At 60.2% G+C, this 114946-nt stretch carries 98 protein-coding genes and 1 pseudogene (2 of these 99 cut by a window edge); 39 read left to right on the top strand and 60 right to left on the bottom strand.

Going from position 1 to position 114946, the window contains the following annotated elements; genetic code table 11:
* The 3 genes from CRN80_RS25165 to CRN80_RS25155 form a co-directional block, all read right to left on the bottom strand.
* Positions 1–429 carry the 5' portion of an AAA family ATPase gene (locus CRN80_RS25165; protein WP_003190840.1) on the bottom strand. The gene continues 90 nt to the left of window position 1, outside the view, so the window shows 429 of its 519 coding nt (coding positions 1–429); it begins with the start codon at positions 427–429; the stop codon falls past the left edge of the window.
* Complete coding sequence (pnuC, locus tag CRN80_RS25160; RefSeq protein ID WP_032892112.1) at positions 426–989, bottom strand: nicotinamide riboside transporter PnuC; 564 nt, start codon at positions 987–989, stop codon at positions 426–428. Before pnuC ends, CRN80_RS25165 begins: the two co-directional genes overlap by 4 nt.
* Before the next feature lie 139 nt (positions 990–1128).
* Positions 1129–1998, bottom strand: a complete 870-nt coding sequence (locus CRN80_RS25155) for a hypothetical protein (RefSeq protein ID WP_222933217.1) — start codon at positions 1996–1998, stop codon at positions 1129–1131.
* A 489-nt stretch (positions 1999–2487) separates the two neighbouring features.
* Between CRN80_RS25155 and CRN80_RS25150 the strand changes: the two genes are divergently transcribed.
* Positions 2488–3435: a polyprenyl synthetase family protein gene (locus CRN80_RS25150; RefSeq protein ID WP_098951728.1), complete on the top strand. Its 948-nt coding sequence runs from the start codon at positions 2488–2490 to the stop codon at positions 3433–3435.
* Positions 3436–3512: 77 nt separating this feature from the next.
* Here the strand turns inward: CRN80_RS25150 and ampC are convergent, their stop codons facing one another.
* The gene (gene ampC, locus CRN80_RS25145) at positions 3513–4655 is read right to left on the bottom strand and encodes a class C beta-lactamase (protein WP_098951726.1); all 1143 of its coding nucleotides are present in this window, start codon (positions 4653–4655) and stop codon (positions 3513–3515) included.
* 130 nt (positions 4656–4785) lie between these two features.
* On the opposite strand from ampC, the gene CRN80_RS25140 reads away from it, so the two are divergent.
* Complete coding sequence (locus CRN80_RS25140) at positions 4786–5661, top strand: LysR family transcriptional regulator (protein WP_032897463.1); 876 nt, start codon at positions 4786–4788, stop codon at positions 5659–5661.
* Here the strand turns inward: CRN80_RS25140 and CRN80_RS25135 are convergent.
* The 3 genes from CRN80_RS25135 to CRN80_RS25125 are packed head-to-tail and all read right to left on the bottom strand — an operon-like array spanning position 5627 to position 7446.
* Positions 5627–5953, bottom strand: a complete 327-nt coding sequence (locus CRN80_RS25135; protein WP_078467504.1) for a hypothetical protein — start codon at positions 5951–5953, stop codon at positions 5627–5629. The two genes, CRN80_RS25140 and CRN80_RS25135, sit on opposite strands and share 35 nt — an antisense overlap.
* Positions 5954–6008: 55 nt before the next feature.
* Positions 6009–6503 carry a PaaI family thioesterase gene (locus CRN80_RS25130; protein ID WP_032892109.1) on the bottom strand — a complete coding sequence of 165 codons (495 nt, stop codon included), beginning with the start codon at positions 6501–6503 and terminating at the stop codon, positions 6009–6011.
* A 52-nt stretch (positions 6504–6555) separates the two neighbouring features.
* Complete coding sequence (locus CRN80_RS25125) at positions 6556–7446, bottom strand: DMT family transporter (RefSeq protein ID WP_098951725.1); 891 nt, start codon at positions 7444–7446, stop codon at positions 6556–6558.
* Between the two features lie 86 nt (positions 7447–7532).
* Between CRN80_RS25125 and CRN80_RS25120 the strand changes: the two genes are divergently transcribed.
* Positions 7533–8858 carry a PLP-dependent aminotransferase family protein gene (locus CRN80_RS25120; protein WP_098951723.1) on the top strand — a complete coding sequence of 442 codons (1326 nt, stop codon included), beginning with the start codon at positions 7533–7535 and terminating at the stop codon, positions 8856–8858.
* A 662-nt stretch (positions 8859–9520) separates the two neighbouring features.
* Here the strand turns inward: CRN80_RS25120 and CRN80_RS25110 are convergent.
* Entirely contained in the window at positions 9521–11230 is a 1710-nt protein-coding gene (locus tag CRN80_RS25110) for an amidase (RefSeq protein WP_098951721.1), read from the bottom strand.
* A 190-nt stretch (positions 11231–11420) separates the two neighbouring features.
* Here CRN80_RS25110 and CRN80_RS25105 point away from each other — a divergent pair, with 190 nt between their 5' ends.
* Positions 11421–11735, top strand: coding sequence for a DUF2834 domain-containing protein (locus CRN80_RS25105; protein ID WP_003190855.1), 315 nt, complete (start codon positions 11421–11423; stop codon positions 11733–11735).
* A gap of 50 nt (positions 11736–11785) precedes the next feature.
* On the opposite strand, the gene CRN80_RS25100 is transcribed toward CRN80_RS25105, so the two are convergent.
* Genes CRN80_RS25100 through CRN80_RS25090 form a run of 3 tightly spaced genes read right to left on the bottom strand, consistent with a single transcriptional unit; the run spans position 11786 to position 14721 of the window.
* Entirely contained in the window at positions 11786–12709 is a 924-nt protein-coding gene (locus CRN80_RS25100; RefSeq protein ID WP_003190856.1) for a sugar ABC transporter substrate-binding protein, read from the bottom strand.
* A gap of 42 nt (positions 12710–12751) precedes the next feature.
* The gene (locus CRN80_RS25095) at positions 12752–13876 is read right to left on the bottom strand and encodes a phytanoyl-CoA dioxygenase family protein (RefSeq protein WP_098951720.1); all 1125 of its coding nucleotides are present in this window, start codon (positions 13874–13876) and stop codon (positions 12752–12754) included.
* A complete protein-coding gene (locus tag CRN80_RS25090; RefSeq protein WP_003190858.1) occupies positions 13876–14721 on the bottom strand; it encodes an SDR family oxidoreductase in 846 nt (281 codons plus the stop codon). Before CRN80_RS25090 ends, CRN80_RS25095 begins: the two co-directional genes overlap by 1 nt.
* Before the next feature lie 123 nt (positions 14722–14844).
* Here CRN80_RS25090 and CRN80_RS25085 point away from each other — a divergent pair, with 123 nt between their 5' ends.
* Positions 14845–15870, top strand: a complete 1026-nt coding sequence (locus tag CRN80_RS25085; protein WP_073522264.1) for a LacI family DNA-binding transcriptional regulator — start codon at positions 14845–14847, stop codon at positions 15868–15870.
* Positions 15871–15913: 43 nt separating this feature from the next.
* Positions 15914–16918 (top strand): inositol 2-dehydrogenase, encoded by a 1005-nt coding sequence (iolG, locus tag CRN80_RS25080; protein WP_098951718.1) that lies wholly within the window; start codon positions 15914–15916, stop codon positions 16916–16918.
* Positions 16919–17040: 122 nt separating this feature from the next.
* On the opposite strand, the gene CRN80_RS25075 is transcribed toward iolG, so the two are convergent.
* Positions 17041–18252 (bottom strand): MFS transporter, encoded by a 1212-nt coding sequence (locus CRN80_RS25075; protein WP_003190861.1) that lies wholly within the window; start codon positions 18250–18252, stop codon positions 17041–17043.
* A gap of 102 nt (positions 18253–18354) precedes the next feature.
* Here CRN80_RS25075 and CRN80_RS25070 point away from each other — a divergent pair, with 102 nt between their 5' ends.
* Complete coding sequence (locus CRN80_RS25070; RefSeq protein WP_098951716.1) at positions 18355–19176, top strand: helix-turn-helix domain-containing protein; 822 nt, start codon at positions 18355–18357, stop codon at positions 19174–19176.
* On the opposite strand, the gene CRN80_RS25065 is transcribed toward CRN80_RS25070, so the two are convergent.
* Positions 19169–20359 carry an MFS transporter gene (locus CRN80_RS25065; protein ID WP_098951714.1) on the bottom strand — a complete coding sequence of 397 codons (1191 nt, stop codon included), beginning with the start codon at positions 20357–20359 and terminating at the stop codon, positions 19169–19171. The genes CRN80_RS25070 and CRN80_RS25065 overlap by 8 nt on opposite strands.
* On the bottom strand, positions 20356–21378 hold the full coding sequence (locus tag CRN80_RS25060; RefSeq protein ID WP_098951712.1) for an alpha/beta hydrolase: 1023 nt from the start codon (positions 21376–21378) through the stop codon (positions 20356–20358). The genes CRN80_RS25065 and CRN80_RS25060 overlap by 4 nt, the downstream gene beginning before the upstream one ends.
* 163 nt (positions 21379–21541) lie before the next feature.
* Between CRN80_RS25060 and CRN80_RS25055 the strand changes: the two genes are divergently transcribed.
* Positions 21542–22465, top strand: coding sequence for an AraC family transcriptional regulator (locus CRN80_RS25055; protein ID WP_032892102.1), 924 nt, complete (start codon positions 21542–21544; stop codon positions 22463–22465).
* On the opposite strand, the gene CRN80_RS25050 is transcribed toward CRN80_RS25055, so the two are convergent.
* Both CRN80_RS25050 and proP read right to left on the bottom strand, forming a co-directional pair.
* Complete coding sequence (locus tag CRN80_RS25050; RefSeq protein WP_032892101.1) at positions 22440–22946, bottom strand: GAF domain-containing protein; 507 nt, start codon at positions 22944–22946, stop codon at positions 22440–22442. The two genes, CRN80_RS25055 and CRN80_RS25050, sit on opposite strands and share 26 nt — an antisense overlap.
* A gap of 53 nt (positions 22947–22999) precedes the next feature.
* Entirely contained in the window at positions 23000–24502 is a 1503-nt protein-coding gene (gene proP, locus CRN80_RS25045; RefSeq protein WP_032892100.1) for a glycine betaine/L-proline transporter ProP, read from the bottom strand.
* A 324-nt stretch (positions 24503–24826) separates the two neighbouring features.
* On the opposite strand from proP, the gene CRN80_RS25040 reads away from it, so the two are divergent.
* From CRN80_RS25040 to CRN80_RS25025, 4 genes are all read left to right on the top strand, one after another.
* Positions 24827–25357 (top strand): GNAT family N-acetyltransferase, encoded by a 531-nt coding sequence (locus CRN80_RS25040; protein WP_098951711.1) that lies wholly within the window; start codon positions 24827–24829, stop codon positions 25355–25357.
* Between the two features lie 143 nt (positions 25358–25500).
* Positions 25501–26904 (top strand): MFS transporter, encoded by a 1404-nt coding sequence (locus CRN80_RS25035; RefSeq protein WP_098951709.1) that lies wholly within the window; start codon positions 25501–25503, stop codon positions 26902–26904.
* Between the two features lie 664 nt (positions 26905–27568).
* On the top strand, positions 27569–28675 hold the full coding sequence (gene zapE, locus CRN80_RS25030) for a cell division protein ZapE (RefSeq protein WP_032892097.1): 1107 nt from the start codon (positions 27569–27571) through the stop codon (positions 28673–28675).
* Between the two features lie 165 nt (positions 28676–28840).
* Positions 28841–29332: a GNAT family N-acetyltransferase gene (locus CRN80_RS25025; RefSeq protein ID WP_032892096.1), complete on the top strand. Its 492-nt coding sequence runs from the start codon at positions 28841–28843 to the stop codon at positions 29330–29332.
* A gap of 101 nt (positions 29333–29433) precedes the next feature.
* Here the strand turns inward: CRN80_RS25025 and CRN80_RS25020 are convergent, their stop codons facing one another.
* From CRN80_RS25020 to CRN80_RS31305, 4 genes and pseudogenes are all read right to left on the bottom strand, one after another.
* The gene (locus CRN80_RS25020; RefSeq protein WP_003190877.1) at positions 29434–29646 is read right to left on the bottom strand and encodes a hypothetical protein; all 213 of its coding nucleotides are present in this window, start codon (positions 29644–29646) and stop codon (positions 29434–29436) included.
* A 128-nt stretch (positions 29647–29774) separates the two neighbouring features.
* Positions 29775–29945 (bottom strand): annotated as a pseudogene (locus CRN80_RS25015) (hypothetical protein); the annotation flags it as partial.
* A gap of 129 nt (positions 29946–30074) precedes the next feature.
* Positions 30075–31817: a phosphoethanolamine transferase CptA gene (locus CRN80_RS25010; RefSeq protein ID WP_098951707.1), complete on the bottom strand. Its 1743-nt coding sequence runs from the start codon at positions 31815–31817 to the stop codon at positions 30075–30077.
* Positions 31818–31974: 157 nt separating this feature from the next.
* Positions 31975–32136, bottom strand: coding sequence for a DUF6026 family protein (locus CRN80_RS31305; RefSeq protein ID WP_003190881.1), 162 nt, complete (start codon positions 32134–32136; stop codon positions 31975–31977).
* A 274-nt stretch (positions 32137–32410) separates the two neighbouring features.
* Here CRN80_RS31305 and gnd point away from each other — a divergent pair, with 274 nt between their 5' ends.
* Genes gnd through CRN80_RS24995 form a run of 3 tightly spaced genes read left to right on the top strand, consistent with a single transcriptional unit; the run spans position 32411 to position 35735 of the window.
* Positions 32411–33394: a phosphogluconate dehydrogenase (NAD(+)-dependent, decarboxylating) gene (gnd, locus tag CRN80_RS25005; protein WP_032892094.1), complete on the top strand. Its 984-nt coding sequence runs from the start codon at positions 32411–32413 to the stop codon at positions 33392–33394.
* Positions 33391–34914, top strand: coding sequence for a glucose-6-phosphate dehydrogenase (zwf, locus tag CRN80_RS25000; RefSeq protein WP_098951705.1), 1524 nt, complete (start codon positions 33391–33393; stop codon positions 34912–34914). The genes gnd and zwf overlap by 4 nt, the downstream gene beginning before the upstream one ends.
* Positions 34911–35735, top strand: coding sequence for a Cof-type HAD-IIB family hydrolase (locus CRN80_RS24995; RefSeq protein WP_032892092.1), 825 nt, complete (start codon positions 34911–34913; stop codon positions 35733–35735). The genes zwf and CRN80_RS24995 overlap by 4 nt, the downstream gene beginning before the upstream one ends.
* A 66-nt stretch (positions 35736–35801) precedes the next feature.
* Here CRN80_RS24995 and CRN80_RS24990 read toward each other — a convergent pair whose 3' ends face one another.
* Complete coding sequence (locus tag CRN80_RS24990) at positions 35802–36062, bottom strand: hypothetical protein (RefSeq protein ID WP_032892091.1); 261 nt, start codon at positions 36060–36062, stop codon at positions 35802–35804.
* Positions 36063–36406: 344 nt separating this feature from the next.
* Here CRN80_RS24990 and CRN80_RS24985 point away from each other — a divergent pair, with 344 nt between their 5' ends.
* A complete protein-coding gene (locus CRN80_RS24985; protein WP_003190886.1) occupies positions 36407–37729 on the top strand; it encodes a sigma-54 dependent transcriptional regulator in 1323 nt (440 codons plus the stop codon).
* Positions 37730–38761: 1032 nt separating this feature from the next.
* On the opposite strand, the gene CRN80_RS24980 is transcribed toward CRN80_RS24985, so the two are convergent.
* The 7 genes from CRN80_RS24980 to CRN80_RS24950 all read right to left on the bottom strand — a co-directional run bounded on the left by CRN80_RS24980 (position 38762) and on the right by CRN80_RS24950 (position 44767).
* The gene (locus CRN80_RS24980; protein ID WP_098951703.1) at positions 38762–40069 is read right to left on the bottom strand and encodes a hypothetical protein; all 1308 of its coding nucleotides are present in this window, start codon (positions 40067–40069) and stop codon (positions 38762–38764) included.
* A 49-nt stretch (positions 40070–40118) separates the two neighbouring features.
* On the bottom strand, positions 40119–40862 hold the full coding sequence (locus CRN80_RS24975) for a hypothetical protein (protein ID WP_098951701.1): 744 nt from the start codon (positions 40860–40862) through the stop codon (positions 40119–40121).
* A 37-nt stretch (positions 40863–40899) separates the two neighbouring features.
* Positions 40900–41580 carry a C39 family peptidase gene (locus tag CRN80_RS24970; RefSeq protein WP_032892087.1) on the bottom strand — a complete coding sequence of 227 codons (681 nt, stop codon included), beginning with the start codon at positions 41578–41580 and terminating at the stop codon, positions 40900–40902.
* 61 nt (positions 41581–41641) lie between these two features.
* Positions 41642–42376: a hypothetical protein gene (locus tag CRN80_RS24965; RefSeq protein WP_032892086.1), complete on the bottom strand. Its 735-nt coding sequence runs from the start codon at positions 42374–42376 to the stop codon at positions 41642–41644.
* Positions 42377–42444: 68 nt separating this feature from the next.
* Positions 42445–42996, bottom strand: coding sequence for an adhesin (locus CRN80_RS24960; RefSeq protein ID WP_098951700.1), 552 nt, complete (start codon positions 42994–42996; stop codon positions 42445–42447).
* Complete coding sequence (locus CRN80_RS24955) at positions 42996–43454, bottom strand: hypothetical protein (protein ID WP_032892084.1); 459 nt, start codon at positions 43452–43454, stop codon at positions 42996–42998. The genes CRN80_RS24960 and CRN80_RS24955 overlap by 1 nt, the downstream gene beginning before the upstream one ends.
* Positions 43455–43768: 314 nt before the next feature.
* Positions 43769–44767: a FecR family protein gene (locus tag CRN80_RS24950; RefSeq protein ID WP_032892083.1), complete on the bottom strand. Its 999-nt coding sequence runs from the start codon at positions 44765–44767 to the stop codon at positions 43769–43771.
* Positions 44768–44915: 148 nt separating this feature from the next.
* Here CRN80_RS24950 and CRN80_RS24945 point away from each other — a divergent pair, with 148 nt between their 5' ends.
* Positions 44916–45185, top strand: a complete 270-nt coding sequence (locus CRN80_RS24945) for a PepSY domain-containing protein (RefSeq protein WP_032892082.1) — start codon at positions 44916–44918, stop codon at positions 45183–45185.
* Positions 45186–45204: 19 nt separating this feature from the next.
* On the opposite strand, the gene CRN80_RS31300 is transcribed toward CRN80_RS24945, so the two are convergent.
* Positions 45205–50346 carry a dermonecrotic toxin domain-containing protein gene (locus CRN80_RS31300; RefSeq protein WP_169918599.1) on the bottom strand — a complete coding sequence of 1714 codons (5142 nt, stop codon included), beginning with the start codon at positions 50344–50346 and terminating at the stop codon, positions 45205–45207.
* Between the two features lie 171 nt (positions 50347–50517).
* Here CRN80_RS31300 and CRN80_RS24935 point away from each other — a divergent pair, with 171 nt between their 5' ends.
* On the top strand, positions 50518–51555 hold the full coding sequence (locus CRN80_RS24935) for an Ldh family oxidoreductase (RefSeq protein WP_032892080.1): 1038 nt from the start codon (positions 50518–50520) through the stop codon (positions 51553–51555).
* A gap of 32 nt (positions 51556–51587) precedes the next feature.
* Here CRN80_RS24935 and CRN80_RS24930 read toward each other — a convergent pair whose 3' ends face one another.
* Positions 51588–51908 (bottom strand): YqjD family protein, encoded by a 321-nt coding sequence (locus CRN80_RS24930; RefSeq protein WP_019817806.1) that lies wholly within the window; start codon positions 51906–51908, stop codon positions 51588–51590.
* Between the two features lie 165 nt (positions 51909–52073).
* On the opposite strand from CRN80_RS24930, the gene CRN80_RS24925 reads away from it, so the two are divergent.
* Positions 52074–52328 (top strand): hypothetical protein, encoded by a 255-nt coding sequence (locus CRN80_RS24925; protein WP_032892079.1) that lies wholly within the window; start codon positions 52074–52076, stop codon positions 52326–52328.
* On the opposite strand, the gene CRN80_RS24920 is transcribed toward CRN80_RS24925, so the two are convergent.
* Positions 52300–53220 carry a LysR family transcriptional regulator gene (locus CRN80_RS24920; RefSeq protein WP_098951698.1) on the bottom strand — a complete coding sequence of 307 codons (921 nt, stop codon included), beginning with the start codon at positions 53218–53220 and terminating at the stop codon, positions 52300–52302. The two genes, CRN80_RS24925 and CRN80_RS24920, sit on opposite strands and share 29 nt — an antisense overlap.
* A gap of 91 nt (positions 53221–53311) precedes the next feature.
* On the opposite strand from CRN80_RS24920, the gene CRN80_RS24915 reads away from it, so the two are divergent.
* A complete protein-coding gene (locus CRN80_RS24915; RefSeq protein WP_098951697.1) occupies positions 53312–54238 on the top strand; it encodes a carbon-nitrogen hydrolase family protein in 927 nt (308 codons plus the stop codon).
* A gap of 420 nt (positions 54239–54658) precedes the next feature.
* Here CRN80_RS24915 and CRN80_RS24905 read toward each other — a convergent pair.
* The 3 genes from CRN80_RS24905 to CRN80_RS24895 form a co-directional block, all read right to left on the bottom strand.
* Positions 54659–56211 (bottom strand): IS3 family transposase gene (locus CRN80_RS24905; protein ID WP_186350714.1). Its coding sequence is split into 2 segments (ribosomal slippage): positions 54659–55749 and positions 55749–56211, totalling 1554 coding nucleotides; the frame shifts between segments, so codons are not numbered across the junction.
* Between the two features lie 233 nt (positions 56212–56444).
* A complete protein-coding gene (locus CRN80_RS24900; RefSeq protein WP_003190908.1) occupies positions 56445–56906 on the bottom strand; it encodes an LEA type 2 family protein in 462 nt (153 codons plus the stop codon).
* 12 nt (positions 56907–56918) lie between these two features.
* Positions 56919–58349, bottom strand: coding sequence for a nucleobase:cation symporter-2 family protein (locus CRN80_RS24895; protein ID WP_003190912.1), 1431 nt, complete (start codon positions 58347–58349; stop codon positions 56919–56921).
* Positions 58350–58549: 200 nt separating this feature from the next.
* Between CRN80_RS24895 and CRN80_RS24890 the strand changes: the two genes are divergently transcribed.
* Positions 58550–60208 (top strand): methyl-accepting chemotaxis protein, encoded by a 1659-nt coding sequence (locus CRN80_RS24890; RefSeq protein WP_371861782.1) that lies wholly within the window; start codon positions 58550–58552, stop codon positions 60206–60208.
* Between the two features lie 562 nt (positions 60209–60770).
* Here the strand turns inward: CRN80_RS24890 and CRN80_RS24885 are convergent.
* The 5 genes from CRN80_RS24885 to CRN80_RS24865 all read right to left on the bottom strand — a co-directional run bounded on the left by CRN80_RS24885 (position 60771) and on the right by CRN80_RS24865 (position 65969).
* Positions 60771–61748 (bottom strand): NAD(P)-dependent oxidoreductase, encoded by a 978-nt coding sequence (locus CRN80_RS24885; protein WP_098951689.1) that lies wholly within the window; start codon positions 61746–61748, stop codon positions 60771–60773.
* On the bottom strand, positions 61745–63037 hold the full coding sequence (locus CRN80_RS24880) for an MFS transporter (RefSeq protein WP_032892074.1): 1293 nt from the start codon (positions 63035–63037) through the stop codon (positions 61745–61747). Before CRN80_RS24880 ends, CRN80_RS24885 begins: the two co-directional genes overlap by 4 nt.
* A 45-nt stretch (positions 63038–63082) precedes the next feature.
* Positions 63083–64024: a sugar kinase gene (locus tag CRN80_RS24875; RefSeq protein ID WP_056784742.1), complete on the bottom strand. Its 942-nt coding sequence runs from the start codon at positions 64022–64024 to the stop codon at positions 63083–63085.
* Positions 64017–64799 carry a sugar phosphate isomerase/epimerase gene (locus tag CRN80_RS24870; RefSeq protein ID WP_098951687.1) on the bottom strand — a complete coding sequence of 261 codons (783 nt, stop codon included), beginning with the start codon at positions 64797–64799 and terminating at the stop codon, positions 64017–64019. Before CRN80_RS24870 ends, CRN80_RS24875 begins: the two co-directional genes overlap by 8 nt.
* Positions 64800–64922: 123 nt before the next feature.
* Positions 64923–65969, bottom strand: coding sequence for a LacI family DNA-binding transcriptional regulator (locus tag CRN80_RS24865; protein WP_098951686.1), 1047 nt, complete (start codon positions 65967–65969; stop codon positions 64923–64925).
* A gap of 246 nt (positions 65970–66215) precedes the next feature.
* On the opposite strand from CRN80_RS24865, the gene CRN80_RS24860 reads away from it, so the two are divergent.
* The 3 genes from CRN80_RS24860 to CRN80_RS24850 all read left to right on the top strand — a co-directional run bounded on the left by CRN80_RS24860 (position 66216) and on the right by CRN80_RS24850 (position 72194).
* Positions 66216–67499 carry a hypothetical protein gene (locus tag CRN80_RS24860; RefSeq protein WP_098951684.1) on the top strand — a complete coding sequence of 428 codons (1284 nt, stop codon included), beginning with the start codon at positions 66216–66218 and terminating at the stop codon, positions 67497–67499.
* 228 nt (positions 67500–67727) lie between these two features.
* Complete coding sequence (locus CRN80_RS24855; RefSeq protein WP_098951682.1) at positions 67728–69713, top strand: hypothetical protein; 1986 nt, start codon at positions 67728–67730, stop codon at positions 69711–69713.
* A gap of 219 nt (positions 69714–69932) precedes the next feature.
* Positions 69933–72194: an autotransporter outer membrane beta-barrel domain-containing protein gene (locus tag CRN80_RS24850; protein WP_098951680.1), complete on the top strand. Its 2262-nt coding sequence runs from the start codon at positions 69933–69935 to the stop codon at positions 72192–72194.
* Between the two features lie 56 nt (positions 72195–72250).
* On the opposite strand, the gene CRN80_RS24845 is transcribed toward CRN80_RS24850, so the two are convergent.
* From CRN80_RS24845 to CRN80_RS24825, 4 genes are all read right to left on the bottom strand, one after another.
* Positions 72251–72712 carry a hypothetical protein gene (locus CRN80_RS24845; RefSeq protein ID WP_138183575.1) on the bottom strand — a complete coding sequence of 154 codons (462 nt, stop codon included), beginning with the start codon at positions 72710–72712 and terminating at the stop codon, positions 72251–72253.
* Positions 72713–72917: 205 nt separating this feature from the next.
* Entirely contained in the window at positions 72918–73559 is a 642-nt protein-coding gene (locus tag CRN80_RS24840; protein ID WP_032892067.1) for a DUF1345 domain-containing protein, read from the bottom strand.
* A gap of 575 nt (positions 73560–74134) precedes the next feature.
* Positions 74135–77233, bottom strand: coding sequence for an efflux RND transporter permease subunit (locus tag CRN80_RS24830; protein WP_098951678.1), 3099 nt, complete (start codon positions 77231–77233; stop codon positions 74135–74137).
* Positions 77234–77239: 6 nt separating this feature from the next.
* Positions 77240–78382 carry an efflux RND transporter periplasmic adaptor subunit gene (locus tag CRN80_RS24825; RefSeq protein WP_032892065.1) on the bottom strand — a complete coding sequence of 381 codons (1143 nt, stop codon included), beginning with the start codon at positions 78380–78382 and terminating at the stop codon, positions 77240–77242.
* A 171-nt stretch (positions 78383–78553) separates the two neighbouring features.
* Between CRN80_RS24825 and CRN80_RS24820 the strand changes: the two genes are divergently transcribed.
* Together CRN80_RS24820 and CRN80_RS24815 are read left to right on the top strand one after the other, a co-directional pair.
* Entirely contained in the window at positions 78554–79255 is a 702-nt protein-coding gene (locus tag CRN80_RS24820) for a response regulator transcription factor (RefSeq protein WP_003190934.1), read from the top strand.
* Positions 79256–79258: 3 nt separating this feature from the next.
* The gene (locus CRN80_RS24815; protein WP_047710734.1) at positions 79259–80560 is read left to right on the top strand and encodes an ATP-binding protein; all 1302 of its coding nucleotides are present in this window, start codon (positions 79259–79261) and stop codon (positions 80558–80560) included.
* Here the strand turns inward: CRN80_RS24815 and CRN80_RS24810 are convergent, their stop codons facing one another.
* The 3 genes from CRN80_RS24810 to CRN80_RS24800 all read right to left on the bottom strand — a co-directional run bounded on the left by CRN80_RS24810 (position 80561) and on the right by CRN80_RS24800 (position 82370).
* Positions 80561–81235, bottom strand: coding sequence for an anti-sigma factor domain-containing protein (locus CRN80_RS24810; RefSeq protein WP_098951676.1), 675 nt, complete (start codon positions 81233–81235; stop codon positions 80561–80563).
* Positions 81232–81762: a sigma-70 family RNA polymerase sigma factor gene (locus CRN80_RS24805; RefSeq protein WP_003190939.1), complete on the bottom strand. Its 531-nt coding sequence runs from the start codon at positions 81760–81762 to the stop codon at positions 81232–81234. Before CRN80_RS24805 ends, CRN80_RS24810 begins: the two co-directional genes overlap by 4 nt.
* An 86-nt stretch (positions 81763–81848) precedes the next feature.
* A complete protein-coding gene (locus tag CRN80_RS24800; RefSeq protein ID WP_003190941.1) occupies positions 81849–82370 on the bottom strand; it encodes a DUF3455 domain-containing protein in 522 nt (173 codons plus the stop codon).
* Between the two features lie 193 nt (positions 82371–82563).
* Between CRN80_RS24800 and CRN80_RS24795 the strand changes: the two genes are divergently transcribed.
* Positions 82564–83349: a sulfite exporter TauE/SafE family protein gene (locus tag CRN80_RS24795; RefSeq protein WP_003190943.1), complete on the top strand. Its 786-nt coding sequence runs from the start codon at positions 82564–82566 to the stop codon at positions 83347–83349.
* 659 nt (positions 83350–84008) lie between these two features.
* Positions 84009–85133, top strand: a complete 1125-nt coding sequence (gene sfnG / locus CRN80_RS24785; RefSeq protein WP_098951673.1) for a dimethylsulfone monooxygenase SfnG — start codon at positions 84009–84011, stop codon at positions 85131–85133.
* A gap of 37 nt (positions 85134–85170) precedes the next feature.
* Here the strand turns inward: sfnG and map are convergent, their stop codons facing one another.
* Entirely contained in the window at positions 85171–85950 is a 780-nt protein-coding gene (gene map, locus CRN80_RS24780) for a type I methionyl aminopeptidase (RefSeq protein WP_098951671.1), read from the bottom strand.
* On the bottom strand, positions 85950–86150 hold the full coding sequence (locus CRN80_RS24775; protein WP_043051061.1) for a ParD-like family protein: 201 nt from the start codon (positions 86148–86150) through the stop codon (positions 85950–85952). The genes map and CRN80_RS24775 overlap by 1 nt, the downstream gene beginning before the upstream one ends.
* Positions 86151–86520: 370 nt before the next feature.
* Between CRN80_RS24775 and CRN80_RS24770 the strand changes: the two genes are divergently transcribed.
* Positions 86521–86790, top strand: coding sequence for a DUF1652 domain-containing protein (locus CRN80_RS24770; protein WP_098951669.1), 270 nt, complete (start codon positions 86521–86523; stop codon positions 86788–86790).
* A 72-nt stretch (positions 86791–86862) separates the two neighbouring features.
* On the opposite strand, the gene CRN80_RS24765 is transcribed toward CRN80_RS24770, so the two are convergent.
* The 9 genes from CRN80_RS24765 to CRN80_RS24725 form a co-directional block, all read right to left on the bottom strand.
* The gene (locus CRN80_RS24765) at positions 86863–89457 is read right to left on the bottom strand and encodes an autotransporter outer membrane beta-barrel domain-containing protein (RefSeq protein ID WP_098951667.1); all 2595 of its coding nucleotides are present in this window, start codon (positions 89455–89457) and stop codon (positions 86863–86865) included.
* 145 nt (positions 89458–89602) lie between these two features.
* Positions 89603–90541, bottom strand: a complete 939-nt coding sequence (locus tag CRN80_RS24760) for a carbohydrate kinase (RefSeq protein ID WP_098951666.1) — start codon at positions 90539–90541, stop codon at positions 89603–89605.
* A gap of 12 nt (positions 90542–90553) precedes the next feature.
* Positions 90554–92035 carry a xylulokinase gene (gene xylB, locus CRN80_RS24755; protein ID WP_098951664.1) on the bottom strand — a complete coding sequence of 494 codons (1482 nt, stop codon included), beginning with the start codon at positions 92033–92035 and terminating at the stop codon, positions 90554–90556.
* A 136-nt stretch (positions 92036–92171) separates the two neighbouring features.
* Positions 92172–93653, bottom strand: a complete 1482-nt coding sequence (locus CRN80_RS24750) for a mannitol dehydrogenase family protein (RefSeq protein WP_098951662.1) — start codon at positions 93651–93653, stop codon at positions 92172–92174.
* Between the two features lie 18 nt (positions 93654–93671).
* Entirely contained in the window at positions 93672–94775 is a 1104-nt protein-coding gene (locus tag CRN80_RS24745) for an ABC transporter ATP-binding protein (RefSeq protein WP_098951660.1), read from the bottom strand.
* A 22-nt stretch (positions 94776–94797) separates the two neighbouring features.
* Positions 94798–95628, bottom strand: a complete 831-nt coding sequence (locus tag CRN80_RS24740; protein WP_098951659.1) for a carbohydrate ABC transporter permease — start codon at positions 95626–95628, stop codon at positions 94798–94800.
* A 10-nt stretch (positions 95629–95638) separates the two neighbouring features.
* Positions 95639–96529 carry a carbohydrate ABC transporter permease gene (locus CRN80_RS24735; RefSeq protein ID WP_014718700.1) on the bottom strand — a complete coding sequence of 297 codons (891 nt, stop codon included), beginning with the start codon at positions 96527–96529 and terminating at the stop codon, positions 95639–95641.
* 134 nt (positions 96530–96663) lie between these two features.
* On the bottom strand, positions 96664–97974 hold the full coding sequence (locus tag CRN80_RS24730; protein ID WP_032892053.1) for a sugar ABC transporter substrate-binding protein: 1311 nt from the start codon (positions 97972–97974) through the stop codon (positions 96664–96666).
* A 283-nt stretch (positions 97975–98257) separates the two neighbouring features.
* Entirely contained in the window at positions 98258–98506 is a 249-nt protein-coding gene (locus CRN80_RS24725) for a DUF6124 family protein (RefSeq protein ID WP_098951657.1), read from the bottom strand.
* Positions 98507–98795: 289 nt separating this feature from the next.
* On the opposite strand from CRN80_RS24725, the gene CRN80_RS24720 reads away from it, so the two are divergent.
* The 5 genes from CRN80_RS24720 (at position 98796) to CRN80_RS24705 (ending at position 102453) form a co-directional block, all read left to right on the top strand.
* The gene (locus tag CRN80_RS24720; RefSeq protein WP_169918601.1) at positions 98796–99176 is read left to right on the top strand and encodes a PAAR domain-containing protein; all 381 of its coding nucleotides are present in this window, start codon (positions 98796–98798) and stop codon (positions 99174–99176) included.
* On the top strand, positions 99173–100636 hold the full coding sequence (locus CRN80_RS24715; protein WP_098951655.1) for an S-type pyocin domain-containing protein: 1464 nt from the start codon (positions 99173–99175) through the stop codon (positions 100634–100636). The genes CRN80_RS24720 and CRN80_RS24715 overlap by 4 nt, the downstream gene beginning before the upstream one ends.
* A complete protein-coding gene (locus CRN80_RS30995) occupies positions 100636–101115 on the top strand; it encodes a DUF6392 family protein (protein ID WP_138183574.1) in 480 nt (159 codons plus the stop codon). The genes CRN80_RS24715 and CRN80_RS30995 overlap by 1 nt, the downstream gene beginning before the upstream one ends.
* A gap of 237 nt (positions 101116–101352) precedes the next feature.
* Positions 101353–101814: a DUF6392 family protein gene (locus CRN80_RS24710; RefSeq protein ID WP_256588553.1), complete on the top strand. Its 462-nt coding sequence runs from the start codon at positions 101353–101355 to the stop codon at positions 101812–101814.
* A gap of 162 nt (positions 101815–101976) precedes the next feature.
* Positions 101977–102453 (top strand): DUF6392 family protein, encoded by a 477-nt coding sequence (locus CRN80_RS24705; protein WP_256588552.1) that lies wholly within the window; start codon positions 101977–101979, stop codon positions 102451–102453.
* Positions 102454–102543: 90 nt separating this feature from the next.
* On the opposite strand, the gene CRN80_RS24700 is transcribed toward CRN80_RS24705, so the two are convergent.
* The 3 genes from CRN80_RS24700 to CRN80_RS24690 form a co-directional block, all read right to left on the bottom strand.
* A complete protein-coding gene (locus tag CRN80_RS24700) occupies positions 102544–103002 on the bottom strand; it encodes a hypothetical protein (protein WP_032900598.1) in 459 nt (152 codons plus the stop codon).
* A 96-nt stretch (positions 103003–103098) separates the two neighbouring features.
* The gene (locus CRN80_RS24695) at positions 103099–104004 is read right to left on the bottom strand and encodes an AraC family transcriptional regulator (protein ID WP_032892048.1); all 906 of its coding nucleotides are present in this window, start codon (positions 104002–104004) and stop codon (positions 103099–103101) included.
* Between the two features lie 72 nt (positions 104005–104076).
* Entirely contained in the window at positions 104077–105366 is a 1290-nt protein-coding gene (locus CRN80_RS24690; protein ID WP_098951650.1) for a glycosyltransferase, read from the bottom strand.
* Positions 105367–105524: 158 nt separating this feature from the next.
* Between CRN80_RS24690 and tpx the strand changes: the two genes are divergently transcribed.
* The 5 genes from tpx to CRN80_RS24665 form a co-directional block, all read left to right on the top strand.
* Complete coding sequence (gene tpx / locus CRN80_RS24685; RefSeq protein WP_032892046.1) at positions 105525–106025, top strand: thiol peroxidase; 501 nt, start codon at positions 105525–105527, stop codon at positions 106023–106025.
* 231 nt (positions 106026–106256) lie between these two features.
* A complete protein-coding gene (locus CRN80_RS24680) occupies positions 106257–107555 on the top strand; it encodes an MdtA/MuxA family multidrug efflux RND transporter periplasmic adaptor subunit (protein WP_098951648.1) in 1299 nt (432 codons plus the stop codon).
* A complete protein-coding gene (locus tag CRN80_RS24675) occupies positions 107552–110653 on the top strand; it encodes an MdtB/MuxB family multidrug efflux RND transporter permease subunit (RefSeq protein WP_047710745.1) in 3102 nt (1033 codons plus the stop codon). Before CRN80_RS24680 ends, CRN80_RS24675 begins: the two co-directional genes overlap by 4 nt.
* On the top strand, positions 110650–113757 hold the full coding sequence (locus tag CRN80_RS24670; protein ID WP_098951647.1) for an efflux RND transporter permease subunit: 3108 nt from the start codon (positions 110650–110652) through the stop codon (positions 113755–113757). The genes CRN80_RS24675 and CRN80_RS24670 overlap by 4 nt, the downstream gene beginning before the upstream one ends.
* Positions 113754–114946 carry the 5' portion of an efflux transporter outer membrane subunit gene (locus CRN80_RS24665; protein ID WP_081089377.1) on the top strand. 349 nt of this gene lie beyond the right edge of the window, so the window shows 1193 of its 1542 coding nt (coding positions 1–1193); it begins with the start codon at positions 113754–113756; the stop codon falls past the right edge of the window. The genes CRN80_RS24670 and CRN80_RS24665 overlap by 4 nt, the downstream gene beginning before the upstream one ends.

Genomic DNA, 114946 nt, shown 5'->3' with positions numbered 1-114946 from the left:
CATCCATTCCAGACTGGCCTGGAAAAACGCCTGCCTATCCGCCAGTTCCGGCTGGCAGCGCTGGCCGTCGGCACTCCATTCCACGTCTTCGGGGGAGAGCAGCAGGTGCAGGTCGTAATGCCGCGCCAGGAGTTCGTCATCCAGCCAGCCGGGGTAGTCGCCGAACAGGGTCTGGCTCCAGAGCCTGTTGGTGAGCAGGTGGGTGTCGAGGATCAGCAACGCGGGGCGTTTGGCGCGGGCGGCGTCCTCCCAGGCCAACTGGCCTTGGGCAATGGCCGGGATATCCGCCAGGGTGGTGTCGCGCTGATGCTGATCGATGAAGTAGCGCACATATTCCCCTACCATCAACCCGCCGAAGTGCGCGTGCAACTGCGCCGCCAGCCAGCTCTTGCCGCTGGATTCGGGGCCTGCCAATACCACCACCTTCATGCGCGCAACGCCGGGTCGGCGCGCCACTCGCGCCAGCCTTGCACGGCAATCACGGTAAACAGTGCGTAGAGCGCGGCGGTGAGGTAGAGGCCTTTGTAAAGGAACAGGCCGACGAAGATCACGTCCACCACGATCCACAAGGCCCAGCACTGCACACGTTTTTGCGCCATCCACATTTGCGCCACCAGGCTGAAACCGGTGAGCGCGGCGTCGAGCCAAGGCTGGGCGGCGTCGGTCCAGTGGGCCATGGCGGCGCCCAGCAGCAGACTGCCGACGGCACCCACAGCCAGGCTGGCCATGATTGCCGGTGCTTTCAGGCTGGTGACCTGGCGGCCTTGCTTGACCTCGCCAGCGCGGGTCCACTGCCACCAGCCATACACCTGCAAGGCCGCATAGACCACTTGCAGGAGCATGTCGGAGTAGAGCTTGACCTCAAAGAACACCCAAGTGTAGAGCAGCACCATCACCAAGCCGATGGGCCAGCACCAGGGGTTTTGTTTGACCGTCAGCCAAACGGCGATCACCCCCAGGGCGGCGGCAAACAGTTCAAGCCCGGACATGGCGGATCCTTGGAGGAGTGGGAGAGGGCGGTGATTGTACCTAGAGGCCACCGAACCTCAAACACCGCAGGACAAACGCGCACGTGGGCTTGCTCCATGCGCGCGGCGATGCTGTGGCTGGGGATGTAAGCGCAGCCGGTTATTGACCCTTGAAGCGCAGTTCCCGATACCGCGGTACGGCCAGATGCCAGGCAATGTTGCCGCGCCATTGGTTATGCAGGGCTTGAGCACAGGTCATTGCCTGTTCTTGAGCTCGCGTGTCGTAGCCCAGCGCATCCAGGCGTTTGGGCAACTCGGCTTGCGCCATTGCGAAGCTTTTCGCCCATTGTTCAATCCGCTGTGACACCTCGGCTGCGGCCTGCAGCGCCGATTGGCCCTGGGTGTGCCTGAGGTGAGTCAGTAGGTTGTAGATGTCTTCATCAGGGTTTTCCATGATCTGAAAAGACAACAAATCGTTAACTGCCTTGAAGAGTTTCAAAGCCAGGTTTCGCAGGTCTTGCCAGGGGTGGCTGTAGTAAAGCGAGGACGATAATTGAATGTTCTGCACCAGGTAGGTGAACTCCAGACAGACTTGAAAACCGCCGGCGTTTTGCCACAGAGCCTCATAACCTTTTACCCCCGGCTGCGTGTTATGAAGGCGATGCATCAGCGCGGTGGTGCAAGGAACCAGGTAGGTCAAGTATTGCTCGGCCACTCGCTGCTGCCAGAGCGAGGGCATCAAGCGTGACGCGCGTCGCATGATGTCTGTGAGTGCATTGGCCAACGGTTCTCGGGGTGTGCTCGCGCGCGTGAACGCTCTTGCGTAGACACCTCGAATCTGGCGTTCGAGAGCTTCGGGGTCATTGCAGTCTTCGTCGGCGAGATCGTCCTGGCAACTGAACCACCCCACCAGATCAGACAGAATGAGTAATAACTCAAGTGGCGCGTCACTCCACATATAACCGGCATACAGACCGGGAATGTAGATGTCCAATTGATGGGCTGCGCGGGATGTTTGTTCCAGCCCCATATTCTTGAGCCATTGGCGTGTGTGCTGCTGAGCCTCTTGCGCAAAGGGGCTCAAAGGATAAGTCGCCGTCTCAAGCCATCGGGGTAAATGAAAGGGGCCGATGGGCTGTTGGACATCAAGGCGTGGTGAAGAGGGCGAGGTTTTTTCCCGCGAGCCTGATCGCGCTGACATACGATGTAACCTGTAACGTTAGAGTGCGTCGATAAGTAGCAAGACAAGTTATAGCACTCAGTGTTGTAGCGTCTGGTGCGCTTTCAATAGGGATTTGGAATCGATGCGCTGAACCTTATGAATAAATAAACTGTGTTTTTGCGCGCCGTGGAATGTTGTGTCCTTGTGCCTCTTAAAAAAATGGCTAACCTTCTCAGAAGGTTAATGATGATCACGTAAAGCGGTGGCCTGCGCAGGGTTGAAGGTCTTTTACACGTGAAGAACGTAGAAGACAGTGAGTGTTGAGGCGCTCACGCGGTCAACAACGAGGCCTATGAGATGAACCCTTTCTGCTCGTCATTCGATGACACTTGGTACTTAAACGCCAGGGCCCAGTGGTCTGAGCCTTTTGCTTATCAAGAGCGTTTCCCCGGTAAAGCCGTAAGAACAGAACTCATGTGGGCACTCTCGGTGTTGTACGGCTTGCCTTCTGTCCAGACTCACACCCTCTGCGCGGCCATCGAAAAGATGAATCTTTCCTCATTGATTCATGACGATTTACTGGATGGTGATACGGTGCGCCGTGGTGTTCCAACGGTATGGAAGCAATACGGTGCAGAGGTTGCTCTGGTGTCGGGGATGTATGGGTACCTGGAAGGTCTTCAACTCCTGACTAAGCTCAATGACTTGAATGTTGTGCGGGCGGGTATAGAAAGCCTTGAACGTCTGCATGTTGGGCAATACCTCGACGCCAAAGCAAGTGCAGGTGACACATTGCCCACCTTGGAAGACTATGGCTGTATTGCACAGGCTAATACCGGCTGTTTTTTTGTGTTTCTGTTAAAGGCTTGCCAATGTCTGAAACCGTTGGAAGCGCAGACCTATGTTCTGCTTGAACGGATGCTGCTGTTGATGGGCATCTATTATCGTTACGTCAACGACTATTGCGATATCAATCATATTCCGCACTTTGAAAAAAAAGGATTCGCCATGGATTTGGAAGGTGGGCCAAAGTCGTTCCTGATGATCTTGGCAGGCAAGGCACTGGTCAAGGGCGCGCTCACTTCAGATCAAAAAAAACAGATTATTCGAGAATATGGAGACGCAGGCGTATTTGACGCTGCCCTGGCGTTGATGGAAGAAACCTATGGGCAGCTATTGCGCTTTGCAGACGCTATAAAGCGGCGAAACCGCACTGTCAGCATTCACGCATTAAAGGGGTTTTTACGCAGCATTCATTTCCAACCTGAGCCCGTTGACAATTATTACGCAACGCTACTCAGGTAACGCCCTCCGGTGTGTCGCACCAGTCACTGAAGGTCGCGGTCAGAGGTGGCCGCGACAGTCGGAGACCCTGTCGTGGTTTATTGATCCATCGTGCTCAAAATTTCATAAGCCAACTTTACCCGCTCGGCATTCGGGTAGTTCTTGTTCGCCAGGATCACCACACCCATGTCCTTGCTTGGCACAAACGCCACATAGGCGCCAAAACCGCCGGTGGAGCCGGTTTTGTTGTAGAGCACGTTGGCAGGCTGCGCCTGGGCGGGTTTGAGCCAGTTAACCTTGTGCGGCTCCATCGCCATCGGTGTGGAGTTGCCCTCAAGCAACGCTGGCAGCGCGATGGGGTAGGGGTAGCGTTCCCAGCCCAGGCCCTGGGTCATGCCGTTGACGGTGTAGTAGCCGGCGTGAGTGGTGGCAATGGCCTGCTGCACTGGTTGCTCCAGGGTTTGCGGGTGCATGTTCGCGATCACGTAGCGGGCCAGGTCCTGGCTGCTGCTTTTGAGGCCGTAGGCTTCGAAGTCCAAGGCGCCGGGGTTGACGCGAACCGGTTTCTGCTGGCTGTCATAGCCCTGGGCGTATTGGCCGGCCTTGTCGGCAGGCACGCGGGTATAGGTGTTGGTCAAGCCCAGCTTGGGCAGCAGGGTTTTTTCCATGGCGACGGTGAACGGCAGGCCCAGGCTTTTTGCGGTCACGTAACCGAACAGGCCAATGCTGGGGTTGGAATACAGGCGTTGTTCCCCCGGCGCATAGGTGGGTTTCCAATGCTGGAAATAATCCATCATGGTGGTTGCACTGTCGGCGGCATCCGGAAACTGCAGCGTCAGGCCGCCGGGGGTATAGGTCGCCAGTTGCAGCAGGCTGATGCGATCGAACGCGCTGCCAGCCAGCACCGGCAGGTGTTGGCTGGTCATGTCCGACAGCTTGAGCTTGCCGATAGCCTGGGCATACCCGCCGAGGGTGGCGTTGAAGGTTTTGCTCACTGAGCCGATTTCGAACAGGGTGTTTTCGGTGACGGGTGCCTGAGTGTCCTTGGCAGCGACGCCGTAATTAAAGTATTGCACCTTGCCGTGTTGGACGACCGCGACCGTCAGGCCGGCGATGCCTTGCTGTTTCATCAGAGGGGTGACGTGGCTGTCCACGACCTGGCGCATATCGGTGGCGGCCATGCAGCTGCCGGCCCCAAGCAATAAGGCTGAGATCGCATATTTTTTTAGGGTGTGTTTCATGCTTCGCTTCCATGTAAGTAAAGGCAATGACGATCGGAGCCTGCGCAGGCGTGGCAAATGTAGGTGGATTTCCCAGAGCGGGCAAACGATGATATCTCGCACCAGCCATTAGAAAAATTTGGGCCAAGCCATGTTGCGTTCCCACCTGCCGCTCAATGCCTTGCGCGCCTTCGAAGCGTCGGCGCGTCATTTGAGCTTTACCCGTGCGGCCATCGAGTTATGCGTGACCCAAGCGGCGGTCAGTCATCAGGTCAAAAGCCTCGAAGCGCAACTCAACGTCACGCTGTTCAAGCGCCTGCCACGGGGCTTGATGCTCACCAGCGAAGGCGAATCCCTGCTGCCCGTGCTGCGTGACGCCTTCGACCGTATTGCCCTGACCTTGGATCAGTTTGAAGGCGGGCATTACCGTGAAGTATTGACCGTGGGGGCGGTCGGTACCTTTGCGGTGGGCTGGTTGTTGCCGCGCCTGGCGGATTTTCATAGCCGCTACCCGTTGATCGACTTGCGCTTGTCCACCCACAACAACCGCGTGGATGTCGCCGCCGAGGGCCTGGATTATGCCATCCGCTTTGGCGCTGGCGCCTGGCACGGTACTGATGCCTGCCCTTTGCTTGAGGCGCCGTTGACGGTGTTGTGCGTGCCGCAGATTGCCGAGCAATTGCGCAGCCCGGCTGACGTGTTGAAGCACACCTTGCTGCGTTCCTACCGTGCCGATGAGTGGAACCTGTGGTTCCAGGCCGCCGGTTTGCCCAGCGATACCCGGGTGCCGCGCAGCGTGGTGTTCGACTCCTCGCTGGCGATGATGGAGGCCGCGCTGCAAGGGGCTGGCGTAGCACTGGCGCCAGCCTTGATGTTCTCGCGGCAATTGGAGAGCGATGTGATCCGCCAGCCGTTCGAGGTGGGGATCACGACGGGCAGCTATTGGCTGACGCGCTTGCAGTCGCGGGCTGAGACGTCAGCGATGGTGGCGTTCAAGGGGTGGTTGCGCGAACGGGTGGGTGTGTAGCCACTGGATAGGGTGGGTCACAGGGGACTTTTGTGAAACTGCCCGCAACGGGTGCAAGCGTTTCATAACTGTGTTCGCCATGTTGCACGCACAGCCAGTAATCGCCATAAGCATCCACGTGGTCGACTTTCCATACCAGGCCGCTTTCGAAAAAGAACCGATAGAGACCCTGTTCCTGCGGGCTGATTTCTGCGTTAGGCACGCAGGTGATCTGCAGGCCGAAGTCCAGCCAGGTCAGCTTATAGCTCTCGGTAAATTGCTCGCTCAGCCCCAGACAAATCTCACAGGCCATCTTCAAGTGTTCCTTATGCAGGGTGTCTGATCACGGTTGTCACTACGGCGCCGGATCAAACCTCGCGACCATGGGCGGCGGCAGCCAGTTGCCCGGTATCAACGCGCACGAACACCGAGTCGCCGACGGCGGTGAGCACGCTGCCTGCATACACTTCGCAGACCACACGGCTTTTGCGCCCGACTTCGCCTTCGACCCGAGCGCGCAGGACCAGGGGCACACCCATGGGCGTGGGCTTGATGAATTTGATCCCCAGGTTGCCGGTGACGCAATCGATGCGCGGCAGGCTGCCGGGTTCACGCTGTTCGGCGCGGTAGTGGTAGGCCATGGCGGTCCAGTTGGAATGGCAGTCCACCAGCATGGCGATCAGGCCACCGTAGACCAGGTCTGGCCAGCCGCTGTATTTGGCCTCGGGTTGGTGCTCGGCAATGACGTGCACGCCGTCATCATCCCAGCGGCTTTTGATGTGCAGGCCATGGGGGTTGCTGCTGCCGCAGCCGTAGCAGATGCCTTCCGGCGCCGTGGTGTCCTGGAGAGAAGCGCTGTGCATGCAGAGTCCTTATTGTTTTTTGGGGCGACGCTTCTATTTAGCAGGCCAGGGGTTAGCGAGCAAACTTCTTCGCCCCGGCCACGCAACCGATCACCGCCACCGTCACCAGCACCATGCCCAGGCTGACCTGTTCATGCAGCAAGCCCGCCGCCAGCGCCAGGCCGAAGAACGGTTGCAGCAACTGCAACTGGCCGACCGCGGCAATCCCGCCCTGGGCCAGGCCGCGGTACCAGAACACAAAACCGATCAACATGCTGAACAACGCCACGTAGCCCAGGCTCAGCCACGCCGGCAGGCTGATTCCGCTGAGGGTGGCAGGTGCCAGCAACAGGCTCAACGGCGCCACCACTGGCAGCGACACCACCAACGCCCAGCAGATCACCTGCCAGCCGCCCAGGCTGCGCGACAGCTTGGCGCCTTCGGCATACCCCAGGCCGCATACCAGCACCGCCAACAGCATCAGCACATCGCCCGCGGGTGCGGCGCTCAAGCCTTGGGCAACGGCGTAACCCATCACCAACAGGCTGCCCAGAATCGAAAACAACCAGAACACCGGCCGCGGCCGCTCACCGCCGCGCAGCACGCCGAACACCGCCGTGGCCAGCGGCAGCAGGCCAATAAAAACGATGGAGTGGGCCGAGGTCACGTACTGCAAGGCCAGGGCCGTCAGCAGTGGAAAGCCGATCACCACGCCAAGCGCAACGATGACCAGCGGTGCCCATTGCTGGCACGTGGGGCGTTTTTCCTTGAATAGCCACAGCAGGCACAACCCCAGTAGGGCTGCGAGGGTGGCGCGGATCATGGTCAGGAACACCGGGTCGAACTCCATCACCGCCACGCGTGTGGCCGGCAGCGAGCCGCTGAAAATCACCACGCCGATAAAGCCGTTGATCCAACCCTGGGTGCTGTTGTCCAGAGTGCGTAGGCGAGAAGTGCGTTCCATGGGGGCGTCCTGAAAAGGCAGTTGCGTGCTGGGCATCCTAGGATTGAAGATTAAGACAATCAAAAAATTGTCATGGATACATCCTTATGCCCCGTGCTCGCTACAAGTCGCTAGTCGATACCTTCGCCGAGGCCATCCGCAGCGGCCAATTGCTGCCCGGCACACGGCTGCCCACCCATCGGCAATTGGCCGCCGAGCATGGCCTGGCGCTGGTCACCGCCAGCCGGGTGTACAGCGAGCTGGAAGCCATGGGCCTGGTCAGTGGCGAGACCGGGCGCGGCACCTTCGTGCGTGAGATTGCCTTACCGCCGGGGCAGGGCAGTGGGCAGATGACGGTTGCGGCGGGGTTGCTTGACCTGAATTTCAACTACCCGTCTTTGCCGGGCCAGGCCGAGCTGTTGCGCACGGCGTTGCGCCAACTTGCCCTGTCTGGCGATCTGGAGGCGTTGCTGCGTTACCAGCCCCATGCCGGTCGCGTGCACGAGCGCGCCGCCGTGGCCCGGCACTTGTTGAACCGAGGGCTGACGGTGCAAGCCGAGCAGGTGCTGGTGGTCAGCGGCGCCCAGCATGGCCTGGCGGTGAGCATGATGACCTTGCTCAAGCCTGGGGATGTGGTGGCGGTGGATGCGCTGACCTATTCGGGTTTCAAGGTGCTGGCCGAAACCCTGCACCTGGAGCTCGTCGCCATCCCGGTCACTGCCAGCGGCCCGGACCTGGAACATCTGCACAGCCTGTGTCGCCAGCGCCCGGTGCGAGCGGTGTACAGCATGCCGACCCTGCACAACCCGCTGGGCTGGGTGATGAGCCTGGCGCAGCGCGAGCGCTTGGTGGCGCTCGCCCGGCAGCACAACGTGATGATTATCGAGGATGGCGCCTATGCGTTTCTCGCCGAAGAAGCACCGCCACCCTTGGCGACCCTCGCACCGGAGCGCACGGTGTACATCGGCGGGCTGTCCAAGAGTGTTGCCACCGGGTTGCGCGTGGGCTTTATCGCGGCGCCTGTGGCTTGGGTAAGCGGCTTGGAACGCACGATCATGGCCACTACGTGGAACGTGCCGGGGGTGATGAGTGCGATTGCGGTGGGCTGGCTCGAAGACGGTACGGTGGCGCAACTGGAGGCGCAAAAGCGCGCCGATGCCCAGGCCCGACAGGCATTGGCGGCGCAGGTGCTGAGAGGGGTGAAGACCATCAGCCATCCGTCATCCTACTTTCTGTGGCTGCCGTTGGCGGAAGATGCCCGCGCCGATCAGGTCGCCATGACTTTGCAGCGTGCAGGCATCTCGGTGTCCACCGCCGAGCCGTTTGCGGTTTCGGCCCAGGTGCCCCACGCGCTGCGCCTGGCTTTGGGTTCGGTGCCGATGGCGGCGTTGTGGGAGGCGCTGGTGAAGGTGCGCAAGGTGGTGGTGTGGTGAATCAAGGCCCAGCGACAGGGCTTGATTTGAAATACGGCAAAAATGTGGGAGCTGGCTTGCCTGCGATGGCGGCCTTACAGTCGACACCGTAATACCGAGTACATATCCATTCCTGCGGTAACGGCCACCTAGGGTTCCGCTCTGACAGCGGGTCACTTTTGGAAGGACCCAAAAGTAACCAAAAGGTCCTCGCCCCACCACTCGGCACCTCGCTTGGGCTCGGTGTGCCCGTAATCCGCCAGTGATTTGGGGGGCCGCCGCCACGCGCCATCCATGGCGCGGGGCGGCTAAACCGGCATCCCTGCCGGTTTACCCCCCAAATCCCTGTCGAATTCCGGCCAGCGTGGTTTAACGGGGCGCCTGAGATCAAAAGCAGATCAAGATCAAGAGCGGCTCGTTTCGCATCGTGGTTACCTGTGGGGGGGCAGGTTCGACGTCGCTGTCGATTGAACGGCTGCCATCGCAGGCAAGATGAGCTCCCACATGGAGTCGGCGCCGCGGCCAATCCTGTAGGAGCGAGCTTGCTCGCGAAAAACGTCAACGATAACCCGTGTTTGCTGAATGAACGCGGCGCCAGTGAGTTCTTCGCGAGCAAGCTCGCTCCTACAAAAGCCTTGACTGACTGGCATTAAGGCAAGTCAGCTCCCACAGGTTGACCGCGTTTAGCGGGCTGCCAACGGTGGCGTACGCGGCGGGATCATGCGTTTGCTGCCGGTAGCTTCGAACGCCGAGGCTAAGCGCAACAGCGCCGAATCGTCATAGGCGCGCCCGGCGAAGGTGAGCCCCACTGGCATGCCGATGTCTGCCATCACGCCCATTGGCACGGTGACGGTGGGCACGCCCAGGTGGCGGATGGCGAGGTTGCCGTTGGCGACCCATACGCCGTTGCTCCAGGCGATATTGGCAGACGCTTCGTTCACATCGGCATCCGCCGGGCCTACATCGGCCACGGTGGGGAACAACACGGCGTCGAGCCCAAGGGAGTCCATCCAGTCTTCCAGGTCCAGGCGCCGGGTTTGTTCCAGGCCGCGCAGGCCATCGGGTACGGTGCTGATCTGGTCCCATGGGGTGATGCCGCGTTGGGCCATGCGCACGTATTCGTCCATGCCGGCGGCCAGGTCGTCTTCACGGTTGGGAAGGGTGCCGGGGTCGTGAGGGAATATCTTCGGCCCGTCTACATCGGCCAGGCGGTTCAGGTGCGGGTCGCCGTTGGCGCGCAGGAAGTCATCGAAGGCCCAGGCCGACAATTCCCACAACTCGTCGTGGAGAAATTCCTTGGAAACCAGGCCACGGGTAAACACCGTCGGTGCACCAGGGCGGTCGCCTTCGCAGTTGGACACCAGCGGGAAATCCACTTCGATCACTTCGGCACCGGCGGCTTCCAGTGCTTGACGTGCGGCTTGCCACAGTTCGATCACCGTGGCACGGGTGTGGATCTTTTGCCCGGTCGGGCCGCCGATACCGGGTTTTTCGCTGGTGCCAGCCTCCGGGTCGGCGTTGATGTACATGCGCGGCACGCCAAAACGCTTGCCGGCCAGGCTTTCGCTGCTGACGGCGAGGGCCGCGTAGGACGCTGGGCGCACCGAGGTGACGCTGGGGATCGGCACCCAGGGTTGCAGGCGCCACAGGTCGCCACGGGTGTCCGGGTCTTCGGCCACCACGACGTCGAGCACTTCCAGCAGGTCGGCCATGGTGCGAGCGTAGGGCACCACCACGTCCATGGTCGGGGTCAGCGGCCAGTTGCCGCGCACCGAAATCACCCCGCGTGAAGGCGTGTAGGCACACAGGCCATTGTTGGAGGCCGGGCCGCGACCGCTGGACCAGGTTTCTTCGGCCAGCCCGAACGCGGCAAAGCTGGCGGCGGTGGCGGTGCCCGCACCGTTGGAGGAGCCCGACGCAAACGGCGCGGTGAGGTAGTCGGCGTTGTAGGGGCTTTCGGCGCGGCCATACACGCCACGCTGCATGCCGCCATTGGCCATCGGCGGCATGTTGGTCTTGCCCAGGCAGATGGCGCCTCCGGCCCGCAGGCGCTCAATGGTGAAGGCATCGCGCTGGGCCACCAGCTTGGCAAACGCCGGGCTGCCGGATGCAGCCGTCAGCCCCTTGACCAGGTAACTGTCCTTGGCGGTGTAGGGAATGCCATCCAGCGGCCCCAGGGTTTGCCCCTTGGCGCGGCGCGCATCGGAGGCCTGGGCTTCTTTCAGCGCCTCGGGATTGCGTACCACCACGGCGTTCAGCGCAGTGGCCGTTTGCGGGCCATCGTAGGCGTCGATTCGCGCCAGGTACGCCTGGACCAGTTCAACCGCCGTGGTCTGGCCGGCTTCAAGCGCAGCGCGCAATTGGGCAATGGAGACTTCAGTAACTTGCATCACGTTTTTTTCGCCGCCTTCAAGTGGGGGTATGGCGGCAGTCTACGTACAGATATTTCACAAAACCAGCGCGGCATACTCGTGTAGGCGGCGCGCAGGACATCTCGAGAAAGACGTCAGCAGGATTGCCAGCGGCAGCCTCTTATCGCTAAGGTGGCCGCGCTGATTAACGTTGCGCTTCAAGGAAGAGACCATGCAAAAACCTTATATCGCCCTGGCGGCCTTGCTGGGATTTACCGTCTATACCGTGGCGACCATGCTCACGGCTGAGCAATCACTGCTGGCGTTTGGATGGGAACTGATGTCCAGGCCGGATACGGCCCAGGTGGTGATTGACCTGTATCTGATGGCGGTGCTGGCGTGTGTGTGGATGTACCGGGATGCGCGTGGGCGAGGGCGGTCGATAGGCTCGGTGTTGCCGTATTTTGTGCTGACGGCGGTGTTTGTGTCGGTGGGGCCGTTGCTCTATATCGTGGTTAATGGGTTTTCTCGGCGAACGCTCAACTAAGCCTGTATGGCAAGGGCGCAAGCTCCCTTGCCATGAGTAGTGCGCGGTCTTCAGGGATTAAGGAACGCTTGGTAGTTGTCCTTGGTGATCTGCTGATAAGGAATCGTCAGTTCCGCCGTGTACGGCTGCTGCTTGACCATCTTCACTGCCAGGTCGATGGAACCCACTGCCTGGCCCTTGTTGTCTTGGTACACCGTGACCAACAGCTGGCCTTTTTTCACCGCGTCCAATCCAGCTGCGCCGCCGTCGCTGCCGGCCACCAGGATGTCCTTGCCTGGCTGCATGCCTGCCTGGCTGATAGCCATGGCCGCGCCAATCGCCATTTCATCGGCATTCGCGGCCACGGCATCGATTTTGCGCCCGGATACGATCCAGTTGTTCATCAGGTCAATCGCCTTGCCGCGCTGCCATTCGGCGCTTTGTTCTTCGACGATTTTGATGTCTGGGTAGTCCTTTAGCACGGTCTTCACCCCCAGCGTGCGGTTATGGGTGGCGTTGTTGGACAGCAGCCCGAGCATGATCGCCAGGTTGCCCTTGCCGCCCATTTTCTCGGCCAGGTAGCGCATCTGGATTTCGCCGGCCTTGATCTCGTCCGAACCGACATAGCCCACGCCCGCTGGCACCTCCTTGAACTCCGGACGGCGGTTGACGTACACCAGCGGGATCTTGGCCTGCTGGGCATTGAGCGTCATCTTCTGGGTGGCCGCTGTGTCCACCGCGTTGACGATAATCGCGTCCATGCCTTGGGCGGTGAAGTTTTGCACCTGGTTGAGTTGACGCACCACGTCGCCCTGGGCGTCTTCGAATTGCAGGGTGACATCGGGCAGTTCCCTGGCGTGGGCGGCCATGTAGTCGCGCATTTGTGCGAGGAATACGTCGTCTACCTGGGCGATGCTCACGCCGATGCGAATGTCCGCCAGCGCCCAAGGGCTGAACGCAAGGACTAACAGTGCCGCAAGGAGTTGCTTCTTCATGGTTGTGCTCCGTTGTTTTTGTTGTTGTCAAAGCAGGGCGGTTCACGCTTGGCGTTTGGCCCGCAGCTGCGCCACGGCGGCGGCGAAGTCCGAGCACGGCCAGCGTTCGTCGAGGGCTTTCAGCATCAGTTGTTGCCCGGTTTGCGGGGCCAGGCCACTCAAGGGTGGGTCGGTGTCGAGGTTAGTGGGGAAGGAGTACCCGTCTGCGGTACAGGCGACCACGGCGCGGGAATCCAGGTTGGGGTTGGCGAGCAGCACCGGATACACCGCCAGCATCATGCGGTCGCGGTCGATGGCTTCCATCGGCTTGCCGAATGCCGAGGAGATTTGCAGCAGGTTGGCCATGCGCTGGCGATCGGCCGTGCGGTTGGTGCCGGCGGCATGGAACAGTGCCGGGTTGAAGAACAGCAAGTCGCCCTTGTTCAGCGGCAATTGCACCGCGTGGTGCTGGAAGTAGTCGATAAACTCCGTGCGACGCCACGCCAGGTACCCCAAGGCATACTGCTGGGAAAAGGGCAGCAGCTGGGTGGGGCCGGTTTCCAGCGGCATATCCGAATGTGCGATAGCACCTTGCAACGTGAGATGTTGGGACAGCGCATGCAGCGGCAGCGGAAAACGTTCGACCACATCGTTGGTCTGGAAACCCAGGTGATAGTCTCGGTGCGGCTGCTGCGCCTGGCCACCTGGATGCACCACGTTGACTTGCGCCGTGACTTGAAAGCCCGGCCCCAACCAGGCTTCGGCAATTAACCCCAGCAGAGGGTTGGCGTAGTACTCGGCAAAGGATTCGGGGGACTGTAAGGCCGCCTTCTGTAGCGCGTTCCAGATCCTGCCATTGCTGCCGGCCTTGGCAAAGTGATCGGCGGCCACGCCCTGGGCGGCTTCATGGGCAAAGATCGCGTCGAAGACCTGGCTGTGGCGGTCCACCACTTCCAGGTCTTCATAGGCTTGGCGCACCACCATTACGCCGGGCCCGTCACGGAACAGGTGATGCAGTTCGTTCATGACGACCAGGCGGTCGCTGTTGCGCAAGGTGTGGGCCTGATAGATCGGCACATTGCCTTGTACCTCAAGGCACAGCGGGTAGTCGCTGGCGTTGGTGCGCTGCGCACAGATCCGGCTGAAGTCGGCCAGGCGCACCGCGTCGCCGGTTACGAAAGCCGACATCACATACCTCCTGGAAGGCTCAGGGCCTGGTGAGGTTGTGGGGTGCTGCTGTCGGTGCAGCCGACCACACCTTGTTCAAGGTCGATCACTGCGCCAGTCATCATTCCCGACTCAGTGGACAGCAGAAATGCCACGCTGCGCGCTACCTCTTCGGGCTTGAGCAGGCGCCCAAACGGTTGGGTGCGTTCGGCATCGGCCAGCCAGCCGTCCTGGGCGCCGTGGTACTGGCGCTGGATCTGATCCTCGTGGGGCGTGTCCATCCAGCCGATGTTCAGGCCATTCACGCGGATGCGGTTGCGCAAGGCACTGAATGCGACGTTCTTGGTCAGGATCGCCAGCGCGCCCTTGGACGCCGCATAAGCACTCAAGAACGACTGCCCACCATGGCCGGTAACGCTCTGGATATTGACCACCGCGCCCTCAACACCGCTGCTGATCATCAGCTTCAGCGCTTCTTGCATTAAGAAAAACGGCGCCCGCACATTCACCGCAAACAAGCGCTCGAACAGTTCCGGCGAGGTGTCGAGAATGGTGCCACGGTCAGACATGCCGGCGCAGTTCACCAAGCCGTGCAAAGTGCCGAAATGGACGCGCGCCGCTTCGATGATTGCGCGGCAGTCCTCGACCTTTTCCAGGTCGGCCTCGACAAAAAATGCCTGGCAATCCAGCTGTGCCAGTTGGCGCACCTGCTCTTCGCCCTCGGTACGGCGACGTCCGCAAATAATCAATCCGGCCGCACCACGGCGAGCCAGGGTATGGGCCACCGCCGCGCCGAGGCCCTGGGTGCTGCCGGTTACGACAAAGTATTGGCCGCTGAACGAGGTCGCAAGATCGGAGTGGGGCATGAGGGTTCTCCTGGATTTTTATTGTTTTGCTGACCTGGCTCGACGCCAGGCAAAACTGAGATTAGCATTGCGAAACCTCAGTAACGCCCAAAAAAGACCTCAAAAACACCTCAGGCTAAATCCATGCTCGAACGCGCAAAACATTTTTCCATCAAGCAACTCGCCACTCAGGCTGGCGTCAGCAAGGCCACGGTGGACCGCGTGCTGCACCAGCGCGGCAGCGTGCATGCCCAGACCCGGCGGCGGATTGAGCAGGCATTGGAGGAGTTGGAATCCCAGGAAAAAAATGGCTTGGCCGTGGGGCGCACCTTCCATGTGGACGTAATCATGCACACGCCCCAGCGTTTCAGCGCCGCGGTGCAGGCGGCGATCGTTGGCCAATTGGCCAGCCTGGCACCGTTTCGCATCGCGCCACGTTTTCACCTGTTCGAGGAGATCGAGCCCCAGGCCATGCACGACCAACTGCTGCGCTGCCTCGACACGGGCAGCCAGGGTGTGGTGCTCAAGGCTGCGGATGAACCGGCGGTGAACCTGGCCGTCAAGCAGCTGATTGCGGCCGGCATTCCGGTGGTGACCTTGGTCACCGACCTGCCCCAAAGCGAGCGCATCGGCTATGTGGGCATGGACAATCGCACGGCTGGCCAGACCGCTGCCTACCTGATGTCGCGCTGGCTGCCGACCGATCCTCAGGACGTGGCGGTGGTGATCGGCAGCGAGTTGTTCCGCGGCGAAGAAGAGCGCGAGATGGGTTTTCGTGCCTGGCTGCGTGGCCGCGCCGAGCACCTGCGGGTACTGGATATCAGCGGCGGCTACGGCGTGTATGAGCGCACCTTTGAACGAGTGACCCAAGCCTTGCACCAGCACCCCGGGCTGAAGGCGGTGTACAGCGTCGGCGGTGGCAACCGCGCAATTGTCGACGCGTTTGCCGCGCAGGACCGTTCATTGGAGGTATTCATCGGCCACGACCTTGACGAAGAAAACCGCCAACTGCTGCGCGAAGAAAAAGTCGCGGCGATCATTGATCACAACCTGCAGATCGATGCCCGCCACGTATTCCTGCACATCCTGCAATACCACCGGCTATGGAAGGCCGGGCCGATTGCGCCGTCACAGGTGCAGATCGTCACGCCGTTCAACCTGCCGGACTGAAGCGCTGAAACACCCTATCCAATAATAATCCAGGAGTTCGACCATGCTACGTATCGCCGTTCTAGGTGCCGGGCGCATCGCCAAGATCCACGCCGCCAACGTTGCCGCCCATCCCAATGCCACGCTGGTGTTGGTGGCCGATCCCTGGCGCGCAGGTGTCGATGCCTTGAGCACCCAGTTGGGCTGCGAGGCCGCGTATGACTGCGCCACCGTGCTGAGCCGCGAGGACATCGATGCGGTGGTGATCGGCACGCCCACCGACACCCACATCGACCTGTTACTGGCTGCGGTGGCCCAGGGCAAGGCGGTGCTCTGCGAAAAACCCATCGACCTGGACATCGCCAAGGCGCGCAGCGCTGCGCAAACCGTAGAGCGCCAGGGCGGCAAGGTAATGCTTGGCTTTAACCGGCGCTTCGACCCCGACATGCTGCGCCTGCGCCAGGCGCTGGACGCCGGCCAGATCGGCGCCGTGCGCCAGGTGATCATCACCAGTCGCGACCCTGGCCTGGCACCGCGTGACTACCTGGAACACTCCGGGGGGATCCTGCGCGACATGACCATCCATGACTTTGACACTGCTCGCCACTTGCTCGGCGAGGAACCCGTGGAAGTCAGCGCCTTCGCCAGCCGCCTGGTGGACCCGACCCTGGAGCAGATCGACGACTACGACAGCGTCATGGTCTTGCTACGCACCGCTTCGGGCAAACAATGCCATATCAACTGCTGCCGCCAGGCGGTGTATGGCTACGACCAGCGCGTAGAAGTTTCCGGCGCCAGCGGCGTGCTGCTGACCGACAATCACCGGCCCAGCACCGTGCGCCATTGGAGCGCTGAGCACACCGAAGCGTTGGAACCGTTGCAGAATTTTTTCCTTGAGCGTTACGCGGATGCGTATCGCAATGAGCTGACGCAGTTCATCGATGCGCTGAATGAGGGGCGCGAGTTGCCCACCAGTATGCGTGATGGTTTGTATGCGTTGCATCTGGCTGATTGTGCGCTGGAGTCGGTGAAGACCGGGCGCAGTGTGAGGGTCAGTCATAACCTGTAGGAGCGAGGGGGACGCCTAGTTCTTGTTCTTGCGCGCGAAAAACGTCAACGATAACGCGTGTGTCCTGATATACGCGGCGTCTGTCAGTTTTTCGCGAGCAAGCTCGCTCCTACAGCAACCGATCAAACGCCTTTGGTCGACGGCAACAGTACCGTGAGGATACCCACCAACGGCAGGAATGAGCACAACTTGTACACGTACTCGATGCCGTGATGATCAGCGAGCATCCCGAGCAGCGCCGCGCCGATCCCACTGAAGCCGAACATCAGGCCGAAGAATATCCCGGCGATCATGCCCACATTGCCCGGCACCAGTTCCTGGGCAAACACCACGATGGCCGAGAACGCCGAGGCGATGATAAAGCCAATGACCACGCTGAGTACGGCGGTCCAGAACAGGTCGACGTAGGGCAGGGCCAGGGTGAACGGTGCGGCGCCGAGGATGGAGAACCAGATAACCTTTTTGCGGCCGATCTTGTCGCCGATCGGGCCACCGGCAAAGGTGCCCACGGCCACTGCGCCGAGGAACAGGAACAGGTACATCTGGGAGCTTGCCACCGACAGCTGGAATTTCTCGATCAGGTAGAACGTGAAGTAGCTGGTCAGGCTGGTCATGTACCAGTATTTGGAGAACACCAGCACGGCCAATACCACCAGGGCGAAGGTCACGCGGCCTTTGGACAAGCCGTGGGTCGCCTGGCTGCCTTGCTTGAGCTTGAACAGGTTGAGGTGGTGGCGGTACCAGCGGCTCAAACCGTACAGCACCAGGATGGCGAACACCGCAAACAGGCCGAACCAGGCAATGTGGCTTTGGCCGTAGGGAATGATGATCGCCGCCGCCAGCAACGGGCCGAAGGCGCTGCCGGTGTTGCCGCCAACCTGGAAAGTCGATTGCGCCAGGCCGTAGCGTCCACCGGAGGCCAGGCGTGCAACGCGGGAGGTTTCCGGGTGGAAGGTCGACGAGCCCACACCCACCAGCGCTGCCGCGAGCAATATCGCCGGGAAGTTGCCGACAAAGGCCAGCATCAAGATGCCGATCAAGGTGCACACCATGCCCGCCGGCAATAGCCAGGGTTTGGGGTGGCGGTCGGTGTGGTAGCCGATCCACGGTTGCAGCAGCGAGGCGGTCAACTGGAAGGTCAGGGTGATCAGGCCGACCTGGGTGAAGCTCAGGCCGTAGTTGGCCTTGAGCATCGGGTAGATCGACGGCAGCACCGCCTGGATCAAGTCATTGATCAGGTGCGCCAGGGCGCAGGCGCCCAGGACGCGCATGACTAAGGGGCTTACTTGCGGGCTGGTCGAAGGTGCGGCGGGTGACGCTGTGACTGTGGACATGCGGGCATTCCGTACAAGGCAGCTAACAGGCGTGGAGGCGGGCGGCGGTGATGTGAACCGCCACTCCATCTGGACTCGGCGTTTATGCTAGATTCGGCGCCAATGCCTGTCTCGCGCAATTCGGGCAGAAACCATCGCAAAAAGGGCGAAATGATCAAATCACTGGATAAATTTCTGCGAGAAATCGATGAGGGCGACTGGGCCGTCATCAGCTCGGCCACCGATTACCCCGAAGACTGGGTGATCCCCGAACACAGCCACAACAAGCACCAACTGCTGTACGCCATTGGCGGTGTGATGGTGGTGTACTCGGCCCTGAGGCAATGGACGGTGCCGCCCAATCGTGGCTTTTGGATGCCTTGCGGTCAAGTTCACTCGCTGCGCTGCGTGGGTACGCTGCAGATGCGCAGCGTGTTCGTGCGCCCGGACAGCTTCCCCAACCTGCCGGCCGAGCCCAAGACGGTGACAGTCTCGCCGCTGCTGAGCGAACTGATCAAGGCCTCGGTCAGTTTGAAACCGCCATATGCCGAGGATTCACGCGACGCGCGGATCATGCACCTGATTCTTGATGAGCTGGCCATCTTGCCGGCCTTGCCGCTGTCTTTGCCGCAGCCTGCCGACCCACGCCTGAGCCCGATCTGCCTGGCGTTGCAGGACGAGCCGAGTGATGCCTCCACCGTCGCCGACTGGAGTGCGCGGTTGGGATTGGACCAGACCACCATCCAGCGCCTGTTCCGCAAGGAAACCGGCATGACCTTCGGCCAGTGGCGCCAGCAAGCGCGGCTATTGCTGGCGCTGGAGCGCATTGCGGTGGGGCAGAAGATCATCGATGTGGCGTTTGAGTTGGGCTATGAAAGCCCCAGCGCTTTTACCAGCATGTTCAAGAAACAGTTTGGCAAAACGCCGAGTCATTTTTTCAAGTAGTGCTGCTCGCCATGCGCGCATGAGCCGTGCGGCGCGATGCCAGGTAAGCGAGCAGCGTGGCGATCACCAGCAAGGCGGCGCTCAGCTCGAAGGTGGCCTGATAGCCGCTTAAGTCGAATGCCACGCCACCGACGGTAGCACCGGCGGCAATCGCCAGTTGGATGATGGCGACCATCAATCCCCCGCCGGCCTCGGCGTCGTCGGGCAAGGCGCGCGCCAGCCATGTCCACCAGCCCACAGGCGCAGCAGTGGCCACCAGGCCCCAGCAGCCCAGCAGCACAGTGGTGGCAATCGCTGAACCGCCGAACGCCACCAGCGCAAGGGCGATGCCGGCCATGATCAACGGGATGGCAATCAGCGTCGGGTAGAGGTGGCGCTTGAGCAAGTGCTCAATCAACACCGTACCCGCCAGACCGGCCAGGCCGAGCACCAGCAGCATCAACGACAGTGTGGTCACCTCGACCCGGGTCACGCCCTCCAGGAACGGCCGCAGGTAAGTGAACAGCATGAACTGGCCCATGAAGAACAGGCTGACAGCGCACATGCCCAAGGCCACCTTGGGGCTTTTCAGCAGGCGCAGTGCATTGCCGGTGTTCGCTGCGCCGCTGTGCTTGAGCGCAGGCAAGCTCAGCCACAGCCAGGCCAGCGCAATCACGGCCACCGGCACCACGCAAAAGAATGCGCCGCGCCAGCCAATCAGGCCGCCGAGAAAGCTGCCCAGCGGCGCCGCGATCACCGTCGCCAGGGCGTTGCCACCGTTGACGATGGCCAAGGCCCGTGGCACTTGGGCGGGCTCGACCAGGCGCATTGCCGTGGCCGCCGACAGCGACCAGAAGCCGCCAATCGCTACGCCAATCAATGCGCGCCCGAGCATGAACACCGCATAATTCGGTGCGAACGCCACCACGCTGCCAGAGACGATCATCAGTAGGGTCAAGGCCATCAGCAGGCGCTTGCGATCCATCCGCGCGGCAACCGCCGCGATCACCAGGCTGGTGAGCAGGGCAAACACACCGGATACGGAAATGCCCTGGCCGGCCTGGCCTTCAGTGATCTGCAAGTCAGCCGCCAGCGGTGTCAGCAGGCTGACCGGCATGAACTCGGAGGCGACCAAGGCAAACGCCGCCAGCGACATCGCCAGCACCGCGCCCCAGCGTTGCGGTTGAGGGGTCACGGAACTCACTGCAAGTGGCTCTGGAAGAAGGTGGTGAGCGTGTCAAATGGGATCAGTTCGACGCGGTCGTAAAGGTCTACATGGCCGGCGTTGGGGATGATCAGCAATTGCTTGGGCTCGGCGGCGCGTTGATAGGCGTCTTCACTGAATTCACGGGAATGCGCGTCGGCCCCGGTAATCAGCAGCAGCGGGCGTGGCGAGATCGTCTCGATATCGTTGAAGGGGTAGAAGTTCATGAACTTGACGTTGCTGGTCAGCGTCGGCCGGGTGGTGGTTTGCGATGAGGCGCCTGCCGGGGTGACTTCGCCGCGCGGGGTGCGGTAGAAGTCGTAGAACTCGTCGCCGATCGGATCGCCCGTGAGGCTGTGCGGCGTGCCACCGGTGTAGAGGGTCTCGCCGCCCTGGAATTCTACATAGCGCTGGTTGGCGGCCTGGCGCAGGATCTGCTGGCGCTGTTGCAAGGTCATGCCGTGCTTGAGGCCATTACGGTTGGCCGCGCCCATGTCGTACATGCTGACGGTGGCGATTGCCTTGAGACGCGGATCGATCTTCGCCGCACTGATCACGAAACTGCCGCTGCCACAAATGCCGATGGCGCCGATGCGTTCCCGGTCGACCTGTGGGCGAGTGCCGAGAAAGTCCACGGCGGCGCTGAAGTCTTCCACGTAGAGGTCGGGCAACACCGCGTTGCGCGGCGTACCGGCGCTTTGGCCCCAGAACGACAGGTCCAGGGACAGGGTCACGAAACCCTGTTCAGCCATTTTGGTGGCGTAGAGGTTAGCGCTTTGCTCTTTGACGGCGCCCATCGGGTGGCCGACGACAAGGGCTGCGTGCTTTGAGCCCGGGGCCAGGTGCTTGGGCACGAACAGCGTGCCTGCGACCTGCATGCCGTATTGATTGTTGAAGGTGACAGGTTCGGCCGTCACTGTGTTGCTGCTGTAGAAGTTATCCGCACCGTTGGACATATCGGCTCCAAATGAAGAAAGAGAAGTCACCAGCAAACCCAAGGCGAGCAAGAGGCGTTTCATAGGGATGTTCCTTGTGAAGTGTCCGCACATTTTCCGGGTGACGGCAGGGCTTCTGTAGTGCATTTGAGTGGATTACTTGCCTGATCCTCTGAGTTTCAGCGCCAGGTGACGACGCCCGTGGCTTGCGCGGGTAAAGTGCAATGAAGCATTGAAAGGGTCTGCCATGACGTCCACTCCCACCCCCCTGAACGCGCTGATCCAGTCGATTGGTTCGCGCACGCCGTCGCCCGGCGACTACGCCATGCCGATCCCCGGCCTGGGCTTTTATCGGCGTGAGCAACCCGCTGCGCCGGTGGTGTGCATGGTTGAGCCGTGCATCGTGCTGGTGGCCCAGGGCGAGAAGCAGTTGTGGGTGGGCGGCGAGGGCTACCCCTACGACACGTCCCGGTTCCTGGTGACATCGCTGGACATCCCCGCCAATTCCGAGGTGCTGGCGGCCAGCCCCGAGCAGCCGTGCCTGGGGCTGACGTTCAAGCTGGACCTGCGCATGCTCACCGAGCTGATCGCCCAGGGTGGCCTGCCGCCGGTGCGTGAGCGTGCGGTCATGAAGGGCGTGGGGATCGGCACGGTCACCGACGGCATGCTGGCCGCATTCGCGCGCCTGGTGGCGTTGCTGGATGAACCCGAAGCCATCCCGGTACTCGCGCCCTTGATCCAGCGCGAGATTCATTACCGGCTACTGAAAAGCGACCAGGCCGGGCGATTGCGCCAGATCTGCTCGGTGGACGGGCAGGGCTATCGGATTGCCAAGGCCATCGACTGGCTGAAGTTGAATTTCGACGCCGCTCTGCGGGTGGAAGAGCTGGCAGCGCGGGTGCAAATGAGCGCGGCGACCTTTCACCATCACTTCCGGCAACTGACCGCGATGAGCCCGCTGCAATACCAGAAATGGCTGCGTTTGAATGAAGCGCGTCGGTTGATGTTGAACGAGCACCAGGATGTGTCCAGTGCCGCGTTCAAAGTCGGGTATGAGAGCCCGTCGCAATTCAGCCGTGAGTACAGCCGGCTGTTTGGGGTGCCGCCCAAGCGCGACATGGCGACCCTGCGGGGCAGGGCGGGTGTCAGTGATCTGCCGGGGTCAAATTAGCGTAGAAAATGCAGCCAATCAGCCGTGCGAACAGGCTCAGGGTTTCCGGCAGGTTCGGGTCGTCGAACAACATGGCCCGTGAGTCCAGCGCACACAGCGCGCCGAACAGGCGGCCATCGGGCAGGAAGATCGGCGCGCCGGCGTAGCTTTCGATGGCGTATTGCTTGACCACCGGGCGCGCCGCGAAACGGCCGTTCTGGCTGATCTGAGGAATGAACAGGGTGTGTGGGTTGATGCAGAACTCACTGCACAGGGTGGTTTCAAGGTCGAGTACGTCGTCGACGTTGATGCCCATTTGCAGCGGGTCGTAGGCCGAACACACCACCCATTCCTGGTCAGTGAACTTGGCGATGCCGGCGAATCTCATCCCGGTCAGGCGGGTGACCAGCTTGAGGATGTTGGTGGTTGCTTCTATTTCGGCAATGGCGGCGCGCTCGTCTGCGCTGAGTAACCTGTGTGCGGCGGTGACGCTTGAAACCATGCTTTACGCTCCAATGGCGTGGTCGCAGGCGGCGACCACGCACAGTCAGGTTGTTAATTGATGCGCGGGTGTTGCTGTACCAGGTTTTCCCGCTTGGTTTGCAACGCGGCAATCTCGGCGTCGATGTCTTCGATTTTCTGCTCGATATTGTCGTGATGCTCTTGCAGCAGTTCCTTGGCTTCTTCCATGTCGGAAGCTGCCGGGGCCGCGCCACGCAGGGGTTTGTTGGCAGTTTCCTTCATGGTCAGGCCCGTGATCAGGCCAACCACTGCGAACACCATCAGGTAATAGGCGGGCATGTACAGGTTGTTGGTGCTCTCCACCAGCCAGGCCACGGCGGTCGGCGTAACACCGGCGATCAGTACCGAGACGTTGAAGGCACTGGCCAGGGCGCTGTAGCGCAGGTGGGTGGGGAACATGGCTGGCAAGGTCGACGCCATCACACCGATAAAGAAGTTCAGCACTACCGCCAGAATCAGCAGGCCGCCGAAGATCAGGCCGGTCTTGCCGCTGGTGATCAGCATGAAGGCCGGGATCGACAGGAACAGCAGGCCAATGCTGCCGGCGATGATGAACGGCTTGCGGCCGATCTTGTCGCTGACAAAGCCAATGAACGGCTGCACGAACAGCATGCCGACCATGATTGCGATGATGATCAGCACGCCGCTGTTTTCGGCATAGTGCAGGTTGTGGGACAGGTAGCTCGGCATGTAGGTGAGCAGCATGTAGTAGGTCACGTTGGTGGCCGCGACGATACCGATGCAGGTCAGCAGGCTACGCCAGTGCTTGGTGGCGATTTCCTTGAATGAGACTTTCGGGCCGTGGCTCAGGCCTTCGCGGTCACCCTGTTCGAGTTTGTCGACATGCTGTTGAAACGCCGGTGTCTCTTCCAGCGCATGGCGCAGGTACAGGCCGATGATGCCCAGGGGCAGGGCGAGGAAGAACGGCAGGCGCCAGCCCCAGGCCTCGAACTCAGCCTCACCGAGCACGGTGGAGATCAACACCACCACACCCGCACCGAGGACGAAACCGGCGATAGAGCCGAAGTCCAGCCAACTGCCAAGGAAGCCGCGCTTGCGGTCCGGGGCGTATTCAGCCACGAAAATCGACGCGCCGGTGTACTCACCGCCCACCGAGAAACCCTGGGCCATTTTGCACAGCAGCAACAGGATCGGCGCCCAGATGCCAATGGAGGCATAGCCGGGGATCAGGCCGATGGCAAAGGTGCTCAAGGACATGATCACGATGGTGGCGGCGAGGACTTTTTGCCGCCCGTACTTATCGCCCAGTGCACCAAAGAACAGGCCGCCCAGCGGGCGAATCAGGAAGGGAACGGAGAAGGTGGCCAGTGCTGCGATCATCTGCACGCTTGGGGAGGCGTCGGGGAAGAACACCTTGCCCAGCACGTAGGCGACAAAGCCATAGACGCCAAAGTCGAACCATTCCATGGCATTGCCAAGTGCGGCAGCGGTGATCGCCTTGCGCATCTTGTTGTCGTCGACAATGGTGATGTCTTTCAATCCGATGGGTTTGACGCGTTTTTTACGTAGTTTCATGCGGGCCACTCAAAAGCTGAACAGGGGAGGTGCCATCGCTACGATGGCACCGCTCTGTCAGTTCAGATACAAGTGGACACGAAATAATTCACCGCTTTGTGTATTTTTTCTCCCGGGGGTGAAAATGCCTGGTTCAGGAGGCCGATGCATGGCTACCGGAAAAACAGATCAAATGTGGGAGTTGTCGAGCCCCGGCGAGGCTACGAAGGCGGCACTGTTGGCATTTGTGTTGCCTGAACTATCGCCATCGCGGCCTCGCTAAAGCTCGAACGCTCCCACAGGGGGTTGTCATTGTCAGTCAGGCAAAACAGGGAAGTCATTCATATGCCAAGCAGCCATTCACGCCTTACCTACCGCCAACCACAGGCCGCAGACCTTCAGCGATTGTTCGCGATCTTCGGTGATCCACAGACCCACTTGTTCAATCCTGCTGGCCCGCTCCCCAACCTGGCTGCGGCGCAACGGCTATTGGATCACTGGCTGGAGCAATGGGCATCCCAGGGTTACGGCTGGTGGGCGATTGCCCGCAAAGAGAGCCCCGAACACATCATCGGATTTGGCGGCATTGCGCCACTTAACTACCTGACGCAGCGGCGCATCAACCTTGGCTATCGCCTGGCCGTCGAGGCCTGGGGGCAGGGGTATGCCACTGAACTGGGGCGGGATGCCCTGGCCCTGGCCTTCGACACCCTGTCTTTACCGGAAGTGTTCGGTTTGGTGCGGCCCGATCATGCTGCGTCGATCCGCGTATTGGAGAAGCTCGGCATGCAACGCTTTGGCCTGCTGGATGATGTCCCCGGTCAAGCCCCCAGCCTGGTACTCAGGGTTTGTCATCCTACAACTGCACAAGCCTGAAATTTTCCTATTCCACGTAAATCCTCGATAAGCGGCAATCTTTACGATTGACACTGCGTGGGTGTCTCGCTATAAAACTCGCAGTTGTACGACGACATATGACGTTACATATGTCCTACCTAACAAAAATAAAAAGTGATGCCATGAATCTGAACGAGCCCATCAGTGCCCTTCGTGTCGGCCAGGCGGTCGGCAGCTATCGCTGGACGATCTGCGCGATGTTGTTTTTCGCCACCACGGTCAATTACCTCGACCGCCAGGTGCTCAGCCTGTTGGCACCGCAACTCTCGACGCAGTTTGGCTGGAGCAACACCGATTACGCCAACATCGCGGCGGTGTTCCAGTTTGTCTACGCCATTTCCATGCTGTTTGCCGGGCGCTTCGTCGACAAGATCGGCACCAAGGCCGCTTATGTAGTAGCGATTGGTATCTGGTCCACCGGCGCGATCATGCATGCGTTTGCGGTACCGATGGGCGAGGGTATCGCAGCCGTCAACGGTGCCATTGGCCTGGCGGTGATCCCGGTGTCCATTGCCGGCTTCATGCTCTCGCGGGCGGTGTTGGCGATTGGCGAAGCGGGTAACTTCCCGATCGCCATCAAGGCCACTGCCGAATATTTCCCCAAGAAAGAACGCTCCCTGGCCACCGGCATCTTCAACTCTGGCGCCAACGTCGGCGCGATCCTGGCGCCCATCTGTGTGCCCTTGATTGCTGGCATGTGGGGTTGGGAGGCGGCGTTTATGGTCATCGGCATGCTCGGTTTTGTGTGGGTAGCCGTGTGGGCCGCCGTGTATCAAAAACCGGAACAGCAAAAACGCCTGTCGCCTGAAGAGCTGGCCTACATCCGCAGCGACCAGACCGTACAGCCGTTCACCCCGGCGCCGACGGGCACCGCTGTGAAGAAAGTCTCCTGGTTCAAACTGTTGACCTACCGCCAGACCTGGGCGTTTGCCTTTGGCAAGTTCATGACTGACGGCGTGTGGTGGTTTTTCCTGTTCTGGCTGCCCACCTACCTGTCTGCCCAATACGGCATGAAAGGTGCCGATATCGTGATGCCGCTGGCGGTGCTGTACAGCATGACCATGGTCGGCAGTATTGGCGGCGGCTGGTTCCCCAGCTACTTCATGGCACGCGGCGATGCCCCCTATGACGGGCGCATGAAAGCCATGCTGGTGATCGCGCTGTTCCCGCTGGTGGTGTTGCTGGCGCAGCCGCTGGGTTACCTCAGCTTCTGGGTGCCGGTGCTGCTGATCGGCGTGGGCGCCTCGGCACACCAGGCGTGGTCATGCAACATTTTCACCACCGTGTCCGACATGTTCCCGCAGAAAACCGTGGCCTCGGTGGTCGGCATTGGCGGCATGGCCGGTGGCTTGGGCGGCGTGCTCATGACCAAGGTCGGTGGCTGGGTGTTCGACTATTACAAGTCCATCAACGACATCCATACCGGCTACATGATCATGTTCGCCATCTGCGCCCTGGCTTACCTGGTGGCCTGGAGCGTGATGAAGACACTGGTGCCGCGCCACAAGGAAATCACTGACCTGTAGCTTTAATGCAACGCCGCTTGCTCCCGATACAACTGTTTGGGCTGTAGCAGCAAACGCTAACCACGATGCGAAGCGAGCCGCTCTTGATCTGCTCTTGATTTTGATCTCAGGCGCCCCGTCAAACCACGCTGGCCGGAATTCGACAGGGATTTGGGGGGTAAACCGGCAGGGATGCCGGTTTAGCCGCCCCGCGCCATGGATGGCGCGTGGCGGCGGCCCCCCAAATCACTGGCGGATTACGGGCACACCGAGCCTAAGCGAGGTGCCGAGTGGTGGGGCAAGAGCCCTTTGGTTACTTTGGGGCTTTTCCAAAGTGACCCGCCGTCAGGGCGGAACCCCAAGTAGCCGTTACCGCAGCAATGGATATGTACACAATCCAACTGTGTCGCCTGCCAGGCCGCCTTCGCGAGCAAGCCCGCTCCCACAGTTGGATCGTGGGGGTGTCAGGTAGATATGGGGCGGCTATCAGGCCGTCATCGCAGGCAAGCCAGCTCCCACAGTTGGATCGTGGGGTGCCAGGTAGATAGACGTCGGTTGGCAGGCCGTCACGGGAGCAAGCTCCCTCGCCACAGGCCCTGCGTCGCACCAACGTTGCGTCGATATCTATACCGGGATGTGAGATCAAGCAGAGTACATATACGGTCTATCAGTCATACTGGCCAACATGACTTTCGACTCGCCTCTCGCCGCTTATCAACATGCCATCACCCAGCCGGGTTTCGTCGCCGACGACGCCCAGCGCCGGGCGGTCCAAGCCCTGCAAGCCTGTCACGAGGCCTTGCACCAAGGGCGTTCACCGATTGCTGGCGTGTACCTGTGGGGGCCGGTGGGGCGCGGCAAGACCTGGCTGATGGACCAGTTCTACCAAAGCCTGCGCGTGCCTGCGCGGCGCCAGCATTTTCACCACTTCATGGCGTGGGTGCACCAGCGCTTATTCCAGCTCACGGGCACCCAGGACCCCTTGCAGGCGTTGGCCCGGGAGCTGAGCCAGGCCGTGCGCGTACTGTGCTTCGACGAGCTGTTTGTGAACGATATCGGGGACGCGATCATTCTCGGCCGCCTGTTCCAGGTGATGTTCGAGGAAGGCGTGGTGATGGTGTGCACGTCCAACCAGCCGCCCGACCAGTTGTATGCCGATGGCTTCAACCGTGAGCGTTTCCTGCCGGGCATCGATGCGCTCAAGCAGCATATGCAGGTGGTGGCCGTGGACGGTGGCGAGGATCATCGTTTGCATCCCGGCGTGGGCATGCAGCGCTATTGGGTGAATCAACCCGAGGCACTGGCGGCGGTGTTCCAGCAATTGAGCCAAGGCCAAACCGTGACCAGCGGGGCGGTAAACGTAGGGCACCGCACCATCATGACGGTACAGGCCAGTGACACCGTGCTTTGGTGTCGCTATGCGGACCTGTGCGAGCAGCCCCTGGCCGCCATGGATTTCATGCTGTTGTGTGATCGCTTCCGCGCCATCCTGCTGGGAGACGTCCCCAACCTTAGTGCACAGAAACGCCCGGGCCGAATTGCCCGTGGCACTGAAGACGGCGCCGAGCGCGTGGTGGCGGGGGATCGAGAGTTGCCGCAGTTGTCGGTGCACGATGACAGCGTACGTCGCTTTATCGCCTTGGTAGACGAGTGCTACGACCGCAAGGTGCCGCTCTTTATCGAAGCCCGTGTGCCGTTGCAGCACCTGTACACCGATGGTTACCTGGAATTTCCTTTCCGACGCACCCTGAGCCGGCTGCAGGAGATGCAACTGCAACGCTTCGCCACCTAGGAAAAATCGCCGCTTGCGGGCTCATTGCGCGCTTTGATGCGCGTAACCTTCGCACTTTCTGTCAGCTATTTGTCGCTTATCTCCTTCATCTACTGCCGACTCCACGCTTACAATCGCCCCTCTCAAAGGGAAACGATTCCCTGGTTGTCGCTATCGAGGAAGGACATGGACACCCCAGACATCCTGGTGCTGCAAGCCAGCTATACCAACGCCGTGCACGCCGACGCCATTGGCCTGCTGCTCAACCATTACGCTGAAGATCCGATGGGCGGCGGCCACAGCCTGCCCGCCGATCTCTTGCAGCAACTGCCCGCCGAACTGGCCAAGCGCCCCCACGCGTTCAGCGTGCTGGCGTTTGTCGGGGGTGAGCCAGCGGGGTTGGTCAATTGCTTTGAAGGCTTCTCGACCTTCGCCTGCCGGCCCTTGGTCAACGTCCACGATGTGGTGGTGAAGGAGCAATTTCGCGGCTTGGGCTTGAGTCAGAAGATGCTGCAAAAGGTCGAGGAAATCGCCCGGCAGCGTGGTTGCTGCAAGATCACCCTCGAAGTGCTGGAAGGCAATGAATTGGCGCAGTCGGCATACCGCAAGTTCGGGTTTGACGACTCAGTGTTTGATCCCGCCCATGGGCGAATGCTGTTCTGGCATAAACCGTTGTAATAAATAACCGGCAAAAAAAGGGCGCCATTCAATGGCGCCCAATAAACCTTCGCCAACGGAGCAGAATGGCGCAGGGTGCTACGGATTAAGTAAGTATTAATTCAGCTGTTCGGTTGCGTCTGATCAACCGTCTCAGACTTAACCGATTTGCCATCGGCACTGGCAACTTGTTGTTCAGCCTTGCCGTGGGTTTTTTCCTGAATGAAGCTGAAGTTGTTGTAGAACTCCTTGGAACGCTCTGCACCGCCCTCTGCAAAGGCGGCGGCGGAGGTCAGGGTCATCAGGCTGGCCAGCATCAAGGTCGACAGTTTCATCGCGGTATTCCCATTAAAAGTGATAGGTGTCCGGTCGCTCCGTGATCAGATCATGGAGCGACTATGGCGTTATCTTATTAAGTGGGAATTAACTGAAAGTGCCGTTGAAGTTAACAGTTTTGTTAGCTTCAACGTACGCGGCTACAGCTTCCAATCCAATCCAATGCCAACGTGACGGAACGCGGCGCGCCACAATACACGCCGTTATAAAAACCGACGCGCTCGTAGTATTTCTTGTCAAAGAGGTTATTCACGTTGACCGACGCCGAAACCTGTTCGTCGAACTGGTAGCGCGACATCCGCTGCAGACTCCTTGTCGTCTTTGATACCTCCCCAGGCAGGGAGGGCTTGGTTCAAAGACGAAAGGAGTTGCGCAACTTCAGGGTTAAACGAGAAAGATTGTTATCTTTTCGTCATAAGGCCCTGGCTTACTTGGCCACCACTTCGGCGCCGTCGGCCTTCTTGGGCTTGATCAGGCTGAAGTCGATCAGTGCCTTCTGCTTGGTTTCGTAAGGGTTGCCGATCAGCAAGGGGCGTGGCTTGAAGCTGTCGCTGACCAGGCTCTTGGTGTGGTCCAGTTCGTCGAAACTCAAGCCTGCCATGTCGGCCCAGGTGTGGATCAACTGGGAACTGCTGTACGGCCGTTGCAGGTCGCCGGCAAAGCTCCAGTCGTGGCTTTCGCGCCATTTTGGCGAGGCGTAGGCCATGAACGGGATTGTGTACATCGGCGCGGTCGGCTTGCCTTCGTTACGGCCCAAGGTGTCGTGGCCGGCGGAGTCGAACACGTCTTCGCCGTGATCCGACAGGTACAGCAAGAAGCCGTTGGGGTCGGTCTTGGCGTAGTCCTTGATCAGGCTGGAGACCACGAAGTCGTTGTACAGCACCGCGTTGTCATAGCTGTTGTAGGTTGGCAGTTGCGCATCGCTGACACCCGCCGGCACACCCTGGCGGTCGGTGAATTTGTCGAAGGTCTGCGGGTAGCGGTACTGGTAGCTCATGTGGGTGCCCAGCAGGTGCACCACGATGAACTTGCGTTCGGCGGTATCGGCCAGGGCCTTGGAAAACGGCGCCAGTACGTCGCCGTCGTACTGACGGGCGTTCTGGTTGCGGTTGTTGTTCAGGTACACCTGCTCGTCGGCCTGTTCGGAAAAGGTCGTGAGCATGGTGTTGCGCTTGGTCATGGTCTGCTGGTTGGTGATCCAGAACGTCTTGTAGCCGGCCTGTTTCATCACGCTGACAATCGACGGCGTCTTGAGGTACAGGTCCGGGTTTTCTTCGTCGGCGAAGGTCAGCACCTGTTGCAGCGCTTCAATGGTGTAGGGGCGCGGGGTGATGACGTTATCGAACACGGCCAGTTGGTCGCGCAGCTTGTCCAGCTCCGGCGTGGTGTTGCGTGGGTAGCCGTAGAGGCTCATGCGTTGGCGGTTGGTCGACTCGCCGATTACCAGGACCAGTGTGGACGGCTGGCCGGCCATGCTGTCCTTGAGGTTGTTCAAGGGCGGGATCTTGCTCGCACTGGTGAGCATGCCTTGCATGTTGTCCAACTGCTCGGTGTAGCGACGATAGGCGACGATCATCTGCCAAGGCACGGCAGGCTCGATGCGGGTTTCGAAACGGTCGATGGCCAATTCCATGGTTTCGCTGGTGGCGATCTGCTTGACCAGTGGGTAACCCACCACTGCCAGGACGATGGCGATGGCTGCCACGATCGACTGGCCGCGCGGCAGGTACACCGGGCGCAAGCGCGTCCACAGGAAGATGGCGAAGGCGGTGTGGGCAATGAACGCCAGCACGATCCACCAGGCAAAATATTGGGTCGCGTATTCGCCGGCTTCAGAGATGTTCGACTCGAACATGATGAAGATGACGCTCTGGGAGAATTCCTGCTGGTAAATGAAGAAATAACCCAGGCTCGCCATGGAGCACGCCCACAGCACCACGCCGATCAAGGCGGCGAGCAGGCGCGTACGACGCGGGAACAGCAACATCGGCGCTAGCCACAGCGCGCTCATGAAGAAGGCCTGGCGGAAGCCACTGAAGCCGGAGGTGCCGGTCAGTTGGATAAGAAGTTGGGTAATACCCGAGAAATACCAGAAAAACAGGAATAACCAGCCAAGGCCGGCCCAATCAAAGCCTTTCGCAGTCGTCGTGCTGCGTTTGAACATCGCCATCCAGCGCCCCATCAGAAAAAGATTGTCGCGCACAGGCGCGCAACATCGGGCCGCCCAGGAAGTGAGCGGCATCGCGGAACGGGAGTATCAAGAGGGGAATGTGAAAACTTTGTGAGTTTTCTGTAGGTATTGCCTTACAAGGCTACTGGCGCGGGCTTCAGCACAGCGCAGGCTTGGCATCCGACGGCTGATCGAGATGGGCTTGAAGGTGTGAACGCAGGCGCAGGACTTCCTGTTGCAACTGATCACGCTCGTCTTTCAACTGGCGCAGTTCATCGCGACGGATGGTGACATAGAGGGTCTGTGGCGGACGGGTCATCTGTGCTGTGCTCATTGCTTACCTCGCAAATAGCCGGTAGATCGCGGTGCCAAAACAGGTTTTTGGCAACAGTCGGAAGCAAGTTTGAATTCTTTTTCGCGCCAAGGGAACTTTTTTATTTTTGGTGGTCGTGTGACTTTTGCCGGGGTGATGGTGAAACGATGGCAACTTTTTTGTCATGAAACTACACGGATCCGCTCTGGACTAACCCTCATTAGCCTCATTGCGCTATAAACTATGTCACACATTTTTTAGAAGTTAGGAGCATCAGCACATGCAACTGGGGATTATCGGACTAGGCCGCATGGGCGGTAACATTGCGCGGCGCCTGATGCTCAATGGGCATACCACCGTTGTATACGACCGTAACGAAGCCTTCGTCAAAGCCCTGAGCGAGGAGGGCGCCACCGGCGTCGCCGACTTGAAAGCGCTGGTGGCCGGCCTGCAAAAGCCTCGCGCTGTCTGGGTCATGTTGCCGGCGGGCGCGCCCACCGAAGACACCATCAACGTGCTGAGCGAACTGCTGGAAGACGGCGATGTGATCATCGACGGCGGCAACACCAACTACAAGGACGACGTGCGTCGCGGCAAGGCCCTGGCTGAAAAGGGCCTGCACTATGTGGACGTGGGCACCTCGGGCGGCGTCTGGGGCCTGGAGCGTGGCTATTGCATGATGATCGGTGGCGACACCGAGACCGTGAATCGCCTCGACCCGATCTTCAAAAGCCTGGCGCCGGGCCTGGGTAACATCCCGCGCACCAAGGACCGTTCGGCCTCTGCCGACCCACGTGCCGAGCAGGGCTACATTCACGCCGGCCCAGCGGGTTCGGGGCACTTCGTCAAGATGATCCACAACGGCATCGAGTACGGGATGATGCAGGCGTTTGCCGAAGGTTTTGACATCCTCAAGACCAAGAACTCGGAAAACCTGCCGGAAGACCAACGCTTTGACCTCAACGTTGCCGACATCGCCGAAGTCTGGCGCCGTGGCAGCGTGGTGTCGTCCTGGCTGCTGGACCTGACCGCCGACGCCCTGGCCACCGACCCGAAACTCGACGGCTACTCAGGCTCCGTGGCCGACAGCGGTGAAGGCCGTTGGACCATCGAAGCGGCCATGGAGCAGGCCGTGCCGGTTCCAGTGTTGTCGACCTCGCTGTTCGCGCGTTTCCGTTCCCGCCAGCAGAGCACCTACGGTGACAAGATGCTGTCTGCCATGCGCTTCGGCTTTGGTGGCCATGTGGAGACTTCCAAAAAATGACCGCTAACGGCAAGAAACCCAAGGCCGAACCTGCTCCACCCACCACCTTGTTTCTGTTTGGCGCCCATGGCGACCTGGTCAAGCGCCTGCTCATGCCGGCGCTGTACAACCTGAGCCGCGATGGGTTGCTGGGCGATGGCCTGCGTATTGTCGGCGTTGATCACAACGCCATCAGCGATGCGGACTTTGCCAAGAAACTCGAGGACTTCATTCGTACCGAAGCCTCCAGCAAGGTCCGGGGCAATGCCGAAAACGCCCTCGACCCTGCGTTGTGGGCGCAATTGGCCAAGGGCATCAGCTACGTCGAGGGTGATTTCCTCGACGACAGCACCTATGCCGATATCGCCAGCAAGATCGCTGACAGCGGCACCGGCAATGCAGTGTTCTATCTCGCCACTGCACCGCGCTTCTTCAGTGAAGTGGTGCAGCGCCTGGGCAGTGCCGGCTTGTTGAATGAAACGGAGGATGGCTTTCGCCGCGTGGTGATCGAGAAGCCGTTTGGCTCCGACCTGGCCACCGCCGAGGCGCTCAACGCCTGCCTGCTCAAGGTGATGAGCGAGAAGCAGATCTATCGCATCGATCATTACCTGGGCAAGGAGACGGTGCAGAACATCCTGGTCAGCCGTTTCTCCAACGTGCTGTTCGAAGCGTTCTGGAACAACCACTACATCGATCACGTGCAAATTACTGCCGCTGAAACCGTTGGCGTGGAAACCCGGGGCAACTTCTTCGAGAAGACCGGCACACTGCGGGACATGGTGCCCAACCACCTGTTCCAGTTGCTGGCGATGGTCGCCATGGAACCGCCGGCCGCCTTTGGCGCCGATGCGGTGCGGGGTGAGAAGGCCAAAGTGGTCGGTGCGATCCGCCCCTGGTCGCTGGAAGATGCGCGGGCCAACTCCGTGCGCGGCCAATACACCGCTGGCGAAATCGCCGGCAAGCCATTGCCCGGTTATCGCGAAGAAGCCAACGTCGCGCCTGATAGCAGCACCGAGACGTTTGTGGCGCTCAAAGTGATGATTGATAACTGGCGTTGGGTCGGTGTGCCGTTTTACTTGCGTACCGGCAAGCGCATGAGCATCCGCGACACCGAGATTGTGATCTGCTTCAAGCAGGCGCCTTATGCGCAATTTCGCGATACCGAGGTCGATGAGCTCAAGCCCACTTACCTGAAGATCCAGATCCAGCCGAACGAAGGCATGTGGTTCGACCTGTTGGCCAAGCAGCCTGGGCCAACCCTGGAGATGGCCAATATCGAATTGGGCTTTGACTACAAGGACTTCTTCGAAATGCAGCCGTCGACGGGTTACGAAACCCTGATCTACGACTGTATGACCGGCGACCAGACCCTGTTCCAGCGTGCCGACAACATCGAGAACGGTTGGCGTGCGGTGCAGCCGTTCCTGGATGCGTGGAAGCAAGATGACGGTATCCAGGCCTACAAGGCGGGTGAAGATGGCCCGGCGGCGGCCGATGCCTTGCTGGCCCGCGATGGCCGCGCCTGGCATAGCCTCGGATGAGTGACGCGACGATTCAACCCATCCGGTTTGTCCTCAGTGATGTGGACGGGACGCTATTGCATCCCGACCACAGCCTCAGCCAACGCACCGCCGATGCCATCCGCGCCATGCGCGAGGCCGGGGTGCTTTTCAGCCTGGCCAGCGGGCGTCCGCCCAAGGCCATGCGGCATTTGATCGAAACCTTCGGTATTGATGTGCCGGTGGCGGGCTTCAATGGCGGCACGTTGGTCAACCCGGATGGCAGCATCCTGGTTGCCCACCATTTGCCGGCGGAAGCGGCATTAATCACCCTGGCGCTGTTTTCGGCCGAGCCGGACGTGGAAGTCTGGGTGTTTGCCGATGGCGACTGGCTGCGCCGTGATCCGCCCGGGCCCATGGTGCAGCGCGAAGCCGATGGCTTGGGCTATGGGCCGGTGGTGGTAGAGAGTTTCGAGCCGTACCTGGACCGGGTCGACAAGATCGTCGCTGCCAGCAACAACACCCAGTTGTTGGTGGAGCTGGAAGCGCAATTGCAGCCGAAAGTGCAGGGGTTGGCCCAGGTGTCGCGTTCGCAACCGGTGTATCTGGACGTGACTGCGATGCTGGCCAACAAAGGCGAAGCCTTGAAAACCCTGGCCGAGCACCTGGGCGTGCCGCTTGCGCAAACGGCCGCGATTGGCGACGGTGGCAATGACCCGGCGATGTTTCATGTGGCGGGGTTGTCGATTGCCATGGGCCAGGCCGAAGAAACCGTCAAGCGCCAGGCCAATGTGGTCACCGGCAGCAATGTCGAAGACGGCGCTGCCGAAGCGTTCGAGCGTTTTATTCTCACCGCACGTTAAGTACTGACGGATGACTGCACAACTTCCAGCTCAAGTTTTACTTGGGCTGGAAGTTGCTGCATGCAATTACTTCGGCATTGCCCAGTGTTGCAACTGGTGACCCTCTTTATCGAGCTCGGCGCGGGCCTGCAATAACAGGTTTTCAAGTTGGGCCGGGTCGGTATAGGCAGTAGAGGACAACTGTTTGCTGCCGATGCGGGTATTGGTACGGTCGATGACGCTCAGGCTGAGGGCGCCAACGCCATCGTGCCAGGCCACGCACTGAAAGGGCTGGAAAGCACGGTCTGCAATCAAAAGAGCTTCGTTGATGCGCAGCGGAGCGTTCATTTGGGTCTTCTCTCTGTATGCCCATTCAAGTGAGTACCGGCGGTTGGGCTGACCGTGCGGTGGGTTACTTGTACTGATGCACGATGGTGGGGTGCGGGTCACATGCTAGGGCAAGAAATTTTAACTTTCCCTGATTGACGTCATGTAAGCGGCTGTTTTGAAAGCGCAATAAGCCTTTTACTGGTGAGCAACTTCTGGCGCGCTACGAAACAGGCATGGCTTTTTGCCCGCACTTATAGCGAAAGGGTACAAGGTCAGCGTCAAGATCTTGCTAGGGTTACCAGCAGTCGCCACAAACTATTGTTTCTAAATAACTTTAATAATCTTGGCGCCAAGGAACAGTCATGATTGCGACGCCCCCCCAACGCCGCTTACTGGTGGTCGACCCCTGTGACGACTGCCACGGGCTTTTGCCCGGTTTACGCACCGCCGGCTGGGAAGTGGACAGCTGTGCCTTGGAGGCAGTGGGTGAGCGCTCCTGCGATGTAGGCCTGCTGCGCTTGCAGCGTGATCACTTGGAGCGTCCCGAGGCGGTCAAGGAGTTGATTGGCCGCAGCGGCACCGAGTGGATCGCTGTGCTCAGCCAGGATGTACTGCGCTTGCAGAACGTCGGCGATTTTGTCTGCGAATGGTTCTTCGATTTCCATACCTTGCCCTTCGATGTGTCCCGGGTGCAGGTGACCCTGGGCCGTGCGTTCGGCATGGCGCGCCTGCGTGGCAAGGGCTACGCGCCGGTGGATGAGCCTCATGAATTGCTGGGCGAGAGCCGCCCCATTCGTGAGTTGCGCAAGTTGTTGTCCAAGCTGGCGCCCACTGAATCCCCGGTGTTGATCCGCGGTGACAGTGGCACGGGCAAAGAGTTGGTGGCCAAGACCTTGCACCGCCAATCCCAGCGGCACGCCAAGCCGTTTGTCGCGATCAATTGCGGCGCCATCCCTGAACACCTGATCCAGTCCGAGCTGTTCGGCCACGAAAAAGGCGCGTTTACCGGTGCTCATCAGCGCAAGATCGGGCGTATTGAAGCGGCCAACGGCGGCACCCTGTTCCTCGATGAAATCGGCGATCTGCCGATGGAGCTGCAAGCTAACCTGTTGCGCTTTCTTCAGGAAAAGCACATCGAACGGGTTGGCGGCAGCCAGCCGATCCCAGTGGATGTGCGCGTGTTGGCTGCCACCCACGTCAACCTTGAGGCGGCGGTGGAGAAGGGCGCCTTTCGCGAAGACCTGTATTACCGCCTGAATGTGCTGCAAGTGGTCACCGCGCCGTTGCGTGAACGCCATGGCGACGTGGCGATGCTGGCCAACCACTTTTCACGGTTCTACAGCCAGGAAACCGGGCGTCGCCCGCGCAGTTTCAGCGAAGAGGCCTTGGTGGCGATGGGGCAACATCCCTGGCCGGGCAATGTGCGTGAACTGGCCAACCGCGTGCGCCGAGGACTGGTGCTGGCCGAAGGGCGGCAGATCGAAGCGGTTGACCTGGGGCTGCAAGGCCAACAAGTCATTTCGGCACCGATGGCAACATTGGAAGACTACAAACACCGCGCCGAACGCCAGGCGTTGTGCGATGTGCTCAACCGGCACAGCGACAACCTCAGTGTCGCAGCCCGCGTGCTGGGGATTTCCCGGCCGACGTTCTACCGGTTGCTGCACAAACACCAGATCCGCTAGGGCGGGTAGACCCAATGTGGGAGCTGGCTTGCCTGCGAAAGCGGTGGTTCAGTTCGAGTTTCAGTGACTGACACACCGCCATCGCGGGCAAGCCCGCTCCCACAGGGGATCTGCGCCTGGCGCTGATTCTGTGGGCAATGCATGACCAATGTGGGAGCTGGCTTGCCTGCGAAAGCGGTGGTTCAGTTAGAGTTTCAGTGACTGACACACCGCTTTCGCGAGCAAGCCCGCTCCCACAGGGGGTGTGCGCCTGGCGCTGATTCTGTGGGCAATGCATGGCCAATGTGGGAGCTGGCTTGCCTGCGAAAGCGGTGGTTCAGTTGAAGATTCAGTGGCTGACACACCGCCATCGCGGGCAAGCCCGCTCCCACAGGGGATGTGCGCCTGGCGCTGATTCTGAAGGCAATGCATGACCAATGTGGGAGCTGGCTTGCCTGCGAAAGCGGTGGTTCATTTAAATATTCAGTTGCTGACACACCGCTTTCGCGAGCAAGCCCGCTCCCACAGGGGATGTGCGCCTGGCGCTGATTCTGTAGGCAATGCATGACCAATGTGGGAGCTGGCTTGCCTGCGAAAGCGGTGGTTCAGTTAGAGTTTCAGTGACTGACACGCCGCCATCGCGGGCAAGCCCGCTCCCACAGGGGATCTGCGCCTGGCGCTGATTCTGTGGGCAATGCATGACCAATGTGGGAGCTGGCTTGCCTGCGAAGGCGGTGATTCAGTTAAAGATTCAGTGACTGACACACCGCTTTCGCGAGCAAGCCCGCTCCCACAGGGGATTGGTGCCAGGCGCTGATTCTGTGGGCAATGCATGACCAATGTGGGAGCTGGCTTGCCTGCGAAGGCGGTGATTCAGTTAAAGATTCAGTGACTGACACACCGCTTTCGCGAGCAAGCCCGCTCCCACAGGGGATCTGTGCCAGGCGCTGATTATGTGGGCAATGCATGGCCAATGTGGGAGCTGGCTTGCCTGCGAAAGCGGTAGTGCAGTCACAGATGCAGCAACTGACACACCGCCTGCGGGCAAGCCAATCAGAAGTAATACGGGAATTTCAGGCTGAACGTAAAGTCCGGTGCATCGTCGGTCATGCCAATCGCCAGGTTCGGCACGATGGTCAGGTTATCCGAGGCGGCAATCGTCATGCCCACGTTGAAATAACCGGCATTGGCATCGCTGGACACCACCGACTGCCAGTCGCCGCCGTCCGGCTTGAGTTTGCTCTTGCGCTGCACCAGGTCGGACACCGAGAACGACATACTCATCTTCTCGTTCAAGGCAAACGCTACGCCCACCCCGAACTGGAAGCTGTCGCCCAGGCGCACTTTGCCTCCCACCTTCTGATTGACTTGACTGCTGATGTCATCGAAAGAGTCTTCAAAGTTGTGGGTGTACGACAACGAACCGAACAACACAGCCGGATCGAAGGTCTTGACCAGGGAGATGCCCGGTGTAACAGACCAGACCCCGTTGCCCGTCGGCAGGCTTTCGGGCACGTAGAGGTTGTCGTTGTTCGGTTGCTGGACCAGTTTGATGCCAAAAGGCTCCTTGCCCGTCGGTGCCTTGACGCGCACGGATACCACCGCATCCGGCAAGGTCGAAGTTTCGTCGAGGAACTTGTAGGCCACGCCAACGTTGACATCGCCGATGGTCGGGTCGCGGGTCACGGAGCCTTCGGAGGTGGCGGTGGCGTCGTTGCCAGCGCCGCCCGACTGGTAGGTGGACTCGCGGTATACCACCGGCACGTTCAGGTCGAACTGCCAGCGGTTGTCGACGTTGTAGCGCCCGGTGAGGTCCAGGGTCCAGCTGTCGGACTTGATCCGGTCCAGGTTGATGTTGCCCAGGAAGATCGAGTCCAGCGCCAGGAAACCATTGAGGGTCAATTGGCGCGCGTCATAACGGGCATAGGTGATGCCGGTTTCCACGCTGAACTTGCCATTGCCGAAAAAGCCGCTGGCTTCGTTGTACAGGTTGCTCACACTTTGCGCAGGGGCCGAGTCGTCCTTGAGGGCCTGGCCATAGGAACTGCCACCGCCGCCAGCGCCACCGGACGCCGCGGCTGCGCCCGTACCGCTGGCAGCGACAGCGTTAGCGCCGTTCTTGAAGTCGGCAGGTGATTTAGCCAGGCGCCTGGGGGCAGGCGTTGCCGGTTGATCCTCGACCTGGCGCACGCGTTGTTCCAGCACGGCCAAGGCTTTTTGCTGCACGTCGTAACGTTGTTTGAGTTCCAGCAGTTCCTTCTTCAGGGTTTCGATGTCAGCGTCTGGCGCGGCATACAGCACGGATGCGGGCAAGAGCGTACTCAAACAAACCACCGCACGAAGCGATAACGATCGATGCATGAAATAAGCCGTCCTTTTCTAATGCGTAAGTGTCGAGGGTCAGCGTAGTTCAATAACCGAGCGTGCGTAGGCCCTTGAGTTGATCCAGGTTGCAATTCAACGCGGCGTTGTTCAGCCCGTTATTGTTCATGACTACGTTGATCTGGGTGATGTTTCTGACAAGGTTGCTGTCACCGGTCAAAACCGTGCCTTGCAGCACGTTCCCCGCGCCGATCTGTTGCAGGCTGTTGCCCTGGTTGTGATTGGCCTGGATGGCCATCTGCACGCCGCCATTGTTGGCCGAAACGCTGACACGGCCCGCGGCGCTGTCGCCGGTCACTGTGCCGCCCGCCACCAGCACCTGGCCGGACTGCAGGTTATTGGCGGGAGTAACCCCATTCTCGACGTTGATGCCCACATTGTTGTAGGCGGCGTTGCCATCGCCGGCGGTGCGTACACTTTGGGTCACACCCTGGCCGCTGCCGAGGCCGGCACCCCCGACCACATTGCCGGTGCCCGTGTTGGGAGGGGTGCCAGTGCCGGTCGAGCCGGTGGTTTGCACATAGAACTGAGGAGTAATGGTGCTCTTGTCGATCTGCATGTTGGCCGTGCCGGTGATGTTGCTACCTTCGGCATTGGTCCAGGTGCTGCTCATGACAATGCCAAAGCTGATGATGCGCCCCGGCATCACGTAACGGCCACGCAGCTCGGCCATTTCGGCGTCCTTGAGTTCGATGGGCTTGAACCCCGAGGACGCATAAGCAGGCATTGAGGCGGCCAGACACAAGACCGTCAGCCAACGGGAAGTGTTCATCTGCTGCTCCTGGGGCGTCCTGCCCCTTATTGCGCTTCTAGAAGAAGTCGCTCTGGATAAAACCGAAATCCATCAACTCGGCATCGCCCACGGGCCGGAACTCATTCATCTGGCTCTTGGCGGTCAGCGGCAGGGGCGGGTCGAGCAAGACGTTGGCCTTGTCGTAACCCTCGCCCAGTACGGCGAAGACAATGCCATTCCAGCCTTTGACGAAATCGTCATGGGAATAGCGCTTGTGGCCCAGTACGGGGTCGCCGATGTACACCCAGTCCTTGTCGGCCCGTTGCAACACCACGAAGTGCTTGTAGCCGCGGATTTCCAGCAGCACCACCACGGGGATTTTCACGGTCAGCAGGGTCTCGGGCGCGATCTTGTAGCCCCGGGCGCGCATGCCGATGCTTTCGAGGTAGCGCTTCATATCCAGCATGGAAAAGCCCTGGGTTCGTACCAGGTCCTGGTCGGCGGTGACCAGCATGCCTTTGATGATGTGGGCTTCGTCGACGTCCAGCCAATAGGCTTGGCGCAGGATGGTGGCGAGTGCCGCGGCACCGCAGCTGAAATCGGTTTTCTGTTCCACCAGGTTGGCGAACCGGCGCTCGCGAATGCTCTCGACCTTCTTGAAAATCACCGCACCACCGGGCATGGCGGAAATCGCCATGGTGCCTGCCCAGCTCGTGCCGGTGAGTAACATCAAGAGGGTGAGGGTCGCGATACGCATGATCGAATGACCTGTTGGACACTGGAATAAAAAAGGGCCTTGTTGCCAAGGCCCCGTTGGATCAGAAGCGCACGCCGCTGGCGCAGACGCTGCAACCTTGGCCGATCGACAGGCTGTTGCTGCCTTGGTTGCCCGCACCCGATTGCAGGTTCACGCCTACGTTGCCGGAGTTGTGGTTAACCGAGTTGTCGAGGCTTGCGTTGTTGGACACGTACTGAGGCTTGCCATAACCATGGCTGCTGGCGGCCGTGTTCAGGTAGCTGTTGTTGAGCGAGTTCTGCTCGGTGTTGGAAGCCGCTGCGATGTTCTTGCCGTCAGCGGTGGTGATGGCCAGGTTGTTTTTACCCTGGTTGCCCTGGCCGGCCTGGCCGTTGTAGCCCACGTTGCCGGAGTTGCCGGTGATGGAGCCGTCCAGGGAGGCGTTGTTTTGAGTGCCTTTGTTGACGAAGTTGTTATGCGAGCTGCCTTGGTCCACATCGATCACGGCAAACACGGTGGCAAAGTCGCCTTTGGCACTGGAGATGGCGCCGGCGTTGTCGGCCTGGTTGCCAGAACCGGATTGTGCGTTGACCCCGACATTACCGCTGTTGCTATTTACTGAATTGTCGGCTGATGCGTTGTTCTCGGTGTTGGTATCGTCGAATTTGTTGTGTTCGCTTTTTTGTACGTCAGTGACGACAGCGGCCACAGTGCCGGTGGGTTGTGGGGCTGGATGCCAACCACCCGCTTGAGCAGCAGCAGCCATGAGTGCGGCGAGAGCGAAAACCATTGGTTTCAGAGCCATTTGAGGTTTCATGGTGTTTCTCCTTGCTTCTAATTAGTTGGTTAAGTGTTGGTACGGTCTAACGAACGTCTACCAAGCGGTTACTTGATAGTGATGCCCAGGGTGTTAGCCACTCGGTTCCCCACCCCTGCACTCTGGACCACCTGCGTCACTCCTCGGCTGCCGGTGAAGGCCTGGTCGCTGGTCACGACCTGGCGGCTGCCAGTGGTGGGGGTGAGCCCTGAGTCGGTTGCCAGCGTCGTCGTGTTCTGTTGCAACAGGACGCTGTCATCGATGCTCTGCGGGCCAGAGTTGAGGCTGATCCGCACAGCGTTGATGGATTGGTTATTAGCCCCGGCCGCCTGGTTGATGCCCAGCACACCGTTGCCACTGCTGAATGAGTTGCCCTGGATCGCTGCCTTGGCGTTCAGGGACGGGTCGACCTTGCCGTCGACGCGCTGAATGTCGACGTTGGTGGCCTGGCCACCCAGCGCGATGGCGCGGCTGTTGGACATTTGTTGCTGGTTGCCGGCGGCCTGGTTGATCGACAGCACACCGTCGTACTGCTGGCCGCTGTTGTTGATCACGGCGGTGTTGTCGGCCATGGCCGTGGCGCTGCCCAGCAGGGCGACTATCAACAGGGCGCGCTTCATCACTTGCCCCCCATCATGCTGCCGAGGTTGTTGAGCGGCGCCATGCCACGCTGGATCGAGTCGCTGATCTGCCCGCCCATGCTGCTGCCGCTGCCCGCACCATGGCCGGCGGCTGCGCCAGCGCCGAGGGTCGACATGCTGTTTTGGGTGGCGCCCAGGCCTGACAGGCTGCCGTTGGGCTGGAGGGAGCGGGCGAGGCTGGAGCCACTGCTGATGCCGCCGATATCCCTGTCGCTGAGTTCGCCGGTCAAAGCGTTGTTGATCTCTTTGCTGGGGTTGGCATTGGCGGTGTTGGGGTAGGGGTCGGGCAGCGAGGTGCGCCCATACATATGGCCCTGCACGGTGCGCCCGGTCACGATCACGCCGTCACCCGCCTGGCTTGTCAGGCTGACACCGGCACTGAGCACGCAGCTGATCAGCAGTACGTTTATCGACGAGGCGTGTGTGAATGTGTTCACGGCGGCAGTCCTTATTCTTCACGCTGACCCTAAACAGCGTTATCAGGGAAGGAGCAGAAGGCGTGCCGCTTTCTATTAGATGTGGTTATTCAAGGGCTTGGGATTAAGGCAAGGCAAAGTGATGGCAGCCCTGTTTCAGGTTTGAAACAGTCCGCAAAGCGTGAGATAGGCCCATGCTCGCCTCACGCTGTCTCAGCGATGTAACACTGCCTGTGACAGAACCATGAATCCGCACACGGCGGGCGATGCAGGCGAGGGAGGTGTTTCAAAAATGGACACCCGCGGCCCAAACGTACGCGTTCGTGCGAGCGGGCTCAGCCCTTGGGGGTTTTACGCGGAATGGAATTGAGTACAGGGTTGCCGTCTTGGTTTTGGGTCAGGTAGACCGGCAACACCTTGGGCAGGGAGGGCACGAGGTTGTTGACCTCGTTGATGTTGTAGATGCCGCCGATGCGGATCGCGCCGGTACTGGCGTCGGCGAGCATCACCGGCTTTTTAAGGTAGCGGTTGATCAGGGGCAGGGCGTCCGTCAGGGTCAGGTTGTCGAGCACCAATTTGCCCTGGCGCCATGCCAGCGCGGTGTCATCGGGATTAATCGCGGCGACTAGCGGGGTGGCGTCACCCTGACGGAAACTGGCTTGCATGCCCGGGCTCAGCGGCACACTGGCGTGCTCGCCGTCGCTGGAAATCTGCACCGAGCCTTCCAGTAACGTCACCCGCACCTGGTCGTCATATTCCCAGACATTGAACTGCGTGCCGGTCACTCGCACCTGGCCTGTGCCGGCTCGCACGATAAACGGGTGGTCGCGGTCGTGGGCGACTTTGAAGAACGCTTCGCCCTTTTTCAGGGTGACCCGGCGCTGGTCCTTGTAATGGCTGTAGACCAACTCGGTGCCCAGGTTCAACTCCACTTGGCTGCCATCGCCCAAAGTGACTTTTTTCAAGCCATTGGCGGCTTCGAAGTGTTCATAAGAGCTGGGCAACCAGCCCGCTTCCCAGCCGGTGAAGGCGGCAAGCGGCAACGCCGCCAGGCACACCGCTGCGGCTACCGCGTAGGTACGCAGGCGGTTGCGCGGCTTCTTGAGGGGCACCACCACTGCCTCTGGTATATGGCGGGGCAGATGATCAGCCACGTCCCAGATCTCAAGCATGGCCGCATATTCGAAAGCGTGCAGCGGATGGGCATCGTGCCATTGAGTAAAAGCCTGACGTTCGCCCGGCGTGCAATCTGCAGCATGCAGGCGCATGCACCAATGCGCGGCGGCGTCGGTGATGGCGTCATATTCGGTTTCTGAAAGGGGCTTTTCGCTCATTAACTCATCCTGATTTCCCACATTCTAACCTCCCAAGGTAGACGGCGAGAACCGCATCATGGCGATTGCACATCAATTGGAACTTATTCTTGTTTGCGTGCGCCTAAAAAATCAGGAATTAACCTGTCGTCCACTATGGAGTACGAAAATGTTGAAGAAAACCTTGATCGCCCTGTGTGCTACTTCCACGCTGTTGAGCGCTGGCGCCGCCATGGCCGACAAGCCGGGTGCAGGCTGGATCACCATTGAAAAAGCCATTGAGGTGGCGAAAACCAAGGCCGGCTACGTTGAAGTCTACGCCGCTGAAGCGGATGACAATGGCTACTGGGAAGTCAAAGGCCGCAAATCCGATGGCACCGTATATGAAGCTCGCATCGATGGCGCTTCTGGCAACGTGCTGCGTGACCAGAAAGACTGATGTTCCTGCCGGGGGCCGCTCAGGCTCCCGGCTCCAGGTAGCGCCCAAGGTGGGTGATCAGGTACGTCACTGAGTCTGCGTTGGCCAGGATGGTATCAATGCGTTTGTCAGGTACCGACATGAAGATGACTCTTGCGTCCTGCAAGGTCTTGGCGCCCGTCGCCTTGAAAATTTTCTTTTCAATTGCCGAGCCTGGCTGGAAATCCTCCCACAGCTCGGTGAGACTGTCTTGAGTCTTGAACAGCATGGTTGCAGGCGTCATCGTCGATAACGCCGTGCTGCGCAGATCTTCCAGGGTGGTTTTAAGCACTTCGGCGCCGGGCCTTTGGATATTGATCAAGTCCGGGAAGGGCCGCATGCTGTCCAGGTAGGCGATGTCTACGGTGTCCAGCTTCAAGTGCGTCAATTCGTGAATCAGCGTACTGGCCCTGGCGTGCGTCGATATGTTGAAGGCCACATTTTCCAGCAAGCGGTTCTGATAAACGTCCAGATTGGGGTCGAAGAAGCGGCTCAGCAGATACAGTTTTCGCTCTCTGTCGGCGGGAATCATGAACGCATAATCCGATGCAGGATCCTGTCGGCTGGTGCCCACCACAAAACGCATGGAATTTGGACCGGTCAAGCTGGGGTCGGTGAGCTCATTGATTATCTCGTCGATTATTTTGGTGACTTTCGAAACCTGGTCCGGAGTCAGGGTGACGACACCGAACATTTCTCCCAAAAAGCGCCCAACCCGGCTGTTCGGGTCGCGTTGTGTGGCGAATTGCGCGACGTTACGGCGGCAGTTCAGCGCGTAATAAGTCGCAAAGTTCAGCGCTTCGGTGATGGCTTGGGCTTTCCAGTAGGTCAACGCACCGATATCGCGGATGCCCACCGCTTCAATATTGATATCCCGTGCTTCGTTTCGCCATGTCTTGAGGTATGACTGAGCCCTGCCGAAGCGCGGCTCTTGGTCGCCCAGCTCCAGTACCCATATGCCCTGCGTATTACGACCGATGTACGGCCCAACCTGCTCATCGTTGGCGAGGCGCCAGCGTTGTGCGGCTTTCTTGACGCTATACACCTTGCCGGCCAGCGGCACGTAGTATTTCGAGGCTTTGCGGTCTTCATACACCTGGCTGAGCGTGCTTTTTTTCAGGTCTTGCAATGCCACATCCTGTGCCTCGAACGGCTGCAGCCGGGTGCGCGAAGGGCTGGTGATATGCCAAGTGTCGAGGGTGGTGGCGGCGGGCAGTGACGTGTCTGTCAGCTCGGCCAGCGAGCGCTCCTTTTCGGTGGGCGGTGCAAGGGCGGTGCCGTCCAGCGCACTGCGCAGGGCGGCCATCTGCGCCACGCCCCTGACGAAATCCTTGAGCGCAGCCGTCCACTGGTGCAACTGCAAGGCTTCGGCCGAGCGTTTGAACAAGGTGTAGCTGCGCCATACCACCAGCGGGTAGGCGAGTTTGCCCGCCATGAACTGTACCGCCGTGGGGATTTCCTTGCCGAACAAGCGGGTCGCATGGTCCCACAAGGTCTTGGCGCCTTCTTCGAATTGGCTGCCCAGCACCTTGAGCAACATCAATGTATTTTCACTGAACAGGTAATGCAGCACATTGCCCGCCACTGGCGATGCGGCCAGGCTGATATCGGAGGGGCGATGGCGACTGTCTTTGAGCAAGTGGCGGTAAGTGGCCTGGTGCGGATCTTCCAGGTGCATAAGCACCCAGTCCTGCAGTGCGCCCGGCCTTTGTATCTCATCGAGCAGGGCCGTTTCATCCGTATATTCCTTGAACACATGTTGTTCGCTGTACGGCGCGTAAAGCACCCATGGTCCATCGCCGGGGCTCTGCGGGCCGATCAGGTACACGCCCAGCACTTTGGCGGTACTGGCGCCTTCGGTGGCGATCAGTTCCAGCGGTCGAATCATCGCCGTGGCGCCACTGAGTGAGGCGCGGGCCACGGCGTCCGGCATATCGAAAATCTGTTGCACCAGGCTCAACGCCTGGGTGGAAAGGCGTTCCTGCAAGCTGTGTTCGTGGGCGCACTGCAACGCTTGCCAAGGCAATTGGCGGCAAAACAGGCGTCTGCGTTGGCGCGCATCGTCGGTTTTTGTTTCAAGCTGGCTTCGCACCCGTTGTTGATAAGCACTTTTGAGGTCCAGCTGTCGCACCATTTGTATCACCGCACTGGCGTCCAGGGCTTTTGGTATTGGCTTGGCGGTGCGTGAGCGCGGGCGGATGTGTTGCGCCGTCAAGTTTGGCCAGTGCCGCAAGGCAAAGTCGGTCAGGTTGTCGACATTCACATCGAGCACCGCATGGGTGGGGATCAGGATGTCATCGGGGTTGAGCCCCTTGCCGGGAAAGCGCGCCTCAAGCAGCGCCGTCAGCGTGGTTAAGGCATACGCGCGGATGGGTTGGATGTCATGCAGGTAGTCGTGTTCCTCGTCGGCGTTGTTGCAGTACTGCTCCAGAAGCTCGGCCTGGTGGATTTGCTCCTGAGGCGGCGCCATGCCGAGCCACACCGACAGTGCCTGCTGGTTGACCATGGCATCGGCCAGCGTGATCGCCCTGCCAAGGTTGGTGGGCGGCGGCTGTTCGATGACGGCGTCCAACCGGTCTTGCAAGGCGCGGGCCCCAAGGCCCATGGATAGCAAGTGATCAACGCCCGCCATGACCGCGTCGTTGTAGCTGTTTACTCGATCATTCAAAAGGTCCTGATCGATACGTTGCAGCGGCCCCTGGCGAAAGGCCTGATGGGGCTCGCGCAAGCAGAACGGCAGGTTCTCCAGCAGGCTCAAGCTGTTGAGCGGGTGCGCCAGGCGTTGGGTGATTTCATCGCGCAGGTCGCTGACGCAGGCAAAGACTTCGTAGCCCAGGCGCGGGGTCCAGAGCAGCGCCTGGCCCGAGCGCTGCGGGTCGAGACCGCCGCGCTCAGTGATGACAAAAATATTGGCCAGCGGTTGTGGCGTATCCACGGCGTTCAGGTCCAGCGTCAAGCCATAGGCATCCGGCAAAAAACCGTTAAGGCCATGGCGGGTCAAGCGCGACAGACTCTCGGGCTGAAGTAGCGTGTCGACAATGGCCTTGCTGGCGGGCGCCAGGGTTTTATCCAGCCACCTCAGCTCGGCTTCGCTGCGTAACCCCACCAGCATCGAGTGGGCGTGTTTGGCGAGAGTCTTGACGAGAAAATCATGGGGTTGCTGGCGTATGGCCTGCTTGGAGAACAGCAGCAGGACGCGCTCGATGATGGTGTTGAACGTTTTGAGCGTCATGCTCGACAACTGCATGAAGACATTGCCTTCGCCCTTGGTATAAAACTTCGTCCGGGATGAAAAGGGCACTGCGGGCGCCTCTTGGGCCAGGCGTTCAATGAAGTGTTCAAGCATGCTCAATGACTGCACTGGCGTGCGTTCCTCACGCTCCTGGGCACGGGTGGCGTAGGTGTTGATATACACCTCGCTGGCCTTGACGGCCTGTTGCTGCAGTTTCAGTTCGGCGTTGAGCGTATCAGCGATGGTGCTGCGTAACGTCGGATGGTTCGCGCGCTCCAGCGCCAGTGCGTGCTCAACCGTTTGCAGGCTCTGGAGCTGGAGCCGGGCACGCTCGGCCTTGACCGTCGAAGGGCGGCCATCGCCGCGGGTGACCGGGTGCAAGGTCCAGCGCCCGGCGGTCTCCAGCGTGGCCAGTTGACTGTCCAGCAGGGCACGCACATCCAGGGCGCTGTCGAGCAGGGCCGCCAGGTCCACTTGGCCATCGCAGCGTCGGTAGATTGCCAGGGCATGGTTAAGGTTGTCCGTTTGCTTGCGCACAATGTCTTGCACCAGGGTTACAAACACATTGCCGGGAATCGGCCTTGCCGCGATGGCGATCGGGTCCAGGCCGAGCAGCGTGTCGCGCTCATCCAGTGAGAGCGCGTTGAGCCATTCGTCCTCGTAACCTTGGGCCTTAAGCATGCTCAGCAACCGGTCTTTGAGGTCATCGAGGTTTTCCAGCACCTGTAACCCCCGCGATTGGGTGTAGAGGTAAGCGTGGCGCTCGGTGATCATCAAGGTGCTTGCAGGTTCAACGTAGTGTTGATGGGGCGCATAAAGGCGTACCTTTTCCACATTGAGGTCTTTGGCATGGGCACTGCGGGCACTTTGGTCGCTGAGGAACAGTGCCTGAAGTGCGTCACTTTCATCGGCGGTGATAATGTCGCTCTGGCGTTTGAGCAGCACATCGAGGCGAAACTTCTGCGCCATGACCTGGGCAAAAAAATCCACGCGGGAGGTGCCGCTGTCGATATCTTCATTCCAGTAGGTCTGCAGCAGGCTTTCCAACAGCTTCGAAAAAATGCTTGAACTCTGTTCGATCAAGGCTTCCCAGCGTTGGCGATCTTCTTCCCGTTCGGCGCTGGTCAGGTCAGTGGTGTCATATTTTGGGTTCGAGTATTCGCGGGTTTGCCCTTTGGGCCACCCATGGCGCACATAAAATTGCAGCAGCGCTTCGCTCAAGGTCAGTACATTGACCCAGCGTGGCGTTGCCTGCTCAGCCTCGCGGGTGAAGACATTGACCCGTGTGTCCCGTAGATCCAGGTGTTTGAACTGCTGGCGGCCCATGATGCTCAGCAGCGTATCGAGCATGTCCGGCAAGGTCGGGGTTTTTTGCAGGTGGCCGAGCATGGCTTTGACATTATCCAACTGGCAGGCCTGCAGCATGCGCCCTTGCTCTGGCATCACGTCACCTTCGATGATCTGAGTGGTCAGCACCATGGGCGTGTCAGCGCCAAGCGAGTTGCGTTGATCCGTCGACAGGTAGTTGAGCAAAGGGGCGCTCTGCAGTGGGTCTTCCAATTGCTCGGTCAATTCGCTCAGCAGTTCAGCATGGCTGTCATAGACCTGGATGCCGTTATCCGGGGTGTAGAGCAACGCCTTGGCGTCGTCGGGTGTCGGGCTGATCGCGAACGCGCCGGCAAGGGGGATGGGGGGCTTACTGGAAATATTGATCAGCACCTTTTCAACGCGCATGGGGTGATCATGCCGGCGTGTGTCCTGCCGAGATTCGTCGGTGGCCAGGTAGAGGTTGTACAGCCATTCACGGTCTTTGGCGGTGAGCCCCAGCGTGCGTTCACGGGCGGTGGGCGAGGCTTTGCCTTGGGGTTTGAGAAACTCGGGGAAAAAATACGGGGGCGTTAAACGGATCACAGCCTGTCTCCGGCGTGCCAGGAAAAGCACAGGGTAGGCAAGCGCCCGTGACGCAAGGCGGTAAATAATCAGCGTTGCGCACGTTGACAGCGCAGAGCGTGCGTGGTGTTTAATCGAGGGTCTGGATGTTCCATTCGTTGCCCCTTCCAATCATAAAAAACGGAGCTTCAAATGTCTGCGCAGTCCCCGACAGTTGCCCCCGCTTGCGCCTCGATCGGCTTCGCCGAACTGGTGGAGTTGCTTCAACAGGTCTTCGTCAGGCACGGCACGTCGCCGCAGGTTGCTGCGATTCTTGCGCACAACTGCGCCAGCGCCGAGCGTGACGGTGCCCATAGCCACGGTATTTTTCGCATCCCCGGTTACCTGTCGACGCTGGCCAGTGGCTGGGTCAACGGTACCGCCGTCCCCAGTGTGACCGATGTGGCCTCAGGCTGTGTGCGCGTCGACGCCGGCAACGGTTTTGCTCAACCGGCCCTGGCGGCGGCGCGCCCGCTGCTGGTGGAGAAGGCACGCAGCGCCGGCATCGCGTTGCTAGCCATCCATAACTCCCATCACTTTGCGGCCCTGTGGCCGGACGTCGAGCCGTTTGCCGAGGAGGGGCTGGTGGCACTCAGTGTGGTCAACAGCATGACCTGTGTGGTGCCCCACGGCGCCGATCGCCCATTGTTCGGCACCAACCCCATCGCGTTTGCGGCGCCACGGGCCGACGGCGCGCCGATTGTGTTCGACCTGGCCACCAGCGCCATCGCCCATGGTGACGTGCAGATCGCCGCACGCAAAGGCGAGCGTCTGCCGGCAGGCATGGGCGTCGATAGCCTGGGGCAGCCGACCCAGGACCCTAAAGCTATTCTGGAAGGCGGCGCACTGTTGCCGTTTGGCGGGCACAAGGGCTCGGCACTGTCGATGATGGTGGAGTTGCTGGCGGCCGCGCTGACGGGCGGCAACTTCTCGTTCGAATTCGATTGGACGGACCACCCTGGCGCGCGCACGCCTTGGACGGGCCAATTGTTGATCGTGATTGACCCCAGTAAAACCGCAGGGCAAAGCTTCGCCCAGCGCAGCCAGGAACTGGTGCGGCAGATGCATGCGGCGGGGCTGCGGCGCTTGCCGGGGGATCGGCGCCATCGTACGCGGGCGAAGTCGCAGGAAAGCGGAGTAGAGCTGGATGCGCAGGCGTTGCGCGAGTTGAGGGCGTTGGCGGCGGGGTGAAACAGGCTGCGCGGGTGCGCAGCCTGGATGCATCAGTTACGGCGACCCAGCAACAGGCCGACCACCAGGCCAAAGCCTGCGGAAATGGCCACGGTCTGCCATGGGTGCCCACCGATATAGGTTTCGGTGGCATCCACGACCGGCTTGCTGCGTTCGCGCACGTTGGACACCGATTCCAGGGCTTGCTTGAGTTTGATGGCGACCTGCTCGCGCAGGGTTTCACCTTCCTCGCCCACCAGGGATGCGCTGCTTTTGAGCAGTTTGTCCGATTCTTCGATCAACGCGCTCAGTTCGCTGAACGCTTGGTCCTTGATTTGATCTTCGACAGCTTGGGCGGCGGTTTTGCGGGCCATTGAGTGACTCCTTGCAGGTGGATGTGGCAGTGAACAATGGAGTATCGGGGGGTGGCAAAAGTTGCAGTTTTTTTTCCCCATGCGCTCATCCGAGGCAAAATCCGGATCGGGAACGTTGGGCCTACAGTGTAAGATGTCACCTATTTGTGCAGCAGGTAATTCAACATGAGCTTCAATCTCGCCAACAAGACCCTCGCCGAACGCGCCGAGCTGGAAGATGAAAAGTCGCGCCTCTACGACCTGTGGCAAACCAACCTGGGCAAGGCCAAGGGCGAAGCCGCACGCTTGTTCGGTGAGCGCGCCAAGCGCAAGGGCAAATGGGCCGAATGGGTGCGCTCCGAACTCGACGGCATGTCGCCGCCGGAGTTTTCCAACATGGTGCGCAGTGAAGTCAACAAGCTGATGGCGGCGGCGAAGTAAAGCACGCCACAATCGCTTCGCGCACCTTGAGCAACAGCGGGTCCAACTGAGCCTGGGTACGCCAGCCCAACTCCACCGGGTAATGCGGTAGTGCCAGCGGGCAGGGCAGCACGCGCAGGCCGGTCATTTGCGCAATGGCGTGGGCCGCATGCCCGGGAATGGTTGCCACTGCGGTGCTGCCTTTGAGCAGATACGGCAGCGCGGCAAAGTGGCTGGTGGACGCGCACACGTGGCGGCGCAGCCCGTGCGCCGCCAAGCCTTCATCGGTAATGCCGATAAACCCGCCTGACGACACCAGTACATGCTCGCGTGTGACAAACCCCTGCAGGTCGATGGCCTCCTGGCCCGGCGCCAGGCTATGGGGGTCTACCAGGCAACGGTAGTCACCTTCCCCCAGCACCTGTCGGCTCAACCTGCGCTCGGTAAAACCGCCGGCGGTAATAGCCAGGTCCAGCGTGCGGTCGAGCAGGGCGGCGGCGACGATCTGGCTGTAGGTCTGGCGAAAGATCACCCGTAGCTTGGGCAGGCGCAGTGCGATGGCCTCCATCAGGCTTCGGCCATAGGCAATCTCGAAGTCATCTGACAGCCCCAGCACCACCGAGCGCCCCTCGTAGTGCAGGTTTTGCGGGCTGATCATCGCCAGGCTCTGGCGGCAGCGATCCAATGCCTCACTGATCACCGGTTTCAGCTGGTTGGCCCGCAACGTCGGCGCCAGGCCGCGGCCGGTGCGCACGAACAGAGGGTCGCCATACAGCTCACGCAAACGCCGCAAGCCCGCGCTGATCGCCGACTGCGTCACGCCCAGGCGCAGCGCCGCACGGCTGGCACTGGATTCGTCGTGCAGGGCTTCGAAGGTTTTGAGCAGGTTCAGGTCAACCTGGGCGATATTCATCTGGCTCATATCATTTAGCACTGAGGTGGGCTTTATTCATGATCGAGTCTGGCCGGAGAATGGGCAACCCTTATCTATCGGAGTGAGCCTGATGCCTGTATCGACTGTCGCAGCCCTGCAAATCGGCGCCTTGCCTGGCGGCAAGGCTGACACCCTGGCGCAGATCCTGGCCTATGAGGAGCCAATCCAGCGCAGTGGCGCGCACTTGGTGGTCATGCCCGAGGCGTTGCTGGGTGGCTATCCGAAGGGCGAAAGCTTTGGCACCCAATTGGGTTACCGCCTGCCTGAGGGCCGGGAAGCCTTTGCGCGGTATTTTGCCAATGCCATCGACGTGCCGGGGCCGGAGACCGAGGCGCTGGCCGGGTTGTCGGCGCGTACCGGTGCCAGCCTGGTGCTGGGCGTGATCGAACGCAGTGGCAGCACGCTGTATTGCACTGTGTTGTATTTCGAACCGTCGGGCGGCCTGGTGGCCAAGCACCGCAAACTGATGCCGACCGGCACCGAGCGGCTGATCTGGGGCAAGGGCGACGGCTCCACACTGCCGGTGATTGACACTGCGGTGGGGCGTATCGGCGGCGCGGTGTGCTGGGAAAACATGATGCCGTTGCTGCGCACCGCGATGTACGCCAAGGGCGTTCAGGTGTGGTGTGCGCCCACCGTGGACGAGCGCGAGATGTGGCAGGTGAGCATGCGCCATATTGCCCATGAAGGGCGTTGCTTTGTGGTCAGCGCTTGCCAGGTGCAGGCATCGCCTGAAGCCTTGGGTGTGGAGGTTGCCAATTGGCCGGCGGACCGTCCGTTGATTGCCGGTGGCAGCGTGATTGTAGGGCCCATGGGCGATATTTTGGCGGGGCCGTTGGTGGGCGAGGCGGGGTTGTTGACGGCGCAGATCAATACCGATGATCTGGTGCGGGCACGGTACGACTATGACGTAGTGGGGCATTATGCCCGGCCGGATATTTTTGAATTGGTGGTGGACGAGCGCGCCAAGCCAGGCGTTCGCTATATCACTGAGTGAACGCAATCAACCTGTGGCTTGCCAGGCGACGCCTATCTACCTGACACCCCACGATCCAACTGTGGGAGCTGGCTTGCCTGCGAAGACGGCCTCACAGTCGACACCGTAATACCGTGTACATATCCATTCCTGCGGTAACGGCCACCTAGGGTTCCGCTCTGACAGCGGCTCACTTTTGAAAAGAGCCCAAAAGTAAGCAAAAGGCTCTTGCCCCACCACTCGGCACCTCGCCTAGGCTCGGTGTGCCCGTAATCCGCCAGTGATTTGGGGGGCCGCCGCCACGCGCCATCCATGGCGCGGGGCGGCTAAACCGGCATCCCTGCCGGTTTACCCCCCAAATCCCTGTCGAATTCCGGCCAGCGTGGTTTGACGGGGCGCTTAACGGCGTTTTTCAAGGTAGTTGTCGCGTCCTCCGTCGCGCTACGCGATTTTTATTACCACGGTCAGCTCCCTTTCGGGGTTCAGATACACCGTCCCGATAGGGTTCCAGTTGCGTGTCTCTCCTGACCATCGTTCCGGTCTTTTCTCTCTGGCCTGCCGATATATCGCATCTCGACGAGCCAAGATTTCTCGGTCTTTTCCTTCATGACGTTGAGCCGGTGTTACGAAGCGGATCCGGCTATGACGGTGCACGGTGTTGTACCAGGTCATAAAATTCCTCACCCAGATACGCGCATCATCCAGGCTGGTAAACCCTGCCTGTGGCCACTGCGGGCAGTATTTCAGTGTCCTGAACAGTGATTCCGAGTACGGGTTGTCGTTGCTAACCCGTGGTCGACTGCGAGACGGCGTGATGCCCAGGTCATACATCTTGGTCAGTAACGTCACCGATTTCATTGGTGCACCATTGTCCGAGTGAAGCACCAGCGGCTGGCGCCAACACTTCTCCTGAGTCACGCTTCGTTGCAGCAACGCTGCCGCCTTTTCCCCGCTCTCGGCTTCATAAACTTCCCAGCCCACGGCTTTTCGGCTGTAGATGTCTTCGATCAGATAGAGATAGTAAAATTTCCCGCGAACCGGGGACGGCAGGTAGGTGATGTCCCATGACCACACCTGATTAGCTGAAGTCGCTGCGTAAGTGGTCGGTGCCTCATGGCGATGCGGTCGCTTGGCTCTGGATCGGTGATGCTGCTGACCTGCCGCATGCAGCACACGATAAAAAGTCGCCTCCGAGGCTACATATCTTCCTTCATCGGCCAATTGCGGCACGATCTGGCTTGGCGGGAGGTGCGCGTAAGCTTTGCTGTTGCACAGCGTCACGATGCCTTGTCGCTCAAGCTCACTGAGCGCGTTGTTCGGTATCGGCCTGAGCGTCGTCGTGCGTCCATCTGCCAAGAGTTCTTGCGGCAAGCTCCAGCGTTGCAGCGTCCTCAGTGAAATGCCTACCTCCTGACAAGCAGGCGCCCTGCGGGCGCCCGCCAGAATGGCTTCATTAAGCCAATCAACGAGTAAATACCGTTCTGGTAACAAGGTCAGGTGGCCTCGTCGTCGCTCCCCCAGTAGGCATTGAGCTTTTTTCGTAGTACCAGTAAGGCCGCTGTTTCAGCCAGGGCTGCATCTTTGCGGCGCAACTCACGTTCAAGTTCACGGATACGATTTTTATCATCCCGTGACTGTCCGGAGCTTGCAGTTTTCGCGGTTGACTGTTTCGTGCTGCCGGCGATAAAAGCGTTGCGCCAATCGGTTATTTGCTCGGGAAAAATACCTTTTCGTCGGCAGTACTCACCGATTTCCAGTTCCGATAGCGAACCTGTTTCTATGATGATCGCCAGCTTGGATTCGGCTGACCAATTTTCGGCCGGTTGCTTGGCATCGGACAATTGCGTTCCTCTGGCGGCAGCTTGTTTGCGCCAATAATGGAGAGACATATCGCTGCAACCTTCGCGCCGAGCGACCTCCGCCGCCGAGAGGCTCAGGGGCGGAAGCATCATTTTCAGCAGCGCAGCTTTACGTTCTTCTGAATAGAAAGGCATGACCATACTCTTGCCGCCCCCGGAATGCTTTTCAAAAAGCGGGGGACACGACAACTACCCTGACACCGGGGGTTAAGATCAAGATCAAAAGCAGATCAAGAGCGGCTCGCTTCGCATCGTGGTTAGCGTTGGCTGCTACAGGCTACAAAGTTGTGTAGATACCTATGGCCATCGCAGGCAAGCCAGCTCCCACATTTGATCTTGAGTGTTCGGGGGATTTGGTTTTCAGCCACTTACCAAGTGGCGGTGTTCGGCAAGTCCAGGGTGCCACGTTCTACAAAACGCATGGTGCCAAACAGGCCACCGGCCAGTTTGCCGCGCAACACGTAGGGCAGGTTGTTCAGGCTTTGGGTCTGGCTCAGGCCCAACGTCTGGCGCAACACCGAAAACGCTGAAACGCTGACTGGCACCATCAACACGGTCTCGGAGAAGCGGGGGATGCTGCCAGCCTGATCGCTGACGCCAGAAGCGAGTGGCCGGCCATTGACCTCCAGGTCCAGGGCCACGCCGTTGTAGTCGATTGCCGCTTCATTGGGGTTCTGTACCCGCAGCTTCACGGCAAAGCGTACTTCCAGGTCCTGGCTTTGCAACGGCTCGATGCCCACTACATTGATGTTCACCGGGTCGCGGTTGGGGAACAGTGCGCAGGCGCTCAAGGTCAGCAGCAACAGCGATAGAACCATGAGCTTGCGCATAGAGAAATGCTCCTACTTTGGGGTGACGTCCGGGTCTTGCATGACCTTGAGGGTAGAGGACTCCGGCTCGAATTCATCTTCTTCCAGCTCTATGAACTCTTCGGGCAGGAAAATGTTCAGCAAGATCGCACAGAATGCACCCACGGTGATCGGCGATTCGAAGATGTTGTGCAGTGCCTTGGGCAACTCGCGCAGCACTTCCGGCACGGCGGCGACGCCCAGGCCCATGCCTAGGGAAATCGCCACGATCAGCACATTGCGCCGATGCAGGCCCGCTTCGGCGAGGATCTTGATGCCGGCCACGGCCACGGTGCCGAACATGATCAGGGTTGCGCCGCCGAGGACCGGCTTGGGCATCAGTTGCAACACTGCGCCGATCATCGGGAACAGCCCCAGCAGCACCAGCAGGCCGGCAATGAAGTAGGCCACGTAGCGGCTGGCCACGCCGGTCAGTTGGATCACGCCGTTGTTCTGGGCGAATGTCACCATCGGCAGGCTGTTGAAGGTGGCAGCCATTGCGGAGTTGAGGCCGTCGGCCAGCAGGCCGGACTTGATACGCTTGATATACAGCGGGCCCTTGACCGGTTGCTGGGAAATCATCGAGTTGGCGGTCAGGTCACCGGCCGCTTCCAGGGGCGAAATCAGGAAGATTACCGCCACCGGGATAAACGCCACCCAGTCGAACGAGAAACCGTACTTGAACGGCACGGGCACGCTGATCAGCGGCACCTGGGGCAGGGCGGCCATGTCGACGCGGCCCAGCAGCCACGCTACCACGAAGCCCAGGGTCAGGCCGATCACGATCGAACCCAGGCGCAGGAACGGGTTGTTGAAGCGGTTGAGCACCACGATGGTCAGCAGCACCAAGGCAGCCAGGCCCATGTTGCCTGCGGCGCCCAGGTCGCTGGCGCCATAGCCGCCGGCCATGTCGGTGACCGCCACCTTGATCAGCGACAAGCCCATCAAGGTGATGATGGTGCCGGTGACCACCGGGGTGATCAGTTTGCGCAGCTTGCCGATGAACTGGCTGAGCACCACTTCGATAAACGCCGCGAAAAAGCAGATGCCAAAGATCGTCGAGAGGATCTCATCGGTGCCGCCGCCCCGGGCCTTGACCATGAACCCGGCGCTCAAAATCACGCTGATAAAGGAAAAGCTGGTGCCTTGCAGGCACAACAGCCCCGAGCCCACCGGCCCGAAGGTGCGCGCCTGCACAAAGGTGCCAAGCCCCGAGACAAACAGCGCCATGCTTACCAGGTACGGCACTTCGCTTTCCAGCCCCAGTACGCCGCCGACGATCAGGGTGGGCGTGATGATGCCGACAAAACTCGCCAACACATGCTGCAACGCGGCAAAAATCGCGGCGGTGAAGTGCGGGCGGTCTTCGAGGCCGTACATGAGGTCGGATTTATAGCGCGGGCGGGGGGCTTGAGCGTCAGACAAAATGATGGCTCGGGTCAGAAAATGGAGGCGCAGGATGCCAGAAAGTGCCAGGCGCCTGAAGTGTAAAAAAATATTTATAAAAACCCTGCGCTAAAGCCGTGGCCCAGCCGATATCAAGCATAGGCCCACACTACAACGACAACAGTGGTGACCAAGGTCTGGGCAGCGCGTTGACGCTGACGGATCGTTTCGCGGCAAGGATGCACGCAAACACTACTTCTGAGAGCAGCCCTATGTCCCTCCGTCACCTGAATATTGCCCCTCGCGCGTTTATCGGTTTTGCCTTCATTGCGGTGCTGGTGGTGCTGCTGGGCGTGTTTGCGGTCAACCGTATGACGCAAATGCGCCAAGCCTCCCAGGACATGAGCGCCAACCAACTGCCCAGCATGACTCACCTGGGCACCATCACCGAAAACGTGCTGCGCATGCGCATCCTGTCGTTTCGCGTGCTGGTCAACCGCGAGCCTGCCGCCTTGCAGGAAGCCGAGACGCGCATTGGCGTGCTGGCTGACAAGGTCAAGACCGCCCAGGCCGCCTACGCCACGCTGCCTGCGGGCCCGGAGGAGGCTGCGCTGTACAAGACCTTTGGCGTCACCCTGGACAACTACCTCAAAGCCCAGGCCGAGATGGTGGCATTGTCCAAACAAGGCAAGGTCGACGAGATGCGCGCACTGATCAACAGCCGCATCAAGGACGGCACCGACCAGATGGGCGAGCAATTGAACAAGCTGATCGCCATCAATGCGGCCGACGCCAAGCAAGCCGACGTAGATGCCGGGCAAAGCTACGAGGGCGCGATCACCGGTGTGGTAGCGGTCTCTGTAGTGGCGGCGTTGCTCACCGTGCTACTGGCCTGGTTGCTGACCCGCAGCATCGTGACCCCGCTGCGCAAGGCGGTGGAAGTGGCCGAAACCATTGCCGCCGGCAACCTCAGCAAAACCATCGAGGACGATGGCAAGGACGAACCGGCGCGGTTGCTCAGTGCGCTGTCGACCATGCAAGCCAGCCTGCGCCAGACCATCCAGCACATCGCCGGTTCGGCCACGCAGCTGGCTTCGGCGGCGGAAGAGTTGAGCGCGGTCACCGAAGAGGCCTCCCGTGGCCTGCAACAGCAGAACAATGAAATCGACCAGGCCGCCACGGCCGTCAATGAGATGACGGCGGCAGTGGAGGAGGTGGCGCGTAACGCGGTTTCCACCTCCGAGGCGTCCGGGCAGTCCAATCAGGCGGCGCGGGAAGGCCGTGATCGGGTGATGGAAACCGTCGGTGCGATCCAGACCATGACCCAGGACGTGCAGAACACCTCCGCGATGATCGAGGGCCTGGCCGCCCAGGGCCGGGATATCGGCAAGGTACTGGATGTGATCCGCGCGATTGCCGAGCAAACCAACCTGCTGGCGCTTAACGCAGCGATTGAAGCCGCCCGTGCCGGCGAGGCCGGACGTGGCTTTGCGGTGGTCGCCGATGAAGTGCGCGCCCTGGCCCATCGCACCGCACAGTCGACCCAGGAAATCGAGAAAATGGTCGCCGGCATCCAGAACGGCACCGGGGAGGCCGTGCAGTCCATGCAACAAAGCAACCAGCGCAGCCAGACCACCCTGGAAATGGCACGCGCAGCCGGCGCCTCACTGGAACAGATCACGGCATCCATCAGCCTGATCAACGAGCGCAACCTGGTGATTGCCAGCGCGTCGGAAGAACAGGCCCAGGTCTCCCGCGAGGTGGACCGCAACCTGGTCAATATCCGCGACCTCGCCACCCAGTCGGCCGCGGGTGCCAACCAGACCAGCGCAGCCAGCCATGAACTGTCGAGGCTGGCGGTGGACTTGAATGGAATGGTGGCCAGGTTCGTCGTCTAGAAGCTGCCACAAAAACCTGTGGGAGCTTTACAGCCAGCACATCATGGGTTGGCTTACCGTTATCGCAGCATAGGTATCTGTAGCGCTCAACGGTAACCACGATGCGAAGCGAGCCGCTCTTGATCTTGATCTGCTTTTGATCTTGATCTTAGGCGCCCCGTCAAACCACGCTGGCCGGAATTCGACAGGGATTTGGGGGGTAAACCGGCAGGGATGCCGGTTTAGCCGCCCCGCGCCATGGATGGCGCGTGGCGGCGGCCCCCCAAATCACTGGCGGATTACGGGCACACCGAGCCTAGGCGAGGTGCCGAGTGGTGGGGCAAGAGCCCTTTTGGTTACTTTTGGGGCTCTTTTCCAAAAGTGACCCGCCGTCAGGGCGGAACCCTAAGTGGCCGTTACCTAAATAACGGATATGTACCCGGTCTAACTGTGTTGACTGCCAGGCCGCCTTCGCGAGCAAGCCCGCTCCCACAGTTGGATTATGGGGTGTCAGGTAGAGAAGTGTCGGCTGGTAGGCCGTCATCGCAGGCAAGCCAGCTCCCACAGTTGCTCTTGTGTTGTATCAGTGCCTCCATGCCCCTGGATTCACCAGGTTTACCGGCTTTTCGCCAGCCAGTGCCGCCAGCAGATTATCCACCGCACACTTGGCCATCGCCTCCCGCGTCTCATGGGTGGCCGAGCCGATATGCGGCGTAGCTACCACATTATTCAACCGCAACAACGGCGACGCATGATCCAGCGGCTCTTTCTCAAACACATCCAACCCCGCCGCGCGGATAGTGCGTTGCTGCAACGCTTGCACCAGCGCCGCCTCATCCACCACCTTGCCTCGCGAGATATTGATAAAAATCGTCTCTGGCCCCATCAGCGCGAATTCCTCGGCGCCAATCAACTCCTCGGTTTCAGCGGTCAACGGCAATGTCAGGCAGACAAAATCCGCCTCTTTGAGCAAGTCCTGGAGGCTTCGATACTGCGCGCCAAAGCGCGCCTCCACCGCCGGCTTGGGCGAATGGCTGTGGTAGATCACCGGCATGCCGAAGCCAAAATGCCCACGCTGTGCCAGGGCTTCGCCGATGCGGCCCATGCCGATGATGCCCAGGGTCTTGCCATGGACATCGCTGCCAAAATGCGCCGGGCCGATGTTTTTGTTCCACTGGCCGGCACGCACCATGTCGGCCAGTTCCACCACGCGCCGCGCGGTGGCCAGGATCAGCGCAAAACCGGTGTCGGCGGTGGTCTCGGTAAGCACATCCGGAGTGTTGCTCAGCAGGATGCCGCGCTCGGTCAGGTAGTCGATATCGTAATTGTCGACGCCCACCGAAACGCTGGCCACCGCTTCCAACTGGGGCGCCAGGTCGAGTAGCCGTGCGTCCAGGCGCAGGCTTGCCCCCAGCAGGCCGTGGGCGGTAGGCAGGGCATCGCGCAGCTTGGCCAGGCCGGTTTCATCCAGTGCGTCGATCAGCGTGACCTCGACCTGCTCATGCAGACGAGCCATGAGCGGCGCGGAGAGTTTTTTGTACAACACGACAGACTTTTTCATGAGGTTTTTACCTTCAACTCCAGGGTTGGCGCCGGCACGCGGTCACTGGCGCCGGGCTTGAGGAAAATCGTCAGCACCACGGAAAGCATTAAGGCGCCGCTCATCAGCAGGTACGAAGCGCCGGGCGAGCCGGTGCTGCTGTTGAGGTAACCCACCAGGTACGAGCCACCGAACGAGCCCAGGGCGCCCATGCTGTTGATCAGCGCCATGGCGCCACCGGCGACGTTGGCCGGCAGGATTTCCGGAACGATGGCGAAAAACGGGCCGTAGGGTGCGTACATGCACGCCCCGGCGATCACCAGCAGGGTGTAGGACCACCAGAAGTGTTCGGCGCCCAATACGTAGGACGCGTAGAAGGCAATCGAGGCAATCAACAGCGGCGGCCAGACAAAACGCTTACGTTTTTGCAGCTTGTCCGAACCCCAGGACACCACGAGCATGCCGATCACCGCCGCCAGGTACGGCAGCGCCGAGAGCCAGCCGGCTTCGACCATGTCCATCTGCAAACCGGCCTTGAGGATCGACGGCAACCACAGCACGAAGCCGTACACGCCAATGCTCCAGCAAAAGAACTGCAGGGCGAGAATGATCACCTTGGGCGAACGGAACGCCTCGGCGTAGTTCTTCACGGCCTTGATTCCCACCTGCTCGGCGGCCAGGGCGGTTTCCAGGCTGTGCTTTTCGGCGTCGCTCAGCCACTTGGCATCCTTGGGACGCTCATCGGCCAGCTTCCACCAGATAAACGCCCACAACACTGCCGGCAGGCCCTCGATGATAAACATCCAGCGCCAGCTGAAATGCTGCACCAGGTAGCCCGACACCACCGACATCCACAGCATGGTCACCGGGTTGCCGAGGATCAGGAAGGTGTTGGCCCGCGAGCGTTCGGCACGGGTGAACCAGTGGCACAGGTACACCAGCATGGCCGGCATCACGGCGGCCTCGACTACCCCGAGCATGAAGCGGATGACGATCAGCATGTAGGCGTTGGACACCACGCCGGTCAGGGTCGCCAAGCCGCCCCACAGAATCAGGCTGACGAAGATCAGTTTCTTGACGCTGCGCTTTTGCGCGTAGATCGCCCCCGGCACCTGGAAGAAAAAGTAGCCAAGGAAAAACAGCGCGCCGAGCAGGGAAGACATGCCCGGCGTGATCATCAGGTCTTCGGCCATGCCGGACGCGGCGGCGAAGCCGTAGTTGGCGCGGTCCAGGTAGGCTAGGCTGTAGGTGATAAAAACGATAGGCATGATGTACCACCAGCGGCGGGTGGCGAGTTTCACGGTTTCCATGGGGTTGCTCCTGAGCTTGTTGTAGTTGTGGCAACAGGTAATGGGTCACGCAACGGATCGGGTGGGTAATTCAGCGCGGGTCGGCAAACCCTCCATATCGCCACGGCTCTGCACGGCGCGGCTGCCGATCCAGTTGCCGCGCTGCACGGCCTCGGGGAAGCTTGAGTTTTCCAGCAGGGCGCTGATCATGCCCACGGCAAAGCCATCGCCGGCACCGACCGTATCCACCACCTTGGCCACCGGTACGGCGGCGACAAAACCCTGGTCCATATGGGTGCGGTAATAGGCGCCCTCGGCGCCCAGCTTGATCGCCACGGCTTCGGCGCCCTGGTCGAGATAGAACGCGGCGATGTCTTCTGGATCGTCGAAACCGGTGAGCAGGCGGCCTTCGCCCAGGCCCGGCAACACCCAGTCGGCCAGAGCGGCCAGGGCATTGATTTCGCGGATCATCTGCGCCTGGCTGGCCCACAGGGACGGGCGCAGGTTCGGGTCGAACGACACGCTGCGCCCGGCCTTGCGCATTTGCGTCATCAGCTCGAACGACAGTGCGCGGGTGGCGTCGGATAACGCTGGCGGAATGCCGGTGGCATGCAAATGGCGAGCTTGCAACAGCGCCGGGTGGATGGCATCGATGCACAAGTGGCTGGCCGCCGAGCCTTTGCGAAAGTACTCCACTTGAGGGTCTGCGCCGGCCTCTTCACGGGACTTGAGTTGAAAGCCGGTAGGGTGCAGCGGGTCGACGGCCACATGGCGGCAGTCGAGTCCTTCTTTAGTCAGGGTATCGACCACAAAACGCCCCAGGGAGTCGTTACCCACGCGGCTCAGCCAGGCCACGTTGAACCCCAGGCGCGACAGGCCGATGGCGACGTTGCTGTCGGCGCCGGCAATACGTTTGTGAAACTGCCCGACCTGGGCCAGGTCGCCGGTCTGTTCGGCGACAAACATCGCCATGGTTTCGCCAAACGAGAGGATATCGATCTCAGACATGGGCGTTCTCCACATGGGGTTGGCCAAGGCGGGCGAGGGCTGTGACCTGTTGCGCGGTGACTTCGATCAGGTCATCGCCCTGCAACGGAAATTCCACCGCCCGGGTAATACCTTGAGTCATGTGTTTAAGCAGTTGTTCCCACAGATGCAGGTCTGTGGCGCCCGGCGGCAAGGCCACCAGCTTGCCGTCGGCGCGACGGGCCACGGCCTTGCAGTGCAGGTAATCCACATGCCGGCCCAGCAACCGCGCAGCGGTGAGCGCGGATTGGTCTTGCCACTGCCAGTTGCCGATGTCGAAGGTCATTTTCACCGGCAGGCCCAGGCGTTCGACTTCGGTGAAAAACCGTTGCATCGGTTCAATGCGCCCGCCGTGCAGGGTCTGGTCGTTTTCCACCAGCAGCTTGACCGGGTGGCGGTTGAGCAAGGCGTGCAGGCTTTCCAGATCGTTGGTGTCGGTGAAGTAACCGAGGGACACCTTCAGCCAGCCCGAACCAAAGGCCTGGGCGCGGTCCAGGGTCGCGGCCAGGTCGGCATTGGGCTGGGCACGGCCGGCGACCCAGAGTTCCAAGGGCGAGGAAAAGACTGATTCCAGGCCTTGTTCTGCAGCGGCCAGGGCCAGCTCGGCCGGTTGCTCAGTGGTGAGCAGCTCTTCACGCCACTCAATGCGCTGGGCACCGGCGGCGCTCAGCAGCGCGACAAAACTCAATTGGCCCTGCTGGCGAACCAGGTCGGCGCCGTAGCTGGAAAGGCTGATGGAGACGGGGTATTTATGCATTGTTGTTTACCTCTGAAACCGGTTTCATTTTTTTCTGAAAAAAAACGCACAACCCTTGTAGAAGCGAGCTTGCTCGCGAAAAACTCGAGGGCGCCGCGCTCAACCTGATGCTGCGCGTTATTGTTAACGACTTTCGCGAGCAAGCTCGCTCCTACAAAGGGACAGAGCGGTCGAACCGCGGATAATCAACTCGGGTAAAAAATCCAGGGTGCGGGTGGGGGCGGTATCGCCGCGCAGGCGCTTGAGCAAGCAGTCGAAGGCGCTGGCGCCAATCGCTTGCGTCGGTTGGGCGAGGGCGGTGATGCCGCTACCTACCAGCGGGTACCAGTCCAGGTCATCCAGGGCGATCAAGCCCACGTCTGCGAACAGGTCGCAGCCCAGCGCCTTGAGCGCACGGGTGCAGGCCAGCGCCGCCACGCCATTGGCGCAAAACAGTGCCTTGGGGCCGGGTTTGGCGAGAAAGGCTTGCAGACGGTTTTCCAGTTCGCCATCCAGTTCAACCACGGCACCTGTCAACGCCGGGCGCTGGGCAATCTCGATGTTGAAACTCGCCAGGCGTTCCAAGCGTGAACTGGTGCCGTCGGTGGTCTCGCTCACAAGCAGCACCTCGCGGTAACCCTGCTTCTCCAGATGGTCCATCGCCATACGCACTGCCGCCGGGTTATCCAGGCCCACCAGGTCGCTGTGCAAGGGCTCGACCTTGCGGTCCACCAGCACCAGGGGCATTTCCCGTTGCAGTTCCAGCAGTTGGTCGAGGTGATGGCCCAGGGTGTTCACAATCAAGCCTTCGATGTTGTACGAGCGCAGCGCTGCCAGGTGTTGGCGCTCCTGCTCGTAATCGCGGTCGGTGTTGCACACCACCAGGCTGTAGCCGTGCTGGCGACACGCGGTTTCGACGCCGTGCATCACCGCAATGGAGTAGGGGTTGCGGATATCCGCCACCAGCATGCCGATCAGGCGCGTACGCCCACGCTTGAGGCCACGGGCCATCTGGTTGGGGCGATAACCGAGTTCGGCGATGGCCTGTTCGATGCGCAGGGCAATGGCATCGGAGAGCAGGGCGCGGTCATCGCCGATAAAGCGCGACACGCTGGCCTTGGACACACCGGCGCGTTCGGCGACATCGAGCATTGTCACGCGGCTGCGCTGGGCGGCGGAGAATGAAGTCACGGTGGAGCCTTTTTTATTGGAATTCGGATTGCACTGAAACCGGTTTCAGAAGACACCAGCCATTGCTTGCAGTCAAGAGGAAATTCGCAGGATGACACCCTGTTCAGGTAGATGAGTCCGACGGGCGGCAATTGCACCTGTTAGTTCTGACAGTATCCGGGCGGGCGTTTCGGGTGTTCAATCGGCTTCAAGTTAACGGCATTACCGCATTAAGCATGTTGGATGTTGGGCCAAAAGGAGGGCGGCATGAGCAAGTCAAAACCGATAAAGTCAAAGCCCAAAAAATCACAGGCGGGTAAAGTTGTTGCTGGGGCTGAGGCCGTCCTGGATTTTGATGGCCCCCGGGTGGTTCGCGCGCTGTCCGATGGATTAGTGCCTGCGCAGTACTATTTCAACAATCTGGAGTGCGAAATCGTTACTCCATGGACCTTTCTGCCCGGACCTGGCGAGACTCATTACGCCGTACCCGTATGGCATGACCAAAGCGCCGCACCCATCGACGTGCTACCGGCCTTGCGACTGGATGGCCCACTCACCCCTGGGGACTTTCCTTATCCATTTGAAATTCGCCAGGACCTCCTGCTGAACAGTGCGATTGTCTATCTCTCTTTTCGAGTCCATCTCGACTCGCCAACCTCACCAAATTTCGATACTTCTTTGCCCACCCTGCTCAGAATAGACCGCGATGCGCCTGGGGTGGGAGGGCCGCTGCTACCAGCCATTTTTCCGGTTGATCCGATCACTGACGTTTACTTGGGCATGACGCCACTGGTGCCCATGGAAGTTCCTGGGGGTTATCTGGGACGTGAGATTGGTGATGAAATACTGATGTATTTTTCGGATATGAACACGTTACCGACCGGTGCTCCCGCTGTGGTTTCCCCGCCGCTGATCAGTGCTACTGGGCAAATATTCGTAGATGTCCCCAATACGGTTTTCCAGAACTTTCCGGGTGCTGCTTTTATTTTTTGCTTCTACCGGCTGCGCGATCGCGCCGGTAATCTCAACCCAGAGTTTTCACCTGTAGCGCAGGCCGTGCTGCGAGTGGGGCTGCCCGCCCCGACTTATATGCGGCCGCGCTTTCCGCAGGCTGACTCCGAACCGATAGCGAACCCGAACAGATATATGACGTGCGCCTGCACACCCAAAATCTGGTTCGGCGTCGAAATTCGCATTGACCCGAATACAGGCCCGGGCACGGGTATCCAGCACGGGGACTTGGTCGTGATGCACTTTCAGGGATACGGGCAGGCCCCCGATGTGAATCCACTTCCTGACATCGTCGATACACAAAGTCATATTTGGAACGAGGTGGTAGACGCCTTGGGTTACTCCTTCTGGATTCTCGATGTAGAACGTTTGATCCGCCCGCTCAAGTTAAATGCGGGAGGGGAGGCGAATTACAAGGTGTACAGGGGGGGGGGATTGATTGGTCGGTCTGCCTCCCGGTTCGCACGGTTTGACCGCGTAGTGCCTTCGACGCCACCCGCTCGCTATTGCTGGATTCACGGCGATGCGCCTGAGCCCTGACCCGGGGCGCACACGTACCGCCTCCTGTGTGTTTAGCGCTATCGGGGCACCGAGGCGGATTTCATTGCAAGCATTTAGTGTTGTGGCTATGCCGCATATGAAGCGGTAGGGAGAGGTATTGCCGGGAAATGAGTTCGTTGGTACTTGAGATCGGAGGTCGAACGCAGCCCGGCGGATGAGTGGTTTTTGTAAGAAACCTATATTGGACGAACGTGGAGATCATCAAAAATGAGCAGCAATCCGAATGTGCCACTGGCCCCCCGGGCAGCCCCAGCCGCTCCCACTATTGTGGGGGCACTGGATGATGCCTCCGGGACGATTTTGGCCAGTAATGCGACGGCCGACCTCACTGTACGATGCAAAACGGGCGACTTTTCAGATTTTGATGATTTTATCCAAGTCGAAATGGCGGACATAACGCAAACATTAATTGTCTGGGTTGCTGTGACACCGCCGATGCAAATGAGTACGGCCCCCGCTTTCCCTATCCCTGATAGGTTCAATATCACCGTACCCGCTCCAGCAGGTGGTTTCCGGCATGGTTTCTATCAGCTACGTAGCGTTCAATACCTCAACATCGGTGGTGTTCCGGCAGCGCAGGGAGAACATTCGGACCCTGGCAATTTTACCGTTGACCTGCTTTCGCCCTATTCCGATGCCTCCTTTCCTCAGCAGCCCAATGCAGTAGGATGGCCCGCAACGCTTCCCGCAGGTGCCGTGATCGACAATAACTATTTGGTGATGCATGGCGGGGTGCAGTTCGATATTCCCGATAACACCTTCGTGCCTGTTCCTGGCAGGTGGGCTGCCGGTGACTTCATTACCTTCTATTGGAGCCCGGTGATGTTCCCGCGCCCAATGGACATCGTCAGCCCCCCCGGTGGGATTCCAATGCTGGAGACGGGCAATACGTATTTCCTACCGGCAGCAATGATTGATTTAAGTGGGGACTACTACGCGTTCTACACCCTCACAGACCGTGCGGGTAACGTCAGTCGCCCTGCGTACGTCGAAACTCGGCGCGTTGCGTTGATCGACGATCCGGATCGCGGAACCCCGCATTTACCGCTGGCACCTTTCCCCGATCCTGGTGAAACAGACAACTTGATTGATATCAAGGATTACCTGCTTAACCCTGAAGTATGGGTCAGGACGTATAACAATCACGCCCCCTTGCTTGATCGGCTGGAAGTGGATATTGGCGGCCTGGGTTACAACGGTCTGGGATTGCCATTCACAACGTTCCCGCAGAGATTCAGTAATTTGCAGGCTGCATTCCGTGCCGCTTATACCCAGGCCATTGGGCCACAGCCGACGACCGTGCAGTATCGAATTTCCCGCAATGGTACTTTTTTCCCTTCGTTCCCTCACACGTTCATGCTCGATTTGTCGGTAGGCGGTCCCGTCAACCCTGGGGAGCCAGGTTCACCCAACATCAACCTTAACCAGGCCCACGTATTCGGTGCTGGCTCGACGACTCCGGACGTATTGCTGCCTGCCCATGCTGATCAAGATGTACGCGTGGACATCGTGCCGTGGACCGTTGCAGAGTTGCCGCATGCGGGGTTGTCGATCATCTTGCTCTGGGAGGATGAGCGGGTCGGACCGTTCCCTGTCAGCGCGACGGCCAATCCGATCTCGTTCTTTATTGGCTGGGACGTAGTCGCCCGTCATGGCAACGACATCAAGACCATCAAGTATCTGGTCCTCGACCCGGCGGCGACAACCAACGAAAACGAGTCGCCGCCCACCACGGTCGATGTGCAGGGCGCCGTCGTCGTGGAGTTGGCGAAAGCAGAGTATGTGGTTGCGACCGCGGGTCGTTGGTTCTGTTCGGACTTGGAGACTCGGACGCCCGGCACTCCGCCCGTGCTGTTTGGTAAGGTTCATGTGCCAGGCGATATACGCATGGCCGTCGGTGTGCCACTGACCTTGACGTTGAGCCTTACCAATACCCACGCCAGCCTGCCACCTGGGCCGTTCCCGTTGACGCTTACTCACCCAAGCTTGAGCCCAGCAGACATCGCCAACGGGATCACGTTCGAAATTGACTACCAGCCTTACCTGGCCCAGGCCCCGAGGGGGACGTGCGTGGCGACCTATGAAACGGTTCTGAGCAATGGAGTGACCGGCCATGGTGAGCCATCGGTTATACGTAGCACGCTGGCGAACACCCACTTCTTCTGCGACGGGGCCAATATTCCTTCACCTTGATCAAGCCTGAAAAGAATAGGGGAGCGCAGCTCCCCTTTTTTGCTTTGCGCAAGTATTTCCCCCTGCCCGGACCGCCGCCGGTTCACTCGCCTTAATAAGATAATTCCTACATAGCTTGGGATGCTTGATCCGTACTCTCTGCGCCGTACAGGTAAGGCTCCATTCCTTGGGAACGAGCCAAACCGTTTTCATCGGCTCTACCCCAGAGAGTGAACGACCATGCACGTACCCGCCCACTTTAAGCTCAAGCCCTTGAGCGCGATTATGAAAGTCCCGACCATGACCCTGCTTATGTTTGCAGCGGTTCAGGGGGCTGCCCACGCCGATCATTTGATTGGCGAACAAAAGACCATTGACGCCAGTGAAGCGTCCAAAGACTGGCAACTGGATCATAAGTCCGAACTGACCCTTAATGGCGCCGCTGCACAGAGTATCCGGGTCAATGATTCGGCGTTGATCGTGAACGCCGGCAGCCGTGTGAATGATATCCGCGCTACGCAAGGCTCGACTGTCAGCCTCACTGGTGCACATGTGGAGTCGAGCAACCCGTCGTTTGGCGCCGTACGCCTGGATGACAGCACCGCAACCATCACTGGCAGCACCCTGATCAGCCATACCAATTTTGGCTTGCAGGCGTTTCAGAGTGCCGGTTCGCTTAAGGGTGGGGTTGCTGAAGTGTTCAGCAGTGTCATCAAAGGCGCTGCTGCCGGTGCGCTTGCGCAAGGTAACAGCGAGCTGCATTTCAACCAAAATACCTGGGTTGAAGGCACCGGTGCCGACAGTGCTGGCGTTCGACTGGACAGCGGCGCACTCGTAACCGCCAGCCAAAGTACATTTATGGGTGGCAAGAACGGTGTACTCATGACGAACCTGTTGAACAGCGCTGAAACCGGCAAGCTGGTGCTGGACAACTCGCATGTCGAAGGTCGCACGGGTTCCGCGATTCTTGTAGAAGGCAGGCCGGGTCGTGTTCCGACGGTCGACATCGACGTACGCAATGGTTCGACCTTGACCGGTGGTAACGGCACGCTGCTGGAAGTGAACGATGGCGCGACCGCCAATATGAATATCGATAACAGTCGTTTGAACGGCAATGTGATTGTCGAGGATGGCAGCACCGCGCATTTGAGCCTGCAGAACAATGCCGGCCTTACCGGCCAGTTGAAAAATGTCACCAGCCTGAACGTGGGCGATGCATCTTTTTGGGAGTTGACCGGTGACAGCCAGGTGGGCGCCTTGAACCTGGCTGGTGGCACGGTGACGTTTGGTGCCACTGATGCGTTTTATCAGTTGGGCCTGGACACACTGGAAGGCAACGGCACCTTTGTCATGGGCACCGATTTTGCCCGTGGTGTCACGGACTTTCTTAACATCGAGGGTGAGGCCAAGGGCAATCACAGCCTGTTGCTCACTGCTAGCGGTGCGGAGCCGGTCAACCCTGAAGACATTCGCATCGTGCACACTGGTGGCGGCGACGCCCATTTCTCCCTGGTGGGCGATGCGGTCGACGTAGGTGCCTACTCCTACGGCTTGAAAAAGGAAGGGACCGACTGGTTCCTTGACCCGAACAATCGCGTGATCAGCCCTGGTACGCGTTCAGTCATGGCGCTGTTCAATACTGCACCTACCGTGTGGTACGGCGAGGCAACTTCACTGCGTACCCGTATGGGTGAATTGCGCTTTGAACCTGGCCAGTCGGGTCTGTGGATACGCGGGTATGGCAACAAATACAAAGTGTCTGACAGCACGGGCTACGACCAGACCCAGCAGGGCTTTACCCTGGGCGCCGACATGCCGCTGGCCGATAGCCAGTGGTTGGTGGGTGTGATGGCTGGTCACAGCACGTCTGACCTGAACCTCAAACGCGGTACATCCGGTAACGTGAAAAGCTACTACCTGGGCGCTTATGCCACCTGGCTGGACGAGGAGAGTGGCCTGTATTTCGATGCGGTCGCCAAGGTCAACCGGTTCCACAACGAGTCCAAGGTCGGTTTGAGCGACGGCACCACGTCGAAAGGCAAGTACAACAACACCGGTGGTGGTTTGTCGGCAGAGTTCGGTCGCAATATCAAGCTCGATGACGGCTTCTTTGTTGAGCCGTATGCCCAGGTGTCGACCGTGGTGATCCAGGGTGCCAATTACAACCTGGACAATGGCCTGCAAGCCAAGGGTGAGCGTACTCGCTCGATCATGGCCAAGGCCGGTGCAACGGTTGGCCGTGATATCCAACTCGACAGTGGCAGCGTGGTCCAGCCCTACCTGCGGGCGGCAATGGTGCACGAGTTTGCCAACAACAATAAGGTGTCGGTGAACAACAATGTATTCAACAACGACCTATCTGGCTCGCGTGCCGAGTTCGGTGCGGGGGTGGCGGTGAAGCTGTCGAAGAACCTGCAACTGCATGCTGACCTTGAACACAGCAGCGGCGGCAAAGTTGAACAGCCTTGGGGTGCCAACGTGGGTGTTCGTTACACCTGGTAAATCCCGATTAGGAAAAAGCCCGTATCGCTAGATACGGGCTTTTTTTGTTTGCTGGTTCAGGTGTGAATGTCGAAGTTAATGATCAAGTCGTGTATCTGTCCGTTCGCGTCGGTATCGGTGGTAGCAACAGCGGCGCCTTGTACCTTGATAAGGTGCGGGAAGATTTTTTGAATGGACAAGGTGCCGACAATGCCGCGAACGGCATAGGGTTTGTCCGGTGTCTTGACCGATAGCCAAATTCTGGTGGAGGTGAATTCACTCTGCGCCAAATTGAACGTGGTGCCGGCCGGCGTATGATCCGCAAACTGAATATAGATTTCCCGCACTGTATCCTGGCCCTCGGTGTTGCGCCCGGTAATACCCAGAATGCGTTGGAAGGGGTCATTCACAATATTGATGGTTTTGATCTCGATGCTCTGGCCATCCAGGAACACCGAGAAGGTTCCCTCTGCCTCAAGTGCCCTGGGGAACAATACGCTCTGTTGGTGGGACGTCGGCGTTGCAGTTGGTGCTGGCATGATTGCGTCTCCATCTTTGATGAATAGGTCAAAACACGGAACGGTGCCTGGCTTTATCGACAACTGTCCTCGAATCAGCCACCGTACCTTGGTTTCAATTAGACGCGTTTTCTTGAATAAATCTACTGTCAGATATGACAGTTCAATAGGTCGGTTCGTTATTTCTTTTAGGCTTAAGCAAGTGCTCAGCAAGAGGGTGTATCGCTTAACCGAAGAGTCCTGCCGCAATATTGATCGAGAATCCCAGGATCGCTGTATTGAACAGAAACCCGATCAACGACTGCCCCAGCACCACCTTGCGCATGCTTCGCGTGGCGACACCCACATCCGAAGTCTGCACCGCCACGCTGATGGTGAACGAGAAATACAGGAAGTCCCAGTAGTTGGGCGTCGTCAGTCCCTCGGCAAAACGCAGCGCCGGTTCCTTGCCGTCCCAGGTGTAATAAAGGCGCGCATAATGCACGCTGAAAATCACTCCGATCAGCAACCACGAACCGATGACTGTCAGCCCGGTGAAACCGTAGTGCAGCAGGCGTTCCGAGGTGGCAAGGTCTTTGCTACCCACCAGTTCGAAGGTGATGGTCGCCAAACTGGCGATGGCGGCGATACATACCATGAACAGCACCAGGCCGGCGTTCTCGTCTTCGATTTCGGCGATGCGCTTGACGTCCGGGGCCTTGGCACGAATGGTGAGCCACAGCATCAGTACCAGGTAGGTCCAGACGCCGACGTTCCAGCCGATCAGGATTTTGCTGGCCAGGGTTTCGGCCGGCACCAGAGCGCCGACCGCAAGGCCCAGTACGGCGGCGGATGAGAGGCGAGGGTGGGTGCGGGCGAGGAAGGGCATGGTGGCTCACAGATAACTATGTTTGAGCACCATAGCTTATTCGGGTGTACCTGATCATGAATGCAATCAATAACCCTGTGGGAGCTGGCTTGCCTGCGATGACGGCCTTTCAGCTGACGCCTATTTACCTGGCACCCCGCGATCCAACTGTGGGAGCGGGCTTGCTCGCGAAGGCGGCCTGGCAGTCAACACAGTTGGACCGGGTACATATCCGTTATTTAGGTAACGGCCACTTAGGGTTCCGCCCTGACGGCGGCTCACTTTGCAAAAGCGGCAAAGTAAGCAAAACGCTCTTGCCCCACCACTCGGCACCTCGCTTGGGCTCGGTGTGCCCTCACTCCGGCTTGAATCCGTGGGCCGCCGTCATGGGCCATCCTTGGCCCAGGACGGCTAACCCGGCGTCCTGCCGGGTTACCCACGAATTCAAGCCTGCGTTCGGCCAGCGTGGTTTAACGGGGCGCCTGAGATCAAGATCACAAGCAGATCAAGAGCAAGATCAAGAGCGGCTCGCTTCGCATCGTGGTTAGCGGCGACGGGTTCAACTTGCAAGCCACCACCTTTCGCTACGGCGTTGATCAGTCTGGTTTATGGCGCTTGCGCACCAGCTTCATCACCACCACAAAAAACACCGGCACAAACACCACCGCCAATGTCGCCGTGATCATCCCGCCAATCACACCGGTACCAATCGCCTGTTGGCTGGCCGAGCTGGCCCCGGTGGCAATTGCCAAGGGCACCACGCCGAGGATGAACGCCAGGGACGTCATGATGATCGGCCGCAATCGCAACCGTGCTGCTTTCAAAGTGGCGTCGATCAAGTCCTCGCCCTGGTCATACAGGTCCTTGGCGAACTCGATGATCAGGATCGCGTTCTTCGCCGACAGGCCGATGATGGTGATCAAGCCAACCTTGAAGAACACGTCGTTGGGCATCCCGCGCAAGCTCACGGCCAACACCGCGCCCAGCACCCCAAGCGGCACCACCAGCAACACTGAGGTAGGGATCGACCAGCTTTCGTACAGCGCGGCCAGGCACAGGAACACGATCAGCAACGACAGGCCCAACAGCAGCGGTGCCTGGGAGCCGGACAAGCGCTCCTGCAATGACAACCCCGTCCATTCCTGGCCCAGCCCGGCAGGCAGTTGGCTGACCAAACGCTGGATTTCGTTCATGGCCTCGCCCGTGCTGTGCCCCGGCGCCGCTTCACCGCTGATGGCGATGGCCGGGTAGCCGTTGTAACGGGTCAATTGCGTCGGGCCCTGGGTCCACTTGGCTTGGACGAAGGCTGACAGCGGCACCATCTTCCCGGCGTTGTTGCGCACGTGGATCTTCATCAGGTCGGCCACCTGGCTGCGCTGGTCGCCTTCGGCCTGCACCACCACGCGCTGCATGCGGCCCTGGTTGGGGAAGTCGTTGATATACGCCGAACCGATAGCGGAGGACAGCACGTTGCCCACGTCGGCAAACGAAACGCCCAAGGCGTTGGCCTGCTTGCGGTCCACTTCCAGCTGCACTTGCGGCGCTTCGGCCAGGGCGCTTTCACGCACGTTAGCCAGAATCGGGCTTTTCGCTGCGGCGTCCAGCAATTCGGTCCGCGCGGCCATCAACCCGGCATGGCCGACGCCACCGCGGTCCTGCAAGCGGAACTCGAAACCGCTGGACGTGCCCAGGCCGTCGACCGGTGGCGGCAGAACGGCGTAGGCAATCGCGTCCTTGAGTTCGCTGAAGGCCATGTTGGCGCGATCAGCAATTGAGGAAGCGGAGTCATCACTGCCACGTTCCGACCAATCCTTGAGCGTGGTAAACGCCAGCGCCGCGTTTTGCCCAGAACCGGAAAAGCTGAAACCCATGATCATGGTGGTATCACCCACCCCAGGCTCTTCGGCGTTGTGTGCCTCGATCTGCTCGGCCACCTGCACCGTACGGTTCTTGCTGGCGCCCGGCGGCAACTGGATATCAGTGATGGTGTAGCCCTGGTCTTCCACCGGCAGGAACGAGGAGGGCAGGCGGCTGAACAACAGGCCCATGCCCACCAGCAAGACCAGGTAGATCAGCAAGTAGCGGCCGCTGCGCTTGAGGGCATAGGCCACCCACCCTTCGTAGCGGTTGGTGAGTTGGTCAAAGCGCTGGTTGAACCAGCCAAAGAAACCACCCTTGGCATGGTGCTCGCCCTTGGCAATCGGCTTGAGCAAGGTGGCGCACAGGGCCGGGGTCAAGGTCAGGGCCAGGAACGCCGAGAACAGGATCGAGGTGGCCATCGACAGCGAGAACTGCTGGTAGATCACGCCCACGGAACCCGGCATGAAGGCCATCGGCAGGAACACCGCCACCAGCACCAGGGTGATACCGATGATGGCCCCGGTGATCTGGCCCATGGCTTTCTTCGTCGCGTCCTTGGGCGACAGGCCCTCGGTGGCCATGATGCGCTCGACGTTTTCCACCACCACGATGGCATCGTCCACCAGGATACCGATGGCCAATACCATGCCGAACATCGTCAATACGTTGATCGAGAAACCCAGCAGCAACATGGTGGCGAAGGTGCCCATCAGCGCAATCGGCACCACCAGCGTGGGGATCAAGGTGTAGCGCACGTTCTGCAGGAACAGGAACATCACCGCGAACACCAGCGCCATCGCCTCCAGCAAGGTGTAGACCACCTTGGTGATCGAGACCTTGACGAAGGGCGAGGTGTCGTAGGGAATCTTGTATTCCACATTGGCCGGGAAGTAGCGCGACAACTCGTCCATTTTCGCCCGCACCAGCGTGGCGGTACTCAAGGCATTCGCGCCGGGAGACAGTTGCACGCTGACGGCGGTGGACGGCTTGCCGTTCAGGCGGGTGGAGAACTGGTACTCCTGGCTGCCGACTTCCACCCGCGCTACATCGCCGATGCGCACGGTGGAGCCGTCGGGGTTGGCCTTGAGCACGATGTCGGCGAATTCGGCCGGGGTGGACAGTTGCCCTTTGACCAGCACCGCCGCAGTGATCTCCTGGGTGTGAGTACCCGGCAGATCACCGATGCTGCCCGCGGAAACCTGGGCGTTCTGGGCGCTGATCGCGGCGTTGACGTCGGCCGGCGTAAGGTTGAAGCCGATCAGCTTCTGCGGGTCGATCCAGATGCGCATGGCACGTTCGGCGCCATACAACTGGGCCTTGCCGACGCCGTCCAGGCGCTTGAGCTCGTTCATCACGTTGCGCGCCAGGTAATCGCTGAGCGCTACGTCGTCGAGCTTGCCGTCGTTGGAGGTCAGGGTGACGAGCAGCAGGAAGCCGGCGGAGACTTTCTCCACCTGCAAGCCCTGCTGGGTCACCGCTTGCGGCAGGCGCGGCTCCACGGCCTTGAGGCGGTTTTGCACATCCACCTGGGCCATTTCCGGGTTGGTGCCCGGCTGGAACGTGGCGGTAATAGTCGCCGAGCCCAGGCTGCTCTGGGATTCGAAATACAGCAGGTGATCGGCACCGTTGAGCTCCTGCTCGATCAGGCTGACCACGCTCTCATCCAGGGTCTGGGCCGAGGCGCCGGGGTACACCGCGTAGATTTCCACCTTGGGTGGCGCGACGTTGGGGTACTGGGCCACCGGCAATTGCGGGATGGCCAGCGCACCGGCCAGCAAGATGAACAAAGCCACCACCCAGGCGAAGATCGGGCGGTCAATAAAGAACTGCGGCATGACGGGTTATTCCTTTACGAGCGGGCTGTCGTCCACTTCAACTTTTTCACCGGGGCGCGCATGTTGCAGGCCCTCGACGATGATGCGGTCGCCGGGCTTGAGGCCACTGGTGACGATCCAGCGATTGTCGACCACCGCGCCCAGTTCCACCGGTTGCTGGCTGACGGTCTGCTCGGCATCCAGCAGTAACACCATCGGGATACCGGCGCTGTCACGGGTAATGGCGCGTTGCGGCACGCTGAGGCCTTGCTTGTCGACGGCCTGTTCGACACGCACCCGCACAAAGCTGCCCGGCAGCAGGTCGAGGTCCGGGTTGGGGAACTCGCTGCGCAGAATGATCTGCCCGGTGCCCGGGTCGACGCTGATGTCGGCAAACAGCAATTTTCCCGGCAATGGGTACTGGCTGCCGTCGTCCTGGATCAAGGTAGCCTTGGCCTGGTCCTGGCCGACCTGCTTCAGGCTGCCGGCACGAAACGCACGGCGTAGGTCGTTCAGCTCACGGGTAGACTGGGTCAGGTCGGCGTGGATCGGGTCCAGTTGCTGAATAATCGCCAGCGGCGTGGCTTCGTTCTGGCCGACCAGTGCGCCTTCGGTCACCAGGGCGCGGCCGATGCGCCCCGAAATCGGCGCGGTTACGGTGGCATAGCCCAAATTCAGCTTGGCACGCTCGACGGCGGCCTTGTTGGCGGCGACTTCGGCGTTGGTTTGGCGCAAGGCGGCGCGGGCGTTGTCGTACTCCTGGCCGCTGATGGCGTTGCCTTCGACCAATTGGCTGTAGCGCTGTTCTTGCAGGCGCGCCTGGAACGCATTGGCTTCGGCCTTGCTCAGGTTGGCCTGGGCACTGTCCAGGTCGGCCTTGAACGGCGCCGGGTCAATACGGAACAACACGTCGCCTTGCTTGACGTCGTGGCCTTCGTTAAACACCCGCTGCATGACCACCCCGGCGACCCGCGCGCGGACTTCGGCGATACGCGGTGCGGCGATGCGCCCGCTCAGTTCGCTGGTAATAGAGAGGGGCTTGGCCTGCAGGGTTTCGATCCGCACTTTGGCCAGGGGCATTTGTGGCGCCTCGTCTGCCGACTGACCACACGCGCTCAGCGCCAGTGTGAGGGCCAACAGGCAAAACGGCGCAAATAGATTCTTCGACATGCTCTTATCCCAATATTGACTGGCGCATCCTAGGGGCACCTGCGCCGTGGTGCTGTGAAGCTGTGTAGCGGGTCTGTGAAGAAGTGTAAGGTACGGCGCGCAGGGCGCCGGGGGCGTATATCCTTGCACAATCCTGCAACACACCAACAAACCGCATTATTTGGAAACACCATGCCCAACATCCTCCTGGTGGAAGACGACGCCGCACTCTCCGAGCTGATTGCCAGCTACCTGGAACGCAACGGCTACCACGTCAGCGTGCTCAGCCGTGGCGACCATGTCCGTGAACGCGCACGCCTGAACCCACCGGACCTGGTGATCCTCGACCTGATGCTGCCGGGCCTCGACGGCCTGCAGGTGTGCCGCTTGCTGCGCGCCGATTCGGCGGGCCTGCCGATCCTGATGCTGACCGCCCGCGATGACAGCCACGACCAGGTGCTGGGCCTGGAAATGGGCGCCGACGACTATGTGACCAAACCCTGCGAACCGCGCGTATTGCTGGCCCGGGTGCGCACATTGCTGCGGCGCAGCAGCCTGTCCGAACCCCAGGTGGCCAGCGACCAGATCGTCATGGGCAACCTCTGCATCGATTTGTCCGAGCGCACCGTGACCTGGCGCGAGCAGGCGGTGGAGCTGTCCAGCGGTGAGTACAACCTGCTGGTGGTGCTGGCCCGGCATGCCGGCGAAGTGCTCAGCCGCGATCAGATCCTGCAACGCCTGCGCGGTATCGAGTTCAACGGCACCGACCGTTCGGTGGACGTGGCCATCTCCAAGCTGCGGCGCAAGTTCGACGACCATGCGGGCGAGGCGCGCAAGATCAAGACGGTGTGGGGCAAGGGGTACCTGTTCAGCCGTTCCGAGTGGGAATGCTGAAGCATGTTTCGCGTACTGCTGCGCCTCTACCTGATCACCATCGTCACTTACAGTGCGGCGATTTACCTGATTCCCAAGCTGGTGATCCAGCTGTTCGAACACCGTTACATGGACTACAACATCGAACAGTCCCGTGGCCTGCAAAAGCTCATGGTCAAGCAGTACCAGCGGGCGCCGGTGGAGCGCTGGTCCCAGGTGACCGACCAATTGAGCCACGATTTTGCACCGCTGAAGGTGCAATTGTTGCTGCGTCAGGATGCCCGCTACACCCCCGAGGAAGAACAGCTACTGGAGCAAGGCAAGCCAGTGATCCGCCTGGGCGAATGGGGCTGGATGGAAGAAATCAGTTCGCCGATCAACCAGCAGTTCGCAGTCAAGTTGACCGTGCCTCCAGACCCGCTGGACATGAACCTGCTGTACTGGTCGATGAACGTGCTGGTCGGCGCCGCCTTGCTGGCGTGTTTGCTGGTGTGGCTGCGTCCGCATTGGCGTGACCTGGAGCGTTTGAAAAGTACCGCCGCGCTATTGGGCAAGGGCCATCTGGAGGCGCGTACGGGGCTCGCACCCAGCTCCAGCATCGGCGGCCTGGCGGCGGTGTTCGACACCATGGCCGACGATATCGAACGTCTCTTGAACCAGCAGCGCGACTTGCTCAATGCGGTCTCTCATGAACTGCGCACACCGCTCACCCGCCTGGATTTCGGCCTGGCCCTGGCGCTTTCCGAAGACATGCCCGCAGCCAGCCGCGAGCGCTTGCAAAGCCTGGTGGCGCATATTCGGGAGCTGGATGAGCTGGTGCTGGAATTGCTGTCTTACAGCCGCCTGCAAAACCCGGCGCAGTTGCCGGAGCGGGTAGAGGTGGCGCTCGATGAGTTTATCGACAGCGTGTTGGGCAGCGTCGACGATGAGCTGGAGAACCCCGACATCGTCATCGATGTGGTGCTCGATTGCGCCGTGGAGCGCTTCAGCCTTGACCCGCGCCTTACCGCCCGAGCCTTGCAGAACCTGCTGCGCAACGCGACGCGCTACTGCGACAAGCGCATCCAGGTGGGCGTGCGTGTATGCCCCAAAGGCTGTGAAATCTGGGTGGACGACGATGGCATTGGCATACCGGCGGACCAGCGCGAGCGCATCTTCGAGCCGTTCTACCGTCTGGACCGCAGCCGCGACCGCGCAACCGGCGGCTTTGGCCTGGGCCTGGCGATCAGCCGGCGCGCCCTGGAGGCCCAGGGCGGCACCTTGACGGCCCTGGCGTCGCCCCTGGGCGGGGCGCGGTTTCGTGTGTGGCTGCCTAACCTTTCGTGATCAAAGCACTTTGACTGCGCGGCCAATCCCGTGAATCGGCCCGGTGGGTTTGCCGGTAGGCGAGCCATTGGGCCCTTCCAGCGTCAGTTCAAACAACTGGTTCGGCGCCAGCGGCGGCAGCTTGTCCAGGGGTATCGACAAGGTTTGCCCAGGTTTGACCAGGCCCAGGGAGACGGGACCCTGCCAGCCATCGCCCTTGGTCCAGAACTCCAGGGCTTTGTCAGCAGGGATCTCCATCACCCCCAGTGGGATCAACTGGATCTGCTGATTATCACTGGCCTGCACCACCCAGCCCGGTGCCTGGCTTTGTGGCGCCATCAGCACCACCACGAAGCTGGGTGCGGGCAGGGGCGGGCGCGTCAGTAATAAAGCCGCCAGCACCACGCTTGCCATCAGCCCGGCAGCGGAAAGCCCGCGCCAGAACGCCAGCAGGTTCCACCACGGCACGCTCGTTTCGGGGGCTTTGATGCGGCGTTCAATGCGCCGCCACAGCTGTGCCGAAGGCGGTACCGGTTGCGCCAGCGCCACCAGAGGCAACAAGCGTTGCTCCCAGGCATCCACCGCTGCGCGCAGCGGCGCATCATGGGCCAGGCGTTGTTGAACCTCAGCGCGCTGTTCGGCGGGCAGGGTCCCCAGCACGTATTCGCTGGCCAGTTCATCCAGGCTGTCGTTCATGCCATGCACTCGCGCAAGGCGGCGAGGCTGCGTTTGATCCAGGCTTTGACCGTGCCCAGCGGGGTACTGAGTTTTTGCGCGATTTCACTGTGGGAGTAACCGTCCACATAGGCGTGCAGGATGCAGGTGCGTCGCGTCGGGTCGAGCCGTTCCAGGCATTGGTGGATCTGCCCGGAGCGTGCGGCAAACTCGATGGCCTGGGCAGGCTCTGCCAGCGGTTCGTACTGATCGTCCAGTGGCACGTCACGCCCGGCGCTGCGTACAACGTCCAGGGCCAGGTGGCGAGTCACGCTGAACACCCAACCGCGTGCGGAGCCTCGCAGGGGGTCGAAACTGCGCGCGCCGTGCCAGATCTTGATAAAGGCGTCATGCACAATGTCCTCGGCCAGGGCCTTGTTGCGGGTAATGCGCAGGGCCACACCGAGCAAGCGGCTGCTGTCCTGCTCATAGAGCTGGTGCAGGGCGCGTTGATCGCCGCGGGCGCAGGCTAACAGGCACACTTCATAATCAAAGATGATTTCAGCCAAACCAGAATTCCTGCCACTGAGGAGACGTCTACGCGTGGTAGGCGCAAGGTTGCTCGCGCCTACCTGGCCAGCGTAGCTGAGTTTGCTCAGTTGGCGGCCCAGAAGAGGTAATCCGCCTGGTATTTCACCACTTCCTTGGCGCCTTTGTTCGCCGTGGTGCAGGGCGTAGCGGGAGCGACCCCGCCTTTGAGCGCAACCCGCTGGATATACGTCACGCCGCTCATCGCACCTTTGCCCTCGGCCGGGTTGGCCTTGACCAGTTGATAAGGCAGGTTACCCGGGCTTGACGGCGCCACGGCCAATTGCGTGCCGGTGATGGTCGAGCCGTCCTTGGCCTGCCAGGTGGCGGGTGGGCCGAAGTAGGTGCCGACCTGCTGGCCGTTACGGTCGTTCAACACGGCTTTGGGGCCGACGAAGGTCCACTCGGTCTGGCCGGCAGCGTTGGCCTTGTCGCGGCATTCATAGGTGATTTCGCCGACCCCGGTGGTTTGCATCGCCAGCTTGTGGCCATCCGGCACCTTGATGCTGTCCGGCAGGCCCGCCTGGGCAAACGCCGATGGCGCGGCGATGAGCAGGCCGGTCAAGCACAGCAGTGTTTTAGCGTTCATGGTGTTTCTCCATTGGGTAGAACAGCAGGGTTACGTTGATGACTACGGCCCAGCCCCGCCCATTGGATGCAGTGCTTTGCAAAAAAAGTGAAGATTTCCAAAAAAGCATAAACTCAGATCGCATCGGTATAAGTGGTTATAAGAAAAATCGCTATCCTGCGGCCAGAAATTTATAAGGCCGCGGGTAGCTGGAATGGATGTAGGTAATATTGGTTTCGTGGTTGCCGGCCTGATCGTGGGTTTTATCGTGGGCATGACGGGGGTGGGCGGCGGTTCGCTGATGACCCCGATCCTGCTGTGGTTTGGCATCAACCCAGCCACTGCGGTGGGCACTGACCTGCTGTACGCCGCGATCACCAAGTCCGGTGGTGTGCTGGTGCACAGCAAGAACAAGAATATCGACTGGACCATCACTGGTTGGCTCACCCTGGGCAGCGTGCCGGCGGTGTTGCTGACGTTATGGTTCCTGGCCAGCTTGCACACCGACCCCAGTGCGATGAATGCGGTGATCAAGCAGGCCCTTGGCGTGGTATTGCTGCTGACGGCCCTGGCGATTTTGTTCAAGAAAAGCTTGTTGGCTTTTGCCCAACGTCATGCTGGCGATTCCTATCATCTGCGCCCGCGCAATCTGAATGTGCTCACTGTCGTGACAGGTGCGATCCTCGGCACCATGGTGGCGCTGACCTCGATCGGCGCTGGCGCTCTGGGCACGGTGGCGCTGTTTATCCTGTACCCGTTCCTGGCCACGCGGCGCCTGGTTGGCACTGAGATTGCCCATGCGGTGCCGCTGACCTTGGTGGCGGGGCTGGGCCATGCCAGCATGGGGAATATGGATTGGCATTTGCTGGGGTTTTTGCTGATGGGGTCGTTGCCGGGGATCTATGTGGGTAGCCATATGACGGGTAAGATTCCCGATGGGGTATTGCGGCCGTGCCTGGCGGTGATGTTGATGGCGGTGGGGTACAAGTTGGCGTTCTGAGTGCTCTGCTTGACACCCCGCGATCCAACTGTGGGAGCTGGCTTGCCTGCGATGACGGCCTGCCAGCCGACGCCTATCTACCTGGCACCCCGTGATCCAACTGTGGGAGCGGGCTTGCTCGCGAAGGCGGCCTGACAGGCGACACAGTTGGATTGGGTACATATCCATTGCTGCGGTAACGGCCACTTAGGGTTCCGCCCTGACGGCGGCTCACTTTTGAAAAGCGCAAAAGTAAGCAAAACGCTCTTGCCCCACCACTCGGCACCTCGCTTAGGCTCGGTGTGCCCGTAATCCGCCAGTGATTTGGGGGGGCGCCGCCACGCGCCATCCATGGCGCGGGGCGGCTAAACCGGCATCCCTGCCGGTTTACCCCCCAAATCCCTGTCGAATTCCGGCCAGCGTGGTTTGACGGGGCGCCTGAGATCAAAAGCAGATCAAGATCAAGAGCGGCTCGCTTCGCATCGTGGGTACGCTTGGCGCCGGTCGCCACTGTTGCTCCAGCAACAGCAGATCCACAAATCGCTGCGATCCCAGACATTGGCGAACCAACGCTTCAATCATCCTTTTTGCCCTGTAACCCCCAGGTTGTCGGCATTTGCCTGTGCCTGGCACGCTTGCTGCCTAAGCCCTTGTACATCCCTTGTGCGAGGTACCGTCCGATGAGTCAGCAAGCCGTGAAATTTGCCTATTGGGTACCCAACGTCAGCGGTGGGTTGGTCGTCAGTAAGATTGAACAGCGCACCCACTGGGGCATCGAGTACAACCGCAAGCTGGCGCAGCTGGCGGAGGCGGCGGGCTTTGAGTATGGCTTGACGCAGATTCGCTTTACCGCAGGCTATGGTGCCGAGAACCAGCATGAGTCCGTGGCGTTCAGTCATGCGTTGCTCGCGGCAACCACCACCCTCAAGGTCATCGCGGCGATTCTGCCCGGGCCGTGGCAACCGGCGTTGGCGGCCAAGCAATTGGCGACTATCGACCAACTCACCAATGGCCGTATTGCGGTGAATATCGTCAGTGGCTGGTTCAAGGGCGAGTTCCAGGCCATTGGCGAGCATTGGCTGGAGCATGATGAGCGCTATCGGCGTTCCGAAGAGTTTATTCGTGCCCTCAAAGGCATCTGGACCCAGGACGATTTTACCTTCAAGGGCGATTTCTATCGCTTCAACCGTTACACCCTCAAGCCCAAGCCCCTGGGCCAGCCGGAGATTTTCCAGGGCGGCAGTTCGCGGGCGGCGCGGGATATGGCGGCGCGGGTGTCGGATTGGTATTTCACCAACGGCAACACGCCCGAAGGCGTCAAGGCCCAGGTCGATGATATCCGCGCCAAGGCCGCTGCCAACCACCACTCGGTGAAGGTGGGGGTGAACGCCTTTGTGATCGCCCGCGACACGGAGGAGGAGGCGCGGGCGGTGCTGGCGCAGATCATCGACCAAGCCGACCCGGAGGCGGTCAATGCCTTTGGTGACGCGGCCAGGCAAGCAGGCAAGGCGTCGCCGGAGGGCGAGGGCAACTGGGCCAAGTCCAGCTTTGAGGACCTGGTGCAATACAACGATGGCTTCAAGACCAACCTGATCGGCACACCGCAGCAGATCGCCGAGCGCATCGTCGCACTCAAGGCCGTGGGGGTGGACTTGGTGCTTGCAGGCTTTCTGCACTTCCAGGAAGAAGTGGAGTATTTCGGCCAGCGTGTATTGCCGCTGGTGCGCGAGCTCGAAGCCAAGGCCACTGTAGGAGCGAGCTCGCTCGCGAAAAACGTGAACGAAAAGGTGGGTAGCCTGGTTTAACGCGCGGTCCCTGAGGCCTTCGCGAGCAAGCTCGCTCCTACAGGGTTTGAGGGGTGTGAAGGGTTTGAGGGGTTTGCAAGGTCAGCACTTCAAACCCATCCGCCGTCACCGCCACGGTATGTTCCCATTGCGCCGAGAGGCTGTTGTCCTTGGTCACCACCGTCCAGCCGTCTTTCAGGCTGCGAGTTTTGGCGCTGCCCTGGTTAAGCATCGGTTCGATGGTAAACACCATGCCTTGGCGCAGTTCCAGGCCGGTGCCAGGTCGGCCGAAGTGCAGGATTTGCGGTTCTTCGTGCATTTGCCGGCCGATGCCATGGCCGCAGTATTCGCGCACCACGCTGTAGCCGTTGGCTTGCGCGTGGCTCTGGATCGCATGGCCGATATCGCCCAGGCGCGCGCCGGGCTTGACCTGGCGGATACCGGCCCACATCGCCTCAAAGGTCATGTCCACCAGACGCCTGGCCTTGGGCGTCACGTTGCCGATCATGTACATCTTGCTGGAGTCGGCGATGAAGCCGCCTTTTTCCAGGGTGATGTCGATGTTGATGATGTCGCCGTCCTTGAGAAACTGCTTGGCGCTGGGCATGCCGTGGCACACCACCTCGTTGATCGAGGTGTTGATGCAGAAGGGGTAGTCGTACTGCCCCAGGCTGGCAGGGCGGGCCTTGAGGTCATTGCGGATGAAGGCTTCGACGGCGCTGTCCAGTTCCAGGGTAGAGCGGCCGGCGGCGACGAAGCCGTCAAGCATGTCGAAGACTTGCGCCAACAGGCGCCCGGCTTCACGCATCACGGCCAGTTGTGCGGGAGTCTTGATCATCAGTTGCGCCCCCGGATCAGATCGGGTTTATCCAGCAACAGCTTGTTGATCAGCTCGTTGTAAGGCAGGTGCGGGTTGAGTTCGGCGAGCAGGCCGATCTTGATCCAGAACTCGGCCTGGGCGTTGATGGAGCGGTCCATGGCGGCGCTGGCCAGGCGCAGTTGTTCGTGCAGTTGATCGGTAATCTTGACGATGCCCATGAGGTTCACTGTGTTTAATTGATATACGAATCGTATATGTTTCGTATGTTTATCGCAAACCTCCGTCGGCTGAACGGTGGTGGGCTGATTGGTTGCGATATGTTGCCGAAAAACGGATTTCCACATAAACGCCTGTCACCCACGCTGCGGGTTAAACGTTTAATCGATGTAGTTCGACGATGATGCCAAAAAGAGCGTTTTGTTTACTATGAGCAAGCGGCTTGCTTATGAGGAAAGGTTACAACCACAGCGGTTTTTGCCGAGTAGGCTTATTGATTGAAAGCGTCTTCCAAGGTTGGCAAGACGTGGCAGGCAAGTGCCTGTCGGTTACATATACATGTTGGCAGTCTCAAAAAAGGAGAGGTTAGCCATGCTTTCAGAACTAGAGCTTCGCAGCATTATTGAAGGAAGTTTCCTGCCTAAACGGTGCGAGTGCACCAAAGCCCAGGATGCGTCGTTGACGATCAGGGTCTACGACGAGCGCGACCGTGACCGGGTGGATTTGGAAGTCAAAGGTATAAACGCTGACAAACTCGACAGCAGTCGAGCCATTTGCAACCTGATCACCGGGTTGCGTGAGGACCTCAGGCACCACCACGCACCGGTCCTGCAACGAGCAGGCGGGCGCGGTTATCACTAGTTGATCGCTTGAGGGTCAATTGAGACCGTGGGCCTGGTATGTGCCAGGCCCAACGCTGACAAGACTTCAGCTTTACCAGCTCACTCTCACGCCGATACTACCGCTGGCGCCCTCAAAATTATTGTCGTCCAGCCCGGTTCCATATTTGCCCTCCACATAGGCGCTGACCGCGGATGACAATTGGGCCACAGCACCCACGCCAATATCTGCCGTGGATGACTTGTGATCGCTTTTGATCCGGTCGACCTCGTCGTACGTCACCGTGTCGCTACCGCCGAAGGTGTGCCAGACATTGGCTCGCAGGTACGGCTCCACCGGTGTGTTGCTGACCAGATAGCGGCCCTTGAGGCGTGCGCCGAGGCGGCCGGTCCAGTACTCCTGAGAGTCAAACGAGACTTTGGAAATACCATCGTGCTGGCTATCCAGGTCGATCTTCTGGCCGATCACCTGCGCCTGTGGCTCCACGACCCAATGCTCGGACAGCGTGATCGGGTAGCCGGCCTCGGCGGATAACGCCAGGGCGTGGCCCTTGGTGCCCATCTTCACGCCTCGGTCGGACTTGTTGTCGCCGTCCAGGCGCGTGCCCATGGCAACCAGGTCGACGTACCAGCCCGTGGGATCGGTGAGGGTCCAGTAGGCGCCGACATTGTCGCCGTCGAGTTTGACTCGCCCGGAACGATGGTTTTGCCAGCCCAGCGCAAACCCTTTGACGTCGCCGCGCAGGCGACTCTGGCCGATAAACAGACCAAAGCGTTGCGTCTGCCCGCCACTGGTTTGGGCGGCGTAGAGATCATGACCCACTTGATAGCCCCTGGACGTGCCGTCGAAACTGGGCGCCACCGTGCCCGACCAGCTCTTGTTGAAGTCACTGCCGTAGGCGCGGCCCCAACCTGCTGGCACTGCACCGGTCTCGGTCAGTAGGCTTTGTTCGCCCTGGCGTTCATGAAAGGTGCCGAGGGCTTGCAGCGTCATGACCTGCGCTGCCGGGATGTCCACTGAATAGATCGGCACTTCCGGGCGATACAACGGAATCGGCTTGGCACCGGGGATAGCGGTCGGCAATGGCGGGTTGCTCGCCGCGGACTGCGGTGAGTGGGCCGCCGCAACCTGGTTGGGTGCTGGCGCAGGGGGCTCGACCGGTGCTACCGGTTGCGCGGTCGGGGGTTCGACAGGCGGCTCGTCCGGGTCGACTACTGGCGGATTTGCCGGAATGGGCGCTACGGGCACAGCGGGCGTCACCGGCGGCGTCGGCGTCACCACGGCTGGCGGTTGCACCGCGACCACCGAGGATCGCAGGTACCAGTTGTGTTCCTTGCCCGCGGTGGTGCCGCCGTGGAATAGGAAGTACTGATAGGCCCCCGCGGATACCGTGCCGTTCAAAGCGAACGCATCGGGGCTGCTGACCGCACCGTTAAGCGCCTGGACCACCTCGATTCCGTCATTGCGGGTAAGCCCACCGATACCGCCGAGGTTGCTGACGGCCAATTGCGTGTGGCCGCTGATGCTGCCGTCGGTCACCACCAGTTTGTCGGTGGCAGAGTTTTCATCGCCGAGTACGGTTTGCAGATGCAACTGGCCGTTGTTGCCTACGTAGTTGCCATGCACCGTCAACACGCTGGTCGCGCTGTTGTCAGCGGTCATGTCGACCGTGCCGGCGTTATTGAACGTCACGCGTTGCCCGGCGGTGTAGGGGCGGATGCTGCCTTGGGTCACGGCCAGGGTACTGCTGCCGTCGATGTTGAATATGCCGGTTTTACTGTCACTGTCACCGAAGAAAAAGTTCCCGACCAAGTCCAGGCGCGATTTGTTGGTGAGGTTGACGGTCTCCCAGCCAACGTAGCGGCTGGCGGTGCTGGACGTCGTAGTATCGAAGGTCAGTTGATCGTTGCCCAGGCCAGCATCGATAGAGGGTGTGTGGGTCAGTGTGCTTTCACTCAAGCCTTGCAGCAGGGCGGTGTCGTCGCCATCACCCATCAATACCGCTGAGTTGATCTGGCCGCCACCCAGCCATTGGAACGTATCGTTGCCGACGCTGGCGCGAATCTCGCCATTGATCACGCCGCCCCTGACGGTGATGCTGTCATCACCGCCGCTGGTGCTGATATTGCCACCGATGGTACCGCCGGAAATGTCGATCGTGTCGATATCAAAGCCGGTCACCAGGTTGTTCACGATGGTGCCACCGGACATGTAATAGAAATTCTTGTCCAGTTTCATATTGACGCGGCCAATGCTGCCACCGCTCTGGTAGGCCACATCGCCGTCTTCAAACGCGTCGACGATGGTGCCGCCGCTCATTTCGAAGGTGTCGAGGCCATCGCCCTGGAACAAAGCCTGGATCTGTCCGCCTTTCATCAGGAAATCATCGATACCGGGACCTTGCTGCACCACGCCGGTGACCACGCCGTCGAGGATTTGCGTCCTATCCATTCCAGCACCAAAGGTGACGTTGCCATCAATGGTGCCGCCCTTGGAGAGCGTCAGGCTGTTATCCCCGGAAAGATCGGTCAAGCCGGGACTGCTGCCGTTGTCGCACGTATAGGTATCGTTACCGGTTCCCGGGGTGAGAACGCAGGCGGCGTGGGAGGGTTGAGGGGTCATGTACTGCAATGAGATGAGGCCGACAGCTAAAACGGCCCGGGTCGAGAAACCACTGGGCTTTTGCATGGGTGTGTCCTAGGTTTGTTGTATTAACTGCTCCTGTTTTTGGGTTTAGCACAGTTTTTCAGTAGTGCAATTTTTTGGTACATGACGCGCAGGCCACGGAATACGTGGCCTGCGTGATGGCACTTTGAGTTTTTGGCCGCTCGGCTCAACCCAATTGGTGACGATAGGGCAGGTCTGGGCCGGTCTTGCCGCAGGTCAGGGCGGCAGCCCGAATCGCGAAACCCAGCATGGCGTCGATCTGCTCGCGGCTCAGGTTTTGCAGCCCTTCAACTGAGTCCAACTGCTGTTCCGTCAGCCATGCAATCAACGCCGCCTGGAAGGTATCACCAGCGCCCACCGTATCGGCCATCACCACCTTGACCGCAGGTTGCGACCAGGTGCCATGCTGACGGCTGAATACCGACGCGCCGTCGCCGCCACGGGTGAGGAACACCAATTGGCAACGGTGTTGCAGCCAGCCTTGCAGCACGCTTTCTGGTGCTTGGTCGGGGTAGAGCAGGTGCAGGTCTTCGTCGCTGACCTTGATCAGGTCGGCGTGTTGCACCAGCTCTGCGACGCGAGCGCGCCACAGGTGGATATCGGGCTGCGGGTTAAGGCGCACGTTGGGGTCGAGGCTGATCAGGCGCTTGCCGCTTTCACGCTTGACCAGGTTCAGCAGCGTGTCGCCAACGGGTTGTACCACCAACGAAAACGAGCCCACGTGCAGCCCGCGAATCTCATCGCCCAGGGGCGGCAGGTGCGTCAGTTGCAATTGCCGATCGGCGCAGCCTTCGCCGCGAAAGCTGTACTGCGGCGAGCCGTTGGCACCCACGGCGACCATCGCCAAGGTGGTCGGCGCGTCGAACTCCACCAGAAAGCCTTCGCTGATGCCTTCGTCTTTCAGTACCTGCTGCAAGCGCCGTCCGAGGTAATCGGTGGACAAGCCGGCAAAGAACGCCGACTCGATCCCCAGGCGGCGCAAACCCACCGCCACGTTGAACGGCGAGCCACCGGCAATCGCCTTGTAGTTGAGCTTGGCGGCCTGCCCGCTGGCATCCTCCTCGCTGAAGAAATCAAACAGCGCTTCACCACACACCAGATACATAGTTGCTCGCTCTTAAAGGGTTGCTACGTGCTGTTGATAACGCTCATACGCCTGTTGATAGGCGCTGACATTGGCGGCCACGGGTAAGGTACGGCTGGCAGGGTCAACGCTCACGCATTTGTCGCACAGGCTGGCCAGCGATTCGCCGCTCTGGCACCACGCCGCCTGGATCGCCGCACCCAGGGCGGCGGCCTCGCTCTGTTCGGTACACACCACTTCGGTGTGCATGATATCGGCGACCATCTGCCGCCACAGCGGGCTTTTCGAGCCGCCACCGATCAGGCGGATGCTCTGGCTTTGCAGGCCGGTCTGGCGCAGCAGGTCGAGGCCATAACGCAGGCCGAAGGTGGTGCCTTCGACCACCGCGCGGCACAGGTTGGCGCGGGTCAGGTTGGTCATGGTCAGGCCCTGCAAACTGCCGGTGGCGTGGGGCAGGGCGGGCACGCGCTCGCCGTTGAGAAACGGCAGCATGCTCACCCCATCGGCGCCGATGGGCGCCTGTTCGACCAGGGCGTTGAAGGCGTCGAGGTCCAGTTCGAACAGCTCGCGGATCACCCCGGTGGCGTTGGTCAGGTTCATGGTGCAGATCAGCGGCAGCCAACCGCCGCTGGAGGAGCAGAAGGTCGCCACCGAGGCTTGGGGGCTAACGTTCGGCTGGTCGGCAAAGGCATACACGGTGCCCGATGAACCCAGGCTCATGGTGATCACGCCGGGGGCGATATTGCCGGTACCAATGGCGCCCATCATATTGTCGCCGCCGCCACTGGACACCACCGCGTTGGGGTTGATGCCCAGGCGCTCGGCGATGGCCGGCAGGATCGTGCCCACCGCTTGGTCGGCTTCGATCAGTGTCGGCAACGCGGCTTGCAGGCGGCCGCTGGGGTCGATGTGCTGGAGCAATGCCACATCCCATTCGCGGCGGCGCACGTTGAAGTAACCGGTGCCCGACGCATCGCCGTACTCGGCGCAGGCGCGGCCGGTGAGCCAGTAGTTGAGGTAGTCGTGGGGCAGCAGGATATGGGCAATGCGCGCGAAGACGTCCGGGTGCTGTTCACGGGTCCAGAGCAGCTTGGACACGGTGTAGCCCGGTGCGATGGCCACGCCCAGGCGCTCCAGGGAGCCGCGTTCGCCATCCAGATGCTGCAGCAGCCGGTCGTTCTCCGGCGTGGTTTCGGTGTCGCACCACAGCTTGGCCGGGCGCAACACTTCACCTTGTTCGTCCAGTAGCACCAAGCCATGTTGCTGGCCGGATACGCCGATGCCGAGGATATCCTGGCCATCCACGCCGGCCTGTTGCAGGGCGCGGTGGGTGGCGGCGGTGAAGGCGTCGAGCCATTCCTGGGTGTGTTGTTCACGACGGCCATTGGCGCCGCTGATCAAGCTGTGCGCGGCGGCGCCCAGGCCCAGCACCTTGCCGCTGGACGCATCGATGACGATGGCCTTGGTGCCCTGGGTGCCGCAATCGATGCCGAGGTAAAGGTTTTGCTGGGTCATGAGGTGGGTGCTCAGCATTATTATTGGGTTGGAAATACGGTCGATGTGGGAGCTGGCTTGCCTGCGATAGCGGTGGTCCAGTCAACCCTGCAGTGACTGCCGGACCGCTATCGCAGGCAAGCCAGCTCCCACATGTTTAATCCGGTTTGTTCAGGAGGTTTTGCAGCGTGGCCGTGACGCCCTTGTCACGCAGGCTTGCATAGCAACGCTCGAACGCTGCCACAAACGCCGTCGACTTGGGAATAGCCGTGCCAAAAATCTCTTCCACCCCCAGCAACCGCTGGCTGATCAGCGTGTCATCGCTCACCAGGTCCTGGCAGAACGCTGCCCGCGGGTCCGGGATGCTGTAGCTCACGCCACTTTCATCCACGCCTTTCAAGTACAGCGCCCAGGCCGCCACCACCAGGGCGGCACGCTCAGTCTCGCGGCCGTCGGCAATCAGGCGGTTGATGGTCGGCACGGTGAACTTGGGAAACTTCGATGAACCGTCGGAGCACACGCGCTCCAACTGGTCGGCAATTGCCTGGTTGGAAAAGCGCTCCACCAGGGTTTGCTTGTATTCGGTCAGGTCGATACCGGGCACCGGTGCCAGGTTCGGCGTGACGTCCAGGTCCATGTAGGCGCGCATATACGCCACGAACACGGGGTCGTTCATGGTCTCGTGAACGAACCGGTAGCCCTTGAGGAACCCCAGGTACGTGAGAGCCAGGTGGCTGCCGTTGAGCAGGCCGATCTTCATTTCTTCGTAAGGCGTGACGTCATCGGTGAACTGCACGCCGACCTTTTCCCAGGCCGGGCGACCGTTGACGAATTTGTCTTCCAGCACCCACTGCACAAACGGTTCGCACACCACCGGCCAGGCATCGTCGATGCCGTGCTGGTCGTGCAGTTGCAGGCGGTGGGCGGTGCTGGTCATTGGCGTGATGCGGTCGACCATGGCATTCGGGAAGCTCACGTTGGCCTCAATCCAGTCATGCAGCCCGGCGTCGTGCAGGGCGGCGAAGGCCAGCAGGGCCTTGCGGGTGACGGCGCCGTTGTGGGGCAGGTTATCGCAGGACATCACCGTAAAGGCCGGCGTGCCGGCGGCGCGGCGCTGGGTGAGGGCGGCGCAGATAAAGCCGAACACGGTTTTCGGCGCTCTCGGGTGCGCCAGGTCATGCTGGATCTGCGGCAGGTGGGCCATGAACTCGCCGTTGCTGTCATCGATGCAGTAGCCGCCTTCGGTGATGGTCAGCGAGACGATGCGGATCTGCGGGCTGGCGAGCTTATCGATCAGCGCCTGGGCGCCGTCTTCGGCCAGCAGCATGTCGCTGATCGAGCCGATCACGCGCACTTGCGTGTCGTCGGTGTCGCCCAGTTCATACAGGGTGAACAGGTAATCCTGGCCGGCCAGGTCGTCGCGGGCCTTGCGGTCTTCACTGCGCAGGCCGACGCCGCAGATGCCCCAGTCCAGGCCTTCGCCGGTGTTCATCAGGGCATCGGTGTAAAACGCCTGGTGCGCACGGTGGAAACCGCCGACGCCAATGTGCGCGATGCCCTGGCGGGTATCGGCAAGCGCGTAGGTCGGTACCTGCACTTCGGGCGCCAGTTGGGTGAGGTTGGCTTTATTCAATTTCATCGGGAAATACTCGCGAAATCAGGCGGCAGCGCGCAGTGGGCGGGCCACGGCGACGCCATCGGTGTCGAACAGATGGCAATGCGCCGGGTCCAAGTGCAGCTGCAGCGTCTCGCCGTACTGGCTGGCCATGTCGCCACGGATGCGCATGGTCAACGGTTCACCGTTGCGGGTGATGACGTGGCAGAAGGTGTCGCTGCCCAAGCGCTCGCCGACGTCGGCGGTGACGGTCAGGGTGGTTTGCCCTGGTGTGGCGATTTCCAGATGTTCCGGGCGAATGCCCAGGGTCACCGCGCTGCCCACGCTCAGGGTGGCGCCGCTCAACGGCAGGCTGATCAGGGTGCCGGCGTCCAGTTGCACCTCGCAGCCTTGGCCGTCGACGCGGGTGACCTGGCCCTTGAGGAAGCCCATCTTCGGCGTGCCGAGAAAGCCCGCCACGAACAGGTTGGCCGGCTGGTGGTACAGCTCCAGCGGCGAGCCGACCTGTTCGATGCGCCCGCTGTTGAGCACCACCACCTTGTCGGCCAGGGTCATGGCTTCGACCTGGTCGTGGGTTACGTAGATCATGGTCGCTTGCAGTTCTTTATGCAGGCGCGCCAGTTCCAGGCGCATCTGCACACGCAGCGCCGCGTCGAGGTTGGACAGCGGTTCGTCGAACAGGAAGATCTTCGGGTTGCGCACAATCGCCCGGCCAATCGCCACGCGCTGGCGCTGGCCACCCGAGAGCTGCTTGGGCTTGCGCTCCAGCAAAGGCCCCAGCTCAAGGATGCGCGCCGCTTCGCTGACTTTGCTCTCGACCAGTTTCTTGTCGACGCCGGCCAGGTCCAGGGCAAACGACATGTTCTTGCGCACGCTCATATGCGGGTACAGCGCGTAGGTCTGGAACACCATGGCCAGGTCACGCTTGGCCGGGGTGACTTCGGTGATGTCGCGGCCATCGAGTTCGATGGTGCCGTCGCTGACTTCTTCCAGGCCGGCGATCAGGCGCAGCAGGGTGGATTTGCCACAACCTGACGGGCCGACAAATACCACAAATTCCTTGTCGTTCACTTCCAGGTCAATGCCCTTGATGATGGAAAAGCCTTCGAAGCCTTTTTGCAGATTCTTGATTTTCAGGTTGGCCATGATGGGCCTCCTTTTCGAATTATTATTTGACGGCGCCAAAGGACAAACCGCGTACCAACTGCTTCTGGCTGATCCAGCCAAAGATCAGGATCGGCGCGCAGGCCAGGGTCGAGACGGCGGATAACTTGGCCCAGAACAAACCTTCGGGGCTGGAGTAAGAGGCGATCAAGGCGGTCAACGGCGCGGCGCTGGAGGAGGTCAAGTTCAGCGACCAGAACGCCTCGTTCCAGCACAGGATCAACGACAGCAACACCGTGGACGCCAGGCCACCCTTGGCGATGGGCAGCAGCACGCGGACCATTTCCTGCCACAGGGTGGCGCCGTCCAGGCGGGCGGCTTCGAGGATGTCTTTGGGGATGTCCTTGAAGTAGGTGTACACCATCCACACCACAATCGGCAGGTTGATCAGGGTGTAGATGATGATCAGCGCAATGCGCGTGTCCAACAGGCCAAAGCTCTTGGCCAGCAGGTAGATCGGCATCAGCACGCCCACCGGCGGCAGCATTTTGGTGGACAACATCCACAGCAGCGTGCCCTTGGTACGTTGGGTTTCGTAGAACGCCATGGAGTAGGCGGCCGGCACCGAAATCAGCAGGCACAGGGCGGTGGCGCTGAAGGAAATCACCACCGAGTTCCAGGCGTAGGCGAAGTAGTTGCTGCGCTCGTTGATGTGCAGGTAGTTCTCCAGCGTCGGCGTGAAGATGAACTGCGGCGGGGTGGCGAACGCGTCGATTTCAGTTTTGAAACTGGTCAGTACCATCCAGAAGATCGGGAAGAAAATCAGGATCGCGATGACCCAGGCCAACGTGCCGAGCAACAGGCTTTGCAGGCGGCGGGATTGTTGAAGCGTCATGGCGCGGCCCTCAAGGCTTGTCAGTCAGGTTTTTGCCGATCATCCGCACCAGGATGATCGCCGCGATATTGGCGATGACCACGGCAATCAAGCCGCCGGCCGAGGCCATGCCCACGTCGAACTGCACCAGCGCCTGGTTGTAGATCAGGTAGGCGAGGTTGGTGGAGGCGTAGCCGGGGCCACCGTTGGTGGTGGTGAAGATTTCGGCGAACACCGAGAGCAGGAAGATGGTTTCGATCATCACCACCACGGCAATCGGGCGGGCCAGGTGGGGCAGGGTCAGGTGCCAGAAGATCGCAATGGCGCCGGCACCGTCCAGGCGCGCGGCTTCTTTTTGCTCCTGGTCCAGGGACTGCATGGCGGTCATCAGCAGCAGGATCGCGAAGGGCAGCCATTGCCACGACACAATGATGATGATCGACAGCAGCGGGTAATGCGCCAGCCAGTCCACCGGCTCGGCGCCGAAGAACTTCCACACCGCGGCGAGAATCCCCGACACCGGGTGAAAAATCAGGTTCTTCCAGATCAGCGCACCGACGGTGGGCATGATGAAGAACGGCGAAATCAGCATCACCCTCACGATGCCGCGCCCCAGGAACTCACTGGCCTCCAGCAGCGCACTGATCAACACGCCGAACACCACGCTGATCAGCAACACGCTGCCCACCAGCAACAGGGTATTGGTGGCGCCGGGCAGGAAGCCCGAATCGGTGATGAAGTAGCTGAAGTTCTCCAGCCCCACGAATTGGTTTTCGCCGGGGTAGAGCAGGTTGTAGCGGATCAGCGAAAAGTACAGGGTCATGCCCAACGGCACGATCATCCACAGCAGCAGCAAGGCCACCGAGGGGCTGACGAGAAACCAGCCGGGGTTGGCCAGGCGGTTTTTGGTGGGAGTATTCATGATAATCAAGGCCAGATAGAGACAGGTGCGCAAAAGCCCTGTAGGAGCGAGCTTGCTCGCGAAAAAGGTACATCCGACACCGCGATGCGCTTGGAATACCTTCGCGAGCAAGCTCGCTCCTACAGGTTATGGGGTTACTTGGGATAACCAGCCCGCTTCATTTCCCGCTCGGTGGTGTTCTGCGCGGCGGTCAATGCAGCATCGACGGTTTGCTGACCGGTCAACGCCCCCGAGAAGAACTTGCCCACCTGGGTACCAATCGCCTGGAACTCAGGAATGGTCACCAACTGGATACCGATATACGGCACCGGTTTCTCGGTTGGCTTGGTCGGGTCGGCCACTTTCAGCGATTCCAGCGTCACCTTGGCGAACGGCGCGGCCTTCATGTACTCGTCGCTGTAGGTGGATTGGCGCGTACCGGGCGGCACGTTGGCGATGCCATCGGTCTTGGCCACGAGCTGGCCGTATTCTTTGGAGGTGGCCCAACTGGTGAACACCTTGGCGGCGTCCTTGGCCTTGGAACTGGTGGGGATCGCCAGGCTCCAGGAGTACAGCCACGAGGTGCCCTTATCGGTTTTCTCATGGGGCGCGAAGGTAAAGCCCACATGGTCTGCAACCTTACTCTGGCTCTTGTCGGTCACAAACGAGCCGGCCACGCTGGCATCCACCCAGATCGCGCACTTGCCGCTGTTGAACAGCGCCAGGTTTTCATTGAAGCCGTTGCTGGAGGCACCCGGCGGGCCGGATTTCTTCATGTTGTCGACGTAGAAGTTCAGCGCGTTCTTCCACTCGGGGCCGTTGAATTCTGGCTGCCACTTCTCATCGAACCAGCGCGCGCCGAAGCCGTTGGCCAGGGTGGTGATCAGCGCCATGTTCTCACCCCAACCGGCTTTGCCGCGCAGGCACAGGCCGTATTGCTCTTTGGATTTGTCGGTGAGTTTGGCGGCGAATTCGCCGATCTGGCTCCAGGTCGGGTGCTCGGGCATGCTCAGCCCGGCGTCCTTGAACAGGTCGGTGCGGTAATAGGTGATCGAGCTTTCGGCGTAGAACGGCAGGGCGTACAACGAGCCCTTGACTGACAAGCCGTCACGCACTGAAGGGAACACATCGTCGAGGTCGTAGGACGCCGGCAAGTCTTTCATCGGCTCCAACCACCCCTTGGCGCCCCAGAGTGCGGCTTCGTACATGCCGATGGTCAACACATCGAACTGCCCGCCCTGGGTGGCGATGTCGGTGGTCAGGCGTTGGCGCAGCACGTTTTCTTCGAGCACCACCCAGTTCAACTTGATCTCCGGGTGCTCGGCCTCGAAGGTTTTCGAGAGCTTCTGCATGCGGATCATGTCGCTGTTATTGACGGTGGCAATGGTCAGGGTTTGCGCGCCAAGGCTGACGGCGCTGAGGGTCATGCAGGTACAGGCAAGCAATGCTTTTGCTGTGAACTTCATCGCGCACTCCATTTCCGCGCCCAGAGGGCTACAGAAGGACGGTTATTGTTGTTGTGTCTTCCTACAAGGAGTCAGGAAGAGTGTGCGTTGATTACAGCCTTCAAAAGCGGCGGTGACAAATCCTTGGGAGCACGCTTACTGATACTTTTTTGCACTCGTCGACCACCTGATCGTTCCCACGCTCCGCGTGGTAACGCCGCTAGGGACGCTCTGCGTCCCCGGGTGACGCAGAGCGTCACGGTATGCATGCCCACGCGGAGCGCGGGAACGATCAGCGCAGTGTTTAACGCTCGATATCAGCCAATACGCGTTCAGCCAACAGCCTGGATACCTCAATCAACTGTGCAATACCCAGCGCACCTTCTCGTCGCGAGCCGTCGAGTTCAAAGGCGAAATCGCAGGTGAGGGCGTGGGCTGAGGCGAGGGATTCGCTGAGGTTGACCAGCAGGTCTTGGGTGCAGATGCCGTCTTTAACGGTGAATAGCACGCTGGGTGCTGGATCGATTGGGGGATTTGAGGTGGGTTTGATCATGGTCAAGCTCCGCAGATGTATTAAAGAATCCGGAGAAATACAGGCCGCGACGCCCGACCGCTGAGTGTGCAGCGGTGTACGGAGACTAGAGATCGAGTGTCCTAGGGGCAACCTCAAAGCCTTGTAAGACGTTTCTGTTTTTCCCAATACCTAGCCGAACGGACAGTTGTTCGGCTTTGCGCCTGCCAGCACCATCTTTCTTGCGCCATTTGCGCGCCATCCCCTTTGCATAAGTCAGTGCCACGACTGTGTGTGGGCCCTCCTGTGCGGATAATAAAAAGGACGAAACATGAAAGACACCGCTACTGAAAGCCAACCATCAACTCGCCCAATCAAAGCCATCTACGACTACGCGACGCTCGGCTCGAGAACACGTATGGGCGGAGAAATTATCACTGCAAGCACCAGCCTCGAGATCCATGACTTGCGCATCGCGTGCGTCGGCGACCGAGTGCGCTACCCCGATGGCAAAGAGAGCGAAATTGTCTCGGGAGCAGGTTTCGCAGCCACCTACAAAGGTCTGCCCATCGCCATTGTCGGCAGCGCTACCGACAACGGCGACACCGTGACGAGCAGCCTGCAAAACCTGGCTCAGGTGGTGGAGTACGCGGACGGCGAGGGTATTCCTGGTCTTCTAAAGGCTGGTTATCGCGTGGAGAGTCAGATGTGAGGCGCTACAACATCACCACCGGTTCAACCACCACGGCGGGTGGCAAAGTAATCAGCGGTTGTGAGGGCACCAGCTTCAACGGCGAAATGATCTCGAGGGAGGGTGACCGAGTCGCTTGTCCGGCTTGCGGCACTGAAGGCTTCATCGCGCTTACCGGCCCTCATTTGCACGAAGAGTGGAACGGCAAGCAAGCGGCGCTGGAGGGTGATCTGTGCATCTGCAAATGCGATCCGCCGCCGGAGTTGATTGCCAATCAGAGTTCCAAATCTCAGGAGTTCGGTCCCCAACCTCAACGTGTCACCCCGATTGTAATGAGGCCGACTGCATCCGCCTCTCCCTCTGCGAATTATGCCGCGCCCGCTGCGTCGAATCGTGTCGCTGATGCCTGCGTTTTCGCCAAATCCTGTGTTTCGGTGCCAGCCGGCTCTACGGCCGCGGGCACCGCCCCGGAAAATGCCAAAAACTTCGGCACCACGGCCCTTATGGCCTCAACCGGTACCACGTGCGCCGTCGGCAGGGTAGCCGGCACACTCGGCAGCGACCTTGGTGCCTGGGCTGTACGAGGCTTGGCCGGCGCCAGTTCCGCCCTCAACCTCGTGCTGCTGGCATTCTGGCCACGGGATATCGGTGATTCAACGCTGTACACCCCGGAGCAGTTGGAGGGGATGCGTTTGGCCAGCACGCGAGTGCGTTTCCAGTTTCGCCAGGATGAGTCCGGTGAACTGCGTGTTTATGGCATACATACCAATCCTGGCAGTGGCGCTGACCGTGTGCCGGTTGCACAAGCCCGGTGGAATGTGGACAAAAGCGCGATGGTGGCGGTGCTGGATGGCATCAGCATCACATGGACGCCGAACCGCGGCCCGGTTGTCAGCGTGCCGAGCCCGTATCCCGGAACACCGGAACGCTTGGATAACGTGTTTGTTCATCCGATTGCGGTGGGGCAAGATTCGGCGATCAGTCACTATCCAGGGCGGGATGCAGAAAACATCACCTGGCAGGATACGATCATTTCGTTTCCGGCTGATTCGGGTGTGCCGCCGTTGTATTTGGTGTTTGCCAAGCCGGCGGTCAGGCCGTTGGAGGTCGACATCTATGGGGCTTTCAGTGGCCGATCAAGGCGCGGTTTGCATGTGGATCATATGCCTTCGCAGGCGGCGATCAGGCGATATCTGAAAAACGTATCCACAGCGTTTATGGATTACGAAATCAACGAGTTGCTCATGCGAGTAGCCAGCATTGCTATTCCTGCTCATATCCATCAAAAATATAGCGAGACGTACGGAGGGCGTAACAATAAAGTTAAGCAACACTTTGACGCCGCTGATCTTCGGGCGGCTGTAGACAGTAATTTCGACGTGATTAGACCTTACATGATTGAGGAAGGCTTTACTCAAAAAAAATTGGAAGAGGCTCGCGCCAAAATGCATAAGATCAATCAAGAACAAGGGTGGTACTAATGGATGCCTTGACGATCAAACGCTTGCTGGCCGGGCTTGGATCTACTCATGCAAACCTTCTAGCGGAGGGTGTGATTACGAGCAAGCCTCTGGCACCTTCATTAGAGGGTCACGATAATGAATATTTGATCCAAAAGCCAGAGTCTGGTGTTGAACTTTGGTTTAGAGCGGAAAATAGAGTCCTCACTGAGGTTCTTTTTTCTTTAATTAACATGGCTGGTGGTATTCCCTCTTATACCGGTGAGTTACCTTCGCCTCTTACAATTAAAATGAGTCGAATCGACGTCCATAGATTGTTTGGGGCGCCTTTCGAGTCGAAGGAGCCGGTTAAAATTTTAAAATATCGGGGGTACGGTGGTAGCGACATCTACCGCATGGACGGTTTTGGTTATCCCGGTGTTCACCTCGGATTTCAATATCGTAATGACGATATGGTGTGTAGCATGGGATTCTGTTTGAGAAGTACACACCATAATTGAAATTGCTCTGAAAGTTAAATTCGACTAATAAATAGTAACGTTCCCACGCTCAGCGCGTGGGAATGATCACGTCAAGCTAGACTCTGCTCAGTTAACCGCTGCTCCGCTAACTGTCGATAGCAGGAAGATTTTATGCCCGTGGATGCAATTAATCCCGGATGAGAGGGGCGCATGGTTTAATATTTAGGCTGCTCGCCGACAATTACATGACATCAACCAAATTCAGAGATGGTACTGATGGATGCGCCAGCGATTAAGTTGTGGGTAGAGAGTTTAGGACTTGTTTTCACCGAACTTGTAGCAAGTGGGAAGATTCCCAATCAACCGCTGGTGAAGCCATTTGAGGACAGCGATTGGCCGACCATGCGTCCAGTAGAGGGAGTGGAGTTGCTCTTCAATGACAGGACCAAGTCCCTGAAGCAGATTCTGATCACACTCATCCCGACGGTCGGGCAACCGGTTTATGCTGGAGGGCTACCCGCTCCATTTTCCCTGATGATTAATCAGCAAAGTGTGCGTAGTGCTTTGGGAGAACCTATTGATTCGAGAGGTCGTGCCAGGCTTCCAGGGGGGCTGGGTATACGGGGAGGGTGGGATGCATATAAGTTGTCCAACGAATGGCATCCGAATGCGAAAGTTATAATTGGTTATCTTGAAAGCTATGCTGTAAACAATATCAGTTTCTCGGTGATAAATTAGGAGCGTATTGCCTCAAGCATGGAGCAGGTGAACTGCCAATATGATCGCCAGTGGCAATTAGCTGTTTGCTCCAGCAAGCCTCCCATGATTTTACGTGTGGCCAAGAACAGAATTCGCTCTTTCTCAGATAGACGATAACAATCAAAAATAAGGATGGAATTGATGGGTGTCGTGAAAATTGAGCGTTGGATCAAACATCTAGGATGGTTCTATGAGGATTTAATTTTCCATGGAATTATTCCAGGCCTGCCACTCACTGAGCTCTACAGTGGGCGTGATTGGTTATCGCTGAAAAAGCCAGCTGACGGCCTGGAGTTAAGTTTCTGGGCTGAGACGAGGAGGTTCGAGCGACTCTTCATCACCCTGCGCTCTACTGTTGAAGGTACGACAGAGTACAAGGGTGAGCTTCCCAAGCCTTTTGCGTTATTAGCATCCAAGTCAGAGGTGCGAGCAGCTTTCGGTATGCCCATGGAATCACAAGGCCTGACGAAGCTGCCTTTGGATACCGTATTGGGTGGCTTTGATACTTATTCGCTGGATCAGATTAACTTCCCAAATCTGAAAGTGTCCTTTCAGTACACATCCACAATGCAGATTAAAACGTTGGTTTTTTCGTTAATCAACCGAGGTCATCCTTAGTACAGCAGCAAAATTTATCTTTAACGTAGAAAAGCGTGGAATACTGAAAAAGGGCACGCATTTATTTAAGCCGAAATAAATGCGCCCCCTTTATGCCTTATGACTGTTGAACAAGCGGAAAAAACGTCCAAGTATACGGCGCCACGGACTGACCGGCCCTATCACATTGATCGTATCGATCACCATGATCCGGTTGGATTTGAAATTAAGGCGCACTGAAACTTCGCCGGTCACTGTGGACCGGAGGTAGAACCGGTAAAGGGCAGGCTTTCCAGGCGTTATATTATGCAGTTCTTCCGAGCCTCCCGGATGAGTGGCAATGAGTGTTTCGCCCGTTTGCTCGCCACGTAGCCGAATGGTCAACTGAATGTCTTCAAGTCCGGTCAATGCCCGGCCCCAATCTCTGGCTACCGCTCTGGAGAACCAGCGGTATTGATTGTCGTAATCGTCCTCATATATCTCGCCCTCACCGGTCCAGCTCCAAGTGTCCCCTGGGATATCGAAACGTGTGGATTCGTTGATAGCAAAAACAGTCGTCGACTTTTTCATGGCGAATTCCGCTCGGATGCCAGAACCCCAGCATGGCTAACCTCTTGGCTGTACGACACTGTCAGAATCGACAGTTCTGACCAGTGGATGCCTCGCTTAAGCCAGATTTTGCTCAGTCAACCGCTGCACCGCCAACCGCCGATAGTGAGACGGCGTCATCCCCTTAAGCTGCTGAAACCGCCGATTGAAGTTGGAAATATTATTGAACCCCGACTCAAAGCACACATCCGTCACCGCCTTGTCCCCATCGGCCAGCAATTCACAGGACTTGCTGATGCGCAGCCGATTGACGAATTCAATAAAAGTGCGCCCGGTGGCCTGCTTGAATACGCGGGAAAAATACGTCGGCTTCATCCCCAGGTACTCCGCCACTTCTTCCAGCGGCAACTCTCGGGCGTAGTGGGCAAAGATGTAGTCCACCGCGCGGTTGGTGCGGTCGATGCTGTGTTCGTCGGCTTGCTGTGGCGTGGTCACGCCGGACAGCAACTGGTAGTCCTCACAGGCGCTCAACACTTCCAGCAAGATAAAGAAGTGCCCCAGGCGTGCCATGCCTTGGGCGTCTTCGATGCGTTGCATCAGGTTCATGGCGTGGGCGATGGTTTTTTTGCAGCGAAATTCGATGCCGTATTGCGCACGTTCAAGCAGCGGCGCCAGGCTTTTGAGTTCGGTGAAGATGTGGCTGCCATGTTCGAACAATTCATCGGTGAAGTTCACCAGCATGTCGCGCTTGGGCACGACTTCGTCTTCTTCCACCTGGCTGATCCAGTTATGGGGCAGGTTGGGGCCGGTGAGGAACAGGCTTTCGGGGTAGAAGTTGCCGATGTAGTCGCCGATAAACACCTTGCCGGAGCTGGCGACGATCAGGTGCAGCTCGTATTCCTTGTGGAAATGCCAGCGCACCAGGGGGCAGGGGAAGCCGTGCTGGCGATAGATGATGGACAGGCCGTTGTGGTCGTCCATCAGCTCGTAGGAAGGGTCGGTGATGCGCGTTGCTCGGGTCATGCTGCCGTCGCTTTATTGTGGTTGCTGCGTAGGATAATGCCCCGTCGCGCGCGACCTCGCCAGCGCCAGTGTTTATAGGGTGCGGTTTTTGGCCTCGATCCACTGGGACATGTACTGGGTACTTTTATGCGCGTGGTGGCGCAGCATGCTGCCGGTGAAGTTGTCCCGGCGATGGGCGGCAAGGTTGCTGCGGCAACGTTCCAGGCATTTCACCAAGGCGGGCCCGTGCACGTCCTGGTCATAGCGTCGGGCCAGGAGTTGGCGCCCATGCTCCTGGGCTTGAGTCCAGCGCTCGCGGTCATGGTAAAGGGCCACGGCAGCGGCGGCCAGGGCCGGGGCGTCCTCTGCGATCACGCCGGGCCAGGGTTGGTCATCGCCCATGGCCTCGGCGCCGATGGGGGTGGTGACATTCGGCGTGCCGCACAGCATGGCGTCCACCAACTTGCCCTTGATGCCGGCGCCAAAGCGCAGCGGTGCCAGGCAGATACGCGCGGCGGTCATGACTTGCAGCGCATCTTCGGCCCAGTTCATCACATGAAAACCCTGCGCCGGGTTGTGCAGGGCGGTGGCCTTGGGCGGGGTATAGGCGCCGTAGATATGCAACTGCGCGCCCGGCAGTTGTTGGCGAATCAGCGGCCACAGGCTGTGCTTCATCCACAGCACCGCATCCCAGTTGGGCGCGTGGCGGAAGTTGCCGATGCTGAGGAAATGCGCACGGTCTTCAAAGGGCGCAAACGCGGCGCAGGGCGGTTGCAGCATCAACGGGCACCAGTGGAGCAGGGCGGCCGGCACCTGGAACTGTTCGGTGAGCAGGCGGATCTCCACGTCGGAGATCATCAGGCTGATGTCACAGCGGTAGATGGCGGCGATTTCGCGTTTGGCCAAGTCGGTATCGGCCATGCGCTGGAACTCGTCCTCCAATGCCGGGGCGAACAGGGCGCTGAAGTCGTCGCTGTCGGGGTTGGCTTTCACCTGCGCCTTGAAACGCTGGTGACGGGCGTCGCGCAGGCTTTGCAGGTCGGAGGTCTCCAGCACCCGCAGGGCGTCGGGGCAGCATTGTTCCACGCGCCAGCCGAATTGCTCCTCCATCATGAAACGGTCGAACAGCACAATGTCCGGGGCCAGTTCGCGGACAAAGTCATCGAAACTGCTGTTATTCAGTTCGATAGCGCGTTCGGCGATCCCGAGTGCGGGCAAGTCGGCCTTGTGTTCGCCGATGGTGGCGGGGCTGCTGAAGGTAATGTCCCAACCTTGCGTAAGAAAGCTCTCAAGGATTTGCATCATATGCCCGCCCGCAGCCGAGGAACGGGGCTCGGGCCAGACGTAGCCAATGACCAGGACTTTGGTGGCGGGCTGATTCATCGACGAAGGTTTCCTTGAAGGGCAGGCGCAAAGCGCGCAATTAAACCACAACCTCAGGACATGACAATTTGTGTCTGGCGGTAGGTAGCTTCGGCACTTTGTGGTTAACTTCCGCCTCTCGAATTCGTTTAACCAAACCCAGCATAAGGATTCTGTTCATGGCTCAAGTCACTCTTAAAGGCAACCCGGTCCAGGTTGAAGGCGATTTGCCGAAAGTCGGCGCAAAAGCCGCAGACTTCACCCTGACCGCCGGCGATCTGTCCAACGCCACCCTGGCTACCTTTGCCGGCAAGCGCAAAGTGCTGAACATCTTCCCAAGCGTTGACACCCCAACCTGTGCCACTTCGGTGCGCAAGTTTAACGCCCAGGCCAACGACGTGGCCAACACCGTGGTGCTGTGCATCTCCACCGACCTGCCATTCGCCCAGGCACGTTTCTGCGGCTCCGAAGGCCTGGAAAACGTGAAGAACCTGTCGGACTTCCGTGATTCGGACTTCGCTGTTGATTACGGTGTGGCCATTGCCGACGGCCCGCTCAAAGGCCTGACCGCACGCGCTGTCGTGGTGCTGGACGAAAACGACAACGTGCTGCACAGCGAGTTGGTCAAGGAAATCGCTGAAGAGCCAAACTACGACGCCGCCCTGGCTGTGTTGAAGTAACTGTTTCTACGTATGACTGTCGTTTGGCAGTAACACGTATGATGCATGATTGCGGCCTGGCCTAGTCCAGGCCGTTTTTATTTGAGCGTCAGCGGCTTAGCGAAATAGCCGGTGGACTAAGATCAAAAGTTAAACGTTGTAAGCCTAAGGTAAATAGCCGGTAAAGGTGCTTTTCTAAACGCACCCCAGTGCTTATCTTTCAGCCTCCCGAAGAAGAAGCTCTCACCCCCAATGGTTGATCACTCCATGCAATCCTCCTCCCGCAACTCCCGCCGCTGGCTGTTTGGCCTGCTCGTGCTGCTGGTTATCGCCGGCCTGTGCTGGAAATTCTGGCCCAGTGGCGCGGCCCATAAAGATGCTCCGGCGGGGCACACGGGCAAGACCGGCATGGCGCGCCCGGGCTTCGGTGGTTCCACCGGGCCGGTACCGGTGCGTGTGGCACCGGCGGTGCTGGGGGAGTTCCCGGTGTACTACAAGGCCCTGGGGACGGTCACGGCGCTGAACACCATTAATGTGCGCAGCCGGGTGGGCGGTGAGCTGGTCAAGATCGCCTTTGAGGAAGGGCAGATGGTCAAGGCCGGCGACCTGCTGGCAGAAATCGACCCACGCAGCTACCAGAACGCTTTGCTCCAGGCCCAGGGCACCTTGCTGCAGAACCAGGCCCAGTTGAAGAACGCCCAGGTCGATGTACAGCGTTATCGCGCCCTGTACGCGCAAGACAGTATCGCCAAGCAAACCCTGGACACCGCCGAAGCGCTGGTTCTGCAATACCAGGGCACGGTCAAGACCAACCAGGGCGCGGTGGACGACGCCAAGCTCAACCTGGAATTCACCAAGATCCGTGCGCCCATCAGTGGCCGCGTCGGTTTGCGCCAGCTGGACGTCGGCAACCTTGTGGCCGCCAACGACACCACCGCCCTGGCGGTGATCACCCAGACCCAGCCGATCAGCGTGGCCTTCACCCTGCCGGAAAATACCCTGGAAACCGTGCTGGCCCGTTACCACGCCGGCAACAAATTGCCCGTGGAAGCCTGGGACCGTAGCGACGTGAAAAAACAGGCGGTCGGTGTACTGCAAAGCCTGGACAACCAGATTGATGTGACTACCGGCACGCTGAAATTCAAGGCGCGTTTCGATAACAAGGACCAGGCGCTGTTCCCCAACCAGTTCGTCAATGTGCATCTGCTGGCCGACACTTTGAAGAACGTGGTGCTGGCGCCCTCCGCGGCGATCCAGTTCGGCAACAATGGCACCTTTGTCTACAAGCTCGACGGCGACAAGAAGGTCAAGGTCCAGCCGCTGGTGGTAGGTGACACCGATGGCGAAAACACTGTGATCAAGGAAGGCCTGGCCGCTGGCGACCGCGTGGTACTGGAAGGTACTGACCGCCTTAAGGACGGCAGCGAGATCGAAGTGGTCAACGCCAGCAGCGAGGTGCCGACCACCCCGACCGAACACCTGCAAGGCAAGCCCGCAGCGAAAGGGGAGACCGGCGCTGACGCCGGCAAGGCGCAAAAGGTCGGTTCATGAACCTGTCGCGCCTGTTCATCCTTCGCCCGGTCGCCACCACGCTGAGCATGCTGGCCATTGTCCTGGCCGGCATCATCGCGTACCGCTTGCTTCCGGTATCGGCCTTGCCCCAGGTGGATTACCCGACCATCCGGGTGATGACCCTGTACCCCGGCGCCAGCCCCGACGTGATGACCAGCGCGGTCACCGCACCGCTGGAGCGCCAGTTCGGGCAGATGCCCGGGCTGACCCAGATGGCGTCCACCAGCTCCGGCGGTGCCTCGGTGCTGACCCTGCGTTTCAACCTCGACATCAATATGGATGTCGCCGAGCAACAGGTGCAGGCCGCGATCAACGCCGCCACCAACCTGCTGCCCAAGGATTTGCCGGCGCCGCCGGTGTACAACAAGGTCAACCCGGCAGATACCCCGGTGCTGACCCTGGCAATCACCTCCAAGACCATGTTGCTGCCCAAGCTCAATGACCTGGTCGACACGCGCATGGCGCAGAAAATCGCGCAGATCAGCGGTGTCGGCATGGTCAGCATCGCCGGTGGCCAGCGCCAGGCCGTGCGCATCAAGGTCAACCCCGAGGCCCTGGCGGCCAACGGCTTGAACCTGTCGGACGTGCGCGCCCTGATCGCCGCCTCCAACGTCAACCAGCCCAAGGGTAACTTTGACGGCCCCACCCGCGTGTCGATGCTCGACGCCAACGACCAGTTGGTTTCGCCTGAGCAATATGCCGAACTGATCCTGGCCTACAACAATGGCGCACCGCTGCGGCTCAAGGATGTGGCGCAGATCGTCGACGGCGCCGAAAACGAGCGCCTCGCCGCTTGGGCCAACGAGAACCAGGCTGTGCTGCTCAATATCCAGCGCCAGCCGGGTGCCAACGTGATCGAGGTGGTGGACCGCATCAAGGCCCTGCTGCCCAGCATCACCGACAACCTGCCGGCCGGCCTGGACGTGACGGTGCTCACCGACCGCACTCAGACCATCCGCGCCTCGGTCAAAGACGTACAACATGAGCTGCTGATCGCCATTGCCCTGGTGGTGATGGTGACGTTCCTGTTCCTGCGCCGGGTCAGCGCCACGATCATTCCGTCCATCGCCGTGCCGCTGTCCCTGGTGGGCACCTTTGGCGTGATGTACCTGGCCGGATTCTCCATCAATAACCTGACGCTGATGGCCCTGACCATCGCCACCGGGTTTGTGGTGGACGACGCCATCGTGATGCTGGAGAACATCTCGCGCTATATCGAGGAAGGCGAGACGCCGATGGCGGCCGCGCTCAAGGGCGCCAAGCAGATCGGTTTCACCCTGATATCCCTGACCTTGTCGCTGATTGCGGTGTTGATCCCGCTGCTGTTCATGGCTGATGTGGTCGGGCGGCTGTTCCGTGAATTTGCCATCACCCTGGCCGTGGCGATCCTGATTTCCCTGGTGGTGTCCCTGACGCTCACGCCGATGATGTGCGCGCGCCTGCTCAAGCGCGAACCCAAGGAAGAAGAGCAGGGCCGCTTCTACAAAGCCAGCGGCGCCTGGATTGATTGGCTGATCGAAGCCTATGGCCGCAAGCTGCAATGGGTGCTCAAGCACCAGCCGCTGACGTTGCTGGTGGCGATCGCCACCCTGGGCCTTACGGTGGTGCTGTACCTGGTGGTGCCCAAGGGCTTTTTCCCGGTGCAGGACACCGGGGTGATCCAGGGCATTTCCGAGGCGCCGCAGTCGATTTCCTTTGCGGCCATGAGCCAGCGCCAGCAGGAGTTGGCGAAGATCATTCTCGCCGACCCCGCAGTCGAGAGCCTGTCGTCCTACATTGGCGTGGACGGCGATAACGCCACCCTCAACAGCGGGCGCTTGCTGATCAACCTCAAGGCCCACGGCCAGCGCGACTTGAGCGCGGCCCAGGTGATCACGCGCTTGCAACCGCAAATCGACAAGCTGGTGGGCATCCGCTTGTTCATGCAGCCGGTGCAGGACCTCACCATCGAGGACCGGGTCAGCCGTACCCAGTATCAGTTCAGCATGTCCTCGCCGGACGCCGAGCTGCTGGCGTTGTGGAGCGGCAAGCTGGTGCATGCCCTCAGCCAGTTGCCGGAACTCACCGACGTGGCCAGTGACCTGCAGGACAAAGGCTTGCAGGTGTACCTGGTGATTGACCGCGATGCGGCCTCGCGCCTGGGCGTGAGTGTCTCGACCATCACCGATGCGCTGTATGACGCCTTCGGCCAGCGGCAGATCTCCACCATCTACACCCAGGCCAGCCAGTACCGGGTGGTGTTGCAGGCCCAGTCCGGCGAAACCCTTGGCCCGGCGGCCCTCAACCAGATCCATGTAAAAACCACCGATGGTGGCCAGGTACGCCTGTCGAGCCTGGCCCATGTGGAACAGCGCCAGGCACAGTTGGCAATTGCCCATATCGGCCAGTTCCCGGCGGTGATGATGTCGTTCAACCTGGCGCCCGGCGTGGCGCTGGGCAAAGGCGTGGAGCTGATCAACCAGACCCAGAAGGACATTGGCATGCCGGTGGGCGTGCAAACCCAGTTCCAGGGTGCGGCCCAGGCGTTCGAAGCCTCGTTGTCGAGCACCTTGCTGTTGATCCTGGCGGCGGTGGTCACCATGTACATCGTGCTCGGTGTGCTCTATGAGAGCTATATCCACCCGATCACCATCCTCTCGACCTTGCCATCGGCGGCGGTAGGGGCCTTGCTGGCGTTGCTGCTCAGTGGCAATGACCTGGGCATGATCGCGATCATCGGCATTATCCTGTTGATCGGTATCGTGAAAAAGAACGCGATCATGATGATCGACTTCGCCCTCGACGCCGAACGCAACCAGGGCCTGGACCCGCAGACCGCGATCTACCAGGCGGCGCTGTTGCGCTTCCGGCCGATCCTCATGACCACCCTGGCCGCCTTGTTCGGTGCCGTGCCGTTGATGCTCGCCAGTGGCTCCGGCGCCGAACTGCGCCAGCCCCTGGGCCTGGTGATGGTCGGTGGCTTGCTGGTGAGCCAGGTGTTGACGCTGTTCACCACGCCGGTGATCTACCTGTACTTTGATCGTCTTGGCCGGCGCTGGCGCAAAGAGCCACAACGCCTGGAGCCGGTTGAGCCATGAACCTGTCCGGACCTTTCATCCGCCGGCCGGTCGCGACCATGCTGCTGAGCCTGGCGATCATGTTGCTCGGTGGCGTCAGCTTCAACTTGCTGCCGGTGTCGCCATTGCCGCAGATCGACTTCCCGGTGATCGTGGTGTCGGCCAGCTTGCCCGGTGCCAGCCCCGAGGTGATGGCGTCTACGGTGGCCACGCCGCTGGAGCGCTCATTCGGCGCGATTGCCGGTATCACCACCATGAGCAGTTCCTCCAGCCAGGGCTCTACCCGGGTGATTCTGGCGTTCGATTCCGACCGCGACATCAACGGCGCGGCGCGGGAAGTGCAGGCGGCCATCAACGCGTCGCGCAACCTGCTGCCCAGCGGTATGCGCAGCATGCCCACCTACAAGAAGATCAACCCGTCCCAGGCGCCGATCATGGTGCTGTCGCTGACCTCCGACGTGTTGCAGAAAGGGCAGTTGTACGACCTGGCTTCGACCATCTTGTCCCAGAGCCTGTCCCAGGTGCCGGGCGTGGGCGAAGTGCAGATCGGCGGCAGTTCGCTGCCGGCGGTGCGCATCGAGCTGGAACCCAAGGCCCTCGATCAGTACGGCGTCGCCCTGGACGATGTGCGCAACACCATCGCCAACGCCAACCAGCGCCGGCCCAAAGGCTCCCTGGAAGACAGCGAGCGCAACTGGCAGATCCAGGCCAACGACCAGTTGGAAAAAGCCAAGGACTATGAGCCCCTGCTGATTCGCTACCAGGACGGCGCCGCCCTGCGCCTCAAGGACGTGGCGAAGATCACTGATGGGGTGGAAGACCGCTACAACAGCGGCTTCTTCAATAATGATTCGGCGGTGTTGCTGGTGATCAACCGCCAGTCCGGCGCCAACATCATCGAAACCGTGCGGCAGATCAAGGCGCAGTTGCCGGCCTTGCAGGCGGTGTTGCCGTCCAGCGTAAAGCTCAGCCTGGCCATGGACCGTTCACCCGTGATCACCGCCACCCTGCATGAGGCGGAAATGACCCTGCTGATTGCGGTGGGGCTGGTGATCCTGGTGGTGTACCTGTTTTTGGGTAACTTCCGTGCTTCGCTGATCCCGACCCTGGCGGTGCCGGTGTCGCTGGTGGGCACCTTTGCGGTGATGTACCTGTACGGCTTTTCGCTGAACAACTTCTCGCTGATGGCGCTGATTCTTGCCACCGGGCTGGTGGTGGACGATGCCATCGTGGTGCTGGAGAACATTTCCCGGCACATCGACGAGGGCGTGCCACCGATGAAAGCCGCCTACCTGGGCGCCCAGGAGGTCGGCTTTACCTTGCTGTCGATGAACGTGTCGTTGGTGGCGGTGTTCCTGTCCATTCTGTTTATGGGCGGCATCGTCACCAACCTGTTCCGTGAGTTTTCCATCACCTTGTCGGCGGCGATCATCGTCTCACTGATTGTCTCGCTGACCCTGACGCCCATGCTCTGTGCCCGTTGGTTAAAGCCGCATGTGAAGGACCAGCAGACCGGATTGCAGCGCTGGAGTCAGAAGGTCAACGACCGCATGGTCGCCGGCTACGCCACCAGCCTGGATTGGGTGCTGCGCCATCGGCGCCTGACCTTGCTCAGCCTGTTGGTCACCGTGGGCGTGAATATCGCGCTGTACGTGGTGGTGCCCAAAACCTTCATGCCCCAGCAGGACACCGGCCAGTTGATCGGTTTTGTGCGCGGCGACGATGGCCTGTCGTTCAGCGTGATGCAGCCGAAGATGGAGATCTTTCGCCAGGCGGTGCTCAAGGACCCGGCGGTGCTCAGCGTGGCCGGCTTTATCGGTGGCAACCAAGGCACTAACAATGCGGTGATGCTGGTACGCCTCAAGCCGATCGGCGAACGCAAGATCTCCGCCCAGGCGGTGATCGAGCGCCTGCGCAAAGAGGTGCCACTGGTGCCGGGCGGGCGCTTGTTCCTGATGGCCGACCAGGACCTGCAATTTGGCGGCAGCCGCGACCAGACCAGCGCGCAGTATTCCTACATCCTGCAAAGCGGTGACTTGGCCGCGCTGCGCCTGTGGTACCCGAAAGTGGTGGCGGCCATGCGTGAGTTGCCGGAGCTGACCGCCATCGACGCCCGCGAAGGCCGGGGCGCGGCCCAGGTCACGCTGATTGTCGACCGCGACCAGGCCAAGCGCCTGGGCATCGACATGAATATGGTCACGGCGGTGCTCAACAACGCCTACAGTCAGCGGCAGATTTCCACCATCTACGACAGCCTCAACCAGTACCAGGTGGTGATGGAGGTCAATCCCAAATACGCCCAGGACCCGATCACCCTCAACCAGATGCAGGTGATCACCGCCGACGGCGCACGGGTGCCGTTGTCGACCATTGCTCATTATGAAAACAGCCTGGCCGATGACCGCGTCAGCCATGAAGGCCAGTTCGCTTCGGAGAATATCGCCTTCGACATGGCGCCCGGCGTCACGGTGGAGCAGGGCACGGCGGCCATCGAGCGTGCGATTGCCAAGGTCGGGCTGCCCGAAGATGTGATCGCCAAGATGGCCGGCACCGCCGATGCGTTCGCCGCGACCCAGAAAGGCCAGCCGTTCATGATTCTCGGCGCGCTGGTGGCGGTGTACCTGGTGCTGGGTATTTTGTATGAAAGCTACATTCACCCGCTGACCATCCTGTCTACGCTGCCGTCGGCCGGTGTTGGTGCGTTGTTGGCGATCTACCTGCTAGGCGGCGAGTTCAGTCTGATTTCCTTGCTGGGCTTGTTCCTGTTGATCGGCGTGGTGAAGAAAAACGCGATCCTGATGATCGACCTCGCGCTGCAGTTGGAGCGCAACGACGGCATGAGCCCGCTGGAGTCGATCCGCAGCGCCTGCCTCTTGCGCCTGCGGCCGATCCTGATGACTACCCTGGCCGCGATCCTCGGTGCCTTGCCGTTGCTGCTCGGCAGCGGCGACGGCGCGGAAATGCGCCATCCGTTGGGCCTGACCATCATCGGTGGCCTGGTCTTCAGCCAGATCCTGACTCTTTACACCACCCCGGTGGTTTACCTTTACCTCGACCGCGCGCGCCACCGCTTCAACGCCTGGCGCGGCGTGCGTACCGATGCTGCCCTGGACACTGCGCTATGACCGACCCAACCAACGCCCCTGCAACCCCTGTAGGAGCGAGCTTGCTCGCGAAGAACGCCCATGCGCCGCGCTCATCCAGAATGAACGCGTTATCGTTGACGGCTTTCGCGAGCAAGCTCGCTCCTACAGTGGGCCTGGCTATGTTGCTCAGCGCCTGCGCCATCGGCCCCGACTACAAGCGCCCGGAGGTCATCGAGCCGGTGCAATTCAAAGAAGCCCAGGGCTGGCGTCAGGCCAACCCCAGCGACTCCCTGGCCCGCGGCGCCTGGTGGGAGCTGTACGGTGACCGTCAACTCAACGACCTGGTGGTACGCCTCAACGCCTCCAACCAGACCGTCGCCCAGGCCGAAGCGCGTTTTCGTCAAGCAAAGGCCCTGGTGCGCAGCTCACGCGGGGCGTTTTACCCCAGCGTTGACCTGAGCGTTGGCAAGACCCGCGCCAGCCAGGGCACCGGCAGCAGCAGTGCCAGCCTTAGCAGTTCCAGCAGCGGGATTCGCGACACCCTCAATGCGCAGTTGGGTGTGAGCTGGGAGGCGGATATCTGGGGCAAGTTACGCCGTGGCCTGGAGGCCAACGAAGCCAGCGCCGAGGCAAGCTCGGCCGACCTGGCCGCAATGCGCCTGAGCCAACAGTCGGAGTTGGTGCAAAGCTACCTGCAACTGCGGGTCATGGACGAGCAGACGCGCCTGCTGCAAGCCACGTTGGACACCTACCAGCGTTCGTTGAAAATGACCGAAAACCAGTACCGTGCCGGTGTGGCCGGCAAGGACGCCATCGCCCAGGCGCAAACCCAGCTCAAGACCACCCAGGCCAGCCTGATTGACCTGATCTGGCAGCGCGCTCAGTTGGAAAACGCCATTGCGGTGTTGATCGGCGAGGCGCCGGCTAACTTCAATCTGGCTGTGAGCAACGACATCCCGGCCCTGCCGCAGATACCGGTGAGCCTGCCGTCCCAATTGCTGGAGCGTCGCCCCGATATTGCCTCGGCTGAACGCTCGGTCATCGCCGCCAACGCCAATATCGGCGTGGCCAAGGCGGCTTATTATCCGGACCTCAGCCTGAGCCTGCAGGGCGGCTATTCCAGCAGTACGTACGAGGACTGGATCAGCCTGCCGAACCGTTTCTGGTCGGTGGGGCCGAAACTGGCGATGACCCTGTTCGATGGCGGCCAGCGTTCGGCGGAAGTCGA

Source organism: Pseudomonas sp. FDAARGOS_380, from assembly GCF_002591235.1.
In the GTDB taxonomy this organism is placed as follows: Bacteria; Pseudomonadota; Gammaproteobacteria; order Pseudomonadales; family Pseudomonadaceae; genus Aquipseudomonas; species Aquipseudomonas salmasensis.
This window is presented reverse-complemented; position numbering and strand designations above follow the sequence as displayed.

Bases quoted from the DNA above. Each gene is read 5' to 3' on its own strand.
- CRN80_RS24900 (WP_003190908.1), bottom strand. From the start codon at position 56,906: ATGCGCAAGCTCATGGTTCTATCGCTGTTGCTGCTGACCTTGAGCGCC.
- CRN80_RS24740 (WP_098951659.1), bottom strand. From the start codon at position 95,628: ATGACGCTTCAACAATCCCGCCGCCTGCAAAGCCTGTTGCTCGGCACG.
- CRN80_RS25070 (WP_098951716.1), top strand. From the start codon at position 18,355: ATGCCTGTCTCGCGCAATTCGGGCAGAAACCATCGCAAAAAGGGCGAA.
- CRN80_RS25095 (WP_098951720.1), bottom strand. From the start codon at position 13,876: ATGTCGGCTTTCGTAACCGGCGACGCGGTGCGCCTGGCCGACTTCAGC.
- CRN80_RS25090 (WP_003190858.1), bottom strand. From the start codon at position 14,721: ATGCCCCACTCCGATCTTGCGACCTCGTTCAGCGGCCAATACTTTGTC.
- CRN80_RS25020 (WP_003190877.1), bottom strand. From the start codon at position 29,646: ATGAAACTGTCGACCTTGATGCTGGCCAGCCTGATGACCCTGACCTCC.
- CRN80_RS30995 (WP_138183574.1), top strand. From the start codon at position 100,636: ATGGATGCCTTGACGATCAAACGCTTGCTGGCCGGGCTTGGATCTACT.
- ampC (WP_098951726.1), bottom strand. From the start codon at position 4,655: ATGAAACACACCCTAAAAAAATATGCGATCTCAGCCTTATTGCTTGGG.
- CRN80_RS24855 (WP_098951682.1), top strand. From the start codon at position 67,728: ATGAGCAGCAATCCGAATGTGCCACTGGCCCCCCGGGCAGCCCCAGCC.
- CRN80_RS25075 (WP_003190861.1), bottom strand. From the start codon at position 18,252: ATGTCCACAGTCACAGCGTCACCCGCCGCACCTTCGACCAGCCCGCAA.
- CRN80_RS24850 (WP_098951680.1), top strand. From the start codon at position 69,933: ATGCACGTACCCGCCCACTTTAAGCTCAAGCCCTTGAGCGCGATTATG.
- CRN80_RS24735 (WP_014718700.1), bottom strand. From the start codon at position 96,529: ATGAATACTCCCACCAAAAACCGCCTGGCCAACCCCGGCTGGTTTCTC.
- CRN80_RS24890 (WP_371861782.1), top strand. From the start codon at position 58,550: ATGCACGCAAACACTACTTCTGAGAGCAGCCCTATGTCCCTCCGTCAC.
- CRN80_RS24680 (WP_098951648.1), top strand. From the start codon at position 106,257: ATGGTTGATCACTCCATGCAATCCTCCTCCCGCAACTCCCGCCGCTGG.
- CRN80_RS25130 (WP_032892109.1), bottom strand. From the start codon at position 6,503: ATGCACAGCGCTTCTCTCCAGGACACCACGGCGCCGGAAGGCATCTGC.
- CRN80_RS24750 (WP_098951662.1), bottom strand. From the start codon at position 93,653: ATGAAATTGAATAAAGCCAACCTCACCCAACTGGCGCCCGAAGTGCAG.
- CRN80_RS24670 (WP_098951647.1), top strand. From the start codon at position 110,650: ATGAACCTGTCCGGACCTTTCATCCGCCGGCCGGTCGCGACCATGCTG.
- CRN80_RS24825 (WP_032892065.1), bottom strand. From the start codon at position 78,382: ATGTCGAAGAATCTATTTGCGCCGTTTTGCCTGTTGGCCCTCACACTG.
- CRN80_RS24960 (WP_098951700.1), bottom strand. From the start codon at position 42,996: ATGAAGCGCGCCCTGTTGATAGTCGCCCTGCTGGGCAGCGCCACGGCC.
- CRN80_RS24925 (WP_032892079.1), top strand. From the start codon at position 52,074: ATGAGCTTCAATCTCGCCAACAAGACCCTCGCCGAACGCGCCGAGCTG.
- iolG (WP_098951718.1), top strand. From the start codon at position 15,914: ATGCTACGTATCGCCGTTCTAGGTGCCGGGCGCATCGCCAAGATCCAC.
- CRN80_RS24920 (WP_098951698.1), bottom strand. From the start codon at position 53,220: ATGAATATCGCCCAGGTTGACCTGAACCTGCTCAAAACCTTCGAAGCC.
- CRN80_RS24995 (WP_032892092.1), top strand. From the start codon at position 34,911: ATGAGTGACGCGACGATTCAACCCATCCGGTTTGTCCTCAGTGATGTG.
- CRN80_RS25150 (WP_098951728.1), top strand. From the start codon at position 2,488: ATGAACCCTTTCTGCTCGTCATTCGATGACACTTGGTACTTAAACGCC.
- CRN80_RS24710 (WP_256588553.1), top strand. From the start codon at position 101,353: ATGGATGCGCCAGCGATTAAGTTGTGGGTAGAGAGTTTAGGACTTGTT.
- CRN80_RS24800 (WP_003190941.1), bottom strand. From the start codon at position 82,370: ATGAACGCTAAAACACTGCTGTGCTTGACCGGCCTGCTCATCGCCGCG.
- CRN80_RS24885 (WP_098951689.1), bottom strand. From the start codon at position 61,748: ATGAAAAAGTCTGTCGTGTTGTACAAAAAACTCTCCGCGCCGCTCATG.
- zwf (WP_098951705.1), top strand. From the start codon at position 33,391: ATGACCGCTAACGGCAAGAAACCCAAGGCCGAACCTGCTCCACCCACC.
- CRN80_RS25120 (WP_098951723.1), top strand. From the start codon at position 7,533: ATGCCCCGTGCTCGCTACAAGTCGCTAGTCGATACCTTCGCCGAGGCC.
- CRN80_RS24795 (WP_003190943.1), top strand. From the start codon at position 82,564: ATGGATGTAGGTAATATTGGTTTCGTGGTTGCCGGCCTGATCGTGGGT.
- CRN80_RS24730 (WP_032892053.1), bottom strand. From the start codon at position 97,974: ATGAAGTTCACAGCAAAAGCATTGCTTGCCTGTACCTGCATGACCCTC.
- CRN80_RS24970 (WP_032892087.1), bottom strand. From the start codon at position 41,580: ATGCGTATCGCGACCCTCACCCTCTTGATGTTACTCACCGGCACGAGC.
- CRN80_RS24980 (WP_098951703.1), bottom strand. From the start codon at position 40,069: ATGCATCGATCGTTATCGCTTCGTGCGGTGGTTTGTTTGAGTACGCTC.
- CRN80_RS24760 (WP_098951666.1), bottom strand. From the start codon at position 90,541: ATGTATCTGGTGTGTGGTGAAGCGCTGTTTGATTTCTTCAGCGAGGAG.
- CRN80_RS24705 (WP_256588552.1), top strand. From the start codon at position 101,977: ATGGGTGTCGTGAAAATTGAGCGTTGGATCAAACATCTAGGATGGTTC.
- CRN80_RS25060 (WP_098951712.1), bottom strand. From the start codon at position 21,378: ATGAAACGCCTCTTGCTCGCCTTGGGTTTGCTGGTGACTTCTCTTTCT.
- CRN80_RS24840 (WP_032892067.1), bottom strand. From the start codon at position 73,559: ATGCCCTTCCTCGCCCGCACCCACCCTCGCCTCTCATCCGCCGCCGTA.
- CRN80_RS24765 (WP_098951667.1), bottom strand. From the start codon at position 89,457: ATGCAAAAGCCCAGTGGTTTCTCGACCCGGGCCGTTTTAGCTGTCGGC.
- CRN80_RS31305 (WP_003190881.1), bottom strand. From the start codon at position 32,136: ATGACCCGTCCGCCACAGACCCTCTATGTCACCATCCGTCGCGATGAA.
- CRN80_RS24945 (WP_032892082.1), top strand. From the start codon at position 44,916: ATGTTGAAGAAAACCTTGATCGCCCTGTGTGCTACTTCCACGCTGTTG.
- CRN80_RS25100 (WP_003190856.1), bottom strand. From the start codon at position 12,709: ATGAAGAAGCAACTCCTTGCGGCACTGTTAGTCCTTGCGTTCAGCCCT.
- CRN80_RS25105 (WP_003190855.1), top strand. From the start codon at position 11,421: ATGCAAAAACCTTATATCGCCCTGGCGGCCTTGCTGGGATTTACCGTC.
- map (WP_098951671.1), bottom strand. From the start codon at position 85,950: ATGATCAAGACTCCCGCACAACTGGCCGTGATGCGTGAAGCCGGGCGC.
- CRN80_RS25155 (WP_222933217.1), bottom strand. From the start codon at position 1,998: ATGGGGCTGGAACAAACATCCCGCGCAGCCCATCAATTGGACATCTAC.
- CRN80_RS24720 (WP_169918601.1), top strand. From the start codon at position 98,796: ATGAAAGACACCGCTACTGAAAGCCAACCATCAACTCGCCCAATCAAA.
- CRN80_RS25035 (WP_098951709.1), top strand. From the start codon at position 25,501: ATGAATCTGAACGAGCCCATCAGTGCCCTTCGTGTCGGCCAGGCGGTC.
- zapE (WP_032892097.1), top strand. From the start codon at position 27,569: ATGACTTTCGACTCGCCTCTCGCCGCTTATCAACATGCCATCACCCAG.
- CRN80_RS24965 (WP_032892086.1), bottom strand. From the start codon at position 42,376: ATGAAACCTCAAATGGCTCTGAAACCAATGGTTTTCGCTCTCGCCGCA.
- CRN80_RS24930 (WP_019817806.1), bottom strand. From the start codon at position 51,908: ATGGCCCGCAAAACCGCCGCCCAAGCTGTCGAAGATCAAATCAAGGAC.
- CRN80_RS24875 (WP_056784742.1), bottom strand. From the start codon at position 64,024: ATGTCTGAGATCGATATCCTCTCGTTTGGCGAAACCATGGCGATGTTT.
- sfnG (WP_098951673.1), top strand. From the start codon at position 84,009: ATGAGTCAGCAAGCCGTGAAATTTGCCTATTGGGTACCCAACGTCAGC.
- CRN80_RS24725 (WP_098951657.1), bottom strand. From the start codon at position 98,506: ATGATCAAACCCACCTCAAATCCCCCAATCGATCCAGCACCCAGCGTG.
- CRN80_RS24845 (WP_138183575.1), bottom strand. From the start codon at position 72,712: ATGCCAGCACCAACTGCAACGCCGACGTCCCACCAACAGAGCGTATTG.
- CRN80_RS24915 (WP_098951697.1), top strand. From the start codon at position 53,312: ATGCCTGTATCGACTGTCGCAGCCCTGCAAATCGGCGCCTTGCCTGGC.
- CRN80_RS24810 (WP_098951676.1), bottom strand. From the start codon at position 81,235: ATGAACGACAGCCTGGATGAACTGGCCAGCGAATACGTGCTGGGGACC.
- CRN80_RS24880 (WP_032892074.1), bottom strand. From the start codon at position 63,037: ATGGAAACCGTGAAACTCGCCACCCGCCGCTGGTGGTACATCATGCCT.
- CRN80_RS24975 (WP_098951701.1), bottom strand. From the start codon at position 40,862: ATGAACACTTCCCGTTGGCTGACGGTCTTGTGTCTGGCCGCCTCAATG.
- CRN80_RS24860 (WP_098951684.1), top strand. From the start codon at position 66,216: ATGAGCAAGTCAAAACCGATAAAGTCAAAGCCCAAAAAATCACAGGCG.
- CRN80_RS24815 (WP_047710734.1), top strand. From the start codon at position 79,259: ATGTTTCGCGTACTGCTGCGCCTCTACCTGATCACCATCGTCACTTAC.
- proP (WP_032892100.1), bottom strand. From the start codon at position 24,502: ATGAAACTACGTAAAAAACGCGTCAAACCCATCGGATTGAAAGACATC.
- CRN80_RS24935 (WP_032892080.1), top strand. From the start codon at position 50,518: ATGTCTGCGCAGTCCCCGACAGTTGCCCCCGCTTGCGCCTCGATCGGC.
- CRN80_RS24675 (WP_047710745.1), top strand. From the start codon at position 107,552: ATGAACCTGTCGCGCCTGTTCATCCTTCGCCCGGTCGCCACCACGCTG.
- CRN80_RS24950 (WP_032892083.1), bottom strand. From the start codon at position 44,767: ATGAGCGAAAAGCCCCTTTCAGAAACCGAATATGACGCCATCACCGAC.
- CRN80_RS24745 (WP_098951660.1), bottom strand. From the start codon at position 94,775: ATGGCCAACCTGAAAATCAAGAATCTGCAAAAAGGCTTCGAAGGCTTT.
- CRN80_RS25050 (WP_032892101.1), bottom strand. From the start codon at position 22,946: ATGGTTTCAAGCGTCACCGCCGCACACAGGTTACTCAGCGCAGACGAG.
- CRN80_RS25040 (WP_098951711.1), top strand. From the start codon at position 24,827: ATGCCAAGCAGCCATTCACGCCTTACCTACCGCCAACCACAGGCCGCA.
- CRN80_RS25025 (WP_032892096.1), top strand. From the start codon at position 28,841: ATGGACACCCCAGACATCCTGGTGCTGCAAGCCAGCTATACCAACGCC.
- CRN80_RS24695 (WP_032892048.1), bottom strand. From the start codon at position 104,004: ATGACCCGAGCAACGCGCATCACCGACCCTTCCTACGAGCTGATGGAC.
- CRN80_RS25085 (WP_073522264.1), top strand. From the start codon at position 14,845: ATGCTCGAACGCGCAAAACATTTTTCCATCAAGCAACTCGCCACTCAG.
- gnd (WP_032892094.1), top strand. From the start codon at position 32,411: ATGCAACTGGGGATTATCGGACTAGGCCGCATGGGCGGTAACATTGCG.
- CRN80_RS25140 (WP_032897463.1), top strand. From the start codon at position 4,786: ATGTTGCGTTCCCACCTGCCGCTCAATGCCTTGCGCGCCTTCGAAGCG.
- xylB (WP_098951664.1), bottom strand. From the start codon at position 92,035: ATGACCCAGCAAAACCTTTACCTCGGCATCGATTGCGGCACCCAGGGC.
- CRN80_RS24985 (WP_003190886.1), top strand. From the start codon at position 36,407: ATGATTGCGACGCCCCCCCAACGCCGCTTACTGGTGGTCGACCCCTGT.
- CRN80_RS25135 (WP_078467504.1), bottom strand. From the start codon at position 5,953: ATGGCCTGTGAGATTTGTCTGGGGCTGAGCGAGCAATTTACCGAGAGC.
- CRN80_RS24690 (WP_098951650.1), bottom strand. From the start codon at position 105,366: ATGAATCAGCCCGCCACCAAAGTCCTGGTCATTGGCTACGTCTGGCCC.
- CRN80_RS25010 (WP_098951707.1), bottom strand. From the start codon at position 31,817: ATGGCGATGTTCAAACGCAGCACGACGACTGCGAAAGGCTTTGATTGG.
- CRN80_RS24820 (WP_003190934.1), top strand. From the start codon at position 78,554: ATGCCCAACATCCTCCTGGTGGAAGACGACGCCGCACTCTCCGAGCTG.
- CRN80_RS25055 (WP_032892102.1), top strand. From the start codon at position 21,542: ATGACGTCCACTCCCACCCCCCTGAACGCGCTGATCCAGTCGATTGGT.
- CRN80_RS24775 (WP_043051061.1), bottom strand. From the start codon at position 86,150: ATGGGCATCGTCAAGATTACCGATCAACTGCACGAACAACTGCGCCTG.
- pnuC (WP_032892112.1), bottom strand. From the start codon at position 989: ATGTCCGGGCTTGAACTGTTTGCCGCCGCCCTGGGGGTGATCGCCGTT.
- CRN80_RS24870 (WP_098951687.1), bottom strand. From the start codon at position 64,799: ATGCATAAATACCCCGTCTCCATCAGCCTTTCCAGCTACGGCGCCGAC.
- CRN80_RS24700 (WP_032900598.1), bottom strand. From the start codon at position 103,002: ATGAAAAAGTCGACGACTGTTTTTGCTATCAACGAATCCACACGTTTC.
- CRN80_RS25125 (WP_098951725.1), bottom strand. From the start codon at position 7,446: ATGGAACGCACTTCTCGCCTACGCACTCTGGACAACAGCACCCAGGGT.
- CRN80_RS24830 (WP_098951678.1), bottom strand. From the start codon at position 77,233: ATGCCGCAGTTCTTTATTGACCGCCCGATCTTCGCCTGGGTGGTGGCT.
- tpx (WP_032892046.1), top strand. From the start codon at position 105,525: ATGGCTCAAGTCACTCTTAAAGGCAACCCGGTCCAGGTTGAAGGCGAT.
- CRN80_RS24770 (WP_098951669.1), top strand. From the start codon at position 86,521: ATGCTTTCAGAACTAGAGCTTCGCAGCATTATTGAAGGAAGTTTCCTG.
- CRN80_RS24990 (WP_032892091.1), bottom strand. From the start codon at position 36,062: ATGAACGCTCCGCTGCGCATCAACGAAGCTCTTTTGATTGCAGACCGT.